Origin of the sequence: Kitasatospora sp. NPDC057015 (assembly GCF_042673745.1) — a bacterium.
Classification (GTDB): Bacteria; Actinomycetota; Actinomycetes; order Streptomycetales; family Streptomycetaceae; genus Kitasatospora.
Map to the genome: position 1 here is coordinate 1 of NZ_JBHUSG010000036.1, position 108,989 is coordinate 108,989.

General features: G+C 72.9%; 68 protein-coding genes and 7 pseudogenes. 35 read left to right on the forward strand and 40 right to left on the reverse strand.

The features are described 5' to 3' along the window. The 4 genes and pseudogenes from ACFTWP_RS27965 to ACFTWP_RS27980 form a co-directional block, all read right to left on the reverse strand. Positions 1 to 8,244, reverse strand: a pseudogene (locus tag ACFTWP_RS27965) (type I polyketide synthase); the annotation flags it as partial. Between the two features lie 130 nt (positions 8,245 to 8,374). Beyond that, on the reverse strand, positions 8,375 to 24,871 hold the full coding sequence (locus ACFTWP_RS27970; RefSeq protein ID WP_380267649.1) for an SDR family NAD(P)-dependent oxidoreductase: 16,497 nt from the start codon (positions 24,869 to 24,871) through the stop codon (positions 8,375 to 8,377). 160 nt (positions 24,872 to 25,031) lie between these two features. Then, positions 25,032 to 25,736 carry an SDR family oxidoreductase gene (locus ACFTWP_RS27975; RefSeq protein ID WP_380267650.1) on the reverse strand — a complete coding sequence of 235 codons (705 nt, stop codon included), beginning with the start codon at positions 25,734 to 25,736 and terminating at the stop codon, positions 25,032 to 25,034. Positions 25,737 to 25,799: 63 nt separating this feature from the next. Continuing rightward, positions 25,800 to 26,849: a ketoacyl-ACP synthase III family protein gene (locus ACFTWP_RS27980; protein WP_380267651.1), complete on the reverse strand. Its 1,050-nt coding sequence runs from the start codon at positions 26,847 to 26,849 to the stop codon at positions 25,800 to 25,802. A gap of 276 nt (positions 26,850 to 27,125) precedes the next feature. Between ACFTWP_RS27980 and ACFTWP_RS27985 the strand changes: the two genes are divergently transcribed. From ACFTWP_RS27985 to ACFTWP_RS28025, 9 genes are all read left to right on the forward strand, one after another. Further along, on the forward strand, positions 27,126 to 27,395 hold the full coding sequence (locus tag ACFTWP_RS27985; RefSeq protein WP_380267652.1) for an acyl carrier protein: 270 nt from the start codon (positions 27,126 to 27,128) through the stop codon (positions 27,393 to 27,395). Then, entirely contained in the window at positions 27,388 to 28,611 is a 1,224-nt protein-coding gene (locus tag ACFTWP_RS27990) for a beta-ketoacyl-[acyl-carrier-protein] synthase family protein (protein WP_380267653.1), read from the forward strand. The genes ACFTWP_RS27985 and ACFTWP_RS27990 overlap by 8 nt, the downstream gene beginning before the upstream one ends. Next, entirely contained in the window at positions 28,608 to 29,777 is a 1,170-nt protein-coding gene (locus ACFTWP_RS27995) for a beta-ketoacyl synthase N-terminal-like domain-containing protein (RefSeq protein ID WP_380267654.1), read from the forward strand. Before ACFTWP_RS27990 ends, ACFTWP_RS27995 begins: the two co-directional genes overlap by 4 nt. A 43-nt stretch (positions 29,778 to 29,820) precedes the next feature. Further along, the gene (locus ACFTWP_RS28000; RefSeq protein ID WP_380267655.1) at positions 29,821 to 30,801 is read left to right on the forward strand and encodes an AfsA-related hotdog domain-containing protein; all 981 of its coding nucleotides are present in this window, start codon (positions 29,821 to 29,823) and stop codon (positions 30,799 to 30,801) included. Between the two features lie 31 nt (positions 30,802 to 30,832). Beyond that, positions 30,833 to 31,501 carry an HAD family hydrolase gene (locus tag ACFTWP_RS28005; protein ID WP_380267656.1) on the forward strand — a complete coding sequence of 223 codons (669 nt, stop codon included), beginning with the start codon at positions 30,833 to 30,835 and terminating at the stop codon, positions 31,499 to 31,501. A 37-nt stretch (positions 31,502 to 31,538) separates the two neighbouring features. Then, positions 31,539 to 32,741: a cytochrome P450 gene (locus ACFTWP_RS28010; RefSeq protein ID WP_380267658.1), complete on the forward strand. Its 1,203-nt coding sequence runs from the start codon at positions 31,539 to 31,541 to the stop codon at positions 32,739 to 32,741. A 239-nt stretch (positions 32,742 to 32,980) separates the two neighbouring features. Beyond that, a complete protein-coding gene (locus ACFTWP_RS28015; RefSeq protein WP_380267659.1) occupies positions 32,981 to 33,736 on the forward strand; it encodes a BTAD domain-containing putative transcriptional regulator in 756 nt (251 codons plus the stop codon). Positions 33,737 to 33,764: 28 nt separating this feature from the next. Then, entirely contained in the window at positions 33,765 to 34,010 is a 246-nt protein-coding gene (locus tag ACFTWP_RS28020) for a hypothetical protein (protein WP_380267720.1), read from the forward strand. Beyond that, entirely contained in the window at positions 33,923 to 34,141 is a 219-nt protein-coding gene (locus ACFTWP_RS28025; protein ID WP_380267717.1) for a hypothetical protein, read from the forward strand. Before ACFTWP_RS28020 ends, ACFTWP_RS28025 begins: the two co-directional genes overlap by 88 nt. A 260-nt stretch (positions 34,142 to 34,401) precedes the next feature. Here ACFTWP_RS28025 and ACFTWP_RS28030 read toward each other — a convergent pair whose 3' ends face one another. Then, positions 34,402 to 34,761, reverse strand: a complete 360-nt coding sequence (locus tag ACFTWP_RS28030) for an ArsR/SmtB family transcription factor (protein WP_380267660.1) — start codon at positions 34,759 to 34,761, stop codon at positions 34,402 to 34,404. 144 nt (positions 34,762 to 34,905) lie between these two features. Between ACFTWP_RS28030 and ACFTWP_RS28035 the strand changes: the two genes are divergently transcribed. From ACFTWP_RS28035 to ACFTWP_RS28050, 4 genes are all read left to right on the forward strand, one after another. Next, positions 34,906 to 36,486, forward strand: a complete 1,581-nt coding sequence (locus ACFTWP_RS28035) for an MFS transporter (protein WP_380267661.1) — start codon at positions 34,906 to 34,908, stop codon at positions 36,484 to 36,486. A 150-nt stretch (positions 36,487 to 36,636) separates the two neighbouring features. Then, positions 36,637 to 38,529 carry a 2-oxoacid:acceptor oxidoreductase subunit alpha gene (locus ACFTWP_RS28040; RefSeq protein ID WP_380267662.1) on the forward strand — a complete coding sequence of 631 codons (1,893 nt, stop codon included), beginning with the start codon at positions 36,637 to 36,639 and terminating at the stop codon, positions 38,527 to 38,529. Further along, positions 38,529 to 39,566, forward strand: coding sequence for a 2-oxoacid:ferredoxin oxidoreductase subunit beta (locus tag ACFTWP_RS28045; RefSeq protein WP_380267663.1), 1,038 nt, complete (start codon positions 38,529 to 38,531; stop codon positions 39,564 to 39,566). Before ACFTWP_RS28040 ends, ACFTWP_RS28045 begins: the two co-directional genes overlap by 1 nt. Positions 39,567 to 39,661: 95 nt before the next feature. After that, the gene (locus ACFTWP_RS28050; RefSeq protein ID WP_380267664.1) at positions 39,662 to 40,564 is read left to right on the forward strand and encodes a UbiA prenyltransferase family protein; all 903 of its coding nucleotides are present in this window, start codon (positions 39,662 to 39,664) and stop codon (positions 40,562 to 40,564) included. 14 nt (positions 40,565 to 40,578) lie between these two features. Here ACFTWP_RS28050 and ACFTWP_RS28055 read toward each other — a convergent pair whose 3' ends face one another. From ACFTWP_RS28055 to ACFTWP_RS28070, 4 genes and pseudogenes are all read right to left on the reverse strand, one after another. Beyond that, on the reverse strand, positions 40,579 to 41,223 hold the full coding sequence (locus ACFTWP_RS28055; RefSeq protein ID WP_380267665.1) for a response regulator: 645 nt from the start codon (positions 41,221 to 41,223) through the stop codon (positions 40,579 to 40,581). A 2-nt stretch (positions 41,224 to 41,225) separates the two neighbouring features. Further along, the gene (locus tag ACFTWP_RS28060) at positions 41,226 to 42,323 is read right to left on the reverse strand and encodes a sensor histidine kinase (RefSeq protein ID WP_380267667.1); all 1,098 of its coding nucleotides are present in this window, start codon (positions 42,321 to 42,323) and stop codon (positions 41,226 to 41,228) included. A 197-nt stretch (positions 42,324 to 42,520) separates the two neighbouring features. After that, positions 42,521 to 43,513, reverse strand: coding sequence for an MBL fold metallo-hydrolase (locus ACFTWP_RS28065; protein WP_380267668.1), 993 nt, complete (start codon positions 43,511 to 43,513; stop codon positions 42,521 to 42,523). A gap of 386 nt (positions 43,514 to 43,899) precedes the next feature. Then, positions 43,900 to 44,194 (reverse strand): annotated as a pseudogene (locus ACFTWP_RS28070) (transposase); the annotation flags it as partial. 885 nt (positions 44,195 to 45,079) lie between these two features. Between ACFTWP_RS28070 and ACFTWP_RS28075 the strand changes: the two are divergent. Beyond that, positions 45,080 to 45,862, forward strand: coding sequence for an oxidoreductase (locus ACFTWP_RS28075; protein WP_380267669.1), 783 nt, complete (start codon positions 45,080 to 45,082; stop codon positions 45,860 to 45,862). On the opposite strand, the pseudogene ACFTWP_RS28080 reads toward ACFTWP_RS28075, so the two are convergent. Next, positions 45,849 to 46,475: pseudogene (locus tag ACFTWP_RS28080) on the reverse strand (transposase); the annotation flags it as partial. The gene ACFTWP_RS28075 and the pseudogene ACFTWP_RS28080 overlap by 14 nt on opposite strands. On the opposite strand from ACFTWP_RS28080, the pseudogene ACFTWP_RS28085 reads away from it, so the two are divergent. Beyond that, positions 46,475 to 46,744 (forward strand): annotated as a pseudogene (locus tag ACFTWP_RS28085) (transposase); the annotation flags it as partial. The pseudogenes ACFTWP_RS28080 and ACFTWP_RS28085 sit on opposite strands and share 1 nt — an antisense overlap. Before the next feature lie 377 nt (positions 46,745 to 47,121). On the opposite strand, the gene ACFTWP_RS28090 reads toward ACFTWP_RS28085, so the two are convergent. The 8 genes from ACFTWP_RS28090 to ACFTWP_RS28125 all read right to left on the reverse strand — a co-directional run bounded on the left by ACFTWP_RS28090 (position 47,122) and on the right by ACFTWP_RS28125 (position 58,246). Next, a complete protein-coding gene (locus ACFTWP_RS28090; protein ID WP_380267670.1) occupies positions 47,122 to 47,529 on the reverse strand; it encodes a carbohydrate-binding module family 14 protein in 408 nt (135 codons plus the stop codon). Between the two features lie 15 nt (positions 47,530 to 47,544). Then, complete coding sequence (locus ACFTWP_RS28095) at positions 47,545 to 48,024, reverse strand: hypothetical protein (protein WP_380267671.1); 480 nt, start codon at positions 48,022 to 48,024, stop codon at positions 47,545 to 47,547. A 192-nt stretch (positions 48,025 to 48,216) separates the two neighbouring features. Next, the gene (gene pulA, locus ACFTWP_RS28100; protein ID WP_380267672.1) at positions 48,217 to 51,576 is read right to left on the reverse strand and encodes a pullulanase-type alpha-1,6-glucosidase; all 3,360 of its coding nucleotides are present in this window, start codon (positions 51,574 to 51,576) and stop codon (positions 48,217 to 48,219) included. Positions 51,577 to 51,673: 97 nt separating this feature from the next. Then, entirely contained in the window at positions 51,674 to 53,377 is a 1,704-nt protein-coding gene (locus ACFTWP_RS28105) for a glycoside hydrolase family 13 protein (protein ID WP_380267673.1), read from the reverse strand. A gap of 135 nt (positions 53,378 to 53,512) precedes the next feature. Beyond that, complete coding sequence (locus ACFTWP_RS28110) at positions 53,513 to 54,415, reverse strand: sugar ABC transporter permease (RefSeq protein ID WP_380267674.1); 903 nt, start codon at positions 54,413 to 54,415, stop codon at positions 53,513 to 53,515. Continuing rightward, a complete protein-coding gene (locus tag ACFTWP_RS28115; protein WP_380267675.1) occupies positions 54,412 to 55,395 on the reverse strand; it encodes a carbohydrate ABC transporter permease in 984 nt (327 codons plus the stop codon). The genes ACFTWP_RS28110 and ACFTWP_RS28115 overlap by 4 nt, the downstream gene beginning before the upstream one ends. A gap of 83 nt (positions 55,396 to 55,478) precedes the next feature. Continuing rightward, on the reverse strand, positions 55,479 to 56,756 hold the full coding sequence (locus tag ACFTWP_RS28120; RefSeq protein ID WP_380267676.1) for an extracellular solute-binding protein: 1,278 nt from the start codon (positions 56,754 to 56,756) through the stop codon (positions 55,479 to 55,481). A gap of 446 nt (positions 56,757 to 57,202) precedes the next feature. Next, entirely contained in the window at positions 57,203 to 58,246 is a 1,044-nt protein-coding gene (locus ACFTWP_RS28125) for a LacI family DNA-binding transcriptional regulator (protein ID WP_380267677.1), read from the reverse strand. Between the two features lie 298 nt (positions 58,247 to 58,544). Between ACFTWP_RS28125 and ACFTWP_RS28130 the strand changes: the two are divergent. Further along, positions 58,545 to 59,060 (forward strand): annotated as a pseudogene (locus tag ACFTWP_RS28130) (alpha-1,6-glucosidase domain-containing protein); the annotation flags it as partial. Continuing rightward, positions 58,979 to 61,591, forward strand: coding sequence for an alpha-amylase family glycosyl hydrolase (locus tag ACFTWP_RS28135; protein ID WP_380267678.1), 2,613 nt, complete (start codon positions 58,979 to 58,981; stop codon positions 61,589 to 61,591). The pseudogene ACFTWP_RS28130 and the gene ACFTWP_RS28135, both read left to right, overlap by 82 nt. 1,187 nt (positions 61,592 to 62,778) lie before the next feature. Here ACFTWP_RS28135 and ACFTWP_RS28140 read toward each other — a convergent pair. The 6 genes from ACFTWP_RS28140 to ACFTWP_RS28165 all read right to left on the reverse strand — a co-directional run bounded on the left by ACFTWP_RS28140 (position 62,779) and on the right by ACFTWP_RS28165 (position 73,225). Continuing rightward, the gene (locus ACFTWP_RS28140) at positions 62,779 to 63,393 is read right to left on the reverse strand and encodes a hypothetical protein (RefSeq protein ID WP_380267679.1); all 615 of its coding nucleotides are present in this window, start codon (positions 63,391 to 63,393) and stop codon (positions 62,779 to 62,781) included. A gap of 663 nt (positions 63,394 to 64,056) precedes the next feature. Beyond that, positions 64,057 to 64,551 carry a hypothetical protein gene (locus ACFTWP_RS28145; protein ID WP_380267680.1) on the reverse strand — a complete coding sequence of 165 codons (495 nt, stop codon included), beginning with the start codon at positions 64,549 to 64,551 and terminating at the stop codon, positions 64,057 to 64,059. Positions 64,552 to 65,368: 817 nt separating this feature from the next. After that, positions 65,369 to 66,178, reverse strand: a complete 810-nt coding sequence (locus ACFTWP_RS28150) for a DUF1963 domain-containing protein (RefSeq protein ID WP_380267681.1) — start codon at positions 66,176 to 66,178, stop codon at positions 65,369 to 65,371. Positions 66,179 to 67,018: 840 nt separating this feature from the next. Continuing rightward, entirely contained in the window at positions 67,019 to 67,375 is a 357-nt protein-coding gene (locus ACFTWP_RS28155) for an ankyrin repeat domain-containing protein (protein WP_380267682.1), read from the reverse strand. A gap of 583 nt (positions 67,376 to 67,958) precedes the next feature. After that, complete coding sequence (locus ACFTWP_RS28160) at positions 67,959 to 68,177, reverse strand: hypothetical protein (protein ID WP_380267683.1); 219 nt, start codon at positions 68,175 to 68,177, stop codon at positions 67,959 to 67,961. A 68-nt stretch (positions 68,178 to 68,245) separates the two neighbouring features. Beyond that, on the reverse strand, positions 68,246 to 73,225 hold the full coding sequence (locus tag ACFTWP_RS28165) for a CHAT domain-containing protein (RefSeq protein ID WP_380267684.1): 4,980 nt from the start codon (positions 73,223 to 73,225) through the stop codon (positions 68,246 to 68,248). A gap of 359 nt (positions 73,226 to 73,584) precedes the next feature. On the opposite strand from ACFTWP_RS28165, the gene ACFTWP_RS28170 reads away from it, so the two are divergent. Then, on the forward strand, positions 73,585 to 74,373 hold the full coding sequence (locus tag ACFTWP_RS28170) for a GNAT family N-acetyltransferase (RefSeq protein ID WP_380267685.1): 789 nt from the start codon (positions 73,585 to 73,587) through the stop codon (positions 74,371 to 74,373). A gap of 526 nt (positions 74,374 to 74,899) precedes the next feature. Here ACFTWP_RS28170 and ACFTWP_RS28175 read toward each other — a convergent pair. Further along, a complete protein-coding gene (locus ACFTWP_RS28175) occupies positions 74,900 to 76,714 on the reverse strand; it encodes a hypothetical protein (protein WP_380267686.1) in 1,815 nt (604 codons plus the stop codon). Positions 76,715 to 77,309: 595 nt separating this feature from the next. Between ACFTWP_RS28175 and ACFTWP_RS28180 the strand changes: the two genes are divergently transcribed. Next, positions 77,310 to 77,621, forward strand: a complete 312-nt coding sequence (locus ACFTWP_RS28180) for an AMP-binding protein (protein WP_380267718.1) — start codon at positions 77,310 to 77,312, stop codon at positions 77,619 to 77,621. 450 nt (positions 77,622 to 78,071) lie between these two features. On the opposite strand, the gene ACFTWP_RS28185 is transcribed toward ACFTWP_RS28180, so the two are convergent. After that, positions 78,072 to 79,064 carry a LuxR C-terminal-related transcriptional regulator gene (locus ACFTWP_RS28185; protein ID WP_380267687.1) on the reverse strand — a complete coding sequence of 331 codons (993 nt, stop codon included), beginning with the start codon at positions 79,062 to 79,064 and terminating at the stop codon, positions 78,072 to 78,074. A gap of 298 nt (positions 79,065 to 79,362) precedes the next feature. After that, the gene (locus ACFTWP_RS28190; protein ID WP_380267688.1) at positions 79,363 to 79,656 is read right to left on the reverse strand and encodes a DUF1330 domain-containing protein; all 294 of its coding nucleotides are present in this window, start codon (positions 79,654 to 79,656) and stop codon (positions 79,363 to 79,365) included. 187 nt (positions 79,657 to 79,843) lie between these two features. Here ACFTWP_RS28190 and ACFTWP_RS28195 point away from each other — a divergent pair, with 187 nt between their 5' ends. From ACFTWP_RS28195 to ACFTWP_RS28210, 4 genes are all read left to right on the forward strand, one after another. Continuing rightward, the gene (locus ACFTWP_RS28195; RefSeq protein WP_380267689.1) at positions 79,844 to 80,746 is read left to right on the forward strand and encodes a LysR substrate-binding domain-containing protein; all 903 of its coding nucleotides are present in this window, start codon (positions 79,844 to 79,846) and stop codon (positions 80,744 to 80,746) included. A 617-nt stretch (positions 80,747 to 81,363) separates the two neighbouring features. Continuing rightward, on the forward strand, positions 81,364 to 81,717 hold the full coding sequence (locus ACFTWP_RS28200) for a hypothetical protein (RefSeq protein WP_380267690.1): 354 nt from the start codon (positions 81,364 to 81,366) through the stop codon (positions 81,715 to 81,717). Between the two features lie 148 nt (positions 81,718 to 81,865). Next, the gene (locus ACFTWP_RS28205) at positions 81,866 to 82,033 is read left to right on the forward strand and encodes a hypothetical protein (RefSeq protein WP_380267691.1); all 168 of its coding nucleotides are present in this window, start codon (positions 81,866 to 81,868) and stop codon (positions 82,031 to 82,033) included. Positions 82,034 to 82,696: 663 nt separating this feature from the next. Then, a complete protein-coding gene (locus tag ACFTWP_RS28210) occupies positions 82,697 to 84,313 on the forward strand; it encodes a hypothetical protein (protein WP_380267693.1) in 1,617 nt (538 codons plus the stop codon). 184 nt (positions 84,314 to 84,497) lie between these two features. Here the strand turns inward: ACFTWP_RS28210 and ACFTWP_RS28215 are convergent, their stop codons facing one another. Then, positions 84,498 to 85,142 carry a TetR/AcrR family transcriptional regulator gene (locus ACFTWP_RS28215; RefSeq protein WP_380267694.1) on the reverse strand — a complete coding sequence of 215 codons (645 nt, stop codon included), beginning with the start codon at positions 85,140 to 85,142 and terminating at the stop codon, positions 84,498 to 84,500. A 267-nt stretch (positions 85,143 to 85,409) separates the two neighbouring features. On the opposite strand from ACFTWP_RS28215, the gene ACFTWP_RS28220 reads away from it, so the two are divergent. Together ACFTWP_RS28220 and ACFTWP_RS28225 are read left to right on the forward strand one after the other, a co-directional pair. Next, positions 85,410 to 86,210: an SDR family NAD(P)-dependent oxidoreductase gene (locus ACFTWP_RS28220; RefSeq protein WP_380267695.1), complete on the forward strand. Its 801-nt coding sequence runs from the start codon at positions 85,410 to 85,412 to the stop codon at positions 86,208 to 86,210. 130 nt (positions 86,211 to 86,340) lie between these two features. Next, the gene (locus tag ACFTWP_RS28225) at positions 86,341 to 86,775 is read left to right on the forward strand and encodes a hypothetical protein (RefSeq protein ID WP_380267696.1); all 435 of its coding nucleotides are present in this window, start codon (positions 86,341 to 86,343) and stop codon (positions 86,773 to 86,775) included. 195 nt (positions 86,776 to 86,970) lie between these two features. Here ACFTWP_RS28225 and ACFTWP_RS28230 read toward each other — a convergent pair whose 3' ends face one another. Next, a complete protein-coding gene (locus ACFTWP_RS28230) occupies positions 86,971 to 87,384 on the reverse strand; it encodes a hypothetical protein (protein ID WP_380267697.1) in 414 nt (137 codons plus the stop codon). Positions 87,385 to 87,946: 562 nt separating this feature from the next. Beyond that, the gene (locus tag ACFTWP_RS28235; RefSeq protein WP_380267698.1) at positions 87,947 to 88,921 is read right to left on the reverse strand and encodes a LuxR C-terminal-related transcriptional regulator; all 975 of its coding nucleotides are present in this window, start codon (positions 88,919 to 88,921) and stop codon (positions 87,947 to 87,949) included. Positions 88,922 to 89,334: 413 nt separating this feature from the next. Here ACFTWP_RS28235 and ACFTWP_RS28240 point away from each other — a divergent pair, with 413 nt between their 5' ends. The 4 genes from ACFTWP_RS28240 (at position 89,335) to ACFTWP_RS28255 (ending at position 93,686) form a co-directional block, all read left to right on the forward strand. Beyond that, positions 89,335 to 89,496 carry a hypothetical protein gene (locus tag ACFTWP_RS28240; protein WP_190214750.1) on the forward strand — a complete coding sequence of 54 codons (162 nt, stop codon included), beginning with the start codon at positions 89,335 to 89,337 and terminating at the stop codon, positions 89,494 to 89,496. Then, positions 89,487 to 89,819 carry a hypothetical protein gene (locus tag ACFTWP_RS28245; protein ID WP_380267699.1) on the forward strand — a complete coding sequence of 111 codons (333 nt, stop codon included), beginning with the start codon at positions 89,487 to 89,489 and terminating at the stop codon, positions 89,817 to 89,819. The genes ACFTWP_RS28240 and ACFTWP_RS28245 overlap by 10 nt, the downstream gene beginning before the upstream one ends. A 464-nt stretch (positions 89,820 to 90,283) precedes the next feature. Continuing rightward, positions 90,284 to 91,471: an RICIN domain-containing protein gene (locus tag ACFTWP_RS28250; protein WP_380267701.1), complete on the forward strand. Its 1,188-nt coding sequence runs from the start codon at positions 90,284 to 90,286 to the stop codon at positions 91,469 to 91,471. A 190-nt stretch (positions 91,472 to 91,661) separates the two neighbouring features. After that, positions 91,662 to 93,686, forward strand: a complete 2,025-nt coding sequence (locus tag ACFTWP_RS28255; RefSeq protein WP_380267702.1) for a hypothetical protein — start codon at positions 91,662 to 91,664, stop codon at positions 93,684 to 93,686. 674 nt (positions 93,687 to 94,360) lie between these two features. Here the strand turns inward: ACFTWP_RS28255 and ACFTWP_RS28260 are convergent. Next, positions 94,361 to 94,738, reverse strand: a complete 378-nt coding sequence (locus ACFTWP_RS28260) for a hypothetical protein (RefSeq protein ID WP_380267703.1) — start codon at positions 94,736 to 94,738, stop codon at positions 94,361 to 94,363. A gap of 933 nt (positions 94,739 to 95,671) precedes the next feature. On the opposite strand from ACFTWP_RS28260, the pseudogene ACFTWP_RS28265 reads away from it, so the two are divergent. From ACFTWP_RS28265 to ACFTWP_RS28285, 5 genes and pseudogenes are all read left to right on the forward strand, one after another. Beyond that, positions 95,672 to 96,577: pseudogene (locus ACFTWP_RS28265) on the forward strand (DnaJ C-terminal domain-containing protein); the annotation flags it as partial. A 101-nt stretch (positions 96,578 to 96,678) separates the two neighbouring features. Then, positions 96,679 to 96,966, forward strand: coding sequence for a hypothetical protein (locus ACFTWP_RS28270; RefSeq protein WP_380267704.1), 288 nt, complete (start codon positions 96,679 to 96,681; stop codon positions 96,964 to 96,966). A 95-nt stretch (positions 96,967 to 97,061) separates the two neighbouring features. Then, positions 97,062 to 97,739: a hypothetical protein gene (locus ACFTWP_RS28275; protein ID WP_380267705.1), complete on the forward strand. Its 678-nt coding sequence runs from the start codon at positions 97,062 to 97,064 to the stop codon at positions 97,737 to 97,739. 336 nt (positions 97,740 to 98,075) lie between these two features. Next, positions 98,076 to 98,243: a hypothetical protein gene (locus ACFTWP_RS28280; protein WP_380267706.1), complete on the forward strand. Its 168-nt coding sequence runs from the start codon at positions 98,076 to 98,078 to the stop codon at positions 98,241 to 98,243. 120 nt (positions 98,244 to 98,363) lie between these two features. Beyond that, on the forward strand, positions 98,364 to 99,029 hold the full coding sequence (locus ACFTWP_RS28285; protein ID WP_380267707.1) for a hypothetical protein: 666 nt from the start codon (positions 98,364 to 98,366) through the stop codon (positions 99,027 to 99,029). Between the two features lie 138 nt (positions 99,030 to 99,167). On the opposite strand, the gene ACFTWP_RS28290 is transcribed toward ACFTWP_RS28285, so the two are convergent. The 5 genes and pseudogenes from ACFTWP_RS28290 to ACFTWP_RS28310 form a co-directional block, all read right to left on the reverse strand. Then, on the reverse strand, positions 99,168 to 99,905 hold the full coding sequence (locus ACFTWP_RS28290) for a DUF6193 family natural product biosynthesis protein (RefSeq protein ID WP_380267708.1): 738 nt from the start codon (positions 99,903 to 99,905) through the stop codon (positions 99,168 to 99,170). Positions 99,906 to 100,206: 301 nt separating this feature from the next. Then, positions 100,207 to 100,695 (reverse strand): hypothetical protein, encoded by a 489-nt coding sequence (locus ACFTWP_RS28295; RefSeq protein WP_380267709.1) that lies wholly within the window; start codon positions 100,693 to 100,695, stop codon positions 100,207 to 100,209. Between the two features lie 7 nt (positions 100,696 to 100,702). Further along, a pseudogene (locus ACFTWP_RS28300) lies at positions 100,703 to 101,095 on the reverse strand (Tn3 family transposase); the annotation flags it as partial. Between the two features lie 32 nt (positions 101,096 to 101,127). Next, positions 101,128 to 101,838: a response regulator gene (locus tag ACFTWP_RS28305; RefSeq protein ID WP_380267710.1), complete on the reverse strand. Its 711-nt coding sequence runs from the start codon at positions 101,836 to 101,838 to the stop codon at positions 101,128 to 101,130. 20 nt (positions 101,839 to 101,858) lie between these two features. Beyond that, complete coding sequence (locus ACFTWP_RS28310) at positions 101,859 to 103,181, reverse strand: sensor histidine kinase (RefSeq protein ID WP_380267711.1); 1,323 nt, start codon at positions 103,179 to 103,181, stop codon at positions 101,859 to 101,861. 365 nt (positions 103,182 to 103,546) lie between these two features. Here ACFTWP_RS28310 and ACFTWP_RS28315 point away from each other — a divergent pair, with 365 nt between their 5' ends. Further along, positions 103,547 to 105,739, forward strand: a complete 2,193-nt coding sequence (locus tag ACFTWP_RS28315; protein ID WP_380267712.1) for an MMPL family transporter — start codon at positions 103,547 to 103,549, stop codon at positions 105,737 to 105,739. A 96-nt stretch (positions 105,740 to 105,835) separates the two neighbouring features. Here ACFTWP_RS28315 and ACFTWP_RS28320 read toward each other — a convergent pair whose 3' ends face one another. The 4 genes from ACFTWP_RS28320 to ACFTWP_RS28335 all read right to left on the reverse strand — a co-directional run bounded on the left by ACFTWP_RS28320 (position 105,836) and on the right by ACFTWP_RS28335 (position 108,868). Beyond that, positions 105,836 to 106,147: a hypothetical protein gene (locus tag ACFTWP_RS28320; RefSeq protein ID WP_380267713.1), complete on the reverse strand. Its 312-nt coding sequence runs from the start codon at positions 106,145 to 106,147 to the stop codon at positions 105,836 to 105,838. 549 nt (positions 106,148 to 106,696) lie between these two features. Beyond that, positions 106,697 to 107,299 (reverse strand): hypothetical protein, encoded by a 603-nt coding sequence (locus ACFTWP_RS28325; RefSeq protein ID WP_380267714.1) that lies wholly within the window; start codon positions 107,297 to 107,299, stop codon positions 106,697 to 106,699. 72 nt (positions 107,300 to 107,371) lie between these two features. Then, positions 107,372 to 107,539, reverse strand: coding sequence for a hypothetical protein (locus ACFTWP_RS28330; protein WP_380267715.1), 168 nt, complete (start codon positions 107,537 to 107,539; stop codon positions 107,372 to 107,374). Continuing rightward, positions 107,540 to 108,868, reverse strand: a complete 1,329-nt coding sequence (locus ACFTWP_RS28335) for a transposase (protein WP_380267719.1) — start codon at positions 108,866 to 108,868, stop codon at positions 107,540 to 107,542. Positions 108,869 to 108,989 lie beyond the last annotated feature (121 nt).

The window sequence follows — 108,989 nt, forward strand, 5'->3', positions numbered from 1 at the left end:
GCGGATGCCGTGGGTGGTGACGAGGTGGCGGGCGAGGAGTGCGCCGAGGTCGCCGGTGCCGCCCGTGATCAGCACCGTGCCGTCCGGATCCAGGATGGTGGGCTCGGCCGGGGCGTTCGCCCTGGCCAGCCGGGGGACGAGCAACTGTCCGTCCCGAAGCGCCAGTTGACTCTCCCTAGTGGCGAGGGCCGTCGGCAGGGCATGCCAGGAGGCATCGCCGCCGTCGAGATCCGCCAGCACGATCCGGTCGGGGTACTCCGCCTGCGCCGCGCGGACCAGACCCCAGACGGCGGACTGGGCCGGATCGGTGGACGGCTGCGCCGGGGAGCAGGTGACCGCGTTCCGGGTGAGCAGGGCCAGCCTCCCCCGGGCCGAACGGTCGTCGGCCAGCCAGGAGCGCACCGAGGCCAGGGCCTGCTCCGCCGCCGCCCGGGCGGCGGCCGGGTCCGTGGCGCTGTCGACCGTGACCGGGACGACGGTGACGGCGCTCTCCCCGGGGGCGGGCCGGCCGCTGAGCGGCACCGGCGGGGTGCCGGTCCCGCGCCAGTCGAACACAGCCGGTTCCGAAGGGCCGGTGGGCCCCGGCACCCAGTCGAGTCGGTACAACGCCCCTGCGGCTTCGGCCTGCTCGGTGTGGAGGTCGCCCGCGTTCGCCCGCCGGGCGGTCAGGCGCTCGACGTCGGCCACCGGGTCGCCCCGGCCGTCGGCGATCGCCATGGTGACGGTGTCCGGTCCGGCCGGCGCGATCCGCACCCGCAGCCGGGTGGCCCCGGCGGTGTGGATGCGGACGCCCGACCAGGAGAACGGCACCGCCGCCCCCGAGCCGGAGCCCAGGCCGTCCATCGCGGCCGGGTGCTGGGCCGCGTCCCACAGGGCGGGATGCAGGGCGAAGGACTGCGGGTCGACGCCGTCCGGGAGGGCCACCTCGGCGTAGCGCGTGTCGCCGTCGCGCCAGGCCCTGCGGACGCCCCGGAACAGCGGGCCGTACGCCACCCCTTGGCCGGCGAAGGCCTCGTACAGGCCGTCCACCGGGACCGGCTCGGCGCCCGCCGGCGGCCATGCGCGCAGGTCGTGGCCGGGCGCCACCGCTCCGTCGGCGGACAGGACGCCGCTCGCGTGCAGGGTCCACGGTGCCGGGCCGGTGGTGTCGTACCGGCGTGCGTACACCCTCAGGGCGCGCCCGCCGGACGTGTCCGGTTCCTCGGCCAGGAGCTGGAGTTCGGCCTCCTCGTCCGGTCCGACGACCATCGGCGCGTGTAGGGTCAGCTCCTCGATCCGTGGGCAGCCCACGGCTTCGGCGACCTGCGCGGCCAGTTCGACACAGAGGGTGCCGGGCACGACCGTCGTGTCGAAGAGCCGGTGCTCGGCGAGCCAGGGCGCGGTTTCCGCCGAGAGCCGACCGGTGCCGAGGAAACGGTCGCTGTCGCCCAGCCGCACCACCGCGTCGAGCACGGGGTGTCCGCCGCCCCGCGGATCGCGCCGGGGGGTGAGGGCCCGCTGCGGCCAGTAGCGGCTGTGCTGGAAGGCGTAGGTGGGCAGCTCCACCGTGCGCCCGGCGCGTCCGGCGAAGACCACCCGCCAGTCCACCGGAACGCCCTGGGTGTGCAGTTCGGCGGCGGCCTGCAGCAGCGCGGCCTCCTGCGGCCGGTTCCGGCGCTGCGCTGTCACCACGCTCCGCCGCCCGGCCAGGCTGTCGGTGGCCATCGAGCTGAGCGCACCCTGCGGGCCCACCTCGACGAACAGGGTGGCGCCCGCCGCCTCCAGGCTGCGTACAGCGTCGTGGAAGAGCACGGTGTCCCGGGCGTGGCGGACCCAGTGGCCGGCAGCGGCCGGCTCCTCGGCGGTCACCGGGCGCCCCGTCAGGGTGGAGACCAGCGGGATGCGCGGGGCGTGGAAGGTCAGCTTCCGCGCGACCCGTTCGAAGGCGGCGAGCATCGGGTCCATCAGCGGAGAGTGGAAGGCGTGGCTGACCCGCAGCCAGGACACCCGGCGGCCGCGCTCGCGCAGCACGTCGACCACCTCGGCCACCGCCCCGCGGTCGCCCGACAGCACGGTCGCCCGGGGGCCGTTGACCGCCGCGACCCCGACGGCGCCGTCGTGCGGTCCGGCCAGCAGTTCGGCGAGTTCGGCCGGGTCGGCCTCGACCGCGGCCATCGCCCCGCCGGTCGGCAACGCCTGCATCAACCGGCCCCGGGCGCAGACCAGTTCGGCCGCGTCGGAGAGTGAGAGCACGCCCGCCACGTGGGCGGCCGCGATCTCCCCGATCGAGTGCCCGGCCAGCAGGTCCGGGGTGGCACCCCAGGACTCCAGCAACCGGAACAGCGCGACCTCGAACGCGAACAGCGCGGGCTGCGCGTATTCCGTCCGGTCGATCAGGGCCTCGGCCTGCTCGTCGCCGGGCTCGGCGTGGACCACCGCGCGCAGCGGCCGCTCCAGGTGCGGGTCGAGGGCCGCGCACGCCGAGTCGAAGGCGGCGGCGAAGACCGGGTACGCACCGTGCAGGTCGCGTCCCATACCGACGGCCTGGCTGCCCTGGCCGGCGAACAGGAACGCCGTCCGCTGCCCGTCGTGCGCCTGCCCGTGCACCACCCCTGCGGTGTCCCGGCCCTCGTGCAGCGCGGTGAGCGCGGCCAGCGCCTGCGCGTGGTCCTCGGCCAGCACGACGGCGCGGTGCCGCAGGGAGGTGCGGGTGGTGGCGAGGGACCAGGCCACGTCCAGCGGCCGGGTGTCCGGGCGCGCCGTCAGGTGCTCGGCCAGCCGCAGCGCCTGGCCGCGCAGAGCCTCGGGGCTCCTGGCGGACAGCGTCCAGGGGACGACCCGGTCGTCCGGCTCGGCGGGCCGGGCAGCGGGCTCGTCGGCCGGGGGCTCCTCGATGATGACGTGGGCGTTGGTGCCGCTGATCCCGAACGAGGACACACCGCCGCGCCGGGGGCGTCCGCTGCGCGGCCAGGGGCGGGGCTCGTCGAGCAGCTGCACCGTCCCGCTCGACCAGTCGACGTGCGGGGTCGGCTCGGTCAGGTGCAGGGTCTTCGGCAGCCGTTCGTGTCGCAGCGCCTCGACCAGCTTGATGATGCCGGCCAGGCCCGAAGCGGCTTGGCTGTGGCCGATGTTGGACTTGAGCGAGCCCAGCCACAGCGGCCGGTCGGCTGGGCGCCGCGCGCCGTAGGTGGCGAGCAGGGCCTGGGCCTCGATCGGGTCGCCGAGCTTGGTGCCGGTGCCGTGCGCCTCCACCGCGTCGACGTCGTCGGGGGTCAGTCCGGCATCGGCCAGGGAGCGGCGGATCACCCGTTCCTGGGCGGGGCCGTTGGGCGCGGTCAGGCCGTTGCTGGCGCCGTCGGAGTTGACGGCGGAACCGCGCACCACGGCCAGTACCCGGTGGCCGTTGCGCCGGGCGTCGGACAGCCGCTCCACCAGGAGGACAGCGACGCCCTCGCTCCAGCTGGTGCCGTCCGCGTCGGCGGAGAAGGAACGGCACCGGCCGCTGGGGGAGAGCACCCGCTGCCGGCTGAACTCGGTGAACAGCAGCGGACTGGTCATCAGGGTGGCACCGCCCACCAGCGCCAGCTCGCAGTCGCCACGCCGCAGTGCCTGGGTCGCCCAGTGCAGCGCCACCAGGGACGACGAGCAGGCGGTGTCGACGGTGACCGCCGGCCCGCTGAACCCGAAGGAGTACGCCAGGCGACCGGACAGCACGCTGGCGGTGTTGCCGGTCCCGATGTACCCCTCCAGGTCGTCCTTGCCGGTGGCCAGCACCCGGGGGTAGTCCTGGCCGTTGGTGCCGACGAAGACGCCCACCGGGCCGGCGGCGGCCGCCGCGACGGGGTCGACACCACCGCGCTCGAAGGCCTCCCAGGCGGTCTCCAGGAGCAGCCGCTGCTGCGGGTCCATGGCCAGGGCCTCGCGAGGGGAGATCCCGAAGAAGGCCGCGTCGAAGTCGGCCACGGTGTCGATGAAGCCGCCCTGGCGGGCATAGGTGGTGCCGGGCCGGTCGGAGTCGGGGTGGTACAGCCGGGCGAAGTCCCAGCCGCGGTCGGTGGGGAAGTCGCCGACGACATCGGCGCCGGTGTCCAGGACCTCCCAGAGCTGCTCCGGGGAGCGGATGTCGCCGGGGAACCGGCAGGCCATGGCGACGATCGCGAGCGGTTCGGCGGAGGCGTCGGCCGGGACCGGCGGGGTGCTGTCCACGGCGTCCGCCGTCCCGGTGAGGAGGGCGAGGACGTGGTCGACGACGGCCCGGGGGGTGGGGTGGTCGTAGACCAGGGTCGTGGTGAGCCGCAGGCCGGTTGCCGCGCCCAGCCGGGTGCGCAGGCGGACGGCGGTGAGCGAGTCGAGGCCGAGCTCCTGGAAGCGCTGGTCGGTACCGACCGCCCGGTCCAGCGGATGGCCGAGAACGGTGGCGACCTCCGTACGGACCAGGTCGAGCAGGAAATCCCGGCGGGCGGCCGGTTCGAGGCCCTGGAGTCGGTTGCCGGGGGTGTCGGACTGCCGGGTCCGGGCGGGGGCGGGCCCGGGGGAGGACGGCAGGGAGAGCACCGCCTGGCCCGCGTGCCGGGCCTGGCTCAGGTGCTCGAACGCTTCGGCGGCCTGCCCGATGTCCCAGACCGGGACGGCGGGCGGGGGCAGCGTGCCGTCCGCGAACAGTGGGGCCAGTTCGGCGAGGACGGCCTGGATCCGGTCCGGTCCGGCGTCGGCCAGGTCGGCCGCCAGGTAGCGCACGCCCGGGTGGTCGGCGGTGACCTGCCCGGGATCGCGCCGGTCCGTCCGGCCGGTCTCGACGAACCGGCCGCCCCGTGGCAGCAGCCTCAGCGAGGCGTCGGTGAACTCCCCGGCCAGGCAGTTCAGGACGACGTCCGCGCCGCGCCCGTCGGTGGAGTCGAGCAGCTTCGGCGCGAAGCCGGGGGTGGTCGAGGAGGCGAGCAGCGCCGGTGACAGGCCCAGCGCCCGCAGCGCCGCCTCGTGCTCGGGCAGGTCGGTGGCGAGGACGGTCGCTCCCCGGTGACGGGCCAGGTGGACCGCGGCCAGGCCGGTGCCGCCACCGGCGGCGTGCACCAGCAGCGTCTCGTCGGCGCGGAGTCCGGCGAGCCCGTACAGCGCGTGGTGGGCGGTCACATGGGCCAGCGGCGTGGCGGCACCCTGTTCGAAGGTCCAACGGCCCGGCAGGGCGGAAGCCAGACGGTGGTCGGTGACCGCGACCGGGCCGGCCGCGCCGCTCGGGAACAGGCCCATCACCCGGTCGCCCACGGCGAGCCCGGTGACCTCGGCGCCGGCCTCCAGCACCACGCCCGCCGCCTCCACGCCCAGTCCGCTGCCGGTCTCGCCGTGCAGCGCCAGACCGAGGCCGACCAGGACGTCCCCGAAGTGCAGACCGGTGGCGCGGACGGCGACCCGGATCTCGCTCGCCCCGAGCGGGCGGTGCGCCTCGGGCGCGGGCACCGGGGCGAGGGTGCCGAGGTCGCCCGGCTCGGTGACGGCGAGTTGCCAGGCCGCCTCCGGACCTCGGGGGCCGGCCGCGTCGGTCGCGGCTGCCGGAGCCTTCGGGACGTCGTCGGCGGGCAGCCAGTAGCGGCTCCGGTGGAAGGCGTAGGTGGGCAGGTCGACGCGGCGCGCCGGGCCGAAGTAGCGGTCGGCGTCGAGCCGGGCTCCGCCCGCCACCGCCTCGGCCACCGCGTCCGAGAACCGGTCGAGGGTGCCGTCGCCGCGGTGCAGCGAGCCGACGACGACGGTCTCGGTGCCGGCCTCCTCGACGATCTCCTGCAGGGCCTGGGTGAGGACCGGGTGCGGGCTGCACTCGATGAACAGATCGAAGCCGTCCGCCAGCATGGCGCGGGCGGTCCGCTCGAACTCCACCGGTTGCCGCAGGCTCCGGTACCAGAACTCGGCGTCATGGGCGGCCGGTTCGAGCAGCCCGCCCACGGTGGGCGAGTACATCGGCAGCCTGGCCGGACGCGGCGCCACCGGGGCGAGCGCGGCGGTCAGTTCATCCCGTAGCGCCTCCACCTGCGCGGAGTGCGAGGCGTAGTCCACGGCGATGCGGCGGGCCCAGACGCCGTCCGCCTCGCAGTGCGCCCGGAGCTCCTCCAGCGCGCGGGCCGGACCGGCGACCACCACCGAGCGCGGACCGTTGACCGCAGCGACGGTCAGCGCGCCGTCCCAGGCGGCCAGTTGCCCGCCGACGCGGGCGGGCGTGGCGGACACGGCCAGCAGCCCGCCGCCGAGGTCACCCAGCGACATCAGAGCCCGGGAACGCACCGCCACCACCTGGGCGGCCTCCGGTAGCGACAGCGCGCCGCTGACGGCCGCCGCGGCGATCTCACCCTGGGAGTGACCCAGCACCCCGGACACCTCGATGCCGCAGGACTCCCAGAGGGCGGCGAGTGAGACCATCACGGCCCACAGCGTGGGCTGGACGACGTCGGTGCGCTCCAGGGCCGGCGCACCGGGCGTGCAGCGCAGCACGTCGGTGAGTGACCAGTCCACCTGCGGGCGCAGCGCTTCGGCGCACTCTTCCAGGCGCCGGGCGAACACGGCGGAGGAGTCGAGCAGTTCGACGGCCATCTCGGCCCACTGGCTTCCGGTACCGGGGAAGACCAGGGCGGCCCGGCCGGAGCCGGCGAGCGACCGGAAGACCCGGCCCGTGGACGTCCCGGTCGCCAATGCGTCCAGTCCGGAGAGGAGTTCGGCCCGGTTGCGGCCGGCTACGACCGCCCGGTGGGCGAAGACGGTACGGGTGCGCGCCAGCGACCAGCCGATGCTTTCGGGGCCGAGCCCGGGCTCCGCCCGCAGGTGGGCGGCCAGTCGTTCGGCCTGCGCGGGCACGGTGTCGGCGCTCTTGGCGGAGAGCAGCCACAGCGGGGCGAGCCCGGACGAGGCCCCGTCGGCGGGCGCGGGCTCGGAGGGGGCCGGTGGGGCCTGTTCGAGCAGGACGTGCGCGTTGGTGCCACTGATGCCGAAGGCGGAGACGCCCGCCCTACGTGGCTCACCGGCGTTGGGCCAGGGGCGGGCCTCGGTGAGCAGGTGCAGCCGACCGTTCTGCCAGTCCACGTGCGGGGACGGCCGGTCCGCGTGCAGGGTGCGGGGCAGGACGCCGTGGCGCATCGCCATCACCGTCTTGATCACCCCGGCGACGCCCGCGGCGGCCTGGGTGTGGCCGAGGTTGGACTTGAGCGAGCCGAGCCAGAGCGGGCGGTCGGCCTCCCGGCCCGCCCCGTACACCGACTGGAGTGCCTGAGCCTCGATCGGGTCGCCGAGGGTGGTGCCGGTGCCGTGCGCCTCGATCGCGTCGATCTGGGCGGGCAGCAGCCGGGCGTTGTCCAGCGCCTGCCGGATGACCCGCTGCTGTGCGGGCCCGTTGGGTGCGGTCAGCGCGCCGCTGGCGCCGTCCTGGTTGACCGCGCTGCCGCGGACCAGGGCGAGCACCGGGTGGCCGTTGGCGCGGGCGGCGGACAGCCGTTCGAGCAGCAGGAGGCCGGCGCCCTCGGACCAGCCGGTGCCGTCCGCCCCTGCCCCGAAGGCCTTGCAGCGGCCGTCCGGCGCCAGCCCGCGCTGGCGGCTGAAGCCGACGAAGGTGGCCGGCGTCGCCATCAGCGACACCCCGCCTGCCAGGGCGAGGTCGCAGTCGCCTTGGCGCAGCGCCTGGATCGCGAGGTGCAGGGCGACCAGCGAGGAGGAGCAGGCGGTGTCGACGGTGACGGCCGGACCCTCCAGGCCGAAGGTGTACGCGACCCGGCCGGAGGCGATGCTGCCCGCGCTACCGGTGCCGAGATACCCCTCGGTGTGCTCGTCGGGGTGGCGGACGCGGCTGCCGTAGTCGTTGTACATCACCCCGGTGTAGACGCCGGTCCGGCTGCCACGCAGCCGCTCGGCGGGCAGGCCGGCCCGTTCGAAGGCCTCCCAGGCGACCTCCAGCAGCAGCCGCTGCTGCGGGTCCATGGCCAGCGCCTCGCGGGCGTTGATCCCGAAGAAGGCGGGGTCGAAGTCGGCGTAGCCGTCGACGAATCCGCCGTGGAGCGTGGTGGACGTGCCGACGTGGTCCGGGTCCGGGTGGTACAGGGTGCCAAGGTCCCATCCCCGGTCGGCGGGGAAGCCGGAGACGGCGTCGGTGCCGTCGGCCACCAGCTGCCACAGCTCCTCGGGCGACCGGACCCCGCCGGGCAACCGGCAGCTCATCGCCACCACGGCGATCGGCTCGTGGGCCGCCTCCTCGATCTCGTCCAGGCGTCGGCGGGTCTGCTGCAGGTCGCCCGCCATCCACCGGAGGTAGTCGACGAGCTTCTCGTCCTTCTCGTCGTCGGCCATCGGAACCTCACTCGTTGTCTTGTGGCGGGAGGGGTGCAGGGTGGGCGTTCCCGGCCCGTGGGCCGGTCGAGATCCCTGGTCAGGGCCTTCGGAGGTGCTCGTCGATAAAGGCGAGCAGGCCGTCCCGGCCGAGGTCGGCGAGAGCGGGGTCGGCGGGGTCGGAGGCGGGGTCGGCAGGGGCCGCCGCGTCCGGGCCGTCGTCGAGCCGGTCGCGCAGATGGGCGACCAGGCTCGCCGGGGTGGGGTGGTCGAAGACCAGCGTGCTCGGCAGTGCGAGGCCGGACAACGTGCCCAGCCGGCCGCGCAGTTCGAGCGCCGTGAGAGAGTCGAGGCCCAGGTCGAGCAGTCGGTCGTGGGGCTCCACCGTCCGGTGCGAGGGCCGGCCGAGGACCTCGGCCACCTCCCGGCGCACCAGCCCGAGCAGCAGGTGCTCCACCTGCTCGGGTGCGGTGGCCCGCAGCTGCTCCCGCCACGCCGCGACGGGTGCCGGGCGGGTGTCTGCCTGGCGGTGGACCGCGCGGATGCGGGCGGTGGCCAGCTCGTGCAGGAGCGGGGAAAGGAGGCCCTGGTCGGCCCGGGTCCGCAGGATCGAGGGGTCGAGTCGGACCGGAGCGAGCGTCGCCGTGCCGAGGCCGACGGCGGTGTCGAACAGGGAGAGTGCCTCGGCCGGTTCCAGGGCGGCGACTCCCGTCCGGGCCATCCGAGCGCGGTCGGCGTCGTCGAGCACGCCGGCCATGCCCGCTGCGCCGCCCCACCAGCCCCAGGCGAGTGCGGTGGCGGGCAGGCCGAGGCTGTGGCGGTGTGCGGCGAGGCCGTCCAGGAAGGCGTTGGCGGCAGCGTAGTTGCCCTGCCCGGCGGAGCCGAGCGTCCCGGCGAAGGAGGAGAAGAGCACGAAGGCGGCGAGCTCGCGGTCCTTGGTCAGCTCGTGCAGGTGCCAGGCGGCGTCGGCCTTGGGACGCAGCACCCGGTCGAAGCGCTCGGGCGTGAGCGACCCGAGTACGCCGTCGTCGAGCGCCCCGGCGCAGTGCACCACGCCGGTGAGCGGTCGGTCGGCCGGCAGCGTGTCGAGGAGCCGCGCGAGGGCGGCACGGTCGGACACGTCGCAGGCGGCGATCCGCACCCGGGCGCCCAGGCGACCGAGCTCGGCGGCCAGCCGGTCGGCTCCGGGCGCGGTCGGGCCGCGCCGGCCGACCAGCAGCAGCGAGCGGACGCCGTGCACGGTGACCAGATGCCGGGCGAGCAGTGCGCCCAGGCCGCCGGTGCCACCGGTGACCAGCACGGTGCCTTCGGGCCCGAACACCGGTGCGGCGGGCGGCCCGGTGCGAGCCGGTACCGCGGTCAGCCGGGGCACCGTGACGGCTGCGGCGCGGACGGCGAGCTGCGGCTCGTCGGGGCCGACGGCCGCCGACAGGGCCTCGGCACCGGACGGCCCCTGCTCGGTGTCGACCAGGACGATCCGGCCGGGGTGCTCGCTCTGGACGGACCGCACCAGGCCCCACACCGCCGCGGCCGCCGGATCGACCGTCCCGTCACCGGGTCCGGCCGCGACGGCGTGCCGGGTCAGCAGCACCAGCCGGGTGGCGTCCAGGCGCTGGACGGCCGTCCAGGAACGCAGCAGGGCGGCGGTGCGGTCGAGGGCGGTCCGGGTGCGCTCCGGCAGGCCGCTACCCGCCGCGCCGGCGGTCACCCGCAGGTAGGCGACGTCCGGTGCCGGGCGGCCGCGGTCGAGGTCGGCGAGCAGCGCATCGAGGTCGGCGTAGCGCACGGCCGGGGCACCTGGGGGTGCATCGGGCGTGTCCGGGCCGATCGCAGCCCAGCTCTGCCGGGCGGACGCCGGGCCGGTGGGCAGCGGGCGCCAGCGCAGCTCGTACAGTGACCGGTCGGCCGGGTGGCCGGGCGCGAGCGGGCGTAGCAGCAGGGAGCCTACGGTGGCGACGGGGGCACCGGTGCCGTCCGCGAGGTCGACCGCGAGGGTGTCGCCGTCGACCCGGAGCGCGACCCGCAGCCGGTCCGCGCCGGGGGTGTGCAGGGTGACGTCGGTCCAGGCGAACGGCAGCCGAGGCAGGGCGGCGGTGTCCGGGGCGAGCAGCGTGGCGGCGTGCAGGGCCGCGTCGAGCAGGGCGGGGTGGAGGCCGAATCGGTGGGCCTCGGCGGCGGCCGGACCGGGCAGGACCACCTCGGCCAGCACCTGCCCGTCGTGGGTCCAGGCCGCGCCCAGGCACTGGAACGCCGGGCCGTAGGCCACTCCGGTGGCGGCCAGTCGTTCGTACAGGCCCTCGACCGGGACGGGGACGGCGCCGGGCGGGGGCCAGCTGACCGGGGCCGGTCCGGCGGGTGCCGTGTCGGCTTCGGCGAGCAGGCCGGTGGCGTGCAGGGTCCACGGTGTGCCGGGCTCGGCGTGGTCGGGGCGGGCGTACACCGACAGCGGGCGGCGCCCGTCGGCGGCGGGCCCGGCGGCCCTGAGCCGCAGTTGAAGGCCGTCCTGCTCGCGTTCGGGCAGCACCATCGGGTCGATCAGGGTCAGTTCGGCCAGCCGGCCGCCGCCGAGGCGGGCGGCCGCCGCCAGGGCGAGCTCGACGAAGGCGCTGCCGGGCAGCACCACGTCGTCGCGGACGCCGTGGTCGGCCAGCCAGGGGTGGGTCGCAAGGGAGAGCCGGCCGGTGGCCACCAGCTCGTCGCCGTCGGGCAGTTCGACCCAGGCGCCGATCAGCGGGTGGGTGGACGGGCCGAGCCCGGCTCCCGCCGGAACCGGTCCGGCGTGGTCCCGGCCGGCCGGCTCGGGGGTGACGGGCAGCCAGTAGTGCTCCGGTTGGAAGGCGTACGTCGGGAGGTCGATCCGCCTGGCGCCGGAGCCGGCGAAGTACGCTGCCCAGTCGACCGCCGTGCCGCCCACGTGCAGCCGGCCGAGTGCGTCGGCCAGAGCGTGCGGTTCGGGCCGGTCGCGGCGCAGGGCGGCCACGGTGGTCGCGGCGGGGCCCGCGTGGTCGGCGGCGAGGGTGGCGAGCGAGCCGTCGGGCCCGAGGTCGAGCATGGTCCGTACACCGTCCTGGGCCATCCGCACCACCGCGTCACGGAACCGGACGGGCCGGCGGACCTGCTCCGCCCAGTAGTCCGGCGAGCCGAGCTCCTCGGCGGTCGCCGGCTGTCCGGTCACGGTGGAGACGATCGGGATTTCCGGCCGGTGGAAGGTCAGCGTCGCGGCGACCGCGCGCAGTTCGTCCAGCATCGGGTCCATCGCGGGGGAGTGGAAGGCGTGGCTGACCCGCAGCCGGTTGGTTCGACGGCCGAGCTCGCGCAGCCGCTCGGCGACCGCGAGCACCGCGTCCGTCCGGCCCGACAGGACCACGGCGGACGGCCCGTTGACGGCGGCCAGGGCCACGCCCTCGGTCAGCAGCGGCAGGACCTCCGTCTCGGCGGCGGCCACCGCGACCATCGTTCCGCCGGGCGGCAGGGCCTGCATCAGCCGGGCCCGGGCCGTCACCAGCACGGCCGCATCGGTCAGGCTCAGCACCCCGGCGACGTGCACCGCGGCCAGCTCCCCGACGGAGTGGCCGGCCAGCACGTCCGGGCGCACGCCCCAGGACTCCAACAGCCGGAAGAGTGCGACCTCGACCGCGAACAGGGCCGGCTGGGTGTACTCGGTCCGGTCGAGCAGCCCGGCCGCCTCGGTGTCCGGCCCGGCGTCGAGTGCCTCGCGCAGCGGGCGCGGCAGCAGGCGGTCCAGCTCGGCGCAGACCTGTTCGAATGCGGCGGCGAACACGGGGTGGCGGGAGCGGAGTTGGCGGCCCATGCCGAGCCACTGGCTGCCCTGACCGGCGAACAGGAAGGCCAGCCGGCCACCGGTCGCGCGCCCGGGCCCCCGTGCGTGGGTGGTCGAGCCGTCGGCCATCAGTTCGTCCAGCTGCTCCAGGAGGTCCTGGCGGCTCGCGGCCACCAGGGCGGCGCGGTGCTCGAAGGCCGTCCGGCCGGTGGCCAGCGAGTAGCCGACATCGAGCGGGCGCAGGTCCGGGCGCAGGTCGAGGCGCCCGCGCAGCCGGACGGCCTGGGCGCGCAGGCCCTCGGGGTCGCGGCCCGAAAGCAGCCAGGGGACGGCCGAACCGTCGATGCCGCTCGGCGTCCTGGCGGTCCGGGCCGCAGGGCGTTCCACCGGGGCCTGCTCGAGGACGACGTGGGCGTTGGTGCCGCTGATCCCGAACGAGGACACCCCGGCCCGGCGGGGCCGGGAGCCGGCCGGCCAGGGCAGGCTCTCGGTGAGCAGCGCCACCGCGCCCGAGGACCAGTCGACGTACGGGGTCGGCGCGTCGACGTGCAGGGTCCTGGGCAGGGCGCCGTGGCGCATCGCCATGACCATCTTGATCACCCCGGCGACGCCCGCCGCGGCCTGGGTGTGGCCGATGTTGGACTTGACCGAGCCGAGGTGCAACGGCCGGCCCTCCGGGCGGTCCTGCCCGTACACCGCCAGGACGGCCTCGGCTTCGATCGGGTCGCCGAGGCGGGTGCCGGTGCCGTGTGCCTCGACGGCGTCCACGTCGGTGGCGGTCAGGCCGGCGGCGGCGAGCGCCTGCCGGATCACCCGCTCCTGTGAAGGGCCGTTGGGTGCGGTGAGGCCGTTGCTGGCGCCGTCCTGGTTGACCGCGCTGCCGCGGACCAGGGCGAGCACCGGGTGGCCGTTGGCGCGGGCGTCCGAGAGCCGTTCGAGCAGCAGGACCCCGACGCCCTCGCCCCAGCCGGTCCCGTCGGCCGCGGCGGCGAAGGGCTTGCACCTGCCGTCGACGGCCAGTCCGCGCTGCCGCGAGAACTCGATGAACGGCGTGGGCGTCGACATCACGGTCACGCCGCCGGCCAGCGCGAGGTCGCTCTCGCCGGAGCGCAGCGACTGGGCGGCCAGGTGGAGTGCCACCAGCGAGGAGGAGCAGGCGGTGTCGACCGTGACCGCCGGGCCCTCCAGACCCAGCGTGTACGCCACCCGGCCGGATGCCACGCTGCCCGCCGTCCCGGCGCCGAGGTAGCCCTCGACCTCCGCGGGCACCTGGCGTGCCCAGGAGCCGTAGTCGTGGTACATCACGCCGGCGAAGACGCCGGTTCGGCTGCCGCGCAGGGCGGCGGGGTCGATGCCGGCCCGTTCGACGGCCTCCCAGCTGGTCTCCAGGAGGAGTCGTTGTTGCGGGTCCATGGCGAGGGCCTCGCGCGCGTTGATCCCGAAGAACGCGGCGTCGAAGCCGGTTGCGCCGCGCAGGAACGCGCCGTGGCGGGCGTAACTCGTGCCGGGCGTGCCCGGGTCCTGGTCGTACAGTCGTTCCAGGTCCCAGCCCCGGTCGTCCGGCAGGTCGCCGACGGCGTCGACGCCGTTGGCCACCAGGGCCCACAGGGCGTCGGGGTCGTCGGCGTCGCCGGGGTAGCGGCAGGCCATGGCGACGATCGCGATCGGCTCGTCGGAGGCGGAGGCGGGCGGGGTGGCGGCAGAGCGCGGCCGGTCCGGCTCGGGCTCCTCGGTGTGCCGCAGGCGGACGGCCAGGTAGCCGGCCAGCTCCTGAGGGGTCGGCCGGTCGAAGACCAGCCCGGCGGGCAGGGTGAGCCCGGTGGCGGCGCCGAGCCGGTTGCGCAGTTCGAGCGCGGTCAGCGAGTCCATGCCCAGTTCGGCGAAGGCCCGGGCGTCCTGTGCCTCGTCCAAGGCGTCGAGCCCGAGGACGGCCGCCGCCTCGGCGCGTACCAGCGCGCTCAGCTCGCGCAGGCGTTCCGTCTCGTCGAGGGCCCGGATCCGTCCGGACAGGGCCGGGGCCGGGGCGGCGGCCCGGGTCGCACGGCGGGCCGGTGCCGGGCGGACCAAGGCGCGCAGCAAGGGGGCGACCGGGGTGCCCCCGGCTCCCGCCGCCGGGCCGGAGAGGTCGAGGCGCACCGGCGCGAGGAAGGCCTCGTCGCCGGCCAGCGCGGCGTCCAGCAGGGCGAGCCCGTGCGCGGTCGTCATCGGCAGCACGCCGACCCGCGCGAGGCGGCGCAGGTCGGTCCCGCCGAGGCCGGCGGTCAGCCCGCTGCGCTCCGCCCAGAGCCCCCAGGCCAGCGAGGTGGCGGGGAGGCCGAGGCGGTGGCGCTGCACGGCGAGGGCGTCCAGGAAGGCGTTGGCGGCGGCGTAGTTTCCCTGGCCGGCCGAACCGAGCAGTCCGGCGGCCGAGGAGAACAGGACGAAGGCCGACAGCCGGTGATTCTTCGTCAGTTCGACCAGGTGGAGGGCAGCATGTGCCTTCGGTCGCAGGACGTGCGCCAGCCGCTCCGGGGTCAGCGAGCCGACCGCGCCGTCGTCCAGCACCCCGGCCGCGTGCACCACGGCCGTCAGCGGGTGCTCGGCGGGAATGCCCGCCAGCACAGCGGCCAGCGCTTCGCGGTCGGCGAGGTCGCAGGCGGCGACCGTGGTCCGGGCGCCCAGCTCGGCCAGCTGGGCCCGCAACTCCGCGACATCCGGGGCCTGTTCGCCGCTGCGACTGATCAGCAGGAGGTGCCGCACGCCGTGCTCGGCAGCCAGGTGCCGGGCGACGACCCGGCCGAGCAGTCCGGTGCCGCCGGTGATCAGGACCGTGCCGTCCCGGTCGAGCGGACGGGCAGCCGGGCGCTCCGGGAGCTTCGCTCGCACCAGCCTGGGCAGCTGTACGGTGCCTGCGCGCAGGGCAAGTTGGGGTTCCTCGCCGGCCCCGGCAGCCGCCAGGGCGCGGGCCGAGGCGGGGGTGTCGTCGAGGTCGGCGAGGACGAAGCGGCCGGGATGCTCGGTCTGGGCGGAGCGCAGCAGCCCCCAGACGGCGGCCTCGGCGGGGTCTGGTGCCTCGTCGTCGGCCACGGCCACGGCGGACCGGGTCACCAGCACCAGTCGCGCCGACGCCAGACGGTCCTCAAGGAGCCACTCCTGGAGCAGGGCCAGCGCCTGGGCCGTCGTCGTCAGCGCTCGGTCAGCGGCGGATGCGGGGGCGGACGCGTCGGTCGGGTCGGTGGTCGGGTGGGCGGTGGCGAACACCAGGGCCGGCGCCGGCTCACCGGCGTCGAGCGCGGCGCGCAGCGCGGTGAGGTCGGTGCAGCGGAACACCGGCTCACCCGGCAGCAGATCGGCCGCGCCGAGCACCGCTCGGCGCACGGCATGCCCGGGTGCCGTTGGGGCGGGGGCGGCGGGCCAGCCGAGACGGTAGAGCCCGCTCTCCCCGGCCTCGGGCAGGCCGGCTGTCAGGTCCTCCGGCACCGGGCGCAGCACGACCGATCCGACGGTCGCCACCCAGTGGCCCTCCCCGTCGTAGGTGGTGAGCGAAGCCTCGCCCGGCGTGGTGGTGAGCCGGACCCGCAGGGCGGTCGCACCGCGCCCGCCCGCCGACACCCGCTGCCAGGCGAACGGCAGGACGGCCGGGGCGTCGTCGGCGCCGTGCGCGGCCAGGCCGATGGCGTGCAGGGCCGCGTCGAGCAGGGCGGGGTGGATCCTGTACCGGTCGGCCTCGGCCTGCTCGGCCCCGGTGAGGGCGACCTCGGCGAGGATGTCGTCGCCGCTGCGCCAGGCCCGGTCCAGGTTCCGGAACGCGTTGCCGTAGCCGTAGCCCCGGAGAGCCAGCCGCTCGTACAGGTCGGCGGTGTCGACGGGGACGGCGCCGGGCGGCGGCCAGGCGGACGGTGACGGTGCGTCAGGTGCGCGTTCCGGCAGGGGCGCGAGCAGGCCGGCGGCGTGCTGCGTCCAGGGCAGGGCGTGCTCGGCGTGCTCGGAGCGCGAGAAGACCCGGACGGCCCGACGGCCCGCCTCGTCGGCGGGGCCCACCGCCACCTGGAGCGCGACGCCGCCGGTCGACGGGGGCAGGAGCGGCACGGTCAGGCTCAGCTCGTCGAGCAGCGCGCAGCCGGTCTGCTCGCCGGCGCAGAGCGCGAGTTCGACGAAGGCGGTGCCGGGCAGCAGGACGGCGCCGGCGACCTGGTGGTCCCCGAGCCAGGGCTGCGCCCGCTCGTCCAGGCGACCGGTGAGGACGTACTCGTCGGTGCCGGCGAGGTGCAGGACGGCGGACAGCAACGGGTGGTCCACCGGCCGCTGGCCGGCGGCGCGCGGTGCGGCGGAGGCGTCCAGCCAGTACCGCTTGCGCTGGAAGGGGTAGGTGGGCAGCTCGACGCCGGGGCCGTCGCCGGGGCCGAGGAGGGCCGGCCAGTCCATCTCGGCGCCGCTCGCGAAGTCCTCAGCGGCGGCTGCGCCGAGGCCGGGGACCGCGGCTGCGGAGGCCACCACGCCTTCGGCGCCGGCGGCGACGGCGGCGAGCCCGGCGAGCAGCTCGGCGCGGCCGGTACCCAGCACCGCCGCGCGGTGCTCGAAGGCCGATCGGGTGGTGGCCAGGGCGCGGGCCACGGCCGCCGGGTCGAGTTCGGGCCGGCCGGCCGCCAGGGTGAGCAGCTGCTCGGCCCGGGCTCGCAGCGCGCCGGGTGTCCGCCCGGACAGGACCCACGGGACGACCCCGGGGCCGGCGGAGCCGGGTGCCGCCGGGAGAGCCCCGGGCTGCTCCTCGGGCTGTTCGAGGACGACGTGGGCGTTGGTGCCGCTGATGCCGAAGGAGGAGACGGCGGCCCGGCGCGGGTCCGGTCCGGCCGGCCAGGGGGTGTTCTCGGTGAGCAGGGCCATCGCGCCCGAGGACCAGTCGACGTGCGGGGTCGGCGCGTCGACGTGCAGGGTCTTCGGCAGGACGCCGTGGCGCATCGCCATGACCATTTTGATCACCCCGGCGACCCCGGCGGCGGCTTGTGGGTGGCCGAGGTTGGACTTGACCGAGCCGAGGTGTACCGGGCGGTTCTCGGGGCGGTTCTGTCCGTAGGTGGCCAGGAGTGCCTGGGCCTCGATGGGGTCGCCTAGGCGGGTGCCGGTGCCGTGTGCCTCGACGGCGTCCACGTCGGCGGCGGTCAGGCCGGCGGCGGCGAGCGCCTGCCGGATCACCCGCTCCTGTGAAGGGCCGTTGGGGGCGGTGAGGCCGTTGCTGGCGCCGTCCTGGTTGACGGCCGAGCCGCGTACCACCGCCAGGACCCGGTGGCCGTTGGCGCGGGCGTCCGAGAGCCGTTCGAGCACCAGGACGCCGACGCCCTCGCCCCAGCCGGTGCCGTCCGCACCGGCCGCGAAGGGCTTGCACCTTCCGTCCGGCGCGAGCCCGCGCTGCCGGGAGAACTCGACGAAGACACCCGGACTCGACATGACCGTCACCCCGCCGGCCAGCGCCAGCGAGCACTCGCCCTGGCGCAGCGACTGGGCGGCCAGGTGCATCGCCACCAGCGAGGTGGAGCAGGCGGTGTCGATGCTGACGGCCGGGCCCTCCAGACCCAGTGCGTAGGCCACCCGGCCGGAGACCACGCTCGCGGCGCTGCCGGTCAGCACATAGCCGTCGGCGGCGCCGGCCAGCTCCGCCAGACGCGGGCCGTACTCGCCGTTGGACGCGCCGACGTACACCCCGGTGTCGCTGCCGCGCAGGGCGGTCGGGTCGATGCCGGCCCGTTCGACGGCCTCCCAGCTGGTCTCCAGGAGGAGTCGTTGCTGCGGGTCCATGGCGAGGGCCTCGCGCGGGCTGATCCCGAAGAACGCGGCGTCGAACTCGCCCGCTTCGTACAGGAATCCGCCGTGGCGGCTGTACGAGGTGCCGGGGCGGCCGGGCTCCGGGTGGAACAGCTGCCCGACGTCCCAGCCGCGGTCGTCGGGCAGTTCGCCGATCGCGTCGGTGCCCGAGACGACGAGATCCCACAGGCCCTCGGGGGAGGTCACGCCGCCGGGGTAGCGGCAGGCCATGCCGACGATGGCGATCGGCTCGTCGGCTGCGGTCCGGGGGGCCGGCGGGGCCGGCCGTTCGTCGTCGCCGATGAGCCGGGCGAGGACGGACTCGGCCACCGCGCGCGGGGTGGGGTGGTCGTAGACCAACGTGGGGGACAGTCGCAGTCCGGTAGCGGCGTTCAGCCGGGTGCGCAGCTCCAAGGCCATCAGCGAAGTGAGCCCCAGGTCGGAGAAGACCCGCCGCTCCTGGACCTGCTCGGCGGAGGCGAAGCCGAGGACGGCCGCCACGGCCGCGCGTACGACCTCCGACACCGCGTGCTCGCGCCCGTCCGGGTCCTGCTCGGCCAGCCGCCGGGCCAAGTCCTCGCCGCGCGTGGCCGGGACGGCGGAGGCCGCGCGGTGGGCCTCGGGGACGGTGTCGAACAAGGGGCGCCGTCGGCCCAGGGCGGGGACGAAGACGTCCCAGTCGACCCGCGCCACCGTGACGCAGTCGTCCCCGACCGCCAGGGCCCGCTCCAGCGCGTCGAGGCCCTGTTCGGGGGCGAGGCCGCGCAGACCGAAGCGGCCGAGCTGGTCCGCCGCGGCCGTACCGGAGGCCATCCCGGCGCCCGCCCACGGGCCCCAGGCGATCGAGGTGGCCGGGAGTCCCTCGGCGCGGCGCTGCTGTGCCAAGGCGTCGAGGTAGGAGTTGCCGGGGGCGTAGCCGCCCTGGCCGGGCAGGCCCCAGGTGGCGGCCACGGAGGAGAACAGCACGAAGGCGGACAGGTCGGCGCCCCGGGTCAGCTCGTCCAGGTTCCGCGCGGCGGTGGCCTTGGCCCGCAGCGCCTGGTCCAGCTGCGCGGGAGTGAGGGTGTCGAGCAGGGAGTCGTCGAGTTGCCCGGCCGCGTGCACCACGGTGGTCAGCGGGAGGGCGGGCGGCACCGCGGTGAGGACGGCGGCGAGCGCGTCGCGGTCGGCCGCGTCGCAGGCGGCGAGGGTGACACGGGTGCCGAGCGCGGTCAGTTCGGTGCGCAACTCCTCAGCACCGGGCGCCTGTTCGCCGCGTCGGCTGACCAGCAACAGGTGCTCGGCGCCGGCCCGTGCCAGCCAGCGGGCGACCTGGGCGCCGAGCGCCCCGGTGCCGCCGGTGACCAGGGCGGTGCCGTGGACACGCCAGTCGCGGCGGGTGTGCGGCGCGGCGGGGGCCCGTTCGAGGCGGCGGGTGAACACGCCCAGTGGCCGGATCGCCAGCTGGTCCTCCGCACCGTCGACGGCCAGTACGCCGAGCAGGTGGTCGACGGAGGCGTCGTCGGCCTCGGTGGGCAGGTCGACCAGGCCACCCCGGTGCTCGGGGTGCTCGAGCGTGATGATCTGCCCCAGGCCCCAGAGCTGGGCCTGCTCCGGGTTGCGCACCCGGTCCTGCGCGTCGGTGGCCACGGCCCCGCTGGTGGCGTACCAGACGGGGGCCGCCGGCTCCAGCTCGCCGAGTGCCTGGGCCAGCGCGAGCGAGGCGGCCAGACCGGCGGGGACGGACGGGTGGCCGGGCAACTGTCCCTCGGCCAGGGCCAGCAGGGACAGCACCCCGGTGGGGCGGACCTGGTCGAGCTCGGCGCTCAGCTGCTTGCGGACGCGCGCCCGGTCGGCCGTCGGGTCGATGACGATGCGCCGGACCTCGGCGCCCCGGGCGGCCAGCGCTCGGACGGCTGCCTCCGCCCACGGACCGCTCCCGGCCGGTCCCGCCTCGGCCACCAGCCAACTGCCGCCCGGGGCGGCAGCGGCGGCGGGGCCGACCCGGCGCCAGCGGACTCGGTAGCGCAGGGCGTGCAGGGCCGCGTCGGCCCGTCGGAGACCGTGCCAGTGGGACAGCACCGGCAGGGCTGCCGACAGCGCCTCGGTGCTGTCCGGCTCGGAGCCGAGGCCCAGTTCGGCGACGACGGCCTCGGCATCGCCCTGCTCCACTGCCGCCCAGAAGCGTCGCTCGGTCTCGTCGGCGGCGGCGGCGCGGTCGGTGTCCGGACGCGTGGTGGGCTCCAGCCAGTACCGCTCCCGGTGGAACGGGTAGGTGGGCAGCTCGACCGGCCGGGCGCCGGTGCCCGCGAAGGCCACCGCCCAGTCCACGGCCAGTCCCTGGACGAAGTCCTCGGCGGCGGCCGCGGCGAGGCCGGAGGCACCTTCGGCAGGCGCCACCACGCCTTCGGCGCCGGCGGCGACGGCGGCGAGCCCGGCGAGCAGCTCCGTGCGGCCGGTACCCAGAACCGCCGCGCGGTGCTCGAAGGCCGACCGGGTCGCGGCCAGGGTGTAGGCCACGTCGACCAGGCGGCCCTGCGGTTCGGCCGTCAGGTGCCGGCCGAACCGCAGGGCCTGCTCACGCAGAGCCTCGGGGGTCTTCGCGGACAGCACCAGCGGCAGCGGGCGGTCCGGGGCGGTGTCCGGGGCGTCGTCCAGCGGCGCGGCAGGCTCCTCCAGGATCACGTGGGCGTTGGTGCCGCTGATGCCGAAGGAGGAGACGGCGGCCCGGCGCGGCTCCGGTCCGGCCGGCCAGGGGGTGTTCTCGGTGAGCAGGGCCACCGCGCCCGAGGACCAGTCCACCTCCGGCGTCGGCGCGTCCACGTGCAGGGTCTTCGGCAGGACGCCGTGGCGCATCGCCATGACCATTTTGATCACCCCGGCGACCCCGGCGGCGGCTTGCGTGTGCCCGATGTTCGACTTCACCGAACCCAGCCACAACGGCTCGTCCCTCCTCTGTCCGTAGGTGGCCAGGAGTGCCTGGGCCTCGATGGGGTCGCCGAGGCGGGTGCCGGTGCCGTGTGCCTCGACGGCGTCCACGTCGGCGGCGGTCAGGCCGGCGGTGGCCAGGGCCTGGCGGATCACCCGTTCCTGGGCGGGGCCGTTGGGGGCGGTGAGGCCGTTGCTGGCGCCGTCCTGGTTGACGGCCGAGCCGCGTACCACCGCCAGGACCCGGTGGCCGTTGGCGCGGGCGTCCGAGAGCCGTTCCACGAGCAGAACGCCGACGCCCTCACTCCAGCCGGTGCCGTCGGCCGCAGCGGCGAAGGCCTTGCAGCGCCCGTCCTCGGACAGCCCGCGCTGTCGGCTGAACTCGGTGAAGGTGCCCGGCGTCGACATGACCGTCACCCCACCGACCAGCGCCAGCGAGCACTCGCCCTGGCGCAGCGACTGGGCGGCCAGGTGCAGCGCCACCAGCGAGGAGGAGCAGGCGGTGTCGATGCTGACGGCCGGGCCCTCCAGGCCGAACACGTACGCCAGCCGGCCGGAGGCTACGCTGCTCGCGCTGCCGGTGAGCAGGTACCCGTCGGTGCCCTCCCCTCCCTCGTGCAGGCGCGGCCCGTAGTCGGAGGCCATCAGCCCGGTGAAGACTCCGGTCCGGCTGCCGCGGAGCGGTGCGGGGTCGATCCCGGCCCGCTCGAACGCCTCCCAGGTGACCTCCAGCAGCAGCCGCTGCTGCGGGTCGGTCGCTAGCGCCTCGCGCGGCGCCATGCCGAAGAACTCGGGGTCGAAGCGGTCGGCGTCGTGTAGGAAACCGCCGTGCCGGGTGGCGGAGGTGCCCGGGCGGCGCGGGTCGGGATGGTGAAGGGCGTCGAGGTCCCAGCCCCGGTTGTCGGGGAAGGAGGTGACGGCGTCGCGGCCGTCGGCGACCAGCTGCCACAGCTCCTCGGGCCCGGTCGCACCCCCCGGGAGACGGCAGGCCATCCCCACGATCACCACCGGGTCGTCGTCGGACGCGGGGGCCGGGGCGGCAGCGAGCTCCTCCGGCGCCGCCGGGCGGGAGTCGCCGAGCAGCCCGGTCAGCAGGTGGGCGGCCAGCGCACGGGGCGTGGGGTGGGCGAAAACGGCGGTGGTCGGCAGCCGCAGCCCGGTGGCCGCGTTCAGCCGGTTGCGCAGCTCGACGACGGCGAGGGAGTCGAAGCCCGACTCCTGGAAGGCGCGGTCCGCGCCGACCGTGGCGGCGGAATCGTGGCCGAGGACGGCTGCGGTCTGCTCGCGGACGAGCTGGATCAGCAGGGCGTCCCGGCCGGATTTCGGGAGCGCGGTGAGCCGGTCGGCCAGGGACTGCGGGTCCCCGGTCCGGGGTGCCTCGGCGGCGGGGGCGGAGAGCGGCGCCGGGGTGGCGGAGGTGGCGGTCGGCAGCCAGTGCGGTGCGCGCCGGAAGGCATAGGTGGGCAGCTCGACCGGTCGGGCTTGGCCGAAGAAGCCGGTCCAGTCCACGGTGGCGCCGGCCACCTGGGCCTGGGCGAGCGAGGTGAGCAGCCTCGTCCGGCCGCCGTCCTCGCGCCGGAGCGTGCCGACGACTGCGGCCGGGTCCTCCGGGGTGGTCCACAGCTCGGCGGTCTCCTGGACGCTGACGGCCAGCACGGGGTGCGGGCTGGACTCGACGAACAGCCGGTGCTCGTCGGTGAGGAGGGCCTGGACGGTCTCCTCGAAGCGCACGGTTCGGCGCAGGTTCCGGTACCAGTAGCCGGCGTCCAGCGTGGTGGTGTCGGCGACCGGGCCGGCGGTGACGGTCGAGTAGAAGGCGGTGCCCGAGGCCGGCAGCGGGGTGACGTCGGCGAGGGCGGCGAGCAGTTCGTCCCGGACGGCCTCGACACCGGGAGAGTGCGAGGCGTAGTCGACGTCGATCCGCCGCGCCCGGACGTCCTCCGCCTGGTAGGCCGCGAGCAGCTGGTCGAGGACGGTGGTGTCACCCGCGAGCACGGTGGCGGAGGGGCCGTTGACGGCGGCCACCGAGACCCGGTCGTGCCAGGGGGCGGCGCGCTCGGCGACCTCGGCGACGGGCAGCGGTACGGAGAGCATGCCGCCGGTCCCGGCCAGCCGGGCGAGCGCCTGCGAGCGCAGCGCGACGATCTTCGCCGCGTCCCGCAGCGACAGCACGCCGGCGACGTGGGCGGCGGCGATCTCCCCCTGGGAGTGGCCGACCACCGCGTCCGGTGTCACGCCGTGGGCCTTCCACACCTCGGCGAGCGAGACCATGACCGCCCACAGGGCGGGCTGGACGACGTCGACCCGGTCCAGGGACGGCGCCCCGGGCTCGCCGCGCAGCACGGCGGCGAGGGACCAGTCGACGAACTCGCGGAGCGCGCTCTCGCACGCGGCGACCCGGGCCGCGAAGACCTCGCTGTCCGCCAGCAGCTCCCGCCCCATGGCCACCCACTGGGACCCCTGGCCGGGGAAGACCAGGACGGTGCGGCCGTGCGCGGCCGGGGCGGTGGCGACCACGGTGGTGCGGGCCGGTCGGTTCTCGGCCAGGGCGGTGAGGCCGGCGAGCAGCTCCTCGCGGTCGGCGCCGACCACCACCGCGCGGTGCTCGAACATCGACCGGGTGGTGGTCAGGGCGAGGCCGACAGCCGCCGGGTCCAGATCATGAAGATCCGTCAGATGCTCGGCGAGGCGCGCGGCCTGGGCCGACAGCGCCTCGCCGCTGCGGGCGGACAGCGGCCACGGGACGGCGCCGCCGACCGGTTCGCGTTCCGGCTCCGGGCGTGGGGCGGGCGGCGAGGCCAGCACCACATGGCAGTTGGTGCCGCCGAGCCCGAAGGAGCTCACCCCGGCGACCAGTTGACGGTCCTGCTGCGGCCAGGGCGAAAGGCCGGTGTGGACAGCGAGGTTCAGCTCGTCCAGCGGGATGTCCGCAGGAGGGGAGCGGTAGTTGAGGCTCGGCGGGAGGTGCCGGTGCCGGATGCTCAGCACGACCTTGATGAACCCGGCGATGCCGGCCGCGCCTTCGAGGTGGCCGATGTTGGTCTTGACCGATCCGACCCGCAGCGGCCCCTCACCTGCCCGGCGCGCGCGGCCCACGGCAGCGCCGAGCGCGGCGGCCTCCACCGGGTCGCCCGCCCTGGTGCCGGTGCCGTGCAGTTCCACGTACTGGGCGTCGGCCGGGTCGACCCCGGAGCTGCGGTAGGCCCGCCGGATCACGGCCTCCTGGGCCCGCGATGAGGGCGCGGCCAGCCCGGCGCCGCCGCCGTCGTTGTTGACCGCGCTGCCCCGGATCACGCAGAGGACGGGGGAGCCGTCCGCGAGCGCGTCGTCGAGCCGCTGGAGCACCACCATGCCCCCGCCCTCGCCGCGGACGTAGCCGTTGGCCCGTGCGTCGAAGGTGTGGCAGCGGCCGTCCGGCGAGAGGCCGCCCAGTTTGGCGGCGGTGACCGCGTTCTCCACCGCGAGGTCCAGGTTCACCCCGCCGGCCAGGGCGAGGGTGCTCTCGCCGCGCCGCAGGCTCTCGCAGGCCAGGTGCACCGCGACCAGGGAGGAGGACTGGGCGGTGTCCACCACCAGGCTCGGCCCGGTCAGGCCCAGGGCGTGGGAAACCCGGTTGGCGATGATGCCGCGCTGCAGCCCCGCCGCCCAGTGCCGGGTGGTCGCGCCGGCGCCGGCGCGGCGCAGCAGGGTCGCGTAGTCGTCCCAGATCGCGCCGACGAAGACGCCGGTCGCGCTGTCGGCCAGCCGCCGCGGTACGAGCCGGGCGTTCTCCAGCGCCTCCCACCCGAGTTCCAGCATCAGCCGCTGCTGGGGGTCCATGGCGGCGGCCTCGCGCGGGCCGATGCCGAAGAACTCCGCGTCGAAGTCGGTGATGGCGGGCCAGTCCAGGAACCCGCCGTGCCGCACGTCGGCCCGGCCGGGGGCGTCCAGATCGCCGTCGCCGTACCAGGCCTCGGCGTCCCAGCGCTCGGGCGGGGTCGGGACGACGGCGCTGCGGCCCTCGCTCAGCAGCCGCCAGTACGCCTCGGGCGAGGGGGCCCCGGGGAACCGGCACGCCAGGCCGATCACCGCGATGGGGACCTCCGGTGTTCCGGCGTCCGGTCCGGGCGTGGCGGCGGGCGGCTGGTCCATGGATTCCTGCTCCCTCGTTCCGGGTGGGGAACGGCCGGCTTCCGGAAGCCGACCGGTGGGACGGCCCGGTCCGGGCGGGATGGGGGCATCGACGACAGCGGGGCGGACGGGTGTCCGCCCCGGTCGTGCCCGGACCGGGAGTCTGAAGGGGGCCGTGGCGTCAGATGCCCATACCGATGCCGCCGCCGACCGGGAGGATCGCGCCGGTGATGTAACTGGCCTCCTCGCTGGCCAGGAAGCGCACGGCGGCGGCCACTTCGCGGTCGGTGCCGGGGCGGCCGAGCGGGGTCATCCTCATGGTGTCGCGCATCCGGCGGTCGGACAGCTTCCGGGTCATGTCGGTCTCGATGATGCCCGGGGCCACCAGGTTGACGGTGATTCCGCGCGGTCCCAACTCCCAGGCCAGTGAACGGGCGAAGCCCAGCAGCGCGGTCTTGCTGGCCGCGTAGTTGGTCTGGCCGGGGGAGCCGAGGAAGCTGAGCGCGGAGGAGAGCAGCACGATGCGGCCGCGCCGCTCGGTGAGCATGGTGGAGGCCGCGGCGCGCACAGTCCGGAACACGCCCCGCAGGTTGACCTCCAGCACCTCGTCGAAGGTCTTGTCGTCCATCCGCAGCAGCAGGGTGTCGCGTGTGATGCCGGCGTTGGCGATCAGTACCTCGACCGGGCCGTGCTCGCGGGCGACGGTCTCCAGCGCCTCGTCCACGGAGGTCTGGTCGGTGACCTCGCAGCGCACACCGAGGAAGCCCTCCGGGACATCGCCCCCGCGGTGGCCGACCGCGACCCGGTCGCCGTTCGCCGCCATCGCGTGGGCCACCGCCAGACCGATGCCGCGGTTGGCTCCGGTGATGAAGACTGAGCGTGACATGGTTCGCGGGTCGCCTTTCATGGGGTGGTCCTTCGGTGCGGCACACCGATGGAAGGGGCGCGGTCAGCGCGGTGGGGCCTGGACCAGCAGGCAGGACCAGGTGAACCCGGCCCCCGCGCTGAACACCAGAGCGGCCTCGCCGGGGGCGAGCAGGTCCGCCGTGAGCAGGTCCGCGAGGCCGGCCACCGCATCGCCCGCGCCGAGGTGGCCGGTGGTGCGGCCGAAGTCCAGCGGCTCGGCAGAGGTCTCCTCGGCCAGGACGGCGATCCAGGACTCCTGCAGGGTCTTGCGGCCGAAGCGGGGCAGCACCGCGTAGCGCAGCCGGGGGTCGCGCGGGTGCATGCCCGCGCCGTCCAGGGCGTCGGCGGTGATCGTGCGGATGCTGCGCCGGTTGACCTCGACGAACCGCTCGTTGCCGTGCTCGCGCAGGTAGGCGCGCTTGGTGACCCGCATGTCGACCCGGTCGCGCACGCCGCGCGAGACCGGCGCGAACGGATCGACGCCCCGGTGCATCGCCTCCAGATCCGAAGCGGCGGTGCTGGCCGTCGAGCGCAGCAGCAGCCCGTGGCCGGTCCCCGCGCCGGGGCCGCTGAGTACGACCGCCGTCCCGCCGTCGCCGTAGGCCACCCCGTAGTCGCTGGCCCAGCGGTCGAAGCCGGGCGCGGTGAAGCGGTCGGCGGTGGTGACCAGGGCGCGTCGGGGCGAGGCCCCGCCGCCGCTCGCGGTCAGGTACGTCGAGGCGAGCTGGACGGCGGTGCTGCCGCCGTTGCAGATCTGCTGGATGCCGACGGGCAGGGCGCGGTCGGCGCCGATCCGGTGCGCGATGTAGTGGGCGGGCGACCACAGGTCGTGCCCCTGGTAGTACATGCTCGCGTGGAGGACCAGGTCCAACTCCTTGGGCTCGATGCCGGCCGTCCTCAGGGCCCTGCCCGCGGCGGCCACCGCCATGTCGGGCGCCGTCTCCTCGACGGCGGCGGGGACGTCCTCGTGGCCGAGGTCCCGGGCGTGACGCGGCGTCAGCCGACCCTCCCGGACCGCGCGCTCGGCGCGGTCGCGTTCCTCGGGAAGCCACAGCGTCGCGGCCGTGATGCCCACCGGTTCCGCCAGCCTCATCCCCCGACCTCCTTCTGGCGTGCGCTCTGCCGACTCGTCCTGACCGAGTCTGCGGCGGGCGGATAGAAGCGGGTTAAAAGACGGCGTCGGCCGTCGGCCAGGATGGCCGGAATGCGCGGGTTCGGAGCATGCCACCTTCGACACACGGCCGCCTGCAACTATCGATGGGTTGCCCATTCGTCAGCTGCTGGATTCGAATGGTGGGGCACGCACCGACTGTCGGGGAACCGGTGGGACGGAAATTCTGCAACGGCACTCAGGCCGAGGAGAAGAGATATGACCAATCAACTTCCGGAAGAGATTCGGGAGAGGATCCGGGAAATCGTCGCCGAGATACTCGAGGCGGACCTCGCCGATCTCGACGACGAAAAGAGCTTCACCGATGATCTCGAAGCCGACTCGCTCCTGGTGATCGAGATCATCTCGCGCTTCGAGCGCGACCTGCACATCAAGATCCCCATGGACGACCTGTCCGAGCTGGACACCCTGCCCGAGGCGTACGAGCTCGTAGGCAGGCACTACGCGCCGGAGGCCGTAGGTGCCTAGCAGGGCTCCCCGGCGGGTCGTCGTCACCGGACTCGGGGCCGTCAGCGGCCTCGGGTTCGGGGCCAGGGAACTGATCGAGGGCATCCGGCAGGGCCGCACCGGGATCGGACCGGCCGAGCAGTTCGACCCGACCGGCTTCGATCACACGCTGGTCGGCGAGGTCCGCGGCTTCGACCCGTCGGAGCACCTGCACCGCACCGCCCCCGAACGCTGGGGGCGCAGCGGTCAGTTCGCCGCCGCCGCAGGCCGGATGGCCGTCGCCGATGCCGGTCTGGAGGCCGCGGAGGAACTCCTGGAGGAGGGCGTCAGCTGCTTCGGGACGACCAACGGTGAGTCCCAGGCGGTCGAGCACGCGGTGGCCCGGTGGGTGGCCGACGGGCCCGGATCGCTCGAACCGGAGCAGGTCGGGCGTACCTCGCCGGGGAGCATCGCCGGCGCGGTCTCGGCCGAGCTGGGTCTCACCGGCGAGGCGATCACCTTCGGCACGGCGTGCGCCGCCGGCAACTACGCCATCGGCTACGCCTACGACCTGATCCGTTCCGGCGAGGTCGACCTCGCCGTCTGCGGCGGCGCGGACGCCTCCAACCGGGCGACCCACGCGGGCTTCCACGCGCTCGGCGCACTCGCCGAGACCGTGCCGCGCCCCTTCGACGAGCACCGCGACGGCATCGTCACCGCCGAGGGCGGGGCGGCGCTCGTCCTGGAGCCGCTCGACGAGGCGCTGCGCCGGGGCGCCCGGATCTACGCCGAGGTGCTCGGCTACGGCATGACATGCGACGCCCAGCACATGACCAACCCCAACGCCGCGACCATCGCCGAGTGCGTGCGCATCGCGCACGCGAACGCGGGCGTCGCGCCCGGGGACGTCGACTACATCTGCGCCCACGGCACCGGCACCCGGGCCAACGACGTCACCGAGGTGCGCGCCGTGCGGGAGGTGTTCGGGCCGGTCCTGCCCCCGATCAGCTCCATCAAGTCGATGCTGGGACACACCATGGGCGCGGCCGCGGCCTTCGGTGCCCTGGTGTCCTGCGCCGCCCTGCACGAGGGGTTCCTGCCGCCGAGCGCGACGGTGCGCACGGTGGACCCGGAACTCGGTGAGGTGGACGTCGTCCCCCGCACCGCCCGGGCCGCCGCCCCCCGCGTCGTGCAGAACCACGGGTTCGCCTTCGGCGGCAACAACGCGGTCCTCCTGCTAGGGAAGGTCGGGACATGACCGGAACCAGTTTGCTCGCACCGGCGGGGTCCACCCGCCAGGCCGACCGGGAGGACCGGGCGCGGACCGTGCCGATCGACATCCTCGGCCACGGCGTGTTCAGCGCCGCCGGCTGCGGTACGGATGCGATCGCCGCCGCGCGGACCCGGCCACAGCCCCCGGCCGCGACGGGCGGACCGGGCGGGGGCTGGCCCGAGCTGGCCGTCCGGCCGGTGACGGGCTTCGATCCGGCGGCCGTCCTCGGCCGCAAGGGGCTGTCCCGGCTGTCCCGGACCGACCAGCTGGTCATGGCGGCCTGCACGCTCGCCACGGACGGGACCGCCGCCGCGCGGGTGGCAGCCCGTACCGGCATCGTGCTCGGCACCACCGTGGGCAGCACCGGCGCCCAGGAGGCGTTCTTCCGCGACACCTTCGTGCAGCACCGCCCGTACCTGGTCAACCCGTCGGCCTTCCCCGGCACGCTGATGAACTCGGCGGCAGGCCGGACCGCGATCCGGCTCGGCCTCACCGGCGTCAACGCGACCGTCGCCGGCGGCCCGCTCGCCGCCCTGCACGCCCTGCGGTACGCCCGCACCGCGCTGGTCAACGGCCACGCGGACCGGCTGCTGGCGGGCGGTGTCGAGGAGCTCTCCCAGGCAGCCGCCTGGGCCTGGCGGCAGAGCGGCGCGCTGCACCCGACGGCGGCCCTCGGCGAGGGCTGCGGGGTCTTCGTCCTGGAGCGGGCGGGCTCGGCGGACCAAGGCCGGAGCGTTGCGGGACAGCTGCTGGCCTGCGAGATCGGCTACGCCGACCCGGCCACCGAAGGCCCGCTCCGGGTGGCTCGCCGACTCGCCGCCGTCGTGCGCCGGGCCCTGCGACGCAGCGGCCTGCCGGCCGACGAGCCGGTGGCCGTCGCACCGGGGGCGGCGGCCAGGCGGGGCTGGTCCGCGGTCGAACGGCGGGCCCTCCGCGAGGCCCTCGGCGCCATCCCGGCGGACCGGCTGGTCCGCATCGACACCCTGCTCGGAGAGACGTACGGGGCGTCCGTCGCCCTGCAGTTGGCGGCCGTCCTGGCCCGCTGGCAGTCCGGGGCGGGCGCATCGCGGGAGCGTGCGGCCGTGCTCACCGCGGTCGGACCCGACGGGTCCATCGGCGCTGCGGTGATCGCCCGGCCCGACCCGCGCTGAGCTGCCGTCCACGCACGTCCACCGCACCGATCTGGAGAAACGCATGGAAAGCACGTCCCTGCTCACGCCGCCGGACCAGGACGGCGACGCGTCGGCCCCGCTGGCGTACGAGCAGACCGTCCCCCGGAGTCTGGTACACCGTTGGTCCCTCTCCGAGGTGTTCCTGACCGGATCGCGGGCGGTGGACGACCGGCGGTTCGAGGCCGCCGCCCAACTCCCGCTGTCCCACGGGTACTTCCGGGACCACCCGGGCCGCCTGGACCACCACGACGTGCTGCTGGTGCTGGAGGCCTGCCGGCAGTCCGTCACCGCCGCGGCCCACCTCCACCAAGGCGTCCCGGCCGCCACCACCTTCATGGTGACCGCCTGGTCCCTGGAGATCTCCGACCGGGACGCGCTGGAGTGCGGCACCCGCCCCGGCGAGCTGGCCATCGCCGGCGACGTCACCGGCCGGCACCAACGCGGTGGTCGGCTGCGCCGGCTGGAGTTCGCGATGGACCTCACCCTGGACGGCAGGCCGCTCGGCCACCTCACCATGGACGTCCGCTCGACCGCGACCGACCAGTACCACAGCCTGCGCTACATGCAGCGCGGCAGCGAGGTCCCGACCGCCTTCGGCCTGCCCGCCGACCCGCTGGGCGAGCCGGTCGACCCCCGAGCGGTGCGCCGCCGCGACCCGGTGAACGCCGTCCTCGACGACGTCCGCCGGGAGGGGACCGGGCTCCTCGCCGTGCTCAGCCCGCGCACCTTCCGCAATCGCAGCATGTACGACCACCCGTACGACCACGTCCCGGCCATGATCTTCAGCGAGGCCGCCCGCCAGTGTGCCCTGCTGCTCGCCGACGGCGCGGAGGGCGCGGGCCGGGTGCTGCGCCTGGACGGCTCCTTCGACCGCTTCGCCGAACTGGACCAGACCGTGCGGCTCACCGCCGCGCCGGACCCGGACCGCGGTGCCACCTCCTGCCTGATGCGGGCGGAGCAGGGCGGCGAGGCCGTGGCATCCGTCTCCGTCACCCTCGGCTGACCCCCTCCCCATCCCTTCCGGAAGGCACATCATGTCCAAGCTGTCCATGGTCTGGTTCGACTTCGGCGGCGTCCTGTCCCCGCCGCTGGAGCGCATCTACGAGGCGTACGAGGTCAAGACCGGTATCACCCCCCGTCAGCTCAAGGCCGCGATCAAGGGCGTCGCCGACGAGATGGGTCTGCCCACCATGGCGCCCGTCGAGGTCGGCGTGATCAGCGAGCCCGAGTGGGGCCGTCGGCTGGCCCGGGTGCTGGCCGGGCAGAATCCCGGCATCGACCTCGCCCGGGCCGAGCTGGAGACCTTCGGCCGACAGTGGTTCGACGGCGTTCAGGCCAACCCGGTGATGGTCCGGGCGTACCGCCACATCCAGGAGAACGGGGTGCGCACCGGCGTCCTGTCCAACAACGTCACCGAGTGGGGCCCGTACTGGAAGGCGATCATCGCCCCGGTCGGCGAGGTCGACGTCCTCATCGACTCCTCCGAGATCGGTCACCGCAAGCCCGACCCGGAGATCTTCGACATCGCCTCCAAGCTCGCCGGCGTGCCCGCCGCCGAGTGCCTGCTCATCGACGACGTCGAGGAGAACCTCGCCGCCGCCCGCGCCCAGGGCTGGCAGACGGTGCTCTTCCGGACCGACGAGCAGGCCCTCGCCGACCTGCGCGCCGCGACCGGCCAGGCCGGTCTCACCGACCTGCTCTGATCCCGGCCCGGCCGGACTTCCTGAAGGAGCCACCCGCATGAGCATCTCGTTCGACACGTCCGTCTCGGTCACGGACATCCCAGGTCTGGACCCGACCCCGCTGTACACGCCGGTCGCCGAGCGCTCGGCCGGCGGTCTGCCGCAGATCGCGCTGCCCAGCGGCCACACCGCGGTGCACCTGACCCGCTACGCGGACGTGCACAAGGCACTGACCGACCCGACCTACGGCCGGACCGAGACCAACGTCGACGGCGGCCCGACCTTCTTCCCCACCACCCTGCCGCCCGAGATGCTGATCAACCTGGACGGCCAGGACCACTCCCGGCTGCGCCGGTTCGTCACTGCGGACTACAGCGCCAACGCGGTCGCCAAGCTGCGCCCGTACCTGGACGAGGCGATCACCCGCAGCTTCGCCGAGCTGCGCGCCCAGGAACGGCCCGACCTGTACGCCGCCGTCCTGGACCGGGTGCCGATCGATCTGACCTGCCGCTTCCTCGGCATCCCGGTGGAGGACGTACCGTACTTCCGCCCGCACTCCCGAACCATCCAGATGGCCCTGCACGACGACGTACCGCAGCTGGTGGAGGACTTCTTCACCGCGTACAACTACGTCGCCGACATGGTCGCCGGCAAGCGCCCGTACGTCCCGGGCGGCCTGATCGAGAAGTTCATCCAGGGCCGCGACGAGACCGAGCCGCCGCTGGAGGACAGGGAGCTGGTCGGCATCATCTTCACCGCCGTGGTGTCGGTGGACCAGAACGTCCTGTCGGTGCTGGCCAAGGCCGCCCACGTGCTGCTCAACGCCCCGAGCCTGTGGCAGCGTGCCGTCGCCGACCCGGAGATCGTGCCGCAGCTGGTCGAGGAGATCATTCGGCTGGTTCCGCTGGGCCGGATATCCACCTTCCCGCGGGTCGCCCACCGGGAGGTGGTGACCTCCGAGGGCACCATCCAGGTCGGCGACATCGTGTACGCGGACGCCTTCCTGGCCAACCGCGACCCCGAGGTGTACGAGAACCCGCTGGTCATCGACCCGGACCGGAAGGGCAGGCGCCACCTCCAGTTCGGCTACGGCATGCACCACTGCCTCGGCGCGGCGCTGGCCCGCCTGGAGATCACCGAGATCCTCGGCCGGCTGGTCCGCGACTTCCCGTCCCTGAAGCCGGACGGCAACCCGGCCGACCTGATCTGGGACGAGGGAGCGGTGCTGCGCCGTCCGACCGCGATGCCGGTGCGCTGGTGACCGCACGGTGCCGGCCGGGGCACACGCCTCCCGGATAGCCGCCCCGGGCCCCGTCCGCCGGCAGGCGGGGCCCGGGCGGGTCACCCGGACATGTTCCTTTGGACGTAACCGGAGCGACACCTGAGGAGCAGATCCATCGAGTCCCGCGGTTCGCGGACGGACATTTTCTGAACACCGGTTGCGGGCCGGGCGAGATCCCGACCATGCGCGGGAATCACGGGGGAGACATGTCGGATGTCATGCGTGTTGATGTTCTGGGAACACTCGGATTCCGGTTCGCCGGCCAGGTCTTCGCACTCCGCGGGCCGAAGCTGCGGAAGGTTCTCGCCCTGCTGGCCCTCCATGCGAACGAGGACGTGAACATTGACGTTCTGGCTCATGAACTGTGGGGGGAGAATCAGCCCGCCACCGCCGTCATGACCGTCCGGACGCACATTTACCACCTGCGGAGATGGTTCTCCGCCCTCCCGGCCACGGCGGAATGCAAGCCGCACATCGTCAGCCAGCCGTACGGCTACCGGCTGGAGATTCCCGAGGAAAGCGTGGACGCCAGGGTGTTCCGGCTGCTCTTCGCCCGCGGGCAGGATCTGCTGGACGCCGGCCAGCTGGACGCGGCCGCCGACCTCTTCGGCCGGGCGCTCGCGCTGTGGCGCGGCCCGGTGCTCGCCGACGTGCGGCACGGCGCCGTGATCGAGCAACTCGCCGCCGAACTCGGCGGCCTGCGCGACCGGGCGATCGAGCATCGGCTGGCGACGGACCTCGAACGCGGGCGCCACCGGGACGTCGTCGACGAACTGCGGGTGCTGGTCGCGGCCCAGCCGTTCAACGAGTGGCGGCACGCTCAGCTGATCCGGGCCCTGCACGGTGCGGGCCGGCGGGCCGAGGCGCTGGGGGCCTACCAGTCGCTGCGCACCCTGCTCAACCGCGAACTCGGCGTGGAGCCGTCCGGAGACGTCCAGCGGCTCCGCGGCGAGATCCTCCGAGGGGTCGCATGACCTCCAGTGCAGGAAGGACGGGACACGCATGATCGAGGAGCTGCCGTCGGAGCCGGCCGTCGGCGCCGACTCGTTCGACACCGTGCAGGACACGGCCCTCTTTCCGGAGGAGGAGCAGTGGGCCGCGCCCACGGCCACCGGCCGGCGAGCCCGGTTCACGACAATCCGCGACTGCGCCCGGCAGGGATGGTCCGGCTCGGCCTACCACCCGCCCCCGTGCTGCGCGGCCCGTCCGGCGAGCCGGTCTGGCCGCGCGGGCTCATCGGCAGCATGACCCACACCCGTGGCTACCATGCCGCGGTGGTCGCCCCCTCGCGCAGCATCCTGGCGATCGGCGTCGACGCGGAGCCGAACCAACGGCTGCGCACCGAGGACATGCTGCCGCTGGGTCTCGCTCGCCGCTGAGCGCGTGTGGGTCGAGGCGCTGCTCGTCCGAAGTCCCGACGTGAGCTGGGACCGGCTGCTGTTCAGCGCGAAGGAGTCCGTCTACAAGGCCTGCTTCCCGATGGTCGGGCCGCTGGGCTTCGAGGACGCGCTGATCACGGTGGACCCGCCGGCCGGTACCTTCCGGGCCCGGGTCAGATTGCCCGGGCCCGGAAGGTACGGCTCCCGCTCGACCCCGCTCATGGGCCGGTGGCTCGCCCGGGACGGCCTGATCCTGACTGCTATGGTGCTTCGGCGTCCGCGTCGGCCTGCGCCGTTTCCGGCGTGGCCGAGGGGTTTTGGCTGATCAGGTCGAGCAGCCCGGGGAAGCGCGCCTCGAGGTCCTCCCGGCGCAGGTGCGCCTTCCTGCTGTTGCCCCGGTTGATCTGCTGGACCAGCCCGGACTCGCGCAGGACCCGGAAGTGGTGGCTGAGGGTGGATTTGGACACCCCGAACCCGAAGGACAGGCAGGTCCGTTCGGTGCCGTCCGGCAGGGCCGCGAAGTCCTGGATCACCTTGTACCGCAAGGGGTCTGACAAGGCGTTCAGGATCACGGGCAGCTCCATCTCGTCCCGGCTGGGGTGGCCTTCCGCGTCAACCATCTCTCCGTCTCCTTGTTGCTCGTTGGCCATGCCGTGGCCAGACCAGGTTGCACTTGCATAGTACCTATCCGCCATGTCAACCTTAGGTTCGACAAGAACCGAACCTAAGGTTCGGAGCCCTCCGGAACGGGAGCTTTCCCAACCATGGCTGCACAGACCGAATCCCCCGTTGTCGGGGAAGAGGACGGACCCCAGACGTCAGGTCCCCAGCGGCAGACGCTGATCCTGGTCGCCGTCCTGCTGGCCATCTTCGTCGTCCCCACGTCCATCTCCGGGACCGGTGTGGCGCTGCCGTACATCGGCTCCGACCTGGACGCCAATCTGGTACCCCTGCAGTGGGTCGTCAACGCCTTCAACGTGGCGTTCGCCTGCTTCACCCTCGCCTGGGGGTCCATCGCCGACATCATCGGCCGCGTCCGTGCCTTCGCCGTCGGCGCCACGATCTACGCGGTCGCCTCGTTGATCAGTGTGTTCGCCGTGAACGTGATCCTGCTGGACATCGCCCGCGCCCTCGCCGGCATCGGTGGCGCCGCGATCTTCGCCTGCGGTGCGGCGCTGCTGTCCACCGTCTTCGAAGGCCCCGCCCGCGGCAGGGCGTTCGCCCTCTTCGGCACCGTCGCCGGTATCGGCGTCTCCTTCGGCCCGTCCCTGTCCGGCGTGCTGATCGAGAGCGCCGGCTGGCGCTGGGTGTTCGCCGTCCACGTGATCGTGCTGGGCCTCGTCCTGCTCAGCGTTCCGACGATGAGCCGCGCCGTCAAGGAGACCCGCACCGAGGGCGCGCGCGTCGACGTGGTCGGCTCCGCCCTGTTCATCCTTGCCATGCTGCTGCTCACCACCGGCATCGCCCAGGGCTCCCAGTGGGGCTGGGCCAGCCCGGGTGTGCTCGGCCTGTTCGCCGGCACGATCGTCGCCCTCGCCGTCTTCGCCGCCGTGGAGAAGCGCAAGGAGCACCCGATGCTCGACCTGAGCATCGTCGCCAACCGCCGCTTCCTGGCGCTCTGCCTGGTGCCGGTGGCCGGCTCCTTCGGCTTCGTCACCATGCTGACCTACCTGCCCAGCTACCTGACCGCCACCGGCGGTTACTCCAGCGGCACGGCCGGTTTGATCATGTTGCTGCTCACCGTTCCGATGCTGGTCTTCCCGCTCCTCGCCGCCAAGCTCGTCGCCAAGGGCACCTCCGCGATGGGCATCATCTACCTGAGCCTGGTCTTCCTGGTGATCGGCGTCGGCGGCCTCGAACTCTTCAAGCCCGACGTCAACCTCGCGCTGGTCGCCCTGCCGATGCTCATCATCGGCGCCGGCTACGCCCTCGCGGCGGGCCTCGTCGACGGCCAGGCCCTGGAGCTCGTCGCTCCGGAGCGCGCGGGTATGGCCGCCGGCTTCCTCAACACCATGCGCCTCGGCAGCGAGGCCATCGCGGTTGCGATCTACGGCTCGCTGCTCGCCACCGTCATCACCAACAAGGCCCAGGACGGCATCGCCGGATACGCCGGTGTCGGTGACCCGGCGACCATCGCCGGCACCGTCGCCAGCGGCAATGTCTCCGGCCCTGCCGAGGCCGTCGCCGAGGCGCAGCGCGGCAGCTTCACCGACCTCCTGGTCACCGCGTACGACGGCGCCTTCCACACCGTCCTGTGGGTGCTCGGCGGCATCTGCCTGGCGCTGCTCGTGCTCATCGTCGCGCTCCTGAGCGGCCGCAAGACCGACGCGGCGTCCGCCAACTGACCACGCGGCCGCTCCGCTCCGGAGCGGCAACCGCGGCCCCTCCCGGGGGGGGCGGCCCCCACCCCCGGGGCGCCCCCCGACCGGACCCACAGTCGGCCAGGGCATCCGTCGGACCTGTCCGACCTGATCCGCAACGTAGGGAGAACACCCGTGACCGGCATCGAGCAGCAGGACCTGGTCTCCACCGCGAGCGGATCCAAGCCGATCCGGCGGCTGGACCGGGTGATCATCCGGTTCGCCGGCGACTCCGGCGACGGCATGCAGCTCACCGGTGACCGCTTCACCTCGGAGACGGCCTCCTTCGGCAACGACCTCTCCACGCTGCCGAACTTCCCGGCCGAGATCCGGGCCCCCGCGGGCACGCTGCCGGGTGTGTCGTCGTTCCAGCTGCACTTCGCCGACCACGACATCCTCACCCCCGGCGACGCGCCGAACGTGCTGGTCGCGATGAACCCGGCGGCGCTCAGGGCCAACCTGGCCGACCTGCCGCGCGGGGCCGAAATCATCGCCAACACCGACGAGTTCACCAAGCGGGCACTGGCGAAGGTCGGGTACGCCGCCGACCCGCTGGGTGACGGCTCGCTGGAGGCGTACCACGTGCACCGGGTGCCGCTGACCTCGCTCACGCTGGAGGCGCTGAAGGACTCCGGCCTGGCCCGCAAGGACGCCGAGCGGGCGAAGAACATATTCGCGCTCGGGCTGCTGTCCTGGATGTACCACCGGCCCACCCACGGCACCGAGGCGTTCCTGCTGCAGAAGTTCGCCAGGAAGCCGGACATCGCCGAGGCCAATATCACGGCGTTCAGGGCGGGTTGGAACTTCGGTGAGACCACCGAGGACTTCGCGGTCTCCTACGAGGTGGCCCCGGCGCGGCTGCCGGAGGGCACCTACCGCAACATCTCCGGCAACCTCGCGCTCTCCTACGGCCTGATCGCGGCCGGGCAGTGCTCCGGCCTGCCGGTCTTCCTCGGCTCGTACCCGATCACCCCGGCCTCGGACATCCTGCACGAGCTGTCCCGGCACAAGAACTTCGACGTCCGCACCTTCCAGGCGGAGGACGAGATCGCCGGGATCGGTGCCGCGCTCGGTGCCGCCTTCGGCGGGGCGCTGGGCGTCACCACTACCTCGGGCCCCGGCGTGGCGCTGAAGTCGGAGACCATCGGCCTGGCCGTCTCGCTCGAACTCCCGCTGCTGGTGGTCGACGTCCAGCGCGGCGGCCCGTCCACCGGGCTGCCGACCAAGACCGAGCAGGCGGACCTGCTGCAGGCGATGTTCGGGCGCAACGGCGAGGCGCCGGTGCCGATCGTGGCCCCGGCCACCCCGGCTGACTGCTTCGCCGCCGCGCTGGAGGCGGCCCGGATCGCGGTCACCTACCGCACCCCGGTCTTCCTGCTCTCGGACGGCTACCTGGCCAACGGCTCGGAGCCCTGGCGGATCCCGGCGGTGGACGAACTCCCGCTGATCGAACCGGACTTCGCCACCGGACCGAACCACGACGGCGAGTTCTGGCCGTACCAGCGCGACCCGGCGACGCTGGCCCGCCCCTGGGCGGTGCCCGGCACGGCGGGCCTGGAGCACCGGATCGGCGGGATCGAGAAGCAGGACGGTACCGGGAACATCTCCTACGACCCGGCCAACCACGACTTCATGGTCCGCACCCGGCAGGCCAAGATCGACGGGATCGACGTCCCCGACCTGACGGTGGACGACCCGACCGGCAGCGCCCGGGTGCTGGTGCTCGGCTGGGGCTCGACCTACGGGCCGATCACCGCGGCCGTCCGGCGGTTCCGGGCGGACGGCGGCGAGGTCGCCCAGACCCACCTGCGCCACCTCAACCCCTTCCCGGCCAACCTGGGTTCGATTCTCGAGGCGTACGACAAGGTGATCGTGCCGGAGATGAACCTCGGCCAGCTCGCCCTGCTGCTGCGCGCCAGGTACCTGGTGGACGCCGAGTCCTACAACCAGGTGCGCGGGCTGCCGTTCAAGGCGGCCCAGCTGGCCGACGTGCTGTCCGCCGCCATCGGCGCTCTGGAGGAGAAGTGATGGAGAGCCTTCGACTGGTCCCCAATGCCGAGGCGCTGCAGACCGCCAAGGAGTTCAAGACCGACCAGGAGGTGCGCTGGTGCCCGGGCTGCGGGGACTACGCGATCCTCGCCGCCGTCCAGGCCTTCATGCCCGAGCTGGGCATCCGTCGGGAGAACACCGTGTTCGTCTCGGGGATCGGCTGCTCCTCCCGCTTCCCGTACTACATGAACACCTACGGGATGCACTCGATCCACGGACGCGCCCCGGCGATCGCCACCGGACTGGCCGCCTCCAGGCGGGACCTTTCGGTCTGGGTGGTGACGGGCGACGGCGACGCGCTGTCGATCGGCGGCAACCACCTGATCCACGCGCTGCGACGGAACGTCAACCTGAAGATCCTGCTGTTCAACAACCGGATCTACGGTCTGACCAAGGGGCAGTACTCGCCTACCAGCGAGGTCGGGAAGATCACCAAGTCCACCCCGATGGGCTCGCTCGACCACCCGTTCAACCCGCTCTCGCTGGCGATCGGGGCCGAGGCCACCTTCGTCGCCCGCACCATCGACTCGGACCGCCAGCACCTGCAGTCGGTGCTCCGGGCCGCCGCCGAGCACCAGGGCACCGCGCTGGTGGAGATCTACCAGAACTGCAACATCTTCAACGACAACGCCTTCGAGGTGCTGAAGGACCCGGGAACTAGGGACGAGGCACTGATCCGGCTGGAGCACGGGCAGCCGGTCACCTTCGCCGGCCGGGGCGTCTTCCGGGACGCGGCCGGCGAGCTGTACGTCGCGCCGCTCACTGAGGCGAACCAGGCGGACGTGCTGGTGCACGACGCCCACCACGCCAACCCGGCGCTCGCCTTCGCGCTGTCCCGGATCGCCGACACCGACACCCTGCACCACACTCCGATCGGCGTGCTCCGCTCGGTCGAACGCCCGGTCTACGACGATCTGATGAGCAATCAGCTCGACCAGGCCGTGCAGCGGCAGGGCCAGGGCGACCTGGGCGCCCTGCTGACCGGCAAGGACACCTGGACGGTGCAGGCCTCCTGATGAACCAGACAACCCAGGACCTGCAGTCCCGAGCGCGAGGTGCGAGGGAGGGCTCGAACCAGGGCCCTGACCCGGCCGCGTCCTGGAGCTTCGCCATGACTGCCGGCCCGCTCACCGACCCGCCTCCGGTCCCGTCCCCCCTCTCGGCGGCCCGCTACTGCCTCGCCGAGTCCCGGCCGGTGGTGCAGGTCGTCTTCCTGATGCGGTTCCTGGTCGGGGCCGTGTGTGTGACGTCCGGCACCGACAACTGGTCAGGGCCCGGCGTGGTGCTCGGTGGGGTGGCGATGACCTGCGCGGTCACCGCCGCCTACCTGCTGAACGGCGTGATGGACATCGCCGAGGACCGGGTGAACGGGTCTCGACGCCCGATCGCCCGGGGCGCCCTGCCGGTCCGGGTGGCGGTCGGCGTGGTGGGGCTGCTCTCCGGCGTTGCCCTGCTCTTGTCGGCTTTCGTACCAGGGGAGTTCTGGCTCGTCGCTCTCACGCTCTTCCTGGGCTACGCCTACTCGGTGCGGCCGCTGGCCGCGAAACGGCGGACGGCGACCAGCGCCGTCGCGGTGATCACGACGGGACTCTCCAGCTACCTGGCGGGCGCGGTCTCCGCCGCCGGCGAGATCCCCATCGGCGCCCTGGTGTTCTGCGGCCTGCTGGCCCTGTGGATGGGCTTCGTGGGCGCCGTCACCAAGGACCTCGGCGACATCGCCGGCGACCGGGCGGGGGGCCGGCGCACCATCGCCGTGGTGTACAGCGAGCGGACGGCCCGACTGTTCGCCGCGGTCTCGGCCGTCGTCCTGGGAACGGCCGGACTGCTGCTGGGCCTGTGCGCCGAGCTCGTGCTGCTGGCGGGGGCGCTCCCGCTGGCCCTGGGAGCCGGCTGGGTCGCGGCGCGCTGCCTGCAGCCGGACGCGAACCAGGCCCGCGGCCCGTACCGAGCGTTCATGGTCACTCAGTACGCGGCGAACGCGGGCTTGGCCGCCGGTCTACTCGCCGGGGGGTGATCCCGATCCGCTGCTCACCGACCGATCAGTCGCGCGGACAGGGCCTTGTTCACCGCGTCGAGCCGGGTGGTGGCCTCCAGCTTGGCGAAGATGTTCCGCAGGTGCCGCTTGACGGTGCCCTCGGTGATGCCGAGCTGCCGCCCGATCTTCCGGTTACTCATGGCCTCGGCCACACACTCGAGTACTTCCAACTCGCGCGAGGTGAGCACGTTCTGGACCTCGGGCCGCTCGACCGGGCGCGGTGGCCGAGCGGTGGGCCGCTGCGGGGTGAACAGCGTGGTGCCCCCGGCGACGGCGCTGCGCACCGCGGCGACCAGCACCTCCCGGGTGGCCGACTTGTGCAGGTAGCCCAGGGCACCCTCGGCGAGCAGAGCGTGCACCATCTCGTCGTCGTCGTGCATGGTCAGGACGACGACCCGGGTGCCAGGGACGGCCGCCGTCAGCTGCCGGACGGTCTCCAACGGTCCCGGGCCGGGCATTTCGAGGTCGAGCAGGATGACGTCGGGCCGGAGCTCGACTGCCTGACGGACGGTCATCGGACCGTCCCCCGCCTCGCCCACGATCGTGATGTCGGGTTCCCAGGCCAGCAGGTTGCACAGCGCCGTCCGGAGCAGGACATGGTCGTCGGCTACGAGCAAGCGGATCTGAGTGTCACTCATAATCACTCTGTGCCCGAGTTGTTGGCGTCCGGGACGGGTATGAAGAACCGGATCAGGGTGCCCTTTCCGCCAAGGTTGGTGACCGACAGAATGCCGCCCATGGCGGTGATCCGCTCGCGCATGGAGATCATGCCGTTGCCGTGCCGGAACTGTGCGGTGGAGACGTCGACGCCCTTGCCGTTGTCGGTGACGCGGACGCGGAGCACGTCGGTGCCGAAGCTCGCCTCCACCCGGATGTCGGTGGCGGCCGAGTGCCGGTAGGCGTTGCGCAGACATTCCCGGATGACCAGGAAGATCTCGTCGTGGTGGAGCGGGGTCAGCTGCGCGGTACTGCCCTCGACCTGGATGTCGACCGTCGTCCCGGCCGGTCGGGACAGTTCGATGTAATCCAGCAGCCGGGTGTGGAAGTTGGTGCGGCTGCGCGGCGCGCGCAGGCCGTTCACCAGTTCCCGGACGAACCCGAAGGTGTCCTGGAGCGCGGCTTTGACCTCCTCGACCCGGGCGAGTCCGGGTCGGGAGCTGCCCGCCTCGAGCTCGTGGAGTTCGAGGGAGCGCATGGCCAGGGCGAGGCTGCCGCCGATCCGGTCGTGGAGCTCCCGTGCCAGCCGGGCGCGTTCGGCGGAGCTGATCGGGTCGACCCCGCAGGGCTGGAAGGCGTCGTAGCCAATCAGGGCCGCTCGCACCCGGCTGCCGATGCTCTGGTGCAGGGTCTTCACCGCGCGCTGCATCCGAACGAGCAGCACGTCGTGGGGAAGGTCGGCCATCAGGGCCGGCAGGGCGTCAAGGACGACGCCGGTGAGGATTTGCGCGGCCCGCAGCGACTCCATCGCGGGGATGTGCTGGAGTGCGCGTCGGGCACCGAGCTCCAGGGAGAGGAACTCCGCGTCCAACTGCGCGGGCAGCTCGTCGCACGGTCCATGGATGGCTCTGACGCAGTCGGCCAGGATCTCGCGGGCCTGCTGCTCGCACTCCGCCCACACGGTCTCGTCCAGGACGAGGAGACTGTTCGCGGCGCGGAGCGCCTCCGCGTAGGACGCGATGGCCGAGTCGACGACCTGCTGGAGTCCGCAGGCTTCGGAAGCGGATGGTGTGGCTAACAAGAAATTCCCCCCATTCGTTCACGATCAGCTCTTCGCGCCAGCCTACGCCGACCACGACCGAGCGGTCCTGTTCGATCCTAAGCGCAACAACGCTGCTGCCTGCCAACTGGATGTTAAGGATTGGGTATGTACCGCATCGGAGGTCAACCGGCCCCGGAGGGGGGCGTGTTGGGCCGTGCGCGCGACGCTCGACAATGTCACCTCGCCACGTCGAGCGCCTCCCAGCGACGCTGCGAACCGTCCGTGACGACGCGGCCGAACAGCACGTCGGCGAAGTGTCCACCGAAACCCAGGGTGTCCGGCGCGGAGAGCTCCCGCAGGATCTTCAGACGGGAGTCCACCGAGATGTCCCGGGCGGAGTCCACCAGGACCCGCCACCGCGGACGTTCCACCTGCACGGCACTGTGCAGGGCGTCACCGATGACGACGAGCCGCCGCCCGCCGGACGTGATGATGTACGAGGTGTGACCGAGGGTGTGGCCCGGGGTGTTCCAGGCCGTCACGCCCGGGAAGATCTCCTGGCCGTCCGCCGCGCCGATTGCGTGCTTCTGCAGGTGCCGGGCCGCGGCGGCGGAGGGTGCCCCGTGCCAACCGCGCCACTCGGTGGCTGAGGTGACGAACCGCGCGGAACCGAACAGCAGTCCTGACCCTGTCTCGGCGGGGGCGAAGGCTCCACCCACGTGGTCCTCGTGGAGATGGGTGAACGCGATGGTGTCGACAGCCTCGGGAGCCAGGCCGTGCACGGTCAGGCTCTCCGGCAGCCGTCCCCCTTCCTCGGCACCGAGAAAGGGGTAACTGTCGGCCGGCGCCGTGCGGCGCGGCCCGTACCCGGTGTCGATGAGCAGCGCCCGGCCCTTGAACTCGACCAGCAGGCTGCCGACCGAGGCGGTCAGACAGCCGTCCCGGTCGAGATGTTCGGCATGCCGCTGCCAGTCGCCGTCGCCGGTCTCCGGAAACCATGCACGGGGGATCAGCTGGACGAAACCGTCCGGCAGATAAGTGAGACGGTGCTCGCCGAACTCGAGCGTGCGGGCGGGGGAGATCCGGCGGAGCCGCTCGCCCCTCTCCGCCTCGACGGCCTTCGGGGAATTGGCCGACTGTTGCGGGTGCAGAGCATGTTCAACCACATCGATCACGGTAGATGGATCGGCCCCCACAATCAACGTGATTCCAGTTGGGATGGGGGTCACACGTGGTCGAACTACACATCGTGCGAAGGAGTTTGGCCACTTGCCGGCATTCCGGCCACTCGGTGGCGGGCGTGGCGACGGCGATCCAGGCGCGCAGGGCGGGGATGCGGTGAGACTGACGGGTGCGTTGCTGGCGGGGTGTGGGGCGGTGGTGCAGGCGTTGGGGCGCGGGTCATTCATGCGCTGCTGGCGTCGGTGGTGGCGGGGACCTACTGGCCGCAGGGCCAGTGGACGGCGGACGGGTCGGGTGCGGTGAGCGATCACTGGCGGCTTGATCTGTCCGGGGTCGAGCATGCGGACTGGGCCGGTCCGCCGCCGTTGCACGCGCCGATCTTCTCGCTGCCGTAGTCGACTGAGCCTTTCCCCGGAACGTGGACACCGGAGTTTCATGCGGCGAGGGTGATCCTACGGGGCGCCGCTGTCTGCTGTTCGAACTGGATCGGGCTGACGTGGCCGAGTGTGGAGTGGCGTCGGCGGAGGTTGTAGGGAGATCCAGCGGAACACGTCCAGCCTCGCCCGATGCTGGTCGGCCCATCGCAATCCGTGCATCAACTCCCTTTTCAGCGAGGCGAAGAAGCTCTCCGCGGCGGCGTTGTCGTAGCTGGAGCCGACCTTCCCCATGCTTCGCCGGATCCCGTGGCGCCGGCAGGCGTCCGCGAACTCGGCCGAGCCGTATGGGGCGTCGTGTCGTGTCGTCTCTTCGGAGGAGGTGTCAGGGTGCCGTCGGTGATGGGGCTGCTGGAGGAACGTGAGCGGGTCGCCCGGCAGCGGGTGGAGGCTCTCCAGGCCGACTTGCGGGAGGCGGAGGCCGCGTGGGAGCGGTTCGTGATCGCCCGTGAGACGGTGGCCGAGGTCCTGACGGAGCCTCGCGAGGATGAGGAGGTTCAGCCGGTCGTGGCGTCCGGCGAACGGCGACTGGGGTCGCGGCGGCGGTGCCAGGTTCGGTGGTGCCGGTGTGACGGGACGGGCTCGATGCCGGCGTTCTGGCGCCGGACTACCGGCGGATCATGAAGATCCTGGCCGACCCCGGGCGCTCGGGCGGTGCGGCGATGGTCTGCCGGCAGGTCGCAGTGGCGCTCGGACTGGCGGCGGTCCCACGCGCGGAAGTCCCCGGGCATCGCCCTCCAGGTGATGCCGCCCGCGACCAGGTAGCGCACCGCGTCGACCAATTGCCGGTGGCAATAGCCCTCGGGCTGCCTGCCGCGGCCTTCCAGTCACCCCGGCACCGGCATCGCGTCGCGCACGATCGCGCACTCCGCGTCCGTCATGTCCGAGGGATGCCTCGGTCGTCTGTGCGGCTGGTCCCCGGCATTCCCGAACCGGTGCGCGAGACAGTCACACTCCCGGGCAGCCAAGTTGGAGCCGGCCGGCGCAAGGGCGTACAACAGCGACAACAGGGCCTTCTGGCGGGCTCAGGGTCTCGACAACCCCGAGCTGCACCAGAGGCCCTGCCTTCATGCCCGGCAGCAGGAAAGATCACCCGACTGAGCTGATCCACTCGAACTCACGTTCGTCAGGATCGGTACGACAACGGCTTCTCATTCAAATATGTTCAAGGAGTCTGACATGGAACTCGATCTCGCCGGGAAGACCGCGGTCATCACCGGGGCCAGCCGAGGCGTGGGCCTCGCGATCACACGGCAGCTCGTCTCCGAGGGGGTCCGCGTGGTGGGTGCGGCCCGCACGATCACGGCCGAGCTGAAGGAGGCCGGCGCCCACCCGGTTGCGGTCGACCTGAGCATGCCGGAAGGCGCCGAGGCGTTGGGGGTGCAGGCGCTCGCGGAACTCGGCGGGGTGGATATCCTGGTCAACAACCTGGGCGGCGGCGACACGTTCACCCTCAACGGGTTCCTCGCGACCGACGACGCCCTGTGGGCGCAGAGCTTCGAGGTCAACCTGTTCGGCACGGTCCGGGTCACCCGCCAGCTGCTGCCGAGTCTCCTGGAGCGCCGCGGTTCGGTGGTGAACATCTCGTCGATGAGCGCACGCCTGCCGGGCACGGGCCCGATCGAGTACGGCGCCGCGAAGGCGGGGCTCAACGCGTTCGGTAAGGCACTGTCCGAGGAGTTCGGCCCCCAGGGTGTACGTGTGAACACTGTCTCTCCCGGTCCGACGCGTACCGGTATGTGGGAGGACCCCGACGGCTTCGGTGCCCGCCTCGCAGAGGCGAACGGTGTCGGGCACCGCGACTTCGTGGCCGGGGTGCCCGCGGCGATGGGCATGACCACCGGCCGCATGGTCGAGGCCGACGAGGTCGCGGCCGTCGTCGCGTTTCTAGTCTCGGACCGTGCGGCAAGCGTCACCGGCGCTGATTACGTCGTCGAGGGCGGCGGCATCAAGACGGTGTGAGCGACTGGCGTGCTGGGGCGGTGAGGAGACGTCCGCCCCAGCGCAGGCCCGTCTCGCTGCGGACGCGGGCGCGTTCACGTCGTTGCGCGGCCAAGACGTCGGAGTTCCGGGCATTCTCGTTGCGCCAGCGCAGGTACCGGTGCAACTCCCTTGTCTGAACAGTGTGGTTGGGGTGATGGGAGTTGGCGAGGGTGAACTGTCGCAGTGGCCCGAAGTGCGCCTGGACCGGGTTCGCCCAGGACGCGTTCGTCGGGGTGGAGCACAGCTCGACCTTGTTCTAGGTTGCCCGGCGCAGGATGCGCGCGTTCTTGTGGGCGGAGAGGTTGTCCAGGTCACGTAGATCGGGGCGCCGTCGGGACGTGCTGACCGGATGGTCTTGAGCGCGGCCCAGGTCGGAGCGATGCCCTTGCGGCGCCGGTTGATGCCCCAAAGCGCGTCATCGCCGCTCGAGTAACAGCCGTGGAAATAGGCGACCCCGTGGGTGCGGTGGTAGGTCGCTGGCAACCGGTCGGGCCTGCCCTCTCTGGGCCCAGCAGGCCCCGCCGGTCGGGCGGATGCCGAGCGGCCCGAACTTGTCGAAGGCGAAGGTGCGATCGGGGCGCTCGGTGCGGGCGCTGCCGGGATGCAGGGATCGGCGACGAGGTCGAGTTCGCCATCAAGGTCCAGCTCGCGAGGGCGATGGTCCGCCGTGCGATCGACGACCGGATCCCGTTTCGCTGGGTGACGGCGGACGCGGGTTACGGCTACAGCAAGAGCTGGCGCTTCGAACTGGAGCAGGCCGACGTCTTCCACGTGGTGGCCACCACACGGCACGACACCGTTGTCACCTGGCAGGCAATGGACCACCGGCTCCACGACCTGGTCGCCGACCTGCCGCGGCAAAGTGGAGGCCAACTCCGAGTTGTCGTCCGCGTCGAACCAGGTGGCGGACGGTTCCCCGTGCCGGCCACCGGCCCGGTAGTCGAGTCCGATCCAGCAAGGCCCGTCACCCGAGACCAGCACCACAGGGGCGGGGAGGTTCCACTCTTCGACCAGGTACGGGCTGTCCAGCAGGGAGATCGTTCGCTCGCGGTGGCCGATGCCCAGCACGCTGTCGAAGGGGACGTGGTCGGCACTCCATGAGGTCGGCCTGCTCGGGGGGAAAGCATTCCGGCTGCTCGTGACTGACAGGCGATCTTGACCGTTTGCCATGCGACCTTGACCGGTCTGGTCGGACAGCCGTCCCGGCAACGCACTACTGGACCCACCCGGGGTCGGCATCAATACGGCAAGGGCTTGACGATGGTGTGCGTGATGACCTGCCCCTGGATGTGCTTGGTCTCCAGCCGCTGTGTTCCCTCCGAGCCCAGCGAGGCGGACCGTCGCCCGCTGCGGCTCTGGCCCGCAGGGGGCTCCCAGCCTGCCGCCTCGGGGTAGTTGCAGGTGAGCAGCTCGGTGTCCCAGTGCAGCCCGGCGGGGCAGTCGAAAAGGTAGGCGGTGCCGTTGCTGCATTCCCAGAACTTCTCCGGGACGTCGGCCGGGTAGTACTGCTGATCACCGGGGCACGGCTTGGTCACGTACTGCGGCTGCTCGGCCGCCACGGCTTGCGGCACGGCCGCCACGCCCAGCAGCAGGCCGGCCACCGCCGACGCCGTCAGTGCCCGTCGAACCACCGTCTTCACCGACATCGAATTCTCCTCAGGTCAGGTCAGGTCAGGTGCGGGGCCGGCCTGGACGCCGGCGCCGATCAAGATCGATCGACTGGCCCAACGACATCCCGCCCGCACGGTCACGGCCCTGTCGCACCCTTTGATCCCGCTGTCCTCTGACAGGTGATCGTGACCGATTGCCAGGTGAGTTCGACTGCCGAGCGGACGCCCGGGTTCAGCGGCAGAGTTCAGCGATGTTGTCTTCGAAGTCGGGCCGGCAAGGTGCGAGACCGGCAGTTGTTCGACTTGGGCGTATCGGCGGATCGCCGTGAAGAGCGCGGGTTTGTCTGCGGCCTTCGTGAAGCTGCGTTTGGGCTTCTTGCGGTCCGCGGATCTCTGTCGCACCAGGTCGGACGGAGCCCGTTCGAGAACGTCTTGCCTGGTCGCGAGGTCCTCGTCGTGGCTTGCCAAGGCGGTGAGAGGGACGAGGGTTTCGGGCTCTCGCGGCCACAGCAGGGCCAGCAGCTCGGCCACCGCGACCCTCCGATCGGCCGGCTGAGCACGGTGGGTGTGCTCGCAGTCCACCGGATACGTCGCATCAGGAAACCGTGCGACCAGTACGTGCCGTGCGGTGCTGCGTATCTACGGGTCGGTGTCGGTGGTGGCTTCGGTGAGGGTGCCGGGCCCGGTGTGTCGGCCGGGCCCGGCGGGGTGGGTCAGATCGGGTCAGTTCTGGACGAAGACGGCGACGGTGTGGGCGGGGACGGTGAAGGTGCCGGTGGCCGGGTCGTAGGTGGACTGCTTGACGGTCGGGTCGGTGCCGTTCTGCTGTACGGGGTGCAGGTTCTGGCGGGTGCCGGCCAGGGCGGCGACGCTCTGGGTCCGGGAGCTGGTGGTGGCGTTGTAGATGACGGTGACGGACTTGTAGGTGTCCAGGCCGCGGCCGTCGAGGTGTTCGGTGATGACGCCCGGCACCTCGCCGGCGGTGCCGGAGAGAGGGAAGCTCAGGCGCTGCTGGACGGCCTTCGCGATGTCGAGGGAGAACAGCGGGGTGGAGCGCTTGATCTTCAGGAACTGCTGGTACTGGGCGGACGCGGACGCGGTGTCGGCGCAGGTGGTGGTGAGGGCGGGGTTGGCGAGCAGGGGCTTGGCGTAGCTCCACTGGGCCTGGTTCTGGCCGGAGGTGGCGAGCGGGAGACCGTGGCCGAAGCCGTTGCCCTGGGTGCAGTCCCAGTGGATGGCGTTGAACCAGTCGCCGCTGTCGTAGGAGTCGCCGTCCAGGGACTTGGAGCGCAGCAGGTCGGTGCCGGCCTGGACCATGCTGGGGCCCTGGGCGAGGGTGGTGGTGGCGAGGGCGAGGGCCTGGATGCGGGCGCGCTCTGCGGGTGTGGTGCCGGCGGGCAGCTTGTGGGCGAGGCTGTCGTAGAGGGCGAGGTTGTCGTGGGCGTCGACGTAGGTGACGGCCTCTCCGGGGGTGGCGGTGTAGCCGGCCGGGGTGCCGTTGTAGTCGATCTGGGAGCCCTTGCGGCGGGTGCCGTCGCTGGTGGTGAAGGTGTAGCCGGCGAGGTTGCCGGTGAGTCCGAGCTTGACGAGGTCCATGTCGTGCAGCAGGTCGATCTTCTGCTGGCCGGGGGTGCCGTTGACGGGGGCGCCGTTGGGGTTGGTGAACTGGCCGCTGGCGAAGCCCTGTTCGCGCGGGTCGGTGTCGGAGGGGCCGCCGCCGCGTACGCCGTCGCGCAGGCGGTCGTTGAAGGTGCCGATGCCGGTGCCGGCCATGTTGGCCTGGGTGGCCTGGACGAAGCGGGCGTCGTTCGCGACCACGCCGTAGTTCCAGCCCTCGCCGTACAGGGTGGTGGCCTTGCCGTCGATGCCGTCGCGGCGCTGGGTCAGCCGGCCGAGCGAATCCCTGACGTCGAGCATGGTCTGCTTGGGGTCCAGACCCATCAGGTCGAAGCGGAACCCGTCGACGTGGTACTGCTTGGCCCAGGTGGTGACGGAGTCGACGACGAGCTTGTTCATCATCGCGTTCTCGGGGGCGGTGTCGGCGCAGCAACTGTCGTGGGTGACGGTGCCGTTCGCGTCCTGACGCTGGTAGTAACCGGGGACGATCCGGTCCAGGACGGAGTCGGGGTCCTGTCCGGCGGCGGCGGTGTGGTTGTAGACGACGTCCATGACCACGCGCAGGCCGGCCTGGTGGAGAGCCTGGACCATCTGGCGGAACTGGACGGTGCGGGCGCCGCCATCCGGGGCGGTGGCGTAGGAGCCCTCCGGGACGGTGAAGTGGAACGGGTTGTAGCCCCAGTTGAAGGCGTCACGGGCCTGGGTGCCGGCCACGCACGCCTGCTGCTGGTCGGAGTCGGGGGCCATGGCGGGCAGGTCGCAGCCCGGGGCGGCCTGGTCGCTGCGCTTCTCCGCGGTGCCGGCGAAGTCGAAGGTCGGCAGGATCTGGACGGTGGTGACACCGGCGGCGACCAGGTCCTTGAGGTGCTTCATGCCGGCCGACTTCGGGTCGCTGAAGGCCAGGTAGGTACCCCGCTCGTCGGCGGGCAGGGCGGTGTCCGCGGAGGAGAAGTCGCGGATGTGCAGTTCCTGGATCTGCTGCTGGCCGGCGGTGATCGTCTTCGGTGACGCGGTGTCGTCCCAGCCGCGCGGTGCGAGGGCCGCGTCGTCGAGGTCGACGATCTGGCTGCGCCTGGAGTCAGCGGACAGGGCGAGGGAGTACGGGTCGGTCACGGTGTTGGTGACGGTCCGCAGGACGCTGGGGGCCCAGACCTTGACCTGGTAGCGGTAGTACGTGCCGCTCCAGTTCTTGTCGCCCTTGACCGACCAGACGCCGGTGTCGGGGTCGATGGTCAGGGGTACGGTGCGCGCCTCGGTGGAGGTGGCGGTGTCGTACAGCTCGACGGTGACGGACTGTGCGGTGGGGGCCCACAGGGACAGGGTGGGCTTCTTTCCGTCGAAGACGGGGCCGAGTTCGGCGTCGGCGGCCTTGGCGGCGTAGAGGCTGTCGAGGACGCCGGCGGTCTGCAGGCCGGTGGCGGTGATCAGGTTGCCGGTGGCGTCCATCGCGGCGACCGCGCTCTGGCCCTTGACGAGCTGCTTGGCCTTCGCCGCCCATTCGCGCGGGACGTGCAGCGCGGTGAGCTTCGCGAGGTGCGGGTACTTGGCCTTGACGGCGGCGGGCAGGCCCTTGGGGTCGCGGGTCAGCGGGATGCTGGTGCCGCCGGTGATGCCGGTGCCGGCGGCGGTGAGGCCGCCGTCGGGGGCGGTGGCCAGCTGGAAGGTCTTCGCTGCGCCGGCGTTGTCGCCGAGGTCCCAGGCGATGGTGTCGGGGGTGAGCCAGTACCCGGAGCGGGGGGCGAGGCTGGGCTTGGGCTGCCCGGCGTACACGCTGAGCACGCGGGAGGAGGCGGTGTAGCTGAAGGTGGTGGCGTCGCCGGCCTTCGCCACGGTGAAGGTGGTGTCGGTGCCGTCGACGGGGGTGGCGGGCAGACCGAGGGCGGCCTTCGCGTGGTAGGTGCCGGCGGGCAGGGCGGTGGTGGTGAAGGTGGCCAGGCCGTCGCCGTCGGGGTCGGTGAGCCAGGCCGCCAGGCAGTCCGTGGCGCCGGCGGCGCACCCGAGTTCGTCCAGGAAGTCGCCGCCGGCGGTGACCAGCGCCGTGTTCAGGGTGTCGGTGATCCAGTGTGTCGCCGGGTCGTAGAGGAAGGTCACGTCGGCGCCTGCGGCCGGGACGGTGAGCGGGATGTTCGCTCCGCCCGGCGCGGCGTTGAGGCCGTAGTTGACGGCCCAGCTCTTGTCCAGCGCCGCCTTGTAGGAGTAGGCGCCGCCCGGCAGGTGCGCCGAGAGCGACCAGGTTCCGTCCGGGCGGCGGGTCATCTGGGCCTGGTCGCAGTCGGGGGACCAGTCACCGGGGCAGCCGAAGAGGTGGTCGAGATCACCTGCCACGGCGACGGCGGTCGGCGCGGCGGTCGGGTCGGCGGCCAGGGCCGGGACGGGGGCCAGTCCGGCGGCCGCGAGGACGACGGCGGTGGCGACGGCCTGCCGGGCGCGGCGGGATCCGGGGGCGGTGGCGGGTCGGGGGGTCATGGCACCTCTTCGTGTCGCGACGGGTGGTGAAGCGGGGGCGGTGTTCTGGGGGCGGTGCCGCACCCGGGTTCGGCAGGGTGCGGCACCGCGGTCGGGGTCAGCCGGTGGTCCACCAGGCGGTGGTGTCGGCGGGCAGGACGGTGTGGGGGCCGTCCTGGGTGAGCGGCTCGCTGGCGAGGGCGAGTTCGCCGGGGCTGGGGACGGTGACGGGGTGACCGGTGATGTTGGCCGTGCAGCGCAGGACGGAGCCGTCGGGGCTGGTGCGTTCGAAGGACAGCACGCCGTCGGGGGCGTCCTGCCAGGTCAGGTTGTCCGCTCCGCCGAGGGCGGGGTGGGCGCGGCGGAAGGCGAGGGCCGCACGGTAGAGCTCCAGGGTGGACGTCGGGTCGCCGGCCTGCGCCTCGACGGACAGGTGCGCCCACTCGGCGGGCTGCGGCAGCCAGCTGCGGCCGCCCTCGGGGCCGAAGCCGTACGGGGCCTCCGAGCCCGACCACGGGATCGGCACGCGGCAGCCGTCGCGGAAGCCGTCCTGGCCGGCGGCGCGGAAGTAGGACGGGTCCTGGCGGACCTCGTCGGGCAGGTCGGTGACGTCCGGCAGGCCGAGTTCCTCGCCCTGGTAGACGTAGGCCGAGCCGGGCAGGGCGAGCATCAGCAGGGATGCGGCGCGGGCGCGGCGCAGGCCGAGCTCCCGGTCGCCGGCGAGGCGGATCTGGGTGCCCAGTCCGGGCTCGTTGGCGAAGCGGGTGGCGTGCCGGGTGACGTCGTGGTTGGAGAGCACCCAGGTGGTGGGCGCACCGACCGGGCGCATCGCCTCCAGCGACTCGTCGATCACCTGGCGTAGCGCCCCGGCCTGCCAGGAGCTGGCCAGGTACTGGAAGTTGAAGGCCTGGTGCAGTTCGTCCGGGCGGACGTAGTCGGCGGTGCGCCGGGCGGTGGGGGTCCAGGCCTCGGCGACGCCGATCCGCTGGCCGGGGTACTCGTCGAGGATGGTGCGCCAGGTGCGGTAGATCTCGTGGACGCCGTCCTGGTCGAAGCAGGGGGTGGCGCCGGTGCCGAGCAGTTTCATCGGGTCGTGGGCGCCGAGGTCGGGCAGGCCGGCGGCCTTGACCAGGCCGTGGGCGACGTCGATGCGGAAGCCGTCGACGCCGCGGTCGAGCCAGAAGCGCAGGATGGCGTGGAACTCCTCGCGGACGGCGGGGTGTTCCCAGTTGAAGTCGGGCTGCTCGGGGGCGAACAGGTGCAGGTACCAGTCGCCGGGGGTGCCGTCGGGGTTCTCGGTGCGGGTCCAGGCGGGGCCGCCGAAGACGGACTCCCAGTCGTTCGGCGGCACCTCGCCGCTGTCGCCCTTGCCGGGCCGGAAGTGGTAGCGCTCGCGCAGGGGGGAGGCCGGGCCCTCGCGCAGGGCCTGCTGGAACCATTCGTGCTGGTCGGAGGAGTGGTTGGGGACCAGGTCGACGATGATGCGCAGGCCCAGGTCGTGGGCGTCGGCTATCAGGTGGTCGGCGTCGGCGAGGGTGCCGAACATCGGGTCCACCGCGCGGTAGTCGGCGACGTCGTAGCCGGCGTCGGCCTGCGGGGAGGCGTAGAAGGGGGAGAGCCAGACGGCGTCGACGCCGAGGTCGCGCAGGTACGGCAGGCGCGAGCGGATGCCCGGCAGGTCTCCCATGCCGTCGCCGTTCGCGTCGGCGAAACTGCGCGGGTAGACCTGGTAGATCACTGCGTCGCGCCACCAGTCGGCTCTGCGCGCGGCGTCGGCGGGGGCGTCGGCGGGCCGGTCGGTTGTGGCGAGATGCTGGGTCATGGGGTCCTCACGACGGCGGCAGGTAGTGCCGCGGTTACTGGGAGTGATGTCTGATGGGTGGGCCTGACCCGCGTACCGAGGCGGCACGCGAGGGTGCTGCTCGGTCCGGGGAGGTGGCGCGGGGCGCCGGGGCGCTCAGCCCTTGGTGCCGCCGGAGGTCAGGCCGGACACCAGGTGCTTCTGGACGACGTAGAACACCAGTGCGGCGGGGATGGCGATCAGCACGGAGGTGGCGGCCATGAAGTTCCACTGGGAGTTGAACTGGCTGACGTAGGTCTGCAGGCCCACCGCGAGGGTGTACTTGTCCTCGGAGAGCATGAAGTGCGAGGCGTAGGCGACTTCGCCCCAGGCGGTGATGAAGGTGTAGAACGCGGCGACCGAGAGCCCGGGGCGGGCGAGCGGCAGGACCAGGCGCCAGAAGGTGCCGAACGGGCTGAGGCCGTCGATGCGGCCGGCCTCGTCGATGTCGACGGGGATGGTGTCGAAGTAGCCCTTGAGCAGCCAGGCGCAGTAGGGCACCGCGGTGGAGCAGTAGATCAGGATCAGGCCGCTGTAGGTGTCGAGCAGGCCCAGGTTCGCCATGATCTTGTAGAGCGGCACCATCAGGACGGCGACGGGGAACATCTGGGTCAGCAGGAAGGTGTACATCAGGGTGCCGCGGCCGAGGAAGCGCATCCGGGAGACGGCGTAGCCGGCGCTGGCCGCGATGAGCACGCCGATGAGGGTGGTGCCGAGCGCGACGATGAGCGAGTTCGTCATCCAGGTGCCGAAGTTGGTCTCGGTCAGGACGTGGCCGTAGTTCGACAGGGTGGGATGGTCGAGGATCCGGCCGGGGTGCTGGTAGTCGAACTTGTCGCCGCCGAGCGAGATGTAGGCGATCCACAGGACGGGGAACGCGGCGACGAACGCCATCACGGCGAGGCCGCTGTGCAGGCTGAGCGAGGAGGTGGCCTTGCGCCGGCTGCGAGGGCGGGCCGGTTCGGCCACGGCGGCGGCCGGGGGCGTGGTGGGCATGGTGGAGGTGGGTGCGGTGCTCATCGGAGGGCCCCCTCGTCGTTGCGCTTGAGCCAGCGGCGGTAGACGCTCGTGAAGACCACGAGCAGGGACAGGCACAGGATGCCGACGGCTGCCGAGGAGGCGTAGTCCTGGGGCTGCTGGCCGAAGAAGAGCTTGTAGGCGTAGGTCACGAGGATCTGGACGCTGTCGCTGTTGGTGCCGAACAGCAGGAAGATCACGTTGAACTGGTTGAACGTCCAGATGACGCCGAGCAGGATCACGGTGCTGCTGACCGGCCGCAGGCCGGGCAGGGTGACGTTGACGAACTTCTGCCAGGGGCTGGCGCCGTCCATCCCGGCGGCCTCGTAGAGCTCCTTCGGGATGGCCTGCAGGCCGCCGAGGAGGGAGATCATGATGAAGGGGAAGCCGCACCAGATGTTGACGCCGATGGCGGCGGCCTTCTGCGCGAGCGGGTCGCTCAGCCAGGAGGGGCCGGTGATGCCGACCAAGTGGAGGATCTGGTTGACGGCGCCGTCGTCGGCGAGGATGAGGCGCCAGGCGAAGATGGTGACGAAGGTGGGCACCGCCCAGGGCAGGATCAGCAGCATCCGGTAGAGGCCGCGGGCGCGCATCTCACGGTTGAGGACGACGGCCAGGGCCAGTCCGAGGGCGTAGGTGAGGGCGACGCAGGCGACGGTCCACACCATCGTCCACACCAGGTGGGGCCAGAACTGGTTGTTGGCGCCGGTGAGGATGTCGACGTAGTTCTTGAGGCCGACCCAGCTGTAGGTGTCGGGGATGTGGTTGGCCCCGATGGTGCGCCCGACGTTCTCGCTGGTGGCGTTCGTGAAGCTGAGGTAGATCCCCTGGACGAGGGGGTAGCCGACGATCGCACCCAGGACCAGCGCCACCGGTAGGCACATCGCCCACGCGTACCAGTGGCGGTCGTAGGACTGTCTGAGCCGACTGGGGAGACTTCGGCGGTTCTTGCGGGCGGCGTCGCCTTGGACGACGGTCGTCATCTGGCACCTCGGGGGCGGGAAGGGGCAGCGGGCAGCGGGGCGGTCCCGGCCGGGCGCCCGCGGGCGCCCGGCCGGGGTGCGGGTCACTGCGCGGTGTAGTCCGGGAGCAGCTTCTTGGCGGCGGCGGCGACGTTGTCGAGGCCGGCCTGGGTGCTCTCCTGGCCGGAGAGGATCTTGATCAGGTCGGTGCCCAGCGGGTCGTAGAGCGAGGAGTACTGGGCGACGGGCGGGCGCGGCTGGCCGGAGGGCAGGACGGCCTGGTAGCCCGCGATGCCGGGGTTGGCCTTGACCTCGGCGGTGTAGGAGTCGGCGCGGGTGGGCAGCGTGGCGTTCTTGGTGGCGGTGGTGGTCTGGGTCTGGGTGGAGGTCATGAAGGCGATGAACTTCTGCGCGGCGGCCTGGTGGGCGGCGTCCGAGCCGGCGTAGGCGACCAGGTTGTGGCCGCCGAGCGGGGCGCCGGCCTTGCCGGTGGAGCCGGCCGGGACGGTGGCGATGCCGAGGTTGGACTTGTCCGTGAACGCGGTGCCCTTGAGGACGTTGGCGTTCTCCCACGGGCCCTGGATGATGGCGGCGACCTTGCCGTTGTCGAAGGCGTCCATGATGTTGCCGTAGCCGTTGCTCGTGGTGTCGAGCTTGGCGATGCCGGGGGAGGCGACCAGGGCCTTGAGGGTGTCGATGCCCTTGGCGGCCGCCGGCGAGTTGACGGTGATCTTCTTCGCGGCGACGTCGAGCATGTCGGTGCCCTCGCCGTAGAGGAACGGCATGGCGTAGTAGCCCTGCGGGTTGAAGGCGAAGCCGTCGACGCCGGTCTTCTCCTTGACCTGGGCGGCGTCGGCCTTCAGCTCGTCCCAGGTGGTGGGGGCCTTGGTGATGCCGGCCTTGGCGAAGAGGTCCTTGTTGTACATCAGGGCCAGGGTGTCGGTGACCTGCGGGACGCCGTAGAGCTTGCCGTCGTACTTGGCCTGCTGGACGAGGCTCGGCTGGAAGGCGGCGGCGTCGTTGGCCGCGGGGGTGGAGTCCAGCGGGGCGAGGAAGCCCGACTTGGCGAAGCCGGCGGTCCAGCCGACGTCGGCGCGCAGCACGTCGGGGGCGCCCTTGCTGCCCGCGGCGGTCTGGAACTTGCTCTGGGCGTCGGCGAAGGGGACGTTGACGTAGGTGACCTTGACGTCCGGGTTGGCCTTCTCGAAGTCGGCGGCCAGGGCCTTGAAGACCGGGGCCTCGTTCGTGGCGTCCGAGGTGTCCCACCAGGTGATGGTGACCGGGCCGGAGGCGGCGGAGCCCGATCCGCTGCCCGAGCTGCAGGCGCTCGCAGAGACGATGACCGCAGCCGCGAGGGCGACTGCCGCGATGCCACGACGCATGGTGAACTCCTAGATGGAGGGAGATTCCGGGGGTGGGGGCCGGGTCCGCATGGAGCCGGGGCCGGCCTGGGGTGTTTCGTCCGGCGGCCCTGTCACGCCTGGTGGAGGCGGGGCGGAGCCGGAGACAGGGCTCCCGCAGCCACGATTGGCAGGTGCTGCGCGAACTTCGGTGATGCGGGATCCCGCACGGCCGAGCTGTGTGATGTCGTCGACATTAGCAGGCTATTAACAGCAGTTACCTAACGTTCAGGTAACACGCTTGACGCACATCGACAACGCGGACGGGTGAACTGGTCCGGGTACCCGGGCGGACCTCTTGCCACGCGGCGAGGCGGCTCCTACGGGCCCGAGAACGGGCGGGCCGGGCCGGCGGGGAGGCGCGCGACGCACGCCGCCCCCTGGCCCGGCGGGGCGAGGAGGCGGTGGTGTGCTGGTACGGGGTGCGGTCAGCCGACGACGGCGGGCACGCGGCCGCTGGAGTCCCGGACGATGAGGTTGGTGCTGAGCAGCTGGTGGGGGTGCTGGTCCTCGTCGCGGATGGCGGAGATGAGGAAGTCGGCGGCCGAGCGGCCCTTGGCGGAGATGGGCTGGCGGACACTGGTCAGGCGGGGCCGCAGCCAGGCGGCGTCCGGCAGGTCGTCGAAGCCGGTGACGGTCACGTCCTCGGGCACGCGCAGGCCGAGGTCGTGCAGGGCGTTGATGGCACCGAAGGCGAGGATGTCGGACAACGCGATGATCGCTGTCGGCGCGCTGTCCGCCATCAGGGCCCGCGTGGCCCGGTAGCCGTCCGCGCGGGTACAGGGGACCTCGGTGAGCGTGACGTCGGCGAGCGTCATGCCGGCCTCGGCGAGGGCCTCGGCGACGCCGTCCATCCGCCGGGCCAGCGGCCCGCGGTAGCCGCGCTCGGCCCGCTCGGGGCCCGGGTCGATCGACAGCAGGGCAATCCGTCGGTGCCCGAGGTCGAGGATGTGGCGGGCGACCTCGTGCGCCCCGGCGCGGTCGTCCACGTCCACGCTCGGTACGTCCTCGCAGGGACTGCTGTCCACCAGGACGAACGGGATGCCCCGGCGCTGCAGCTCGGCGACCTCGCCGCGGTCGTGCTCCAGCCCGCAGACGATGAAGCCGTCGACCGCGGCGTACGGGATGGCCTTGAGCATCGAGTCCCGCAGCGGCGGGGTCAGCAGCATCGTGTAGCCCTGCTCGTCGCAGACCTGGCCGACGCCGGTGAGGAACCGCGCGTAGTACGGGTTCTCCATGATCTTGGCGAGATTCTGCGGGAGCAGGACGCCGAGTGACTGGGTCTGGCCGGCCTGCAGCATGCGCGCGAGGGTGTTCGGCGAGTAGCCGATCTGCTCGGCGGCGGCCATGATCCTCTCCCGTGTCGCCTCGGAAAGACGCTCGGGACTGTTGAAGGCGAAGGAGACCGCCGACCGCGACACGCCGGCGAGCTTCGCCACGTCCGTGGACGTGACCCTCCCGCGTCCGGTCATCGGGGCCGGACCTGGCGACTTCGGCGACATAGGGGTCCCCCGTCTCGTGTGCGTACCCCCACGATAACGCACGTTAGTAACCGTAAACAGAGTGCGGGCCCCGGCCGCCGTCAGGGTGGCGACCGGGGCCCGCACGGGCCCTCGGAAGGCAGCGGGTTTCTGTCCAGAGTCTTGACCTGCCACCCAGTCACGCATTATTAACATGAATTAGCAAACAGCGGATGACGGTGAGCCCCCCACCCGGTCCCCCAGCCGTCGGCAACTGCGTGCACCACCGTGACGAACGCAGGCCACCACCCAGGCGGTGCCCGGCACCGCCGGCGCCTCCTACACCCTCGACCCGGCCCGGACCGGCGGCAGCGACCCCGTTGTGAAGACGGCCGGCTGCTCGGCGGCGGGCGGCACCTGCACCGTCCCGGCGCGCACCGTCGCCGTCTTCCGCGCCTCCCGAACCATCCGGCCCCCGCCCGGGCGGGGGCCGGACCTCCCTCGGGGCACGGTGCATGCCGGCCGCCCCGCCCCGGGCTCGATGCTCCGGGGCGCGAAGCACCTGACCGCTTCGCGCCCCGGACACCCCGCCAACGTCAGGCAGCAGCGCCAACAGCCCTCATGCCACCGGCGCACCCGGGCCCCGCCCCTGCAGGATCTCCCCACCGCACCCCACCGCACCCCACCCACCCGCGCCGACCGGCCCGCCAGCCGCCGGCACAGCACGGCCACAGGAGAGTCCCCATGCACCACGCTCCCCGCCGCTCCCGGCGCCACACCGCCACCGTCACTGCCACGGCCACCGTCGCCGCAGCCCTGGCCCTGACCCTCACCCCCCTCCTGCAGAGCACGGCCGCCGCCGCACCGGCCGCCGTGTCGGTGCCCGGCTCGTTCAACAGCGAGATCGGCTGCTCCAGCGACTGGGCCCCCGACTGCGCCCAGGACCAGCTCGGCCAGCGCGCCGACGGCAAGTGGTCCCTCACCCTCAACCTGCCCGCCGGCACCTGGGCCTACAAGGCCGCGATCAACAAGAGCTGGACCGAGAACTACGGCGCCCAGGGCGTCGCCGGCGGCGCAGACATCACCCTGACCGTCCCTGCCGGCGGCAAGGCCGTCACCTTCGTCTACGACCCGGCCACCCACTCGATCACCGACAACGCCGCCAGCCGCGTCGTCACCGCCGCCGGCGACTTCCAGTCCGAGATCGGCTGCCCGGGGGACTGGGCACCGGACTGCCTGACGTCCTTGATGGACGACACCGACGGCGACGGCACCTACACCTTCACCACCACCGCGATCCCCGCCGGCACCTGGCAGGTCAAGGCCGCCCTCGACAAGTCCTGGACCGAGAACTACGGCCAGAACGGGACCGCGGGCGGCGCGAACCTCAGCTTCACCGTCCCGGCCACCGGTGCCACCACCACCTTCAGCTGGAACAGCGGCACCCACGTGCTGACCGTCCAGTCGGGCACCGGCAGCACACCAAGCCCGAGCGCCACACCCAGTGCCTCCCCGACGGCGACGCCGACCAACCCGCCCGCCGCCAACACCCTCGGCGCGCTCTACACCAGCGCCGCGACGACGTTCCGCATCTGGTCCCCCGACAGCTCCGACGTCAAGGTGGCCATCGGCGGGACGACGTACCCGCTGATCCCGGTCACCCTCAACGGCTACACCGGCGTCTACCAGACCGTCGTCAGCGGCGACCTGAGGAACCAGAGCTACCAGTTCAAGGTCCGCGGCAACGACGTCCGCGACCCCTACGCGCAGATGGTGAACCCCGGCACCACCCAGGGCATCGTCATCGACTCCGGCACCGTCACGCCCACCGGCGGCAGCTGGGCCGCGCGCCCGGCGCGCGCCAACCGCGAGGACTCGGTGATCTACGAGCTCGATGTGCGCGATTTCACCATCGACCCGAGCTCCGGAGTCGACGCGGCCAAGCGCGGCAAGTTCCTCGGCCTCGTCCAGGGCGGCACCACCGACAACGGCGTGAAGACGGGCATCGACCACCTCAAGGAGCTGGGCGTCACCGACGTCCAGATCATGCCCTCCTTCGACTTCAACTCCACCGTGCCGAACTGGGGCTACGACCCGCTGAACTACAACGTCCCCGAGGAGCAGTTTTCCCAGGCGACCTCGCCCGAGGGCCGCATCCGCGAGTACCAGGACATGGTCAACGAGTTCCACAAGGCCGGCATCCGCGTGATCATGGACGTCGTCTACAACCACACCGCCGGCAAGAACGTCTTCGACGGCATCACCGGCAAGTACTACAACAGCACCGACCTCTCCGGCACCGGCAACTCCATCGACGACGGCAACCCCATGGTCAGCCGTATGATCCGCGACTCGCTGGAGCACTGGGTCCGCGACTACAACATCGACGGATTCCGCTTCGACCTCCTCGGCGTCCACTACGCCGCCAACGTCGCCGACTGGGCCTCCTACCTCAACGCCACCTACCCCGACCGGCAGCTGCAGATCTACGGCGAGCCCTGGAGCGGCGGCGTCAGCGACCCCGGCGAGGCGCAGAAGGTCCGCTACAGCACCGTCCCCACCCTCGCGCCCGCCCACGTCGGCGTCTTCAACGGCGCCTACCGCGACGCGATCAAGGGCGGCACCCAGGACAACCTCATGAACTACATGAACGGCGCCGGCGACACCTCCGCCGTCATCCGCGGCCTGCGCGGATCGCTGCTCGCCACCAAGAGCACCAACGCCCTGTCCGACCCGTGGAACCCGGCGTTCGCCTACGACCCCGAGCAGAGCCTCAACTACGTCTCCGTCCACGACGACCTCAGTCTCTGGGACAAGATCACCTACTCCGGCGCCGCCGGTGGCGGCGCCGGTCGCGCCGGGCAGATCGACCGCTTCGCCACCGGCATGGTCCTCACCTCCCAGGGCATGGCGCTCATCACCGAGGGCGACGAGTTCCTGCGTACCAAGGTCGTCGGCGGTAACTACGAGGCCGCCAAGAACTCCTACAACGTCGGCGACGACGTCAACGCCATCCACTGGGGCGACAAGATCACCAACGCCGCCACCTTCAAGTACTACAAGGACGCCATCGCCCTGCGCAGGTCCACCCCCGCCCTGCGCCTGACCACTTGGGACGCCGTCAATAACCAGCTCTCCACGCAGAGCAGCGGCTCCGTGATCACCACCAGGATCAGCTCCAACCCGGCCGCCCCCACCGCCTACGACACCGTCGTCGTCTACAACCCCACCAACGGCGACTTCACCCCGAGCCTGCCGGCCGGCACCTGGACGAAGGTCCTGGACACGACCGGCGCCGTCAACACCTCCAGCACCACCGCCGGCGCCCTCGCGGTGACCGTCTTCAAGAAGAACTGACCCACTCACGCCTCCGGGCCCCGGCCCCGGCACCAGGGTCATGGTGCCGGGGCCCGGAGACGTGCGGCTCCCACTTCCGGCGGGGAGCGTGAACTCCTGAGCTGATCGAATAGGCCCGGGGACTTCGGGGTGGACCGCAGATGACCGATCCGGGTGCGGAGGCACCTGTCCGTCAGGAGCAGCCTCGCCGGTCGTCCAGGGGGAGTGGGCCGAGGCGGGGGAGGGGACCGGCCGGCGGCGCATCAGCCGCGAGTGGCCCTGGTCCCTCCTTGCCCACCCCTGGCGCTGGGCATCGCCGAGGCCTGGCGCCGTAGCGAGGACGGGACCGGGGTCCGGACGCGCCGCCGAGTGGGACCGTCGACGACGGCGATGGGAACGCGGCGGGACCGCGGCGCCTGTGTCCCGGGACCGGGACCACTCACCGTGCGGCGGCCGGTCCGTGACGGGGCGGGGCTGATCCCGTAGCGCGCTCCCAAGACTCGCCAGCGAGCCAGCAGGGACGCGCAGGTGGGCGGCCGTACGCCAGTGGCCGGGATTCTTCGGCTGCTGGCGCCACTACTTGGGCAACGGCTACGGTGAGGGCCGTGTCCGATCCTGACGCAGTATCAGGTCCGCCCCCGCAGGCTCCGCACTGACTCCGCCGGCACCACCGCCACCGACCTGGGGTCAGCGGATCAGGAACCGATGGGCCGAGCGTCATGCGCTGGGCAGGCTGCCGTACTGGCTGTTGACCCAAGCCAGTTGGGTCCTGAGCCTGTGTGCCGCCTTGCTCGTGCTGAGCGCCGTCCTGCAACATGGCAGAGAACGTGGAGGACGCCGAACTCCCGCGCGCAGCCGAGGTTCAGCCCACTCCGCATCACTCATGTCCGAGGGATGCCTCGGACGCCTGTGCGGCCGGTCCCCGGCGCTCCCGAACTGGTGAGCGAGACAATCACACGACAGGTGTGCGGAGTTGGACGGCAACGGCATGGACACGGGAAACTGCGGCACCAGGGGCCTCCTGTTGCTCGACTGGACTCGATGCCCACGAGCTGTGCGGGAGGCCCACTTTCATGCGCAGCCGGCCAGAAGATCACCCGACCGAGTCAGCAGGCTCGAAATCACGATCACCAAACTCGTTTGAGAAAATGCTAGTTGGGTCACCAGCCGGAGTCGCCCAGAGCCGACCGTTGACCGTGTTCGCGGGCTCACTGCCAAAGCTGCTTCGACCAATCTCCCCGGAAGCGATAAGCACGGCCGTCACCGACCTGCTTCATCCCACCGGGAACGACGTCCCCGTGGTACGGATACTGCTCCGTCACCGCCGCCAGCAGGAACTCCAGAAACCCGCCCTCGTACAGGTCCCACTCGCGCATAGAGTCGAACTTGGCAGCGACCGGCCACCGGTCCGGGTCCGGTCCCCGCATCAACCAGAAGAAGTGGTCGGAGTTCCAGTTGTTGCCCCACTTCAGCAGCCCGCCCTCGGCCGGGAACAGCGGATACGGGCACTCGTCGTAGTCCCCGTCCCGGTAGGCCTGGGCCAGCATGGCGCAGTATCTGAAGGGTTCCGTCGTGTTGAACAGGAATCCCTCGAAGCCGAGCGGCTCCCCCATCTGGGAACTGGGCGCTGCCGACGGTCCGTAGATGTGCAGCTCGTCGCTGATGCTGACCATCCCGTACCGGTCGACGAACGCCCGGTAGTCCTCGGGAAGCTGGAAACCGAGCGCCTCGCGCCCGAGCTCCCACGGGACCGGAACAACACCGTCCGCAGGCGGCGGCCCGATGGCCGCGGCGAGCCGGTCCAGCATCTCCTCGATGTTCATGTCTACTCCCATCGGCCGCCCGTACTTGCCGGAGGCTATCCGTTCCAGGTGACACCGAAGGCGGTAGGGCCCAGCCCTGCAGTGTCCTGGCATCCGAGCTGTGCGCGAGGCCCCACTTTCATGCCCAGTCGACCAGAAGATCACCCAACCGAGTCGGCAGACTCGAACTCACGATCACCAAGCTCGATGGAGCAGCGGCTAGTCGTTGCTACTTGCACAGATCCGACTGCGGAAGCCATGTCAAGTACGGTCTGCGATCCATGCGTCTTGTTGAGCCCGGACGTGCTGGTCCCCCCAGGCGTCTGAGCTGGGGCGGCCGGGAGGAGGAGCTGTCTGGTTGTGGTGTGGGTGTGTTCTGCCGGGCCTGCCCTCCGCCCGGCTGGTGGTGGCCGGTTCGTGTTGTGGGTGGTCCACCTTCTGCGGTGGGGCTGGCCCGGCTTGACGGATTGGGGTGGACTAGCGGGCGGGGAGTCGGTGCTGGGTTGTCCACGTGTTCGCCAGTTGGCCGTCCTGGTGCTGCTCCTGTCCGGCCGCTGAGCAAGCAGGCGCCGCCCCGCTTCACCCCGAACCGTTCGGGGCGGTGCGCGCCGCTGGCAATGGGGAACGGTGCGCACCGCTCTGATTCCCCCTCGCCCTTTCGCACCGCTGGAGGGGGAGGGGCGGTCAGTCGGCTCGTGCGACGGGGCTGACCGAACCGTCCGCGCCGCGCACCGCATCGGGGGCGATGAGCGTGGGTTCCACCTTGTTCTTGCCGCGGTGCAGCTGACCGGTTTCGTCGCCTTCCCAGTACCGTCCCCGGGCGTCCTCGAAGGCCACGGTGACCGGCCTTTGCCCGATCTCCGGCTTCGAGACCTCCTCCAGCTTGAAGGTTCGGTCCTTCCCGGGTGGGACCAGGCCGATGTAGATGTTCTGTAGATCGGTCTCCCCGACAAGCGAACCCGGCTCGGCAGCCCGCCACACCAGCGTCGCGTTGTAGATCGGCTGGTCCGATCCGTTGTGTACCACCAGGGAGTCGTAGCGGTACAGGTTCCCCGGACCCTGCCCGGTGTCCCCGCCGGTCCAGGCCGCCACCTTCACCGCGTACACCTCCTCGTCCGCCCGCAGGTTCCGGCGGCGGTTGTGCAGGAGATTCCACAGCCCCACCCCTGCCGCGATCACGCTGATGACGAGCGCGGTGTAGGGGATCCATGAGGAGGGGAACTGCTGGTGCTGCCCGAGCCGGTGCCGAGCACGATCCGTGTGCTGGAGATCATCACGACGCCACCGTAGAGGTCCAGCCTCGCTCCGGAGAAGACCTTGGCGTCGTCGTCCCCGCTTGGCCGCTTGGCCGCTGCCCGCTGCCCGGGCCGCCCCGCCTGGCGCCTCCTGGCTGTCGTCCCAGCCCGCCCCGCCCCGGCTGACCGCCCGCCGGCGGCCGTCGTCGGCTGTCCTGGTGCTGACCGCCCGGCTGCCCAGCCTGCCCGCCCCGGCTGCCCGCCCGGCGGCCGTCGGCGCCCGCCCGGCTGTTCCGGGGTGTTCCCACGAATTGGCGGCCTATCCGGTTTTCATGCTGGGTTCCGTTGTTCGGCTGGTATTTCCGCCGGTCGGGGCCTTATCGGAGGGCCTTGAATGTGTGCGGGGAGTTCGCCGGAGATTGCGCGGGGGAGTGGGTGCGGGTCCCGGTACGCTTCTCGGGGTCGGGCGGGTGGCCGCCGTCCCTGGCCTGCCCGCCCGCCGCTGGGACATCGCCGGCCCCGTTGTCGGGATGTCTCCGTTGCTCGCTCCCGGGCCGCGCCCGGCCGCCGTGGGTGTCGGTGCGCCTGGTCGTTGTCCGGGCCCGGCCGCCAGGAGAGGCCACCCCACCCGCCGTCCCCGGCCCCGTGCCGTCGGGGGCCCTGGAGGAGCGGCCTGCTGGAGCATGCCGGGCTTCCCATTCATGGGGGGCGACCGATGCCCCGCCCGGGGCCTGTCCGGGCTGGTCCGGCCGTGTTCCCGATCAGTCGAAGCGGTGCGTGAACGGGCGGTCCGGGCAGCTGCGGCACTCGAAGAGGTACACGCCGCCCAGGTCGCCGAGGCTCAGGTCGGCACCCTCGATGCCGCGGTCGCGGTCCTCGGCGGGGGTCCACGCCCACCGGGGGTCGCTCTCCTCGGTGCTTTCCACCGTCAGAAGGTGGTCCATCGGCCGCAGGCAGCCCGGGCAGCACGGCCACCGGGGATCCTGACCCCAGCCCGGCCAGCCGCCGAGCTTGGATCCGGGCGCGGTGGACAGGTGGTCCTGGTAGTCCCAGCCCGTCTCCCGTTGCACCCGGTCGATGCGGTCCTCCAACTCGTCCCAGAGTTCCTGCGGGAGGTCCCAACTCGCGTACTCCGTCACCAGTTCGGGGTGCAGGACGCACGGCCATGGCACGTTGCCGTACCCCGCCCGCGCGGGCACCGGCGGGGCCTGCCGCACCGGCCCGACGGCCGCCGCCGACCGCCAGTGCACCGCGGGTACCACCCACCGGTCCCCGTGGTACAGCGGGCACCAGAGCACCTGGAGCAGGTCGCACCCGGCGGGGAACGGCACAAGGTCCGGTACGTCGGCGCGGTGGATCTGGACGACCGCGACCATGGGCGACCCCGAGTGCTCGGGGCACGAAGGCCATGGTTCCGCGGCGGGCCAGAGCAGCGGCCCGCCGAGCGAACTGCCGCCGGGCGCCGGCTCGCCCCGCCGGGGGTGCAGCCGCACGGTCTCGCGGCGGAACGGGACCACCTCGGGGAAGAGCTCCTCGACGGGCAGCGGGCGCGGGGGCGTTCGACGGGTCACCGCTGGACCGTACCCGCCGCACCCGGCCGGGCGCACCGGGGATTTCGCCGCCGTCACAGGCTCAGCAGCAGGTCCCGGACGGTCGCGTGCCGGGTCAGCGGGTAGTGGCCCGTGTCGAGTTCGACGACGCGGCCGCTCCGGGCCGCTCCCCGGCAGCTCCCGGCCGCGGCCCGCTCCGACCCCCGCGCCCCGGCCCCGATCGCTGGGCCCCGGCCCTGGCCGCGCCTGGTCGTTGCCCTGCCGAGCCCGTCGTTTCCCTGTCGCGGGGGGGGTGTCGTGTGGGGTGATGTGGGCGCGAGGCCTCATTCCCCTGTGGTGGGGCGGTGCGCGACAGGCCCGGCGACAGGGGGCCGCGGTGCCCTGGGGCCCCGTACCCCGGCCTCGACCCCTGGCCGCTGCGGCCGCGCCCGATGGAGCCCGCCCGGTGCGCTGCTCCCGCCCGGTCCGCCAGGAGCAGCCGGTCCGCTGGCTGCCCCGGCCCGCTGGCCGTCCTGGCTCCTCGACCCCGGCCGGGGTGCTGCGCCTGGTAGAGCCCGCAGGTCCCTGCTGCGCTTGGTGTTGCTGTGTGGGGTGGCCAGCGGCCGGTCCGGGCCCCGGGCTGGGACAAACCTGGGACGGGCCTCTCCCAGGCCGGTCCCACCGGTGTCTCGGCGCGCCGGGTATGTCCGTTTCGCTGGGACGGTCTCAGGTCGTATCCGCAGGTGGGAGCGTTTTCGGCTCGGGGATGGGACAGGGTTCGGACACGGCCTCGCGGCGGGCCGCTGACCTTTGACAGGCGGCCTTGACCGGTTGGCAGAGGACTTTGACGGGGTGCGGCTGCTCCTTGTGGCCGGTTCGGGATCAGGCTCCGGTCCGCAGGGAGGTCCAGGCTCGGATGAGGTCGGCGGCCAGCCAGTGTCCGCGCGCTTGCGCTTCGGCGGCGGGCGAGCAGCCGTTGGTGGTCCGGAGCGGGTCGGCGCCACGGGCCAGCAGGAAGGCGGTCACATCGACGTGGAGGGGTTCGCCGCTCTGGACGTGACCGTCGATTTCGACGTCGATGGCGTGCCGCAGGAGGGTCCAGCCGTGACCGCTGTCGTCTTCCACGTCGTAGCCGCCGTCCAGGAGGTCGCGAAGCCGCGGCAGATCCTCGTGTTCGACAGCAAGGTGGCCGGGCGACAAGGGCATGGGTTCCTCCGAGGACGAGGCGTTGGCGGACATCACTGCCAAGAAGTGCCAGTTCGCTACCGGTCAAGATCTCTTGGCAATCGGTCAAGGTCGCCTGTCAAAGGTCAAGGCTGCCCTGGTTCCGGTTGCTGCCGACGGGTCAGACGGTTGTGTTGGTGGCGGGCCGTTGCGCCTGGCCGCTGTGGCTGTCCGGCCGGGAGCGCCGCCGTGCGGTGCGGCTGCTGTTGCTGGCGCGTCCGGGCGAGCGGCGGGTTGGTGCTGCCGGTCCGCCGCGCCCACCCGCCCACCCGCCTGCCCGGTGGCCGGGGGCCGGGGGTCACCGCCACCGGCCTCAACACGTTCACCCTCGTCGCGCAGATCAACCGGATCGAGCGAGAACTCAGCAGGCCTTCGGTTTCCAAGTCCTCCAGCTTGGCGACGCCAGCCGGGACGGTGCGCACCGTCTTGGCGACGTAGGGACTGCGGCCGGCGGGCCCCGCCACGTCTGGGGGCTCGCCGCCTGCCGCCAGGCCGGTCGGTCAGGCGCTCCGCGTAGACGCCACCGCGGGCACACCTCGTCGGTGAGGTGCGGGCCGGCTCGGGTCGCGGTCGGGTCGTGCTCCCCGTGTTGTTGCGCTCAGTGCCGGGGCAGCCAGGCGGTCCGTTCGTCGTGGGCGAATCGGGAGAACACGATGGGGTCACGACCGAGGACCTGGTGGATGTTGTCGGTGGTGGCGGCGAGGTCGAGGCGGCAGGCGCTGTAGAGGGCGAGCATGACGGCGGTCTCGGCGGCCGGTGTGCCGTGGGTGTGGCGGTGGCGCCAGAACGTGAGGGGGCCGGGGTTCGTGTACCGCACGGGGCGGCCGAGTTCGCCGGCGGTCAGGCCGGCCGCCTCAGCGGGGGTCGGGCGGCTGGTGCGGGGGCTCAGGCGCCGATGTAGACGAAGGCGGCCCAGTTCTCGGGGGCCGCGTAGGGGCGTTCCTCGGGTTCGTGGAAGGCGACGGCCTCGGTGCAGCCGTCCAGGACGTCGGGCGGGGGCCAGGCGGTGCCGCTCGCGCGGGTCTCGGCGAGCCGGGCGCGGAGCCGGCCGGCGGTGGTGTCGCGCAGGCGGCGCTGGGCGGCGCGGAGGGCTTCGGGCGGGGTGAGGGAGGCGCGCAGTCCTTCGTAGAAGTCGAGCATCAGGAGCAGGCAGGCGTCGTCGGGGACCGGCCACAGGGTGGCGATCACCCCGGCCACGCCCGCTTGGAGCAGGGCGGCGGGGAAGCCGATGACCTCGTCGGGCAGGTCGCGGCCGACGACGCCCGTCCCGCAGGCGGACATGACGACGAGTCGGGCCCGCAGGCGGCGGCCCAGGAGCTCCGCCATCGTGAGGGTGTCGCCGCCGGTCAGGAGCAGGGCGCTGGTCAGCGGGTCTTCCGGGACGGCCCTGGCGTGGCCGGCGAAGTGGACGACGGTGCCGCGGCCGAGGGCCGTGAGCAGGGTGTCGGCGGCGTCGTCGGTCCGGGCGTCGGCGCCGTCCAGGACCCGGCCGCGGCCGAGCGCGGCGGCGGCGAGCCGGGCTTCGACCGCGGCGTAGCGCAGGTGCGGGGCGCCGCCCTGGGCGCCGACCGCGAGCACTTCGTCGTCGGTCCGGCCGCGGGCGGTGGCGGTGGCGGAGGCCAGGACGCGGGTGTTGGGCGCGTGGCGGATGTCGGCGGCGTCGAGTCCGGCGGTCCCGGGGCGGCCGGGCAGGGTGGCGGCGTGCAGCGGCAGCAGCGCGAGCCGTCCGCCGGTCAGGAACACCACCGGGCGGTCGTCGCCGGCCAGCGCGTCGAGCACCGGTCCGGTGGCGCGGCGGCCGAGTTCGGCGAGGAGCGCGGGCAGGATCCGGCCGGTGTGCGGCGGTGTCGTCCGGCCCAGGGCGGTAGCGGCGCCCGTGACCCAGGACGCGGTGAGTCCGGGCAGCGGCACCGCCTCGGTCGCGGCGGGTCCGCCGGGGCCGCGGACGATCAGGGCGAGGCCGCCCCACTCGGTGGCCAGCAGGTGCACCCGGGTGACGTCCTCGGCGGGGGCGGGGTGTTCCGGTCGGGTGGGGGCGGCGGCGCGTTCGAGTGCGGCGCCGAGCTCCTCCAGTTCGCGGACCAGGGCGGGCACCTGCCGGGTGTCGGGGGCGGACACGTCCCCGAAGGCGCCGGTGTGCTCGGTGCCCATCCGGTTCAGCCGCAGCGTCAGCCGGTTCCAGCGCCGGACCAGGTCGTCGTGGCCTTGGCTGCGGGCCTCCTCCAGTTGCCGGGGCCGCAGGTCGAGGACGCGGGTGAGTTCGGTGGCGCGGGCCTGCTCCACCAGGGCCACCGCCCCCGCCGGGTCGCCGGCCCGGGCGGTGGCGAACGCGGCGAGCAGCGGCAGGTCGCCGTCCGCCCGCAGCCAGGTCTCGCGCTGCCGCCGCAGCGGCTGGCCCTGGACGAGGAGCCGGCGGGCGGCGGCGCCGACGGTGAGGGTTTCGGCGGCCTCCGTCCAGCGACCGCGGGCGGCCAGCTCCCGGCCGACCTGCCCGGCGAGCCGGACGGCGGTCCGGGGCGACCAGTCGGGGCGCTCTCCGAGGGCCTCCCGGGCCTGGGCGAACGCCGCCTCGGCGACCGCCTCGGCGGCCGTCCCGTCGTCGGTGAGCCTCGCCTCCAGCAGGAGGGCCCGCGCCAGAGCGGCCTGGTACCCGGAGCGGAACGGCGAGTCGGAGCCGGTCGCTTCGAGGGCCCGCTGGAGGTGGGCGACGGCCGTCCGCGCGTGCGGGACGCTGCGGTGGTGGGCCGCCCGTGCCTGCTCCACGCCCGCCAGGCCGACCAGTCGGCGGGGCCGCCGCGACGACCCCTCGGGCGTGAGCGCGACGGCGAGTTCGGCCGCTTCCCGGGCCTGCGCGAGGTCCTGGTCGGCGCGGTCGCCCCGGTCGGGCAGGGACGCGCGGGTGGACAGCGCGGCAGCCAGGTCGGCGAGCAGGTTCGGCAGGGCGTTCGTCCCAGGCCGGGTCTGGCGGCGGCCGGTGTCCAGGTGCCGGATCGCGGTGTCCAGGTCGGTGGCGTCGCCGGTGGCGTCGAAGCGGTCCAGGTGGACGCCGCCCAGGGTGCCGAGCGCCCGGGTGTGCGCGTAGCTGCCCGGTTCCGTGTCGATCGCCTCCGCCAGCAGCGCGGCCGCGGTCTCCAGGTCGGCGAGCCGGCCCAGGTGCAGGTAGCGCCGGCGGTGGAGGACGGCGAGGGCGTCGCGGGTCTCCAGCGGCCGGCCGGCCCGCTGCGCCGCCCGGTCGGCGACCAGGATCGCCTCGTCCAACAGGTCGACGTCCCCGGTCAGTTCGTGCTTGAGGGCGAGCGCCTCCGCCAGGACGGCGCCGTGGGCGGGGTCGTCCTGGCGGACGGCGCGCAGCAGGCCGATCACCTCGTCGAGGCCGTCGGGGGTGCCGTCGCCCCGGCCCGTCCGGAGCATGAGCAGCCGGGCCCGTTCGAGCGGGAGGTCGTCCTCCGGGTCGGTGCCGGGCTCCGCCAGCAGGGCGAGTGCCTGGTCGAGCGCGGCCTCCTTGGGCGCCCGTGCGGCCCGGGCCAGCAACATCCGCACCCGGGCCGCCCGCAGCGGGCGTACGGCCTCCGGGTAACCCTCCTCGACGTTTTCCGCGACGATGCCCTCGGTGGTGGTGGCCACCCGCCGCAGCAGCTGCCAGAGTTCTTCGTCCGGGTGCCGGTGGTACGCGTCGGTGACGGCGTCGAGCAGCACCACCCAGTGGCCGCTGTGGCCGGGGATCTCCTGGGCCGCGTCCACCTGTTCGGCGACCCGGGTCGGGTCGCCGAAGCGGATGGCGTAGATCAGCAGGGCCCAGGCGCGCAGGTCGAGCAGCTCCGCTTCGGTGGGCTCCTGCCCACCCTCGGCGGCGTCCGGGTCGGGAGGCGTCTCGGTGTCCGGCCCGGAAGGCGTCTCGGCGGAAGCGGTGCTGTCCTGGTCGGCCCCGGTGGTGTCCTGGTCGGCCGCGGTGCGGTTCTCGTCGGCCGCGGTGGTGTCCCGGTCGGCCGCGGTGAGTTCCGTGAGCGCTTCCTGCGCCGCGCGGAGCGTCTCGGTGCGGTAACCGGCCGCCTCGCCCGAGGTGGCGATGTCGATCAGCTCGCCCAGCCAGCCGCCGCGCCGTCCGGGGTCGGTGTTCAGTTCGAGTGCCCGCTTCATCGCCGCCACCGCCTCCTCCCGGTCGCGGCCGTCCCCCTCCCGGTGGGCGGCCCGTCGGGCGAGGACCAGGGCCAGGCTGCGGTGCCACAGCGCGTGGTCCGGGTCCGGGCTGATGTCGGCCATGACCCGGTGGAGTTCCACGGCCCGGTCGAGTGCGAGGTCGGTGTGGGCCGACTCGGCGATGTCCAGGTAGCGGTGGATCAGCCTGGCCCGCGTCAGGTCCACCAGGTGGCGGGGGGCGTCGGCGGGGGCCAGCCGCAGGGCGACCTCCATCAGGGCGGCCAGGCGTACGTCCTCGTCCAGCCCGGCGTCACCCGGCGAGTCCTGGAAGTAGTCGGTCAGCTGATGGAAGGCGGCCTGGCTGAGCCCGTCGCCCTCCCACATCCCCTCGGTGGCCTGCCGGTGGCCCGCGCGGAAGGCGGCGAGCCGCCGCGCCCGCTGCCCGGTCCGCCCGGTGGGGTCGGCGTCCGCCAGCGCCTCCAGGGCCTCGCGGACGGCATCGGAGCCCAGGCCGGGGAAGCCGGTGAACAGCGCATCCTCCTCGCTCCCGGTGCGCGCGATCACGAACGCGCTCATCGCCAACAGCCCCTCGGACCAGTCGCGCAGGGCGGTCTCCCGGACGGCCAGCAGTGGGCCGGTCTCCGCGGCCCGGTCGAGCAGGCGCGCCAGAAGCTGCCAGCGGATCCGGTCGCCCGGGGTCTCCCCCCGCAACTCGGTGCGCACGTACGCGCGCACGGCCTCCTCCAGCAGGACGGGGTGCTCGGTGATGTGCGCGACGATGTCCTCGACCAGCGTCAGGCCGCGCAGTTCGTCGACCCGGTCGATCGCGCGCAGCACGATCATCCGGTCGCGCCCGAACATCGGGTTCTCCCCGCGGTAGGCGCGCAGGGCCCGCAGCCAGCCCTCGGCCCGCTGCCGGGCCCCGGTGTCGGCGGTCTCGTCGACGAGTTCGGCGAGTACGGCGTCGGCTTCCTCCTCGACCAGTGGGAGGTATTCGGTGACGGCCGCTCCGATCAGCATCGTGGTGTGGGCCTCGTCGGGCACGGCGGGGCTGGTGAGGTCCTGGGCGAACAGGAGGCCGGCCACCTCTTCCAGCACGGCGCGGGCGGGGTCGGTCTCCTGGGCCCGGCCCAGCATCCGGGCGACGGTGCGCAGCCGGTCGGCGGTCCGCCGGTCGGGTTGGTCCTCGGCCAGGACCTCGGCGTACTCGGCGACCGTTCCGAGCATCAGGTAGGGCTGGGCCTCCATCATCCAGCGCCGGTCGATCCACCGGGGCAGGTCGAGCATCTGCTGCAGTAGTTCGCCGTACCAGCGGAGGTCGGCGCGGAGCCCCGCGTCGTCCTTGAGGGGTGTGGCGTCGCCGAGCGCGATGTCGACGTCGGCGTCGATCGTGCCCTGCAGCAGACGCCGATGGTTGACGAACCGGGCCCGGGAGTCCTCGTCGCCGTGGGCGGCGGCGATGTCCTCGTACCGTCCGATCAGGGCGATCGCCTCGGGGCCGACCAGGTGCGGGTGGTCGAGGATCAGCTGCCTCGTCCCGACCCAGCTGGTGGCCTCGTAGACGGCGTTGACGAACCAGTGGAGTTCCAAGGGGTGTTCGCCGGTGCGTATCAGCTCCGCGACGGCCTTCTGCGGGCCCGAGCGGCGTCCCCGGCCGATGCGCCGCAGCAGGCGCCCGACCCTCTCCGTGATCCCCTGTCCGGCGTGCGCCGGTCCTCCCTCGCCCACCCGCCCCACTATGCCGGGTGCGGCCGCCGGGCGCCGGAGGTTCCGCTCGACTCGTTTGCGCGGGTGGGTTTCGGTTGGAGGTGTTGGATCGTTTCGTGGATGTGCGGCCGGTCGCGCTGGTGGCGAAGGCCGTCTTCGGGGAAGTCCGTCTTTGAGACGGTCATGCTGAGGTGGGGGGGTTGCCCGCGCGTGCCGAGCGGCTCGACATGCCAGTGGATGCGGGCGAAGGAGCGGTGTCCGGTGCCGCCCACGTCGGGTCAGTACTGTCAGTCGTGCGGTTGTGTGGTGGTTCGGGGTGCGGCCCCCGCACGGCCGTCCGACCGTAGGAGCCGGCTCCCGGGGCTCCGTAGACTGGCCTGATGTTCCTGCGCAGCGTCCACGACCGTGCCGTCCTCGAAGCCCGTTTCCGGCGGGACCCGGAGCTTCATCTGATGGAGCTCGGCGACCTCGACGACCTGCTGTGGCCGCATACCTCCTGGTTCACCGTCTCGTCGGACGGTCCGGTGGCTTTGCTGTATGCGGTCGGCGAGGTCCCGACCTTGTTGGCGCTTGGCTCTTCGGCGGAGTCCGCCGCGGTGGAGGAGCTGGTCGGTGCGATGTTGCCCGTTCTGCCGCGCCGCTTCTTCGGCCACCTTTCTGGTGACGCTGCCAAGGTGCTGGAGGAGGCGTACGAGGTGCGCGGGCGCAGTACGTTGCTGCGCATGGCCCTCACCGACCCGGCGCCCGTGGCCTCGTACCCCGCCGGTCCCTGGGAGCCCGCCCCGCTCACCCGCGCCGACCTTCCCGACCTGCTCGGGCTGTTCGCGGAGGCCTATCCTGGCAACTGGTTCGACGAGCGGATGCTGGACACCGGCCAGTATGTCGGCGCCCGGGACGGGGACCGGCTGGTTGCGGTCGCCGGCGTGCACGTCTGGTCGCCCGTCCAGCGGGTCGCTGCGCTCGGCAACGTCGCGACGCACCCCGAAGTGCGGGGGCGCGGGGCCGCCGGTGCGTGCGTGGCCGCGCTCTGCCGGCAGTTGGCGGGGAGCACCGACCATATCGGGCTCAACGTTCGGGCTGACAATGCCACTGCCATCGCCCTGTACCGGCGGTTGGGTTTCACCGAGGTCGCCGAGTTCACAGAGGCGATCTTCACCGCCCTTCCGTAGGGCCGGGCCCCTGGCCGGCGGCGAGATGCGGGACGAGGATGCGGTCCTTGCCGTCTCGGGGTTTTCTACAGGCGGTGCGCCCGGCCATGGTGTGTGTGGTGGTGGTATGGCAGGAGATCTTTCGGCTCGGCCCCCTGGGGGTTCGTCAGATTTGGGGGGGTGGCACCGGAGGATTTCCTGTTCTCCGGTATCGGTGATCCCGTTTCTGAGGTGAGGACCGGCCCTGCTCACTGTTGCCGGGTCCGCCGGCCCCGCCGGGTCCGGCGGGTCCGTTGACCCCTCGGCCTCGCCGCCTCCGCTGCCCGGTCGTTGGCGTGATGCTCGATGGTGTCTGGGGTGAGGTCAATGGTGGTCTCGGGCAGCCAGCGCAGCGTGCGCCAACCGAGCAGCGGGTTGCGGGTGGGTGGCGGCCGTGGTTTGTGGGTGTGGGTGTGGGCCGCCCGGTGGTGGTGCGCCGGGCGGCCCGAGGGGTGGTCAGGTAGTGCGCTGGGGTTGGTGGGGTCGGTGGTGGGTGGCTGGGTGGTGGTCAGGTGGTGGTGGGAAGTTTGGTGGTGTAGGTGGTGGGGACCTTGACGGCGTCGGTGAGGTTGTACTTGCCGGGGCCGAAGTCGCCGGGGGTGAGGGCCTTCTTCTGGCCGGTTGCGGTGACCAGCCAGACGGTGGGGTCGTTGGGGGACAGGAGCAGGGTGCCTTGGGCGGGTGCGGGCTTGGCGACGGCGTTCTGTTCCCAGGTGCCGGGAACGCTGAGCAGGGGCTGCTGGTCGTAGCCGAGGGTGGTGAAGTCGGTGCCGGTGAGGGGGACGGCTGCGCCTCCGGCGATCACGTAGATGCTGGGGTCGGTGCCGGAGATGTTCTTGACCACGGTGCCGTTGGCGGGGGATGTGGCGGCGGCGTTCTGGAGCCAGGTGCCGGGTGCGCCCATCAGGGGGCGGGTGTTGTAGCCGGCTGCGGTCCATTCGGTGCCGGAGATGGGTAGGGCGGCGCCGGCGACCATCACGTACCGGGACGGGTCGGTGCCGGACTGGTTCATCACCACGGTGCCATTGGTGGGGGACTTCGCGGCGGCGCTCTGGAGCCAGGTGCCGGGCACGCCCATCAGGGGGCGGGTGTCGTAGCCGTCGGCGGTCCATTCGGCGCCGGAGATGGGCAGGGCTGCGCCGTTGAGCATCACGTAGACGCTGGGGTCGGTACCGGAGATGTTCTTCACGACGGTGCCGGATCCCGGGGTGCGGGCCGCGGCGGCGTGCAGCCAGTCGGTGGGGACGCCCATCAGCGGCCGGGAGTCGTAGCCGTTCGTCGTCCACTCGGCGCCGGAGATGGGCAGCGCCGCGCCGTCGACCATCACGTACCGGGACGGGTCGGTGCCGGACTGGGCGGAGACCACCAGGCCGGAGGAGAGGGAGCCCTGACGGGCGTTCTGCAGCCAGGACGTCGGCACGCCGAGGGCCGGGCGGGTGTTGTAGCCGTCGGCGGTCCAGTCCGTACCGGAGACGGGCAGGGCGGCGCCGTCGACGACCACGTAGCGGCTCGCGCCGCCGCCGGACTGGTCGAGGACGACGGTGCCCGCCGGCGGCACACCGGGCAGCGACCTGAACGCGGTGTCGTCGACCAGCACGATCCGGCTCAGGTCGTAGTGGTCGGCGCCGACGTCGGCGGCCGCCACCGGGATGCCCGCGCCGGCGATCATCACCTTCACGTCGGGCCCGGCGGCCGACTTGACCAGCGTCCCGGCCGGCAGCGACAGCGGGTTCGGGGGAGTGGTGGACGCGGCACCGACGGCGTTGACGATCCTCTGCGCGTCGGCGACCTCCCCCTGGTACCGGTCCGGGTACGCCGACACCTGGACCGACTGGCACACCACCCCGACCTGCTTGCTCTGCCACGAGTTGTTCGGATACAGGTTGAGCAACCGGTTGAGGAACAGGTTGGTGCTGATCGCCGGGCTGAGCCGGTCCGACGTGCTGCCCCAGCTCGCACGCTGCTGGAACAACCCGACACTGTCGAAGTCGATCTGGTTGGGGTTGTTCTCCAGGACCGACTCCGTGATGGCCGTCGTGACCGCGATCACCGCGAGCTGGTCCGACAGACCACGGGCCCGCACGGCATCGACGATCGCCCGCGCGCAGGAGAACCGGTAGGCCGTCATCGCACCGTTGCGCAGCTTCCCCGTGAGCACCTGGTTCAGGCCCGCGGCCGCCGTGGTGTCGGCGCTGGTGAGCGTCCCGCAGGAGACGTTGGGCTGCCCGGCGGCGAACGACGGACCCACACCGAGGGTCAACGCCCCGGTGAGGGCCGTACCGGCGGCCAGGACGGCGATCGTACGGTGCAGACGCTTGCTCATGACAGTTGAAGTCCTTCGTCGACGCGTGCGGCGGGCGCGCCGGGACCCCAAAGGGCCCCGACAACGACTGATGGAAAGTCAGGAAGACGGCGCCACGAGCCCCGACCGGGATGAACCGGCCGGCTCCGCCCGGCGCTGCGCCTTGCTGTGGTGTCAGCTTTGCCGCCGCAAGGGTGTGGGTGGAAGGGTGTGGGGCGGGACGGAACCGGCCGTGGACTGTTCCGTCCGCCGTCCGCCGTCCGCCGTTCGGGCGGGAGGGGCCGGGGTGTGGGTGCCCGTACGGACGTTCTGGTCGGCGGCCGGTCGGCGTTGGGTGTCGGAGTTCTGGGCGTCGGTGCGGCCGTGTGGTAGCCGGGCCTGGTCGGGTGGGGCTGCCGCGTCGGTGGCTGAGCCCTGTTGGTGGGCGGGCACCTGTGCTCACGTCGTGCGGGGGTCGGCGTCCTGCGCGCCCGCCTTCTTCCGGGCGCCGCGGGTCCGCAGGCGATCGCCGGGCGCATCGTCCGTCACGACATCGGTCACGCCATCGGCCACCTGACGCTGGTCACCGCGCTGTTGCGGGTCATGACGAGAGAGGGAGCCCGATGCCCTTGCCCGGCTGCAGGTACTCGTCGTCGGCGGCGACACCGCGCCCCAGGGCGCCGTGCGGGCCACGCTGGAGCTCGGCGGGCGCCACCTGTCCAACTCGTACGGCCGGACCGAAGTGACCGTCTACGCCACGGCGTTCGAGGTGAGCGCAGCCGAGCAGATCGGCTCCGAGGTGCCGATCGGGCGCCGGGTCTCCAACTTCCGCACCGTCCTGCTGGACGACCGGTTGAACCTCGTTCCCGATGGCTTCGGCGGCAAGATCTGCGCCGGCGGCCCCGGGGTGTTGGAGCAGGTTGAGGATGCCGAGGGCCGGTCACGTTGACCGTGGTCACGTGGCCGGCCACCAGTGTTCGGCGTCCTTGCGTCCTTGCCGGTCGGTTGCCGTCCGGACGCCGTGCAGCGCCGGTGGCGGGGGCGCCCCCCGGGGGGGGCCCGGGCCGCGGCGGCCGAGTCGCCCGGGGGGGGGGGGGGGGGGGTGCGGGGGGCGCCCGGACGCGGGGCCGCGCCGTCCGGTCGCCGGCCCGGGGGCGCACGACGGAACGGCGCTGCATGCTGCACGCGGTGCGGGTGGTGGTTGGTCCGTCGGGCCGGTGGGGGCGTGGGTTTCACGGCGGTCACTCGATGGGGTGGCCGGGGCGGGCGGCAGCCGGCACGCCGATCGCGATCTCGCTGGTCCGGGTGCCCGGCGGTGGAGGTGGAGGTGGTGTCACTTGGTCGGGCAGCAGTGGAGGGAGCTCGCTGGGCTTGGTGGTGCGGTGTGGTGCGGGGCGGGTCAGTGGGTTGGGAGCCAGCCTGCTCGGGTGGCGTTGACGCCGGCTTGGAAGCGGCTGCGGGCGTTGAGGCGTTCGATGAGGTCGGTGGCGGTGCGGCGGGCGGTGCGGGGGGAGACGCCGAGGCGTTTGGCGATGGCTTCGTCGGTGTGGCCGTCGGCGAGTAGGCGGATGACGGTTTGTTCCTGGGGGGTGAGGCCGTTGGTGTCGCGTGGTGGTGTGCTGCCGAGGGGTCGGGCGGTGGTCCAGGTGCTCTCGAAGAGTGCGCACAGGGCGCTGAGGGTGCCGTGGCCGGTGAGGATGACGGCGCCGGCGGCGGTGTCGTCGCTGCTGACGGGGATGACGGCGCTCGTCCGGTCGATGATGATCATGCGGGTGGGTAGGGTGACGGTGGTGCGGACTTCGCCGCCGTGTTCGGCCAGCCAGTCGGCGTAGGCGACGGTGGGTGCGTTGTGGCGGACGCTGTCGAGGTAGAGCGTGCGCATGCGGATGCCGCGTTGCAGGAGGTGCAGGTCCAGGGGGCGGGAGGCTTCCATGCTCTCGGTGCTCTGCGCGCCGTCCGGGCTGAAGCTCATGACCTCCGCGCGGATGTCGCGGGTCAGCCTGCTGAGGCGTTCGCGGATCCGGTCGAGCCCGACGAGGTGTTCGACGCCTGCGTGGGCGGCGGCCGGACGCAGGTCCGCGTACTCGGATATGAGTTGGGCGGCGGCCGCGCGGGAGGCTTCGACGCGGTGCTGCTGGGCGGCGAGTTCGGCCTGCTGGCGGGCCATCAGGACTTCCATGCCGATGTCGGGGGAGACGGCGCGCAGCTGCCCGTTCTGTTCGTAGGACGGCCGGGCGAGGGCGAGTTCGCTCAGGGTGTCCAGGCCGGCGCGGATGTCGTCCTCGCTTTGCCCGAGTGCGCTCGCGAGTGCGGCGACTCCGTCCTGGGGGCGGGCGAGCATCGCGCGGTAGAGCGCTTCCGTCGTCGTGTCCAGGCCCAGTGCGCTCAGCATGTCGGTGTCCCCCGGGTTGTCCGTGCTTGTTGCGGTCGGTGTTCGTGTCAGGGCTCGCGGGCCGGTGCCCGGCTGCGCGGGGCCGTGGGGCGTTCACTGCCGAGGCCTGCCGGATCGACGCCCGCTCGCTGCGGGGCCGGGCCAGACTCACCCCGCCCGGCCGGGTGTGGGTGTGGCTGCTTCACGCGGGGGTGGCGGTTCGTGCTCCGGCGGGTCGGCCGGTCGCTTCGGGGTGTCGTTCAACACTGTGTGCGGCGTATGAGGTGACGGATGCTCAGTGATGGCTGGGGTCCGGCGGTCAGTCGATGCCTTCGATGATGCGGAAGTCGCGCTCGACGTCGTCGGGGAGGGCCATCAGCGCGTTCTGGTATGCCTCGCTCTGGTATGCCGCGACGGCCTGTTCAAAGCCGTCGAACTCGATCAGAACGACGCGTTGCGTGATTCCGGCCTCGTGGGCGACGACTCGACCGTCACGGGACAGCAGGCGCCCGCCCGCGGCCCGGACAGCTGGGCCGGCCAGTTTCTGGTAGGCAGTCAGCTTCTCAGGGTCTGAAATGGTGGGGTAGACACTGACCCAGTAGCCCTTGGCCATGGAGACCTCCTCTGTTGGGCCGGACACGTCCGACGTCGAGTTGACACCCGGATGGATCGATCCCGGCGACGGTACTGCGGTCGGTGGAATCGTCATACGCGCAGGTTAGGGCTTGACATGCGGCCGAGGGAAAGACCGGTACGGGATAGAGTCAGAACGGATCGTTATCAATCGGCGGGGAGGGAACGTGGCGCCGGACACGGTGAGCCTGCGGTACTTCCTGGTGCTGGCGCAGGAGTTGAACTTCACTCGCGCGGCCGCGCGGATCGGTATCGCACAGCCCGCACTCAGTTCCCGGATGCGCCGATTGGAGACGGAACTCGGTACGGCCCTGCTGGTCCGCAACACGCGTACCGTCGTACTGACCGCGGCCGGTGCGGCGTTGGCGGAGTCCGCGCCGCCCGCGCTGGCGGCGTTGGACCGGGCGTGGGACGCCGCCCGGAGCGCGGCGGCCGGTGAACTGGGCACGCTGCGCATCGGATACAGCCTCAGCGCCGGTGCCGAGACGGTGCCGGCCTTGGTGGACAGGTTGATTCGCGACAACAGCGGATTGGAGGTCGGCGCGGTTCCGATGGCGACGCCGGAGATCTCCCCCGCGGTCGCCGACGGCCGCATCGATGCCGGGATCACCCGCGGTGAGCAGCCGGGCCGTGGCGTGCGCCGGTTTCTGTTGCGGCGGGCGCGCGTCGGGGTCCAGTTGGCGCAGCACCATCCGCTGGCCCGGCACCCGGAGATCGAGATCGCCGACGCGGCCGCGTATCCGCTGCGACTGCCGGACCGTGCGGCCAACCCCGTGATCCACGATCAGCTGTCCGCCCTGTTCGCCGACACCCGACCTCATCCCCGATTCCACACGCCCGCAGTCTCCTTCGACATGTCCCAGCGCGACCTGCGCGACGGGCTCACCCTCGCCCCGGCCGGGGAAGCCGCACTCGCGGTGCAACCGGCCGGTCTCACCTGGCGGCCGCTACGGGGCGCGCCCGGCCTGACGATCCACCTGGTCCTCCCACGCGAGCAGTCGCCGCTGCACCGCCGCATCCGTGCCGTCGCCAAAACCCTGGCGCACGAGCTGCACTGGCTGCCGGGCTGACGCGTAGGAGGTCGGGCGAGAGGGACGCCGGCGGTGGCGAGGCCGACGGCCTGGTGCCGGGCGGACTTCGCGGTGATGACGACGGCGGTTGCCGAACGTCCGGCACGACCTCGCTCTCGCTGCGCCGGTGGATCAGCATCCGAAGGACCGGGCGGGAACGCGTCTTCGAGGTAGCTGCCGGGCGGCTGTACCGAGCGCTCCCACGGAGCCGGGCCGACTGGGGTGCCGACTGCGCGCGATGGTACCGAGCCCGCGAGCCTGCCTGACGGATCCTTGGATGTCAGGTGGGCAGGTTCGCGCCGGAGTACTTGCCTGACCTGCCTGACACCTGCCTGACACCTGCTGGGCGCCCTGGATGACTGGACGTGCTGTGCAACCGATGGCTCGACAACTGCGACACAACGAATAGACCTCACCAGCCGCGGCCATCCACAGGTATTGACGATTACTCGCTACCGAGGCCGTGGGCGGCCGTGTCCGAGGGGGCTGCCGGAGACCGGCTTGCGGGGGGGGGGGGGGTCCCACAGGTTCGGGCGGTGGCCACTTCCGTCCATGGACCGAAGTGTCCAGTTCGCCGGACTGGTCCGCACAACCGGCGGCTTGGGACGGTTGAGGGCATGTATCTCGTCCACGCCCGTCTGCGCGCGCCCGCCGGGGCGGAACTGCACGTCTCGGCCGGCCGTCTGCTGCGGGCCTTCGCCATGCCTGCCGACGGGCTCGAACACGTCGCGGTGCACCCCCGTGCCGAGCCCGATCCCGTCCTCGGCCTCTATCTGCTCAGCCCGAGCCTGGAGGAGGCGGAGGTGCGTGCGACGCTGCTGTGCCGGCGCGCCTTCGACACGCTGCCCCGGCTGGCCGGCTGGCAGCTGCTCTCGGCCCGGGCCCCGATGGTGACCCCGTTCTACGAGCACCTGCTGGGCCTGGCCGGCGGCGGTGGCCCGATCCGTCCAGGGCCCGATCCGTCCACCTGACAGCCCTTCCAACCTTCCTGAGCTGCGACCAAGCTGGTACTCGCCAGCAGGGAACACCGGCCGGCAGGCAGAACGGACGACGCGCCACCGCGGGACGCGAAAGCCGTGACAGCCCTCACCAGACCCGTCCTCAGGAAGGAACACCACCATGCTCCGCACCCGTATCGCCCAGGCCGCCGCGGTCGCCACCCTCGCCCTCACCGCCACCCTCCTGGCCCCGGCCCTGGCCGCCGCCGACCAGGGCGGCCTGCCCGCCACCCCCTCCACCGCCACGCCCACCGCCGGCGCCACCGGGGACAGCATGGGCTGGCAGTAGCCGCCGATGCCCGTCCCGGCCCCGGGGCGGAGCCGCCGGGCCGGACATCGGGACCCTCACCGGCCGCCAACGCCCGGATGTGCACCACCGGCGAGCGGGCGCACCGGACCCGCGCACCCCGGACCCCGGCTCACGCGGTGTCCTCGACCGGACCCACGTCCTGCTGAACCGCCACCACCGACGATCACCCTGCCGCGCCCACTGCCGGCCCCACCGGTTGGTACCGGCCAGGAAGTTACAGTCCGTTTGCACCGGCGAGCACCGGTGCGATCTCGTCCGCGTCCCCGCGGTGCCTACCTGTACCGTGCCGGCCTGCGCACAACCAGCCGGGGCCGTACGGGCCACGCTCTCTCCCTCCCCACCCGACGGTTGTTCCTGCAGGCCAACCGTCCACCGGGAGCCCGCTCCGTGCGAGCGACCGGCCAGGCTTCTCCATCGGTCACCACGTCCGTGAAGCCACCGGCCAGGCCCTGCCCACAGTGCCCGCGCACCGGCCCGCCCGGCTGTACGGCACCCCGCGCACCCCGCGCGACGCGTACTCCGGTGTCCGCACGCCCGTAGGGGCGTCCGCGCACCCACAGCGGTGTCCGAACTCCCACGGTTCGAGCCCGTACCTGTCCGACCCACACCCGCCCGACCCACACACCTTCAGGAGTTCTCTCCATGTCCGCCATGACGCGTCGTTTCTCCCGCCTCGCCCTGTCCGCCGCCCTTGTCACCGCCGCGGGGGCCAGCCTCCTCAGCGCCGGCAGCGCCCACGCGGTGGGCACCTCCACGGTCGGCGGGCAGATCACCCGCTCCGAGGTCCTCGCCCGTGCCCAGTCCTGGGTCGACGAAGGCGTCTGGTACAGCCAGCAGGGAACCTTCAGCGACAGCAACGGCTCCTACCGCCCCGACTGCTCCGGCTACGTCTCCATGTCCTGGCACCTCGGCCAGAGCCGCACCACCTGGACGCTGCCCGGTGTCTCCGCCCAGCTGGGGAGCTTCGACGACCTCAAGCCCGGCGACGCGCTCGACCGCTACAACCCCGCCACGGCCCAGTACGACACCCACGTCATCCTCTTCGCCGGCTGGGTGGACGGCGCGCACACCTCGGCGAACATCTACACCGAGTCGCAGTCCGGCACCCAGGCGTCGAGGAAGACCTACAGTCGCAGCTACCTCAACTCCCAGAACTACGTCGGCTTCCGGTACAACAACATCGTCGACGCCTCCGCCCCGCAGTCCTACCCCGACCCGTCCTCGCTGCCGGTCGGCACGTTGGTGAAGTCCCCGGCGAGCCCGGTGGTCAAGGTCATGATCAGCGGCGCGGGTCTGACACTGAACGCCTCCGACGTCGCTCCGGACGGCTACGACCTGAGCAGGGTCGTGCTGGTGGACGAGGCGAAGTTCAACGCCCTGCCGTCCTCGCTGCCGGCCGGCACCGTGGTGCTGGACCAGGGCGGTGGTGCGGCCCGCTACGTGGTCGTCGGGGGAGCGGCGCTGCCGATCAGCGCCGCGGAGTGGACGGCCGACGGCTACAACACCCGCCCGGCGATGGGCGTGCCCACCTCCTGGCTGCAGGCCGCCGCCACCGCCTCGCTGCCGGCCGGCACCGTGGTCCACGACGAGGGCGGCGGCGCGAACCGCTACGTGATCGTCGGGGGAGCGGCGCTGCCGATCACCGGCGCGGAGTGGACCGCCGACGGCTACAACACCCGCCCGGACATGGGCGTGCCCGGCACCTGGCTGACCTCCGCCACGCAGGCCACCCTGCCGACCGGAACGCTGGTCACCGGCCAGTCGGGCGGCAACCCGAGCATCTACGTGGTGATCAACAACTCCGCGCTGCCGATCACCGGCACCGAGTGGACCGCCGACGGCTACGCCGGCCAGGTCCTGATGGGTGTCCCGGAGACCTGGCTGGGCGCCGTCGTCGCCAAGCCCCTGGCCGACCGCACGGTCGTCAAGGACGTCTCCGGCGCCGACGCCACCGTCTACGTCATGGCCGGTGGCAAGGCCGTCGCCCTCAGCGGCGCCGACTACACCGCCCTGCACTACGACACCGCCCCCCTCGCCCCGGCCCCCGGTACCTGGCTCGCCGCCGCGGCCGCCAGGCCCGCCCCCGCCGACGGCACCCTCCTGGTCTCCCCGGACAGCGCCACCGTCTGGCTCGTCACCAACCACGGCGGCAAGAAGGCCCTGACCGCTGCCGACTTCGGCCCCGGCAAGTACGACCTCGCCAAGGTTGTCACCGTCCCGACCGCCCTGACCGCGAGCCTGCCGACCGTCACCTCCTGACCCTGACTGCTCCTGACCCCTGACTGCTCCTGATCCCGCCGGCGGCGCGAGCCGGCCCGGCCCCCCTCGAAGGGAGGCCCGGGCCGGCTCGCCCGGCGTTCACCGCGCGGGAGCGCGCCGCACCGCCCGGGCGGCCGCACCGGGCCGCACGAACGGCCCGCACGAACCGCGGCGCCGCGTCCGGCTACTGCGCAGCGGCGCCGGAGCCCGGGCCGGGCCGGGCGGCGGCCTCCTCGGTGACGGCCTCCTCGGTGGCGGGCCCCTCGGTGACGGGCTCCAGCATGGCCGCCAGCAGTTCCGCGAGCCGGTCGTTGTCGACGCCCGCCAGCGCCCGGGTCCCCACGACGGCGCGCAACAGCCAGGTCCCGGCCGTCAGGGCGAGCCCGAGCTGGGCGCGGAGCTCCGCCTCGGAGCCGCCGATCAGCCCCGCGAGGCGGGCGCCCACGTGGGCCTCGATGCCCTGCCGGACGATGTCCGCCGCCTCGGGGTCGGACGCGGACCGCAGGGTGAGCAGAAACGGGTCGAGGTGTTCGGTGCCGTGTGCCGTGTTCTCTGCGAGTGCCCGCGCCATGGTGCGGGTCAGGCCGTGGCGTTCGGTGCCGACCACGGTCGGCGGCCCGAAGGAGCGGTCCACCGCCTCGGCGAACAGGCCCTGTTTGGAACCGAAGTATCGGTTGATCATCATCGCCGACACGCCCGCCCGCTCGGCGATCTGCCGGACACCGGCTCCGGCGTACCCGTACTCGGTGAACTCCACGACGGCTGCGGCGAGGATCGCTTCACGCGTCGCTGCGGCATCGCGCCGACGGGATGGTTGTGCGGCACTCATGGGACCGAGCATACGGCCCGGCCCCCACGGCCGCGGACGGGCGCCCGGCAGCCGCGCGGCATCCGCAACGGCCCGGCGGCCTCTCCCGGCCACACCCCGCTCGGTCCGCAGGGCCGCCCGCCCGGCACGCCTGGCGGCGCGCCGCTGCCGGAGGCCGGGCCGGGCAGGCCGGAGGCAGCTATGTATACAGGTGTAGACTTGCTGTTGCAGCGGCCGTTCCACCGGACCACCAGGGTGCGGGGGCCGGTCCTGGAAGGGAAGCGGCAGATGAAACTCGACCTCCTCGGCAAGCGCGCGTTGGTGACCGGTTCGAGCGCCGGACTCGGCGAGGCCACCGCCAGGTTGCTGGCGGCGGAAGGGGCCGCCGTGGTGATCCACGGGCGAGACAAGGCCCGGGTGGAGGCGGTCGCGGCATCGATCCGTGCGACCGGCGGGACGGCCGACACCGCGCTCGGCGACCTGGCCACCGACGAGGGCGCCGCCGAGACCGCCCGGGCGGCGACCGCGGGCGGCCCCGTGGACATCCTCGTCAACAACGCCGGCTTCTACCGTCACCTGTCGTGGGCGGAGGCGACACCGGCGGAGTGGAACGACACCTACAACGTCAACGTCGTCTCGGGGGTGCGGATGATCCAGCACCTCGTCCCCGCGATGCGCGAACGCGGTTGGGGTCGGGTCGTCACCATCGGCGGCGGCCTGGCCTCCCAGCCGATGAACACCCACCCCCAGTACAACGCCACCTTGGCGGCCCGCCACAACCTCGCGGTGTCGCTGGCCCGCGACCTCAAGGGCACGGGCGTCACGTCGAACGTCGTCTCGCCCGGTGCGATCCTCGTCGAAGCCACCAAGGAACTCGTCACCCAGATCGGCCCCGCCCGCGGTTGGGGCCGGACCTGGGACGAGATCCGGCCGAACGCGGTCGAGGCCCTCATCCCCAACGACCAGGGCCGGTTCGGCGAGCCCGACGAGATCGCGGCCGCGGTGGCGTACCTGTGCAGCACCTACGCCCAGTACATCAGCGGAGCGACGATCCGCGTGGACGGCGGGCTCATCCGCTCCGCCTTCTGAAGCGGCCCCGGTTCCGCTCCCGATTCCGCTCCCGTCCCCGGCCCCGTCCCCGATGCGGCGCCGGGCCGCGTCCCGGCATTCGGCTACGCTGCGCCCGACGGTGCTGGGGCGAACGCGGGGGAGTGCGCACATGGCGGAGATCGTCGTACCCGGGCCGGAACCTGACTGGCAGCCGGCCACCAGCCTGCCGTACGGCTCGGGCCGGAACCCGGCCCTGCAGTGCGGCCTCTGGGTGGCGGCGGCCGGCTCCTTCCGGATGATCGCCGGGCTCACGCCGCCGTTGCAGGCCCTCGCCGCCCGGCTGCGCCTGAGCGTGGAGCGCAGTTGGGAGGAGCTCGGCGAGGTGGACGCCGCCGTGTTCACGATCGACCGGCGGCACTTCGCGCTCAGCCTCATGACGTACGGGCAGAGCGAGACGTGGGTGTGGCTGCACCGGTCCCACGAGGACGCCGACGGCGCGCTCGACGTCCTGCTGCGGGCTCTCGGGCTGGGTCAGGACGCCGTGGTGTTCACCGGCGGCCCGGACGACGGCTTCCACTACCGCGACACCGGCCTGCCCGGCTGAGGCGCGCCCTTGTCCGGCCGGCTGCTGCGGCAACGCACGGCACGGCGCACCTGGACGGGGCGCCCGGCTGCCACGGCCCGCCGGCGGGCCGTCCGGACTCTGCCGCAGGTGACGTCCGGACGCCCGTCACGGTGACGCCGACCCGAACGGCGTGCCCTGACGGCGCGTGACCGAACGGCGGCGGGCCCGAACCGGCTAGGTAGGCGGCCCGCCGCCGGTTCCGGCGGGCCACCGGGGCACCGGCCCGTCCGGCCAGAGCGTCCCGAAGCTCGGGTCCTCGTGGTCGCCTCGGTGGCTGCGGGGCCGGGCGCACAGCAGGCGGGTGCCGTCCCCCCGGCCGGCCGCCGGGCACAGGTCCGCGCCCCGGTGCCGGACCCGCAGTTCGGGGCAGCCGCCGGCCTCGGTGATGTCGTCGCAGTGCCAGTCGATGACGGCGAGCGCGGCGATGGCGGCCGTGACGTCCCCGGAGTTCCAGAGCACGACGGTGCCGCCGACGCCGGCCGCCGGGCTGATGGTGTACTCGCGCACTCCCACCCGGCCGTGCCCGGCAGCGCCCGTGCCGGGCAGCGCGCGATCGAGGTACTCGGCGAGGTGCTCACCGGGGCTCATGAAGACCCACCCGCTGCGCAGTCGCGTGCCGGCGCGGGTACGGGCGTAGGGGTGGAGATGCCAGGGAGCAACCGGACGGCGTGGACGCCCTGTCCGGGCATCGATCACGACGACCGGGCCGGTGGGCGGGACATCCTGTACCTGGATCACTGCCGGCAGCGCACCGTCCCGGGTCCTGGCCTCCCGGTACGCCTGGCCACGCTCGATGTGGTGTCCGGTGCTGCGGCTGAAGATCTGATCCCGTCCCGGTACGGGCGGCAGGCCCGGTCCGGCCGTCCCGGCGGACATGCTAGAGCCCCGGCGCGGGAGCGGCGAACGAAATCCCCACCGGCGGGCCCCGCCCGCCCGTCCGCCGCCGGTACCTGACGCACGGGCATCACACACCGGCGCTCGGCCCGGTCCGCTCTCCACGCGCGGCGCGTTCGGCCCGTCCGTGCGGGTGGATACCGCCCTCGGGGCCGGCGGATGCTGCCCCCCGGAGCCGGCGGTTGCTGCCCGAAGGGGCAGGGGCCGGCCGCGGCCGGGCGGGCGTACGGCCGCTTTCTCCCCGTGCGCCGGCGGGTCAGAGCCAGCCGCGTTGGGCCGCTTTGATGCCTGCTTCGAATCGGCTGGTGGCGTTGAGGCGCTCCAGGATGGAGGCCATGTGGCGGCGGACGGTGCGGGGCGAGAGCCCGAGCCGTTGGCTCGCGGTTTCGTCGGTGAGGCCGGTGGCGAGCAGGCGCAGGAGTTCGCGCTCGGTGTCGGTGAGGCCGGTCTTCGGGTCCTCGGTGCGGGTGGCGCCGAGGGGGACGGCGGTCGACCAGGCCTGTTCGAACAGGTCGATGAGGGCGGCGAGGACACCGGGTTCGGTGATGTGCAGGGCGCCCTTGCGGCTGTCGGCTGGGTCGATGGGGACCAGTGCCTGGGTGCGGTCGACGATGACCAGGCGCTGGGGCAGGACCGGGGCGGTGCGCACTTCGCTGCCGTTGGCCAGCAGCCAGTGGGCGAAGGCGGTGGTGTGGGGGTCGTTGCGGGTGGAGTCCTGGTAGAGGCCCTTCATGGTGACGCCGCGGGCCAGGGCGGGTGCGTCGGCGGCGCGGGCGGCAGCGAGGTCCTCGGGGCGGTGGCCCGCGCCGGGGTGGACGCCGAGGACCTCCCGCACGGCGGAGCGTCCCATCTCTTCGAGGCGGGCGTGGATGGCGTCCATGCCCAACAGGCGGGTGCCGGGGGCGCGTTCGGCGGCGGTGCGTTCGGCGACCATGTGGACGACGGCGGCGCGCGAGGTGGCGAGCTGGGCCTGGCGGGCGGCGAGGTCGGCCTCCTGGCGGGCGAGGATGTCGGCCAGGCCGATCTCGGGGTCGACCGCGCGCATCCGGCCGGGATGCTCGCTGGAGGCCCGTACCAGCAGGAGCCCGGCGAGTTCGTCGAGGCCGTCGTGGACCTGGACGGGTGTCAGGCGGCACAGGTCGGCGATCTCCTCGACCCCCGCCGCGGGGTGGTCGAGCATGCTCCGGTAGACGGCCGCCGCCGCGGCGCTCAGCCCGAGTGTTTCCAGCATCTCAGCGTGTCCCGCCAGTAGTGGCGCGGCCCCCTGGCGACACCTGGTGCGCGCGATGATGGCACCTGCACATCCGCGCTTCAAGATCGATCGCCGGGGGTGGATCGCGGCCTGCGCCGCCGGCCGGGCATCGCCGAGGGGCCCCGCGGGCCGGCGCGGACAGGGCCGGCCGGGCAGGCGCCGCGGGCGGGCGGACATGACCGGCACCCCCATTCATGACGCGCTCATGTCATCACGTCCTAAGGCGGCGGGACCGCTTCAGGACGCCCCGGACACCTGTCGGCAGGGCCGCCCCGCCGCCAAGCTGGGGTCACAGCCGAACGGGAACACCCCGGACGGCGGCAACCGGCCGACGTGTCAATCAACCGACACCGCAACGGACATGAACCCCTTCGTCATCAAGGAGCACCAGCATGATCCGCACCCGCCTCGTCCAGGCCGCCGCGATCGCCGCCCTCGCCCTCGCCCTGCTCCCCGCCGCCACCGCGGCCGCCGAGAGCGTCCCGGCCCCGGCGCCCGCCACCGTCCCGTCCGCCGGTGCCACCGTCACGCCCAGCGTCCTGCAGTGGGGCTGAGCCGGTTGGACATCGTCTACCTCTCCCTGACCCGCCGGCCCGGCACCCCGGCGCATCCCGCCGAGGCCGCTGACGTCGTCGACATCCTGTGGGCCCACGCCCGCCCCGGTGACGACCTGGAGCACGTCAGCGCGAACGCCGGACCCGGCCGCCTCGACCTCCTCCTCTACCTCCGGACCCGCGAGACCGCCCCGGGCCCCCGGAGCCACCTCCACCGGGCCGGCCGGCTCCTGGCCCGTTGCCACCAGGCCTCGGTCCTGATGCGCGAGCGCTATCTGCCGGCCGGTCCGCCCGCAGCACGGCCGGACGCCGGAGCGTCCTGACGGTCCGGCCCCGGCGACCGCTGTTCCTGCAGGACAGCCGTCCCGCCGACCCACCGTCGCCTCCCGCGGGCACCACCACGGGCCCCGCCACCGCCTGCACCGCCCACCGCCTGTCCCGTCCGGCGTCCGCAGGACCGCCCGCCCACCGCCTGCCCGCCCACCGCCTGCCCGCCCACCGCCTGCCCGTCCGGTGCACGCCCGGCCCCTCCGATCGTCCGGTGGCGCCCGTCACCGCCACCGCCCCGGCACCGCAGAGCCGGCCTCCCGGGCCGGCCGTCCCCGCACGACATCCGCCACCACCGGCCGCACCGCGCCGCCGGCACGGGGCCGCCCGTTGCCGTCCGCAACCGGCGCGGCCCGCCGTCCGCAACCGGCGCGGCCCGCCGTCCGCAACCGGCGCGGCCCGCCGTCCGCAACCGGCGCGACCCGCCTTCCGCCGCTCACCGTTCCCAGGAGAAACCGCCATGACCGCAAGGGCCGCAGTATCCGCCTCGCTCGCCGCAGCCGTCCTCGCCTCCGCGCTGGCGTTCGCCCCCACGGCCTCCGCCTCGCTCGACGACGGCAATCACCAGGCCTGCAACGCCGCCAACATCATCAGCCCCAGCAACAACCCCTACGACAGCCACACCGGGCCCGACGCCTGGGCGGCCTGGGTGGGCTGCATCCTCGCGGCCAAGGACGACCACGAACGCACGGCCAGGGCACGAGGGCAGTTCGTCCAGGACCTCGTCGCGCTGCTCAACACCCTGAGCAACGGCTACGCCAACATCATGGTGTTCGACGTCGCCGGGGACAACGCGTTCGGCGACCCGTGGTTCACCCACCCCTACGCCGCGAACCTGCAGGGCGTCATCGGCCAGGCCGACGTGACGTACCACGACGTGACCTCACGCGAGGACCAGACCTACCGCGTCTGGGCCTTCACCGGCGGGGGCACCTTCACCAACCCCGGCGACGGCGGCTGGGTCAACTGGGGATTCTCGGGCTACTACACCCGCAACGGCGGCACCGTCACCTTCAACCCCGCCCCCGCCCCCGTCCCGGCCGTGCCCGGGAACACCTCGGGCGCCCCGCTCACCCCGGGCGCCCCCGGCACCATGGGCGCCGTCACCGACCTCGGCGGACTGCTCACCGGAGCCACCCCCGCCGTCGGCGGGACGACCGGCCCCGAGGGAACCCTCACCCCGCTGCTGCCTCCCGTCAGCGCCGGCGGCGACAACGTCACCCGCGTCGCCGCCACCGGTGTGACCGCCGGCGTCACCTCCCTCACCGGGGGCGCGAAGTTCCTGCGGACCGCCCACGGGCTGGGCGCCCTGTCCCTGAAGTCCGCGGCCGGCTACCCGGTCTCCGCCGGCACCCTCGCCCCGGGCGGCTCGACCTGGCTGCTCAAGCCGGTCGCCGGCGGCCGCTACGAGATCACCAACGGCTTCGGCCTCGACCTCACCGAGAACACCAAGAGCTACACCGCCGAACTCCAGCCCTGGAAGAACACCGCCAACCAGAAGTGGCAGGTGCTTCCCCTGAGCAACGGCACCCACCAGATCCGCATCAGCGACCAGGACTGCCTCACCTACGACGAGGACTTCAAGACCCTGGGAGTGTGGACGTGCGACAACTCCGCCGCCCAGCAGTGGACCATCGCCGACCTGTAGCAACCCGCAACCCGCACCGCCGTCCCCGCCCCCGCCCCTGCCGCCCGCCCGCCGGGCGGTTCGGCGGGGCGGACGCGGTGGTGCGGCGGGCGCCGGCCGGCGGCCACTCGGAGCGGGCCGCGGTCGCCCCGCCCGTCACGGAAGCGAGGCGGAGTGAATTCGGGCGACAGGGCGGCCGGTTTCCCGGACGATGACAGCCGGTGGCGAGCAGGACGGCGTGGTGGTGGGCTGGATGACGGTGACGGGGATGTCCCTGGAGGCGCTGGACGCGGTGGCGTGGGAGGGGCTTGAGACGGCGCATCCGCACTACCCGGTGGCGGAGGTTCCGCGGACGCTGCGCCGGCTCGCCGTGGCGGGTCCGGGGGCGACGGAGGAGGACAGCGGCCGGCTGTTCGAGTGCCTGACCGGCCGGAACGGCGTGATGCCGTCCGCGGCGGCGGCCGCTCTGCCGTTCGTCGTGGCGCTCGCCGCCGACCCGGCGATGGGCGCCCGGGTCACCCTCGTCGAACTCCTGGTGGCCATGAACGGGTCGGGTGCGACGGACGAGGACCGGGCCGGGGCGCGGTCCCTGCTCGCGGACCCGGATCCGGTGGTGCGGCGGGCGGCGATCCCGCTCGCGGGCAGCGTCGCCCGGCTGCTGGAGCGGTGGCGGGTGGAGACGGATGCGGTTGTCCGGCTGCCGCTGCTGCTGGCCCTCGGCGAGGCCGCAGCCTCGCCGCAGGCCGACCGGGGCGCTGTCGCGGCGGCGCGGGCCGTGCTGGCGCAGGTGCTGACCGGGGAGGACCCGGTGCCCTGGGTCGCGGCCGTGTACGCCTCGGCCGGCCTGGACCAGGACCTGGCGGTCCGGCACCTGGACCGGCTGGTGGAGGTGTTCGCCGACCCTGCGGTGCGGCCACGGTTCGAGGAGACGTGGTACCAGACGGAGTTCGGGCTTTCCTGCAACCGCGAGCACGTGCTCTGGTGGATCTCCCGGCGCCTGGAGCACGACCTGGAGGCGAACCTGTCCTTCGTCGTCCGGCTGACCGGGGCGGCGGGCAGCGGCGGGGACACCCTGCTGCGCCGCGCGGCCCTGGACCTTGCCTGGGACCTCTTCGTTCGACGGCGGGCGGTGGCACCCGTGCTCCTGCCGCTGGCGGGCGCTCTGCTGGACGATCCGGACGGGGCCGTCCGGCTGCGGGCGGCGAACCTCCTCGCCGCGCTCGGCCCGGTGTCGGCCCCGTACGCCGACCGGCTCGCCGGACTGCTCGACGACGACGGGGCCGACGAGTACTTCGACGGCACGGTCGGCGAGATCGCCCGTTGGGCACTGACCCGGATCGGCGACCCACGCGCCCTGCCGGGACTCGTCCGGCAACTCCGCGCGCAGGAGGAGGAGCAGGGCCGCGGCTACTGCCTCGGTGATCCGAGACGGCCGGATCCCAAGGACGTGCTGACCCCGCTGCGCGCGCACGCGGACGTCCTGCTGCCCGCAATACGGGAGGCGATCCGCGACGCCGGGGCCCGTGGCGGCGCGCCCCACGTATTCCTTGCGGTGCTGGAGGCCTGGGGCGAGGACGCGTTGCCGGCCCTGCCCGATCTCCTTCCGCTGCTTGCCTACTCTGGGGCTTCGGTCTCCGTACTCGGGGTGCTGCGGGCGATGGGGCCGACCGCCGCCTCGGCTGAACCGGCGGTGCGCGCCTGTGAGGCGCTGGACTCCCCGGGCAGCTTTCCGTGGGTGGCCATGACCGCTGCGTGCATCGGAGCGGACCGCGAGGCCGCACTGCGGCTCGTCGGCGACGCGGTCATGACGTCCGAGGCACCCGGATACTGGCCGATCGGTGCCCTGGCCGGCTTCGGCCCCGCCGCGGCCCCCTACGCCGACCGGGTCCGGTCGATCCTGGAGAACAGCACCCAGGGGCGGCGTCTCACCGCCGCGACCACCCTCTGGTCGATCACCGGCCGGACGCAGCCGACCGTGCAGGTCCTGGAGGAGTTCGTCCTGCCGATCGCCGACGGCGACGACAGCTTCGGATCTTTCCGCGACGCGCTCCAGGGCCTCATCCGGATCGGCTGGATCAGCCCGGCGATCCGGGACGCACTGCTGAGGGTGCGGGAGTCGCTGCGCCGCCTGTCCCTGCTCGACGGCTACGAGGCGGTCCTCCAGGACGAGGAGCTGCGCCGGCTGACCGAGCAGGCGCTCGCGTGTGCCCAGGCCCCACCCGGAGAAGCACGCTGAACCGGCGTCCGCGCCGCCCCGCCGGACGCGGTGGTGACCCGTCCGTCCGGTGGCGAGGCCGCAGTCCCGCCGCGCGGACGCGCGGCCGGGGGCGCGTCCGTCAGGGGCGGGGCGTCCGGCGGGGCGGGACCAGGGCGGTGTCGGCGAGGATCCGCCCGCGCTCGTGGCAGACTCCGCCACCGCCCTCAACCCGCCTGCACGACGCTGGGCACCATGCCCGGCGAACTGCGTTCCGAGCCCCAGCTGTTCGTCGCCCTTGGGCCCAGGCTGGGCCCAGCCTGCGGGTGGCGCGGGTGGCGCGGGTGGCGCGGGTGGCGCGGGTGGCGCGGGTGGCGCGGGTGGCGCGGGTGGCGCGGGTGGCGCGGTGAGGGCGGGGCCGGCGCTGGTCGGTGGCCTCGCCCTGCCGTCCGTGCGGGCTTGGGTGATCGAGTGCCGGGGTGTCCGGCAGGCCGGCGGTGCGGCTGCGCAAGGAATTCGTCGAGGCCGAGTCGCTCGCCCGGAGGCGGCGGAGGTGGTGAGCGGGCCGAGCCGCACGGCGACATCCTTCATCGGGACCGGTTCCGAAGCACTCCACCCACCCGGTCCGCCCCCCAAGGCCGACGCTGCCGTCTCGGCAGGTGGAGTGTCCCGGGAGATGACCGGCGTCCGGGCGTCCGGGCGTCCGGGCGCCCGGATCACGGGCGGGGGCGGGGGCGGTTGTTGGTGCGCCAGGTGATGAAGAGCCCGGTGGCGACGCTGGTGACGGCGGTGAGTGCGGCGGTGCCCCCGATGACGAACAGCCCGGTGGCGAGCGCGAGGAGGACCAGGAGGGCGACCAGCTCCAGAACCCTCTCGCCCACGCCCGCGGCCCGAGGCCGGCCCTCCGGCATCGCGGTGGCCTCCCCGACGGGCACCGGCCGGGGCTCCTGACCGGGCGGCGGCGCCGAGCCGTCGGTGTCGGGGGAGGGGGCGGGGCCGTCGGCCGGGGGCCCGGAGATCTCCCGCAGGGCGGGGTCCGGGGCGTGCCGGTGGATGTGGCCGGGGGGCTGGGCGGTGTTGCCGGTGGGATTCATGTCTGCCAGTACAGAGCCCGGCCGGCCGCCTCCAGGGCCCGCACGAACACTCTCGTAGAGTCTCGATCGCCGCAGGTCAGAGGCGAACCGAACCGTACCCCGACTGAACGCCGCCCCCGGCAGCGGCTGTTCGGCCGATTTCGCTGCCGTTCGCTGCCGCCCCCTCTAGCCTGGAGCCACACACCACGCAAGGGGGAGACAAGGGTGAGCGACAAGGACGGCTCGACACAGCTGCCGACACCGTCCTTCGAGCAGGAACTCGCCCGCTTCGCCGAAGACCTGAGGGACTTGCGCATCTCCTGCGGCAACCCCGCGCTGCGCACGTTGGGCCGGCAGGCGCCGGCCGCGCGGGCGCTGTCGGTGTCGGCGTTGAGCGAGGCGTTCAACGGCCGGCGGTTGCCGCGCCTGGATTTCCTGATGGCGGTGGTGCGCACCCTGCTGACGATCGACGACGGCCGTCCGGTGCGGCACGACGACGCCCGCCTGGAGGCCTGGCGGTTGCGTTGGCAGGACATGGTGCGCCTGCAGGTGGCGGACCGGCGCGGGCGCGGCATTCCTGGCCCGGACCCGGTGGAGGGCGGTGCGGTTGCGCCACGGCGGGGTACACCGGATGCCGGAGGTGACGGTGGCGAGGAGGGTCCGGCTGCGGAGGAGGAGCGGCTGAGGGCGGCGGTGAGCGAGGCGGAGGGCATCCGGGCGGTGGCCGCTGCCCGCGCCGAGCAGATCCTGGTCGAGGCGCAGGCCGAACGCGACCAGGCGGCCGTCGAACTGGCTCGGCTGCGCGGCAGGGTCGCGGACGAGCTGGCTGCTGCGAAGGCGAAGGCCCGGGAGGAGATGGCCCAGGCCGCGGCGGACGCCGCCCGTATCCGCGAGCACGCCGAACAGGAGGCCGCGCAGCGGCTGGCCGAGGCAACGGCGCCACCGCAGCCGGACGGCCCCGACGGGTCCGGGAACCACACGGACGGCCCGGAGGGTACTTTCCACCGTCCCAGCGGGCCCGATACGGAGAAGTACCCCAGGCCGAGGCGCCGGCGCGGCCAGGACGCGGTGATCCGGCAGGAGATCACCCTGGAGGAGGCCGCGTTCGGCACCACCAAGGAGTTCCAGGTCGACACCGCCGTCACCTGCGCCACCTGCTCCGGCGAGGGTACGGCCCCCGGCACCTTCGTGCAGGAGTGCGACACGTGCAGCGGCAGGGGCCAGGTCTCGCAGGTCATCCGGTCCTTCCTGGGCACCACCACGACCTTGCGCCAGTGCCCGCAGTGCCTGGGCTTCGGCACCTTCGTTCCGGCCTCCTGCCCGGAGTTGGTCTGCGAGGACGGCCGGATCCGCGCCCGCCGCACCCTCACGGTCAAGATCCCGGCCGGTGTGGACGGCGGCACCCGGATCCAGCTGGCCGGCGAGGGCGAGGCCGGCCCCGGCGGCGGGCTGGCCGGCGACCTGTACGTCGAGATCGAAGAGAGCGCCCATCCGACCTTCCAGCGGCGCGGGGACGACCTGCACTGCACGGTCATCATCCCGATGACCGCCGCCGTCCTCGGCACCCAGGTGCCGCTGCAGACCCTGGACGGGCTGCACGACGTCGACATCCGCCCGGGCACCCAGTCCGGCCGGTCCGTCCCGCTGCACGGCCGGGGCATCACCCACCTGCGCGGCGGCGGCCGCGGCGACCTGATCGTGCACATCGAGGTGGAGATCCCCACCACGCTCGACGCCGAACAGGAACACCTGGTCCGACAACTGGCGGCGCTCCGCGACGAGGAGCATCCCTCCAGCCGATTCGTGCCCGGTGAGCAAGGACTGCTCTCCGGCCCGAAGGACGCCTTCAGCGGCCGCTGAAGGCCGGCTGCCGGCCTCCCCTGATCTTGCCGGACAGTGCGCATCCCGTCCCTGCACGGCGCCTTTTCCCTTTCCGACCGACAACCGCCCGAGGAGTTCCCTTGCCGCCCCGCGACCGCCTCACCGACCGTGCCGCCGTTCTGCAGGCCGCGCGGGACCTCACCCCGGAAACGATCGACACCCAGGCCGTGGTCGTCGCGGGCCGGCTGTTCCCGGTCAAGCAGATCGCCCGCGCCGTCGTCGCCAACCCCGGCAACAGCCGCATGGTCCTTGCCGACCTCCATGCCCTCGGCTTCGAGACCTTCACCCGAACCCGCTACAACAGCGAGGGCATACCGCTGATGTACGACCGCGAGACGAAGAACAGCACCACCACCGGAAAACCCTGACACCTACGAGGCGCCCCACACGGACGACTCCCGCTGCGACGGCCGAGCCGTCCAGGCGCTCGGCGAGTCTTGAGCAATGAGAGGTGAACCGAGACATGGACGAGCTTGTCGCCGGCCGGGTGCCACTGCCGGTCGTGATGGCTGAGCTGGCCCGGATGCGGCCGGTGTTCCATTCGGAGGCGGACCTGCAGCACGCGTTCGCCCGGGTGCTGTGGGAGCTCGACCCTGAAGTGCAGTGCCGTCTGGAGGTGCGCCAGAGCACCTCGGACGGTGTCGAGCACCTGGACTTGCTCTGCATCACGTCGCAGGGCCGGACGGCGGTGGAGTTCAAGTACATCAAGAGCGCCTGGAGCGGCGCGGTGGGCGCCGGCCCCTCGGGCGAGCAGTACGCCCTGAAGCCGCACGGCGCCCCCGACGTCTCCAGGCGTGACTTCGTCTTCGACGTGGCACGCCTGGAGAGCTTCTGCGCCCGGCCGGACCAGAACGGCCTGGCCCTGATGGTCACCAACACCTCGGCCCTGTGGAGGGAACCGAAGCCGTCGGCGAAGCGGCCGCGCGACTTCGAGTTCCGGCTGCACCAAGGCGGCGAACTGGCCGGAACACTGCTGTGGGGCGGCGGCGACTACCCGCCCAACACCCGGGTCCTGCGCGGCACCTACCCCCTGCGCTGGCAGCCGTACTCGCTCCAGCCCGGGGCCGCGGGGGAGTTCCGCTACCTGGCCCTGTTCGTCGAACCGAGCGGAACGGCTCCCACGGAACCGGACGCCTCGTAGGCGGCGGGCCACCCGTCCTGACCGCGCCTGTCCCGACCGCGACGGCCGGCCCGCCCAGGCGGCCCCTTTCCGAACCGCCGCCGACCTTCCCGTGCCCGCCCGGTCCGGTGGGCGCCGGCTGCCGGTCGAGCGGGGCGCTGCCCCCCGCCAGATACTCGGCGAGACCGTGACCGTCGCGTCCGCCCCTGGCCCGGGGCCGGCCGGGACGGTTTCCGCCGGGCCTCAAGCGTGTACGGGCCGGTCGGTCGCGATGGCTCCGGGAACCGTAGGGAGCCTAGAGGGGCCGGCTGCCCCGAACTCGCCGACCTCCTCAGGCACATCAGCGACTTCGCCAAGATGATGACGAACCGCCAAGGCCGACTTCTGCCGCGCTGGATCAAGGCGGTTGAGGGCAGCGACCTGCCGCCCTTGCACAGCTTCGCCCGCAACCTCTACAAGGACTTCGACGCCGTGATCGCCGGACTGACCCTGCACTCTTCCAGTGGCATGGGCGAGGCAACATAAACCTGGTCGAATTCCTCAAACGCCAAGGTTGCGGGCGGGCCGGCTTCGACCTTCTGCGAGGCCGGATACTCCTCACACCCTGAGCCCGGCTTGCCGACTGCGGTGCGAAAGACTGACGGCATGCCTGCCAACGCCCCTCTCGCTTCCTCGGAACAGATCCACACCCACCCCGTCACTCAGCTCAACGACGCCCTCCGCCGACCGGGGATGCGGGGAGGTGAGCTCGCAATCCGGCTGACGCTGGATCACCTCCTGTTCGTTGAGCTTCGCCAGGAAGCATGGGGCGATGAGCAGCGCGCTCTGGAGCAGCGCAAGGCATGGACTCCGACCGGCGTGAAGGGTGCCTTCGAGGGCGCCCTGCCGGCTGATCACGGCACCAGCGTGGCCTCCGTCTACGCGGAGTTCGCGCACCGGCAGGGACGGCTCAAGCTGGACCGGGTGCTGAGCGCGGACGAGTACGCCACGATGCTTGCCGCCATCGACTCATGGGCCAGTCAGGACCGGGCGTGGGCCGACGTGATCTCGGCCTTCGGCGCGCCGTCGGTGCTCTTCGGCAGCACCAACCCCTACTGCGGGAAGACGCTCGGCTACGTGACCGCAGACCCCTCCGCGCCAATGCTGTTCTTTCACCTCTGGAACGGCACCGACCCGGACACCGAGCCTTCCTGGCCTCCGAGCCGCGAGCACCCACTGCTCTTGGCAGTCCGCCGTGGTGACACTCCGTTCGACGCTAGCTTCACCTTCACCCCAGAAGGACTGCGCCGTCGACCAGTGCAGGAAGGGTAGCCTCCGTGTCCCTCCTGCTCGTGGGCCGTTTACGCTCGGTCATCCCGAAATGTTGATCAGAGCCGTTGGATCTCCCCGCCTGCGGCCACTGGCGGGAAGTCAACCGGCCAAGGTTTCGGTCACCGTCAGTCACTCCCGTCAGATGCCATCATCCCGTACGACGGATCCCGTGGTGGCCGGGCCGAGGCCGACAGGGAGATGGAACACCGCCAGGGTGACGGCGTCCTCGGCCGTTGTGGTTTCGCCGATGGCGTTGGAATGTGGGTGGCTCATCACGCGGTACGGGCTGCCCTTGTGTGCCGGGGCGATGGCGATCTCATCCCGGAAGGGGAATCCGGTGCAGGAGCTGAAGCCGAGTGTCCAGTGGCTGGAGTACACGTATAGCTGTCGCAGCCGCGGCTCGGCAAAGGCAGCTTCCACGAGTGCGTCGAATTCCGGGAAGCCCGGGGCATCGGCTGCCTGTTCCCGCATGTTCCGCCACTGAAGCTCCACCACCGCCGCCGGACCGCGCTCGTGCGCCTCGGCACGCTCGTTGGAGCGCAGAAAAGGCAGCTGCAATGTGAGCTCCTGCAGGGGCATGCCCTCCCTCCAGGCGACCCCGGCCCTGACGACGTCCGCGAGGTCCGGCGTGGCCCCGGTGATCAGCTCGATGCCCGGGCCGCCCCATCCGGAGACGCTGAACAGGCGACTGTGCGAGCCGATGTAGATGGACATCGCCTTTCGCCCTGAGACCGGCGAAGAGATTCCCGCCGTTAGCGGGGAGCCGCCTTCGTGGGGAACCACCGTGATTTCGACACCAAGTTCGGCCGCCGCCAGTTCCAGCGCTGCGGTCAGGCTGCCCGCAGCAGCCAGGTCGGGGTAGAGGTCAGCGTCCATCCCCATAGTCTGGCCCAGCAGTGCCAGTGAGTGAACGGCTGGCAGGCGAAGCGGCGAGGGAGGTAAGTTCGTCACTCCGTGTGCCCACTCGTTGCGACCCCGCCCCCGTCCTACCCGCCCCACTGGGCCGCGCGCTGCCGCTCGTGCCAGCTTCACCAAGGCCGGGCACTGCCGGCGGACACGAATGGAGGCTGGTGGTGAGTACGGAGCCCCTCGCATACGCGAACGTGAACCACGAGGCCGCACATGCCGATCCGGGTGCCGGAGCCGCCCGGACCCTACGGCTGTGCCGGCCGAAGAATCAATCGGTGATCGAACGCACCTGGCCGGGTTCCAGGTGCAGTTCATACGCGGTGTTGCAGTCGTTGATGAGGGTACCGACGTGCGCGCCGCAGGGGAACTGCTGGTTCATGCCCGCCTCACCGTGGAGGCCGCAACATCCGCTGCAGTGCCTGAAGACGTCGGAGTCCTCTCGAAGGCCGCGGGCGTCGTCCGGGTGCAGAACCACGGTGTTCCGGGGGCCTGCGGACACCAGGAACCCGTTCCCGTCCGGGTCTGCGACGCACGGGCCTCCGGGGAAGACCTCTCGGCACTCGTCGGTGGGCACGAGCGGTGCACCCCACGGCTCGGGTTCCAGCGCGAAGAAGCCGAGCGGCACGGTCGCGGTGGCACGACGTGATCCGTCGGCTTTGGGGTGGCCCTGGTCCCCGGGGCGGGCGGGCATCTCGGTCAGCCCGGTCAGCGGTCCGGTGAGGGAAAGCCCGCAGGCCGAGCACACAAACACAGTCACTCCGTGTTCATAGCACTCGGCCAACGGCGTACCAAGCGGATTCTCGAACCGCTGTCGGCGGCACGTCCCAACTCTCGTTCGTGGCAACCGGGTTACGCGAAGGCCGCAAGCCGCCGGGCATCTCGGGCGGCAGGAAGCCGTACCGGCCGAGCATGTTGACGTGGTGCCGGACGAGCGGCGAGAGCCGGGCGACGTCCCGGTCGCGGACGTCGAAGCCGTCGGTGCTCAGCCGGCTGAGAGCGGCGTCCATGCAGCGGGTGTCGAACAGCACCAGGGCGTTGAGGACCAGGCCGAGCGCGCCGGGCTGGCCCTCGGTGTGGAACTCCCGCCCGTCGGGGATCCTCGCTGCGCGGCAGCGGTCCCGATCCTCCGTCCAGCACCTGGGCAGGTGGAGCTCGCGGGCGGCAGGAGTCCGCAGACGGAAGGCCCCCGCTACCCGCCGCCCGTGCGTGCGGTGACCAGGCCGGACTCGTAGGCCGCGATGACCGCCTGGGCGCGGTCCCGGACGTCGAGTTTGCCGAAGATGCTGGTGATGTAGTTCTTCACCGTCGACAGGCTGATGTCCAGGGCCCGGGCGATCTCGGTGTTGTCGAGGCCGGTGGCCATCAGCCGCCACACCTCGACCTCCCGGGGCGTCAGTGCGCCCGTGTCGGTGACCGGCGGCGGGGCGGCGCCGACCGGGGCTCGGACGTAGGTGGAGATCAGCCGGGTGAGCAGGCGCGGGGCGACCACCGCCTCGCCGGCGTGGACGGTGCGGATCGCCGCGCCCAGTTCCTCCGGCGAGACGTCCTTGGGCAGGAACCCGTGGGCGCCGGCGCGCAGCGCGGCCACCACGTACTCGTCCATGTCGAAGGTGCTGAGGGCGAGGACCCGGCAGGAGGGGAGGGTGCGGGCCAGTTCCTGGGTCGCGCCGACCCCGTCGAGCACGGGCATCCGGATGTCCATCACCACGACGTCGGGGCGCAGCAGGCGGGCGGCGGTGACGGCCTGCTCCCCGTTCTCGGCCTCGCCCACCACCTTGAAGGACGGGTCGGGGGAGAGGATCAGGGACAGGCCGCGGCGCACCAGCGGCTGGTCGTCCGCGATGAGGACCCGGATGCCCGGTGCCGCCGTGCCCGCCGGGCCGCCGTCGTCCGACCTCACCGGGCCGTCACCGTCCCCGCTCACCGGGCGGTCGCCGTTCCGTGCTGGACGGCCGCGTCGGCCGTCTCATCCGGGGCCAGTGGCAGGTCGGCCAGGACGGCGAAGCCGCCCTCCGGACGTGGTCCGGTCCGCAGGGTGCCGCCGTGCAGGGCGACGCGCTCGCGCATGCCGATCAGGCCGTACCCGCTCCGGCCGCCGGCCGGCACCGACTCCTGCGGTGCGGCGCCGTCCGTGCCCGCCGTGCCCCCGTCGTCGCGCACCTCGACGGTGACCCGGTCCGGACCGTACGTCAGGGTGACGCTCGCGCGGGCGGGCCCGGCGTGCTTGCGGGCGTTGGTGAGGCCCTCCTGGACGATCCGGAACACGGTCAGGCCGACGGTGGGCGGCAGCGGGCGGCGGGGCCCGTGGACGCCGAAGTCGGTCGGCAGTCCGGCCACCCGGGACTCGTCCACCAGCCGGCCGAGGTCCTCGGCCCCGGGCTGGGGCGCGGGCGGGGCGGTGTCCGGTTCGTCGCCGGCCCGCAGGACGTCCAGGAGCTGGCGCATCTCCCGCAGGGCCATCCGCCCGGAGGACTCCAGGGTGACCAGGGCGTCCCGGACCACCTCCGGGTGGGCGAGGTTGGCCCGGGCGCCGCCGGCCATCAGCTGCATGGTGGTGATGTGGTGCGCCACGATGTCGTGCAACTCCCGTGCGATGCGGCGGCGTTCTTCGGCCACCGCGCGGTCTGCCAGCAGTTTGCGGTTGGCCGCGACCTCCCGCTGCCAGCGCGCCACGGCGAGTCCGGCGCCGGCCACGAGCAGGGTGGAGCAGGAGGTGCCGGCGAGCGCCTGCCAGGAGGGGACGTGCAGGTGGCTCTGGCTCAGTGTGGTCAGCACCGTCGTCGCCGCCGCGGCGGCCGCCGTCACCGGGGCGGGCCGGGCCCGGGCGACCGAGTACAGGCCGGCCATCAGGACGGCGCCGAAGTGGGTGCTCGCCGGCGTGGACAGGTCGATCGCGGCCTCGACGGCCAGGACCACGGCGAGCGCCGGCACCGGGTGGCTGCGCCGGACGAGCAGCGGCAGGGCCGACAGCGCGACGAGGAGCAGGCCCGGCGGGGTCACCCGGCGCACCCCGTCCATCTCGCTGAAGAGCAGGAAGTTGAGTAGGTCGAGCGCGCAGGCGCCGGCGGCCACCAGCGCGTCGGTGTGGGTCCACGGCACGCCGTCGGTCTCCGGCGGCGCGTCCGCCACCCCGCCGGGCCCCGGGCTCCCGCTCGCCCGGTCAGCCCGCTGTGCCGGGTGCGCCGCGTGCGCCGGGTCGGCCCCGAGTGCCGCGTCCACCGTGGGGCGCTGATGACCGCCCATGTCCGTTCCCCCCTCCGTGCCCGGCCCGCGCCGCGCCCCACCGATGAGCCCCGATGAGCCCTGACGAGCGCCGATGAGCCCGATCAGGCCCTGATGAGACCCTGAACAGGCTCCGAACAGGCCCGACGACCCCATTCTGGCATCGGCCCACCCCACCCCGGCATGGTCCCCACGGCCGATCACGGGGGCCCGGACCAGGACCACGGTCCCGGGTCCGGACCTAGCCGAGGAGCAGGGGCCCGGTGCGGATCGTCCGTCGCGGGGACGTCCGCGGCCCACCCCGGGTGATGGTCTGGAACCCGGCCGGGAACCCCCGGAGCCGAGACCGACCTTGCGGACGCTCGCGTCCACCGCCGGAGGAAACCTTGATCCGCGCACTGACCGGATACTCCACCAGGAACCCGTGGAAGGTGATCACCCTCTGGGTGGTGCTGGGAATCTCCCTGGCCCTGCTGAGCCCGATGCTCCTCGACCGCGTCACCCAGTCCCAGACCGGGGACTTCCTGCCCAAGAGCTACGACTCGGCCGCCGCGCTGCGGATCGCCGAGGAGAACTTCGGGATGAAGCCCGACGCCACCACGGTCACGGTGCTGGTCGCCAGGACCGACGGCCAGGCCCTCACCGCCGCCGACCAGCAACGGGTCGAGGCCGAGGCGGCGAAGCTCGCCCAGCGCCGGGTCGTCATGCCCAGGAAGGACGACGCGCCGGCCTTCCTCGTCCCCGACCGGTCCCAGACCCCCCGGGTCGCCCCGGCCATGGTGGCACCCGACCGCGGGTTCGAACTGCTATCCGTCGAACTGACCGGCAACGCCGCGAACGACGGCGTCCAGGACGTCTACCGGGCGTTCCGGGACGCCACCCGCGCCCAGTTCGCCGACGCCGGGATGCGCACCGGGTTCACCGGGGGACTGGCCGACGCCGCGGACACCGCCGACGCCCACCGCACCGCCGCAACCGTCGGCAGCGCGCTCGTCATGGGGCTGATCGTCCTGCTCAACGTGCTGGTGTTCCGCAGCGTGGCGGCGGCCCTGCTGCCGCTGCTGGCCGTCGCCATGATCGGCAGCGTGGCCGGCGGAGCCGTGGCCGTCGCCGCGACGCTGACCGGCCTCAAGCTCGACGCCGGCACCCCCGGGCTGGTCTCCGTGGTCCTGCTCGGCATCGGCGTCGACTACCTGCTCTTCCTGCTCTTCCGCTTCCGCGAGCACCTGCGGGCCCGGCCCGAGCAGCCCGCCCGCGAAGCCGCCGCCCAGGTGACCGCCCGGGTGGGCACCGCGATCACGTCGGCCGCGCTGACCATCGTCGCCGCCTTCGCCACCCTCGGCGTGGCCAGCTTCGGCCAGTTCCGCTCGCTCGGCCCGGCCATCGCCGTCGCCGTCCTGGTCATGCTGCTGGGCAGCCTCACCATGATGCCCGCCCTGCTCGCCGCCTGCGGCCGCGGCATGTTCTGGCCCTCCCGCAGCCTGCGCCGCCAGCCGGGCGAGGGCTTCGCCGCCCGCTTCGGCGCGCTCGTCGCCCGGCGGCCGCTGCCGATGCTGCTCGCCGCCCTCGCCCTGCTCGGCGCGCTGGCCGCCGGGATGACCGGGATCCGGATGGACTACGGCCTCGGCGGCGCCGACGACCGGACCCCGGCCGCCGCCACCGCCGCCGAGATCTCCCGCACCCTGCCGGCCGGCGTCTCCGACCCGACGAGCGTCTACGTCGTCACCACGGACGGCACCACCCTCACCCCCGACCGGCTCGACGGCCTCTCCCACGCCCTCACCCAGGTCGAGGGCGTCGGCAAGACGGGCGGCACCGTCCTCAACGGGGACCGGCGCGCCGCCCGGATCGACCTCTACCTCACCGCGGACCCGCAGAGCCGGCGCGCCCGCGACCTGGCCTCCGGCCCGGTCCGCGCCGCGGTCGCCGCCCACACACCCGCCGGGACAAGCGCCCACGTGGGCGGCACAGCGGCGATATTCGCCGACATCTCCACCGCCGTCGACCACGACCTGGCGATCGTCTTCCCGGTCGCGGCCGCCCTGATCGCCCTGATCCTGCTGCTGCTCCTGCGCAGCCTGCTCGCCCCGCTGGTCCTGATGCTCTCGGTCGGGCTCGGCTTCGCCGCCACCCTCGGCGCCGCCACCCTGGTGTTCCAGCACGGGCTGGGCGAACCGGGCGTCAGCTTCACCCTCCCGCTGGTGCTGTTCCTGTTCGTCGTGGCGCTGGGCACCGACTACAACATCCTCATCACCGACCGGATCCGCGAGGAGATGCAGCGCCCCGGCCCGCCCCGCGCCGCCGTCGCCCGCGCCGTACGGCACACCACGCCCGCCATCGCCACGGCCGGCCTGGTCCTGGCCGGATCCTTCGCGACCCTCGCCGCCACCCCGGGCAGCGAACAAGTCGCCTTCGCGCTGACGCTCGGCATCCTGCTCTCCGCCGTCGTCCTGTCCCTGGTCCTGGTGCCCGCCGTCGCCGCCCTGCTCGGCCGCGCCCTCTGGTGGCCGCTCCGCCAGGCCCGCCACCACCACCGGGCCGAGCCGGCCCCGGAGCCGTACCGCGTCCCGGTGCCCTGACGGGCGAGCCGTCAGCACTCCCGTAGTACTCCAGCTGTCGATCGTGATCACGTGGCGAGACTGCATCAGGGGCGGTCCGCCACGTGACCGGCCGGGTCAGCGGACCACGTCCGAGAGGTCCAGCTGCTCCATTCGGTCCAGGCAGCGGCCGATCTCGACGACCAGGTCCTCGGCGCTCGGGGGAAACTCCTCCGGTCCTGTGGAGAGCAGTTCCTCGCTGTTCCCCGCGTCGTCCTCGACGCAGACGCCGGCCAGGATGTCCGTGCCACTGGCCCTGAAGCTGACGGACAGCGCGAAGACCACCGTGAGACTGCCCGCCAGCCCGAGCACCTGGCCATCGGTGTAGGAGGCCTCGTCCGGGTCGTCCGAGTACTGCCAGAGCGGCCCCAGCGACTCGCGTCCACGCACGGCCCGGGCCTGTGCGCGTTCCTCCCAGACCCGCGCCAGCCGTTTCAGCCTGAAATGGGCATCTCGAAGGGCCACCGCCAGCGCAACGGCACCGCGCCCCGTGTCATCCATCATGTCCCGCTCCCCGCCCGGCACCGTCGGCCGAGACCTCGACAGCCCGCCTCGCACCGCATGGTTGCACCTGCTGGGCGCTTCCGGAGGACCCGAGGCGGGCGCCAGCCCCCTGGGGCCCGCCTCCCTGCTCCGTCGAACCCGATCGCCCCGCGGCGTCGCCCGGGCCGCCGCTGATACCTCCGTCGGCTGCTGTCCGGCCGCTCCGCTCCGGCTGAACGGGGCTGCCGTCGACGGCGGCGGGATCGCGGAAGTGACCACGGTCCCGCCGTCCGGCTCCGGCCCCGGTACCGACTGCACTCACCGTACAGCGGCCGGTCCGTCACGGGGCGGGCTTGTTCCTCGCAGGATGCTCCCCGGACCCGCCGCCGGGCGGTACGCATCACGGGGTCCGCCCCGCTCACGCGGCGCGCCGCCACGCCTGCGGACGACGGTGACTCAGTCGTTCATATCAAAAAGGGTGTTGAGGGTTCCGTCCGCGACGACCAGATCGCTGTAGCCGAGCTGTTCGCCGATCGCTTCGAGCCTGGCCAGCCGGCTCAGCCCGATGGGGGCGAAGGACGACTTCAGGGCTCGCAGGAAGAGACGCATCCCGAGGTCCGCCCCCAGGTCTCCCACCACGCGCTCCAGCAGGGGAACGATCGATTCCCTGATGGAGGGTTCGCACCGTTCCAGCAGAGACTTGCGGACTGTATCGAGCTCGTTCACGATCTGACGATGGATCAAGTCGGAGTCGAACTGGAAGGCTTGAGCTGCGAAGGCTTCTTCATCACCTGCCAGAATGGATCTTGCACAGATGTCCGCGATTTCGACCAGGAAATCTCTGATCCCACCCGGTCCGCCACCCGGGGCGAATCGTCTGCCGGTGGTGGAAATCCAGAGTGTCTCCAGCTCGGTGTCGGAGAGGGCGGATGCGACGAGCCGGTGGACGTCCGTGCTCAATGCCGCGGCTTCCTGCGGCCCCGTTCGATCGAGGCGGAGTGTGACGAATTCCAGCGTCCCAGCCCGATCGGCCGGGCCGTACAGGCCGCCGATCTTCATGCCGAGCCCGGAGATTCCGAAGTCTCCGCCGGGTCCTAGTGGCTCCATGTTCTTTATCGGTCTCCGCTTCGACTATTTGGGGAATGCCGTGTATGCGATGAAAATATCCGGATGTTTGGCAATATGCTTCAGCTGGACGACAACCCTCCGGCCGGTGGCGGTCTTCTTCGACGGATCGGCTGGCAACGGATGCCCGCCGGGCCTGTACTCATAGGCAGGATCGCCCGGGGTGACGTCCACTCAAACCTCCCAGGGGGCCTTGAGGTCGACGCCCGGGTTGAAGCCGATATTCTTTCCGATTCGATCCTGCTCTGCTCTGCTTTGCTCCAGCTCTGATGAGCGCGCTCGTTGGCGGGCACCTTCTGCCACTCTGCGACCGCGAATTGCACAGCCTGCTGGGCGGTTGCGGCACCGGTCCAGACTGTGACCACGCCCTTCGCCGAGGGCCGAGCCACGTCGAAGCCCTCGGCGGCGCGGGCCTGGCGGGAGTGGTCGGCCAGGAGCGGAGTGATCATGGTGCTGCCCTGCCGGGCGGCGGCGGTGACGAGGTCGGCGGAGGGGTAGCCGGAGTTCAGGTAGTGCTCGCCGGGCTTTACCCGGCGCTCGGTCAGGCATTGCTGGATGCCGGCGGTGGCGGCCACGTCCAGCGCGGTCGAGACGGTGGTGGCCACGTCCGTGATCAGGTTCGGGGCCCCGCGCCGCGGCGGGACCGCCACCGCGAGTACCGTCCGTGCCGTCCGTGCCGGTGTTGCAGGTCTCGGTGAGGTGGAGCTTGTAGCCCAGCCAGAACAGCTCGTCTCCCTTGGCGGACCAGCGGGCGTCGCGGTCGTAAGGGGAGGCGAGCCGTAGTTGGCCGGGCGGGACGCCGTCGCTGTGGGCATCCCGCTCCCTGACCACCTCCCGCCCCCGGGCGCCGCAGTTGACGTGGTAGGTCTGCACGAAGATCCGCCGCAGCAGCCGCCAGGAGTCGATGCGGGCCGGGTAGCGCAGTTCCCGTTCTGCGACCCGGTCCGCCCCGAACCGGCCTGTCAGCCAGGTCGGGGCCGCGCCGGCCAGTGCCTCCAGGGCGGCGCGCACGCTCTCCCCGGCCAGCTCCAGCCGGTTCAGATCCCGCACCGCGCTGATCACATGCGTGGAGTCCGTGCGCTGTTTCCCGCCCGCGCTGACCAGCCCCTTCTCGTGGCAGGCGTCCAGCAGCCGGTCGAAGGCCGGGCGCTCCATGCCGTGCTCGACCAGCCTGGCCCGGAACCTCGCCAGGACCGTGCAGTCGAAACCGGTGTCGGTCAGCTCCCGCCCGAGCGCGTATTTCCAGTCGATCGCACGCACTGCCATCAACGCGGCCTGCCGGTCGGTCAGGTTCTCCGTGAACTGCAGCACCGTGACCACTGCCAGCATCCCCGGCGACAAACCCGCTGGTCCGCGCACCCCGAACGCGTCCGCGAACGGCTCGTCCGCGAACACCTCCGCCAGCTCGTCCCTCGCCCGCATCGCGGGCGAACCGGACGGGAACGCCGCCCCGGCCACCGCCGCCGTCATCACCGGAATCTCCGGCAGCCCCTGCGGCCGCATCGACACTCCGGACCACCCTCCCGGGCCGCACCACCGCCAGGCAGCCCACAGAGTGATCATCCCGAACCCGATCAACACCCCACAGCGAAATGAGCAACAGAGTCTGCACGCGTCGCCAGGC

Coding starts and splice junctions, on each gene's coding strand:
- ACFTWP_RS28105 (WP_380267673.1), bottom strand. CDS start 53,377: ATGACCCAGCATCTCGCCACAACCGACCGGCCCGCCGACGCCCCCGCC.
- ACFTWP_RS28250 (WP_380267701.1), top strand. CDS start 90,284: ATGACCGCAAGGGCCGCAGTATCCGCCTCGCTCGCCGCAGCCGTCCTC.
- ACFTWP_RS28285 (WP_380267707.1), top strand. CDS start 98,364: ATGCCTGCCAACGCCCCTCTCGCTTCCTCGGAACAGATCCACACCCAC.
- ACFTWP_RS28185 (WP_380267687.1), bottom strand. CDS start 79,064: ATGCTGAGCGCACTGGGCCTGGACACGACGACGGAAGCGCTCTACCGC.
- ACFTWP_RS28110 (WP_380267674.1), bottom strand. CDS start 54,415: ATGAGCACCGCACCCACCTCCACCATGCCCACCACGCCCCCGGCCGCC.
- ACFTWP_RS28125 (WP_380267677.1), bottom strand. CDS start 58,246: ATGACCGGACGCGGGAGGGTCACGTCCACGGACGTGGCGAAGCTCGCC.
- ACFTWP_RS28230 (WP_380267697.1), bottom strand. CDS start 87,384: ATGAGCCCCGGTGAGCACCTCGCCGAGTACCTCGATCGCGCGCTGCCC.
- ACFTWP_RS28190 (WP_380267688.1), bottom strand. CDS start 79,656: ATGGCCAAGGGCTACTGGGTCAGTGTCTACCCCACCATTTCAGACCCT.
- ACFTWP_RS28005 (WP_380267656.1), top strand. CDS start 30,833: ATGTCCAAGCTGTCCATGGTCTGGTTCGACTTCGGCGGCGTCCTGTCC.
- ACFTWP_RS28115 (WP_380267675.1), bottom strand. CDS start 55,395: ATGACGACCGTCGTCCAAGGCGACGCCGCCCGCAAGAACCGCCGAAGT.
- ACFTWP_RS28210 (WP_380267693.1), top strand. CDS start 82,697: ATGTCCGCCATGACGCGTCGTTTCTCCCGCCTCGCCCTGTCCGCCGCC.
- ACFTWP_RS28050 (WP_380267664.1), top strand. CDS start 39,662: ATGACTGCCGGCCCGCTCACCGACCCGCCTCCGGTCCCGTCCCCCCTC.
- ACFTWP_RS28280 (WP_380267706.1), top strand. CDS start 98,076: ATGATGACGAACCGCCAAGGCCGACTTCTGCCGCGCTGGATCAAGGCG.
- ACFTWP_RS28155 (WP_380267682.1), bottom strand. CDS start 67,375: ATGTCCGCCAACGCCTCGTCCTCGGAGGAACCCATGCCCTTGTCGCCC.
- ACFTWP_RS28325 (WP_380267714.1), bottom strand. CDS start 107,299: ATGAAGATCGGCGGCCTGTACGGCCCGGCCGATCGGGCTGGGACGCTG.
- ACFTWP_RS28200 (WP_380267690.1), top strand. CDS start 81,364: ATGTATCTCGTCCACGCCCGTCTGCGCGCGCCCGCCGGGGCGGAACTG.
- ACFTWP_RS28075 (WP_380267669.1), top strand. CDS start 45,080: ATGGAACTCGATCTCGCCGGGAAGACCGCGGTCATCACCGGGGCCAGC.
- ACFTWP_RS28000 (WP_380267655.1), top strand. CDS start 29,821: ATGGAAAGCACGTCCCTGCTCACGCCGCCGGACCAGGACGGCGACGCG.
- ACFTWP_RS28010 (WP_380267658.1), top strand. CDS start 31,539: ATGAGCATCTCGTTCGACACGTCCGTCTCGGTCACGGACATCCCAGGT.
- ACFTWP_RS28120 (WP_380267676.1), bottom strand. CDS start 56,756: ATGCGTCGTGGCATCGCGGCAGTCGCCCTCGCGGCTGCGGTCATCGTC.
- ACFTWP_RS28310 (WP_380267711.1), bottom strand. CDS start 103,181: ATGGGCGGTCATCAGCGCCCCACGGTGGACGCGGCACTCGGGGCCGAC.
- ACFTWP_RS28290 (WP_380267708.1), bottom strand. CDS start 99,905: ATGGACGCTGACCTCTACCCCGACCTGGCTGCTGCGGGCAGCCTGACC.
- ACFTWP_RS28045 (WP_380267663.1), top strand. CDS start 38,529: ATGGAGAGCCTTCGACTGGTCCCCAATGCCGAGGCGCTGCAGACCGCC.
- ACFTWP_RS28015 (WP_380267659.1), top strand. CDS start 32,981: ATGCGTGTTGATGTTCTGGGAACACTCGGATTCCGGTTCGCCGGCCAG.
- ACFTWP_RS28235 (WP_380267698.1), bottom strand. CDS start 88,921: ATGCTGGAAACACTCGGGCTGAGCGCCGCGGCGGCGGCCGTCTACCGG.
- ACFTWP_RS28335 (WP_380267719.1), bottom strand. CDS start 108,868: ATGCGGCCGCAGGGGCTGCCGGAGATTCCGGTGATGACGGCGGCGGTG.
- ACFTWP_RS28020 (WP_380267720.1), top strand. CDS start 33,765: ATGATCGAGGAGCTGCCGTCGGAGCCGGCCGTCGGCGCCGACTCGTTC.
- ACFTWP_RS27970 (WP_380267649.1), bottom strand. CDS start 24,871: ATGGACCAGCCGCCCGCCGCCACGCCCGGACCGGACGCCGGAACACCG.
- ACFTWP_RS28175 (WP_380267686.1), bottom strand. CDS start 76,714: ATGAGCAAGCGTCTGCACCGTACGATCGCCGTCCTGGCCGCCGGTACG.
- ACFTWP_RS27985 (WP_380267652.1), top strand. CDS start 27,126: ATGACCAATCAACTTCCGGAAGAGATTCGGGAGAGGATCCGGGAAATC.
- ACFTWP_RS28025 (WP_380267717.1), top strand. CDS start 33,923: ATGGTCCGGCTCGGCCTACCACCCGCCCCCGTGCTGCGCGGCCCGTCC.
- ACFTWP_RS28205 (WP_380267691.1), top strand. CDS start 81,866: ATGCTCCGCACCCGTATCGCCCAGGCCGCCGCGGTCGCCACCCTCGCC.
- ACFTWP_RS28240 (WP_190214750.1), top strand. CDS start 89,335: ATGATCCGCACCCGCCTCGTCCAGGCCGCCGCGATCGCCGCCCTCGCC.
- ACFTWP_RS27995 (WP_380267654.1), top strand. CDS start 28,608: ATGACCGGAACCAGTTTGCTCGCACCGGCGGGGTCCACCCGCCAGGCC.
- ACFTWP_RS27980 (WP_380267651.1), bottom strand. CDS start 26,849: ATGAGGCTGGCGGAACCGGTGGGCATCACGGCCGCGACGCTGTGGCTT.
- pulA (WP_380267672.1), bottom strand. CDS start 51,576: ATGACCCCCCGACCCGCCACCGCCCCCGGATCCCGCCGCGCCCGGCAG.
- ACFTWP_RS28055 (WP_380267665.1), bottom strand. CDS start 41,223: ATGAGTGACACTCAGATCCGCTTGCTCGTAGCCGACGACCATGTCCTG.
- ACFTWP_RS28140 (WP_380267679.1), bottom strand. CDS start 63,393: ATGAACATCGAGGAGATGCTGGACCGGCTCGCCGCGGCCATCGGGCCG.
- ACFTWP_RS28220 (WP_380267695.1), top strand. CDS start 85,410: ATGAAACTCGACCTCCTCGGCAAGCGCGCGTTGGTGACCGGTTCGAGC.
- ACFTWP_RS28135 (WP_380267678.1), top strand. CDS start 58,979: ATGCACCACGCTCCCCGCCGCTCCCGGCGCCACACCGCCACCGTCACT.
- ACFTWP_RS28275 (WP_380267705.1), top strand. CDS start 97,062: ATGGACGAGCTTGTCGCCGGCCGGGTGCCACTGCCGGTCGTGATGGCT.
- ACFTWP_RS28035 (WP_380267661.1), top strand. CDS start 34,906: ATGGCTGCACAGACCGAATCCCCCGTTGTCGGGGAAGAGGACGGACCC.
- ACFTWP_RS28225 (WP_380267696.1), top strand. CDS start 86,341: ATGGCGGAGATCGTCGTACCCGGGCCGGAACCTGACTGGCAGCCGGCC.
- ACFTWP_RS28030 (WP_380267660.1), bottom strand. CDS start 34,761: ATGGTTGACGCGGAAGGCCACCCCAGCCGGGACGAGATGGAGCTGCCC.
- ACFTWP_RS28170 (WP_380267685.1), top strand. CDS start 73,585: ATGTTCCTGCGCAGCGTCCACGACCGTGCCGTCCTCGAAGCCCGTTTC.
- ACFTWP_RS28260 (WP_380267703.1), bottom strand. CDS start 94,738: ATGAATCCCACCGGCAACACCGCCCAGCCCCCCGGCCACATCCACCGG.
- ACFTWP_RS27975 (WP_380267650.1), bottom strand. CDS start 25,736: ATGTCACGCTCAGTCTTCATCACCGGAGCCAACCGCGGCATCGGTCTG.
- ACFTWP_RS28255 (WP_380267702.1), top strand. CDS start 91,662: ATGACAGCCGGTGGCGAGCAGGACGGCGTGGTGGTGGGCTGGATGACG.
- ACFTWP_RS28215 (WP_380267694.1), bottom strand. CDS start 85,142: ATGAGTGCCGCACAACCATCCCGTCGGCGCGATGCCGCAGCGACGCGT.
- ACFTWP_RS28090 (WP_380267670.1), bottom strand. CDS start 47,529: ATGTCGGTGAAGACGGTGGTTCGACGGGCACTGACGGCGTCGGCGGTG.